Raw genomic sequence first — 105732 nt, forward strand, 5'->3', positions numbered from 1 at the left:
CTCCGGCGCGGCGAGCTTGTAGCACATCCCGGCCTCGTCGGAGTCCTCCGGGGCGCGCTCGGCGTAGTAGACCGCGTCGTCGGTGACGAGCGGTGCGCTGGTGACGTCGCCCTTCCCCTCGACGGCCCACGTCACCGAGCCGTCCGCGCGGTCGAGCGCGTAGAGGTGCGCGTCGTAGGAGCCGGCGAGCACGTGTTCGTTCGTCGCGGTCACGCTGCCCGTCGCCCAGCCGTTCACCGGGGTGGACCACTCCTCCTCGCCGGTCGCGAGGTCGATCGCGTACACGTTGCCGTCGTGGCTCCCCACGTAGACCGTCCCGTCGTGAACCGCGGGCGCGCACATGACCATGTCGTCGGTCTCGAACTCCCAGAGCCCCGTGCCGTCGGCGACGTCGACGGCGGTGACCGTCTCCGCCCACGACGGGACCACCGCGATCCGGCGACTGACCGCGATCGGCGCCTTGACGTCGCCGCCGGTGTCGTAGGTCCAGGCGCGCTCGCGGTCGGAGACCGACCACGCGTAGACGTGACCGTCGTTCGAGCCGAAGAGGAAGCGGTCGCGCTCCAAGTCGACGGCGACCGTCGAGTGCGGGTGGTCTGTCGGCCGGTCGTCGCGCCACTCCACGTCGCCGGTCTCGGCGTCCATGACGACGACCGTCCCGCTCGGCGTCGCGTACTCGACGGCGACGTACAGCCGCCCCTCGTGGTAGGTCGGGCTGGCGGCGGCCGCGTCGCCGACGTCGGTCTGCCACAGGATCTCGCCGTCCGCGACCGACACCGCGGAGACGACGCCGTCGTAGGTCCCCACGTACGCCGTGCCGTCCGCGATCGCGGGAGTGCCGTGGCTCCCGCGGGCGTCGTCGGAGATCGAGGTCGACCAGTTCGGCTCCCCGTCGGTCGCGATCGACTGGACGCGGCCCGTGTCGTCGGCGACGAGGACGTGCCGAGGGCGCCCGCATCGGGCTTCCCTTCGAGCGGTGTGGTCGCCGGCGGTTCGCCGGCACGCCCACGCTCCTTCCACGGTCTCCGGAACCGTCGCGTCGATGTGGCCGTGGTTCCGGAGCCCCATGTGAACTGCGAGGCGAGTCCGTCGGGCGACTGCGCCGGTCGTCGAGGGCCAGCGGGAGGTCGACGCCCTCGAAGTCGGAGTCCGTCGTCGCAGTCGCCGACGGGTCGCCGCCGATGCGCGCCTACACCCCGCGAGGCCCGCGACGCCGACGCCGGCCGGCGACGCGGAGCCAGTCCGCGTGGTCCGTTCGGTCAAATGGTGGTCCGTCGACGGTATGGATAAAAAGGCATGGCGCTCGGACGGGCGGCAGGGCGGCCGCGGAACGATCGCGGCGAAAGCACTCGTGGCTCGCGGCCGCACCGCTCGCCGTCATGAACTTGTCCCCCGATACCCCCGCGGTCGCGGCGTCGCCGCGGTCGCGACCGCCGTGACGCGTCGCTCCGCCGCCCTGCTCGTCGGGTCGTCGATACCGAGTCCGTCGGCGGAGCGCATCGCGCTGTACACGCTCGGCGGGCGCTTCGTCTCGTTCCTCTTGATCTACGGCCTCCTGCTCGGCGTCGCCGTCGCGGGCGGGAGTCGCCGGGCGTCGACCGACGGCGACGGGTCGACCGCGCTGGCGACGGGCGTCGTCGCCGCGGTCGCGTACCTCGTCGCGAGCGCCGCCCTGCTGGTCGTCCTCGATCCGAACCGCGTCCTCACGAACGCGGTCGCCGGGGTCGGCTCCGCCGTCGGCGTCGGCGTCCAGCTGGCCGTCGTCGTCTTCGCCGGGCTCGCGCTGGCGGACCGTCGGCAAACCGGTGCGTAAAGGGCATAAGACGACGAAGTGACCTTCCCGCGGCTCGTCGGTTCGAGTGTGAGATTTTGCGAGGGAAGAGCGCTCCGAGAGCGTCTTCCGCATCACGGGGGTGGACCCCGGCGATGCGAGGGGAGGGATTTGAACCACGGTCGCGCCAGAGGCGCTCCCTGATTCAAATCCTCCCCCCTTGTGCATTCGCGCGTTGTGGACGCGCTCATGCGAGGGGAGGGATTTGAACCCACGGACCTCCGCGAGACGGTCCGGCTCGCTTCACTCGCCGGCTGCGACTCGCGTGCTCTCGTTCGCTCGCGGTGCTCGCTCACGAGACCTCTACAGGAGCGGATCTTGAGTCCGCCGCCGTTTCCGGGCTTGGCGACGCCGGCGGCTAGGAGTGAATCGAGTGTGAGATTTTGCGAGGGAAGAGCGCTCCGAGAGCGTCTTCCGCATCACGGGGGTGGACCCCGGCGATGCGAGGGGAGGGATTTGAACCCACGGACCTCTACAGGAGCGGATCTTGAGTCCGCCGCCGTTTCCGGGCTTGGCTACCCTCGCACGCAGGCGGACCGACGCCCCCGCGGAGATTTAAACCACCGATTTCCGCGCCGGCGACCCGCGGGGGACGCGCTCGCGGGACCCGTTACTCCGGAGCGACGTCCGCCCACACGAGACGGTGGTCGGAGGCGGCGGTCACGTCGTCCGAGAGCCCGCGCTTGTTCGCGTTCGCGCTCGGCCAGACGACAGAAGACGAACGCAGGGAGAGATCCGGCGAGGGAAGCACCCAGTCGACGTGGGCGATGCCGAACTCGCCGAAGTCCGCCGTCGCGTCCGGGTCGCCCTTCTGTGCCCCGCCGGGGCTGGTGGGAAGGCTGCGGCTGTCGAAGTCGTCGTTCTCGATGAAGTACTTCGTCGCCGGGTCGAGCGGCTCGTCGCCGGGGCCGGCGTTCATGTCGCCGAGGAGAACGTATGAGGCGTCGTCGCTAAGCCCGCCCTCCGTTCCGGAGTCGTCGTAGATGTAGTCCGCGCCGGAGACGTAGTCCGCCCAGAACCGGTTCTCGTCGTGGTTCCAGCGACCGTTGAAGTTGTTGGCTCCGTCGAAGCCGGTCGGCGTCGGGTGTGAGAACAGGCCGTGGACGGTGTCGCCGTCGACGTCGAACGGCACGTCGATGTGCGTCTTCGAGGAGAGCCGGAAGGCGCCAAGCTCCGCCTCGGTCAGGTAGATATTCCCTTCCGGGGTGTCGACACCGTCGTCGTCCGCGAGCGGGATCAGGTTGTCGGGCATGTCCGCCCACAGGAGCTCCTGGAACGACCGGATCGCGTCCTCGTCGAACGGGTACCTGCTCGCGATGCCGAACGCGTACTGGCCGGGATAGACCCCGAATCCGAAGGCGTCGTCGGGACGCTCGCCGGCGACGCCGTCCTTGTTGAAGTCGTAGTCGTCCTCCGAGAGGAGTCCGGTGTTGCTCTCGGGCTGAAGGGTGTACTCGTACTTGATCCCCTCCAGGTTCTTCCTCTGCGGCTCGCTGAGGTAGTTGTCGACGAACGCCTCGACGTTGGTCTGATCCGTGGGGACGGAGTCGTCGACCGTCGCCTCCTGAACGTTGTTCGCGAGCTCGTTGACGACGAGCACGTCCGGGTCGATCTCCTGTATCACGCGGGCGGCGGCCGCCGCGTGTTCGTCGCCCTTCTCCTGTACCTGGCCCGTCTCGAAGTTTTCGACGTTGAACGCGGCGAACCGCGGGATGGGCGCGTTGCCCCGCCCCGCGGCGGTGCCGACGATGCCGAGCACGGTCGCGGCCCCCCCGATCGCTTTGAGCACGCTCCGCCGTGAGGTATCGTGTGGCATGCGACCGCTTATTTTATTTATCAGATGTTAAATTTTTAAATATACCCCAATTATCTAATGATAATATATTCGGCGTCGGACGGGCGGACTCGCCGCGCCCTCACAGCGCGATCATCGAGACGCCGACGACCGCGAGGAGTGCGGCGACGAGGCGGACGCGGAAGTAACGCTCGCCGAGGAGGATCCCGCCGAGCACGACGGCGATAATCGCCTGCGTGTTGATCACGGGCGAGGCGACGCTCGCGGGGAGCGACGCGAACGCGACGGTGGTCAGGTGCTCGCCGAGCGCGACGAGCGCGCCGGCCGCGAGGAACTTCGGCGCGTCGCGGCGGGTCACGGCGGGCGGATTCCGGATCGCGGCGGGGAGCAGCACTAGCCCGGCCCCCGCGAGGAGCAGCGGCACCCACAGCGTCCCGGGGATCGCGAGCTCCTGGAGGGCCACGCGCTTCCCGAGGTCGGCGAGGGCGTAACACGCCGCGCTCACCAGGGCGAGCTGAGCGGGCCGAGAGTGGACGGCGCCGACCAGCGGCGCGAGCAGGCTCCCGGGCTCGTAGTTCGCCACGTAGACGGCCGCCGTGGCGACGACGACGCCCGCGACCTGGATCGGCGCGAGCACCTCGCCGAGCAGCAGCACCTCCAGCGGGAGCACGAACATCGGGACGACCTTGTTGATCGGGGTCACGTAGGAGACGTCGCCGAGAGCGATCGCCCGGAGGAAGAGCACGAACGCGGCCGCGGTCGCCGCCGCGGTCCCGGCGACGACGGCGACCGCCGCTGGGTCGACCGCCGCCATCGACCGGGCGATCCGCCCGGGCGCGGCGGGCGGGTCGCTCGCGATCGCCGCCCCGCCGAGGTCGTTCGTCGCGACGGTCACCGGGAGGAACCACGCGATCGCCGCCGCGTTTATCAGCACCGTGAGCCCGGCGGGCGGATACCCCGAGAACGAGCGCTTCAACACGAATATGTAGCTCCCCCACACGAATGCGGCCCCGATCGCGGAGAGGAGCCGGAAGTCCATCGACCGGTTCGACGTCGGCCGCAGGAAAGAGGCGTTCGATCCCGGCCGCGTCGCGCGCGCGGTCGGGCGCGACCCGGGCCGCGAAACGGTTACGTCGTTGGGCCCGAGAGGCGTTCGCATGGACGAACACACCCGGGACCCCGGCGTCGCTCCCGCGCTCGGGAACCCGACCGGGTGGCACGCGGGCGGCGACGAGGCGGACCGGTCGGGCGACGGCGACGCGGACGCCGACCCCGCCGGCGACGCCCGGGTCGCCGGCGGCCACTGGGAGCACGCCACGCTCCGCCGGGCGACCGAACACGGCGTCAGACTGTTCAACGCCGGCGCGTACCACGAGTCGCACGACTGCTTCGAGGACGAGTGGTACAATTACGGGAGCGGGACGACGGAGAGCGCCTTCCTCCACGGGATGGTGCAGGTCGCCGCGGGCGCGTACAAGCACGTCGACTTCGAGAACGACGACGGGATGCGGTCGCTGTTCGAGACCGCCCTGCAGTACCTCCGCGGCGTCCCGGACGACTTCTACGGCGTCGACGTCGCCGAGGTGCGCGCGGCGCTCCGGGCCGCGCTCGACGATCCGGCCGCGCTCGACGGCTGGAAGATCTCGCTGGACGACGCCCGCCCGGAGGCGTACCCGGCGGACTACGAGTACGCCGAGCGGGTCGACGAGGCGCACTGAGGGGCGCCGACGAGGGAGGCTGAGGGGCGTCGACGAGGGGTGACGCGCCGTCCGAGCGCGGCGGCGATCCGAACGCGACTTACCCGCCGAGCGCGTCCGACGGGTATGGACGTGTACGAACTGGGCGAGGGCGAGCCCGAGGTCGCGGTCGTCGGCGCGATCCACGGCGACGAGCCCTGCGGCGCCCGCGCGGTCCGACGGCTCCTCGACAGCGACGTCGACGTCGAGCGCCCCGTGCGCCTGATCGTCGCCAACGAGGCGGCGCTCGACGCCGGTGTGCGCTACCTCGACGCCGACCTCAACCGGGCGTTCCCCGGCGACCCGGAGTCGGCCGCCCACGAGGAGCGACTGGCCGCCGAGCTCCTCCCCGAGGTCGAGGGGTGTACCACCCTCGCGATCCACTCGACGCAGTCGTCCGCGGAGCCGTTCGCGGTGATCGACTCGATGGACGAGGTCACCCGCGCGGTCGCTCCGCACCTCCCTGTCGACGTCGTCATCGAGACCGACGCCTTCACCGAGGGCCGGCTCATCGAGCACCCGCACACGCTCGAGGTGGAGGCCGGCCTGCAGGGGTCCGACGGGGCCGCGGACAACGCCTACTGGCTGACGCGGGCGTTCCTGGCCGCCACCGGGGCGCTCCCGGCGCCGGGGGCCGAAGACGTGGTCGACGCGGGCGGCCGCGACGACGTCGAGGTGTTCCGGCTCCGCGACCGGATCCCGAAGCCGGACGCCGAGCGGTACGAGGTGTTCGCGCGCAACTTCGAGCGCGTCGAGGTCGGCGAGGCCTTCGCGGCCGCCGGCGACGAGCAGCTCCGCGCCGACGAGCCCTTCTATCCCGTGTTGCTGTCGCCGTACGGCTACCGCGACCAGTTCGGCTACGTCGCCGACCGGGTCGGGACGATCGAGTGAGCGGCGAGGGAGCGACGGGTCACTCGACGAGTTCGATCGCGTCGTCGCCGTTCGGCACCGCGCAGATGAACGCCCCCGTCTCGTCGCCGTCGTTCCGGTACCAGTGCTCGACGCCGGCCGGGATGAGGAGCGCGTCACCCGGAGAAACGGCGTGCTCCGTCTCGCCGATCCCGACCACGTACTCGCCGGCGAGCACGTACTGCTCGTGTTCGACCGCGTTCGTGTGACGCGGGACCGCGGCGCCCGACGCGATCTCGAACCGCCGCATCGCGAAGTGCGGGGCGCCGTCCGACTCGTCTAAGAGCACGCCCTTCCGGAGCCCGTCCGCGGCGTCGACCGCCTCGTACCCGACCTCGTCGCCGCGTTTCAGGACCGCGTCCGATGCGCTCGCCGCTGCGTCAGTGGAGTCTCCCATACCGACCGATCGGCGGCAAGGTGTTTATAAACGACGGCGGCGCGCGTCGGCGCCGGTCGGGCCGAGTCACCGTCGCGGGTTCTCGGGAGCGTCGGCGTCAGGACGTTTAACCTCCCACCCGACGTATTCGGAGGCATGCGTGGACTCAAGATCGGGACGGCGCTGGGGATCCCGGTCAGGCTCAACTGGACGTTCCTGATCGTGTTGCCGCTGTTCGCCTACCTCATCGGCTCGCAGATCGAGATGATCGCCGACGTGATGAACGAGTCGCTCGGCGCCGGCATCGACCCGGCCGCGCTCGCCGGGGGGCTCACGCCGTGGGCCCTCGGGCTGGCGGCGGCGGTCGGGCTGTTCGCCGGCGTCCTCCTCCACGAGTTCGGCCACTCGATCGTCGCCATGCGGTACGGCTACGAGATCGAATCGATCACGCTGTGGCTGCTCGGCGGGCTCGCCAGCTTCAGCGAGTTCCCCGAGGACTGGAAACACGAGTTCTGGATCGCGATCGCGGGGCCGGTCGTCAGCATCGCGGTCGGCGCCGGCTGTTACGCCGTGTTCGTCCTGGCGCCGGTCGGGTCGAACGCGGTGTTGTTCGTGTTCGGCTACCTCGCGCTGTTGAACGTGGTGCTCGCCGTCTTCAACATGCTTCCGGCGTTCCCGATGGACGGCGGGCGCGTCCTCCGCGCGCTCCTGGCCCGGAACCAGCCGCACGCGCAGGCGACCCAGCGCGCCGCCGCGGTCGGAAAGGCGTTCGCGTTCGTCATGGGGCTCATCGGGCTGTTCAACTTCCAGCTGCTGTTGATCGTCCTCGCCTTCTTCATCTACATCGCCGCCTCCGGCGAGGCCCAGCAGACCACGCTGAAGGCCGCCTTCGAGGACGTCACCGTCGGCGACGTGATGACCGGCCGCGAGGACCTCCACACCGTGCGCGAGAACACCTCGGTCGCCGAGCTGATGAGCCGGATGTTCGAGGAGCGGCACACGGGGTACCCCGTGCTCCGCGGCGAGAGCCTCGTCGGGATGGTGACCCTGGAAGACGCGCGGTCGGTCCGGGAGGTGGAGCGCGACGCGTACACCGTCGGCGACGTGATGGCGACGAACGTCGTCGCCGTCGGCCCGGAGACCGACGCGATGACCGCCCTCCAGACGATGCAGGAGAACGGCGTCGGCCGTCTGCCCGTCGTCGACCGCCAGGAGCGGCTCGTCGGGATCATCTCCCGCTCGGACCTGATGACCGCGTTCAACATCATCCAGACGGGCGGCACCCCGAGCATCATCAGCGGGCGGCGACAGATCGGCGACGACCCCGACGTGTTCTGAGGCGGACCGAGTCCGCGTCGCGTCCACCGACGCGCGGCGGCGCCGATCGGCGACCGAAAGCGACTCGTCGTCGACGACACTACCCGCTCGCATGAGCGATACGGACGCGTCGGTCCCGGTCACGGTGTACACCCGCGAGGACTGCGCCCTTTGTGACGCCGCGCGGGAGACGATCGAGGAGACCGCCGCCGGGCTCGACGTGGCGATCGACCTCGAGATGGTCGACGTCGACGAGGACCCCGAACTCGCCGACGAGTACGGCGAACGCGTCCCCTACGTGCTGGTCGACGGGCACCCGGCGTTCAAGTACGAAGTCGACGAGCGCGAGCTGCGGCTGAAGCTGCTCGCGGCGTCCTGAACGGCTGAAAAAAAACGGCTCGGCCGGCGACCGCTACGCGACCGTCTCCTCGCCGGCGCCCGGAGCGTTCGTCTTCAGGTTCGTGACGGCCTCGACCGCGTTCGACCGGGAGGCGTACCCCTGGCCGGAGTCGGCCACGATGTTCCCGTTGCGGTGCCGGAGCCGCCAGCGCCACTCCCCGCCCGCGTCCTCGAACAGCTCGAACGTCGCCGCGCTCTCGATCCCCTCGTCCTCGCTCGGAACCGCCACGGCCGGCTCGTCGGCGTCCTCGGGTTCCGGCCCGTCGTCGGCCGCGACGGCCTCCGCCTCCTCGACCGGCGTCTCGATCCGGAGGAGCCCGGCGCCGCGCGCGTTCCGCCGGACGCTGTGGAGCCCCTGCTGTGCCTTCCCGCGGCTGCTGTACCCCTGGCCCGACGTCGCGATCACGTTCCCGTTGCGGTGTCGGAGCCGCCAGCGCGGCTTCCCGCCCGCGTCCGTGAACAGCTCGAAGCGGGCCTTGCTCTCGCGGAGCGACGCCGCCTCGTCGCGCGCGACCGCGACCTCCGCGTCGAGGTCCTCCGCGCGCTCCTCGGCGGCGGCCAACTCCTCTCGCGTCGACGCCAGTTCGTCGCGGACCGACGCCAGGTCAGCCTCCGTCGACGAGAGCTCCTCGCGGGTGGCCTCCAGTTCGGCGCTCGTCTCGTCGCGCTCCGCCGTCGCGGCGGCCGTCTCGTCGCGCATCTGCTCGTAGTCCTCGTACACCGGATCGGAGAGCAGCGGGACGACCGTCCCCGCGAGCCCGATGAGGAGCAGCCCGACCCCGTACAGCGTGATCACGGTCGAATCGCCGGAGGCGGTGAACCACCCATCGGGGAAGATGTTCACGAACCACACGACGCCGAGGACGCTCACCGCCGTCCCGAGGTAGCCGAGGTACGTTCCGGTCCGGCGTAGCGGGAAGCGTATCACCGCCCCGAGCATGACGAACGGCGGCGCCAGCGCGGTCAGCGCGTACGCGATGCCGGGGGTCGTCGTCGCCGACTCGGTGACGAAGAACAGCGCGACGCCGGCGAGCCCGAGCAGCACGCCGACCCCGAACAGCCAGTAACCGTTCACCTCGTCGCTCGTGGTCGGCTCGCCGATCCGTCGCGCGTACAGTCCGCCGCCACGGTCCGGGTTGTCAGGAGTTGGCATGGGTGCGGAGACTTTGACCGTCGGTTTATTACTGATGGTGTGTGACACGATAACAAGTGTAAATTCCGGACTACCGCGACCCGAGCGTTTACCCGTCGAACGGTCCCCCATATGGTATGTACGTACTCCGAGGCGGACGGGTCGTCGACGCGGCGGGGAGTCGCGAGGCAGACGTGGCAATCGCGGACGGCGAGATCGTCGCGGTCGGCGACGACGTCGACGACGCGGGTGACGTCGACGAGGAGATCGACGCCGCCCGGAAGACCGTCGCGCCCGGGCTGATCGACGCGCACGTCCACGTGATGATGGACGGCCGCCCGGACGTCTCGACCGCGGTGTCGGAGAGCGACTACGCCGCGAGCTACCGCGCCGCGAGCAACCTGCGGGCGGCGGTCGAGGCCGGAGTCACGACGGTCCGCGACCTCGGGAGCAGAGGAACGCTCGCGCTCGACGCGGGCGAGGCGGTCGCCGAGGGCGAACTCGACGGCGCGCGGGTGCTCGCGTGCGGTCGCAACGTGATCATGACGGGCGGCCACGGCAACTGGTTCGGGCGCGAGGCCGACGGGCCGGCGGAGGTCCGGAAGGCGGCCCGCGAGCAGCTGAAGGCGGGCGCGGACGTGCTCAAGTGCATGGCGACCGGCGGCGTCCTCACCGAGGGCGCGGTGACGGGCGCCCCCGAGCTGACGCCCGAGGAGCTGGCGGCGTTCACCGACGCGGCCGCGCCGACCGACACGCCGACCGCGGCCCACGCCCACGGCGAAGCGGGGATCAAGAACGCCGTCGAGGCCGGGATCACGAGCGTCGAACACGGCACCTTCATGGACCGTGAGGCCGCCGAAATGATGGCCGACCGGGGCACCTACTGGGTGCCGACCGCGAGCGCGCTCCGCGGCATCGTCGACAACGGGATCGAGGCCGGGATCCCCGAGGACGCCGTGGCGAAGGCCGAGGACGCCGCCGACCGCTTCGACGACGCGTGGGACCACGCGCTCGACGCCGACGTGCCGATCGCGATGGGCACCGACGCGGGCACGCCGTTCAATTTCTTCGAGGACATTCCCCAAGAGCTGGCGTACATGGTCGACTACGGCCTCTCCCCGGAGGCGGCGCTGGAGGCCGCCACCGTCAACGCCGCCGACCTGCTCGGGCTCGACGACGTCGGCCGCGTCGAGGCCGGGTACCGCGCCGACCTCGTCCTCCTCGACGCGGACCCGACCGAAGACGTCGAGGCGTGGCGGGAGCCGGCGGCGGTGTTCGCCGCCGGCGACCGGGTCGCGTAGGGCGGGGACCGGACCGCGACCGGGGGCGATCGACTGGAGTCCGATCGCCCGCGAACGGTCGCTTTTAACCCGAGCCGCCGCAAGGATCGGTCGATGACGAGCGCGCAATCCGGGTCGTCGCCCCGGCACGCGGACCCGGACGAGAACCCCTACGTCGAGTCGCCGCCGACCGACTTCGAGCCGGTCGAGGAGCTCTCGACCGAGGACGCCGCCGAGCAGGCCTCCCTGCTCCGGGCGGCGGTCCGGGAGCACGACCACCGGTACTACGTCGAGGCGGACCCGCTGGTCTCCGACGAGACGTACGACCGGCTGTTCGCCCGGCTCAAAGAGCTGGAGGACGCGTTCGACCTCCCGACCGACGGCTCGCCTACCCGCCGCGTCGGCGGCGAGCCGCTCGACGAACTGGAGACCGTCGAGCACGTCGCGCCGATGCGCTCCATCGACAACGCGACGGAGGCGGAGGCGGTCCGCGAGTTCGACGAGCGCGTCCGGCGCGGGCTCGACGCCGAGGGGTTCGACCCCGACGACGTCGCGTACGTCTGCGAGCCGAAGTTCGACGGCCTCTCCGTCGAGGTGGTGTACGAGGACGGCGTCTACGCCCGCGCCGCGACTCGCGGCGACGGCCTCGAGGGCGACGACGTCACCGAGCAGGTGCGGACGATCCGCTCGGTTCCGGGCCGGCTCCGCGGTGACCCGCCGGGGACGCTGGCGGTCCGCGGCGAGGTGTACATGCCCCGCGACGCGTTCGACGCGTACAACGAGGAGCGGATCGAACGCGGCGAGGAACCGTTCGCGAACCCCCGCAACGCCGCGGCCGGGACCCTCCGACAGCTCGACCCCGCGGTCGTCGCCGAGCGCCCGCTCGACGTCTTCTTCTTCGACGTGTTGGCGTGGGAGGCCGGCGACGGGGCGGCGGAAGGGGCAGAGGGCGACGACGCCGAGCCGCCGGAGCGCCCCGACACCCATTGGGCCGAGTTCGACGCGTTCGACGCGTTCGGGCTCCGCCGCGCCGACCGGGTCGAGCGCGTCGGCGACATCGAGGGCGCGCTCGACTACCGCGAGCGCCTCATGGCCGAGCGCGACGACCTCGACTACGAGATCGACGGCGTCGTGATCGCGGCCGACGACCGGGCGCACCGCGAGGCGCTCGGGTCGACCTCGCGGGCGCCGCGCTGGGCGTTCGCGTACAAGTTCCCGCCCCGAACCGCGACGACGACGGTGGAGGGTATCACCGTGCAGGTCGGGCGGACGGGCCGGCTCACCCCCGTCGCCGAGCTCGCCCCCGTCGACGTCGGCGGCGTCACCGTCTCGCGGGCGACCCTCCACAACCCCGCCGAGATCGAGACGCTCGGCGTGAACGTCGGCGACCGCGTGCGGATCTACCGCGCCGGCGACGTGATCCCGTACGTCCCCGAGGTCGTCGAGAAGCGCTCCGAGGGCGCGTACGAGTTCCCCGAGGCGTGTCCGGTCTGCGAGGCCCCCGTCGAGCGCGACGGCCCGCTCGCCTTCTGCACCGGCGGGCTCGGCTGCCCGGCGCAGCTGGAGCGGGCGGTCGAACACTGGGCGCGGCGGGACGCGCTCGACGTCGAGGGGCTGGGTCCCGAGCGCGTCGAGCAGCTCCGCGAGGCCGGGCTCGTGGAGTCGCTGCCGGACCTCTACGACCTGACCGTCGAGGAGCTCGCCGCGCTGGAGGGGTGGGGAGAGACGAGCGCCGAGAACCTCGTCGCGGAGCTGGAGGCGACGAAGGAGCCGCCGCTCGGCGACTTCCTCGCCGGGCTCGGGATCCCGGACGTGGGCGCGACGACCGCCCGCGCGCTCGCGGCGGCGTTCGGCGACCTCGACGCGGTCCTCGACGCCGACGAGGCGGCGCTTCGCGAGGTCGACGACGTCGGTCCAGAGGTGGCCGAGTCGATCCGGGCGTTCCTCGACAGCGACGAGAATCGGGCGGCCATCGAGGGGCTCCGCGAGCGCGGCGTCGAGCCCGAGTCGGTCGAGGTCGAGGCCGGCGACGCGCTCGACGGGCTCACGTTCGTCTTCACCGGGTCGCTGTCGGCGACGCGGAGCGAGGCGCAGGCGCACGTGGAGGCGCACGGGGCGAACGCCACGTCGAGCGTGTCGGGCAACACAGACTACCTCGTCGCCGGCGAGAGCCCCGGGCGGTCGAAGCGAAGTGACGCCGACGCCGAGGGCGTCCCCGTGCTCGACGAGGACGCCTTCGCCGACCTCCTCGCCGAGCGCGGGGTCGCGTGGCCGCCCGAGGACGACGGGTAGCGCCGAGGGTCACCCGGTCGGCGTCGGCGGGAAAACGGACGCCGAGTCGACCGCGTCAGGCCAGCGGGAGGACCGCGGAGACGATCAGCACGGTGACGAGCCCCGTCACCGAGATGATCGTCGTCAGCGCGGTCCAAGTCTTCAGCGTCTCCGTCTTGGTGAGCCCCCCGATCTCGCTGACGAGCCAGAACCCGGAGTCGTTGAACCACGAGAAGATGTTCCCGCCGGCGCCGATGACCATCACGAGGTAGGCCGGGTGGACGGTCAGCTGCCCGGTAAGCGGCGCCATGATCCCGGCGGCGGTGAGCATCGCGGCCGTGGCCGACCCCTGTGCGATGCGCACGATCGCGGCGATGAGCCACGCCGTGACGAGCAGACCGACCCCCACCTCTTGGAGCGCGCCGGCCAGGTAGTCACCGATGCCGGAGGCCGCGAGCAGCGCGCCGAACGCGCCGCCGGCCGCCGTGATCGCGGCGATGTTCCCGCCGCTTTTCAGGGCCTCGGTGAGCTCGTCGCTCCACTCGCTCCGGCTCATGGTGTCGTAGCGGTAGAACGTGTACGCGGCCGCGAGCGCGGCGACCGTCAGCGCGACGTTCTTGTTTCCGATGAAGTCCGTGATCGGCTGTACCGAGGCCAGGGCCGGAATCGCCTCCTGGAACGTGTTAACGAACGTCGACGACGCTATCAGCAGGACCGCCAGTAGGATCGGCGCCAGCGATTCGAGCATTCCCGGAAGCTCGCTGGTCGGCCGGTCCGCGGCCGCCTGTAACTCCTCCGTCGAGGTCGCCATCGTGTCACGCAGCGGGATGTCGAGTCGGCTGTTGATCCAGCGTCCGTACACGAGCCCGGAGACGATCGCCGCCGGAATGGCGGTCACCAGTCCGATGACGATCGTCGTGAACAGGTTGCTTCCGATCTGGTCGGCGACCGCGAGCGGGCCGGGCGTGGGCGGGACGAACACGTGCGTCGTCGCGGCCCCCGCGCCGACGTCGACGATGAACAGGGTGTAGTCGCGGCCGACTCGGGCGCGCATCGACCGTGCGAGCGGCGCCATCAGGTAGAACACGCTGTCGAAGAAGACCGGAACCGCGAGCACCGAACTGCTCCCGAGCAGCGCGATATCGGAATTACTCTCGCCGAGTACGCCCTGGAACCCGCGAACGACCCGCTGTGCCGCGCCGCTCTCCAGCATTCCCTTCCCGATGACCGCCGCCATGAGGATCGGTATCCCGATCCCAGCCATTCCGTTCCCGAACGCCGTCGCGACCTCACTCCCGGCGTCCGCGGCGGTGAAGTCCGCGACGAAGATCGTGTTTACCACGCCGACTAGGAACGCCGAGATGATCAGCCCGATGAACGCCGGGAGGTCCAGCCACACGAGCAGCGCGACGACAAGTATCAAACTAATTATAAATGTTAATAATGGACTGTGAGCGAACTGAACAGTCGACTGGAGTGGTACGGGAAGCATCCCGATCGACCTCCCGAAGAGTATTAATTAAAATTTGTGGACTCTACCCGCCGAGTCGGCCTAAAAGTCTCAAATTCTAAATGCGTTCGATCCGTCGTCGAAGCGTCGACGGTGAGGTACGAGTAATAGTCATATTATGTAGGTTTATTTTTTTACTTCAACTGAGCAATCACTTTCGGTTTCCGAGTCCGAGCGTCGCGGGCGTTCGGCGCGTGCTGCACCGCTCGGCTTGGCGACGCCGCTACGCGCCGCTGCCTGGCCGACGAGACCCGCAACCCTTTATCGCGAGACGCGGGAACGGGAGTGTATGACCGCCATCGAGCTGCGTGGCGTGCGGAAGGAGTTCGGCGACGTCACGGCCGTCCGTGACCTCGACCTCACCGTACAGGAGGGCGAGGTGTACGGGTTTCTCGGCCCGAACGGCGCCGGCAAGTCGACGACGATCGACATGCTGCTCGACCTCGTCCGCCCGACCGCGGGGACGGTGCGCGTCCTCGGACGCGACGCCACCGGCGACGGGGTCGCGATCCGGCGGCGGACCGGGGTGCTCCCGGACGGGTTCGCCGTGTACGACCGGCTCTCCGGGCGGAAGCACGTCGAGTTCGCGGTCCGATCGAAGGAGGCCGACGACGACCCAGACGCCCTGTTAGAGCGCGTGGGGCTGCTCGACGACGCCGACCGGAAGGCCGGCGGCTACTCGAAGGGGATGCGCCAGCGGCTCGCGCTCGCGATGGCGCTCGTCGGCGAGCCCGACCTGCTCGTCCTCGACGAGCCCTCCTCCGGGCTCGACCCCGCGGGCGCGAAGGAGATGCGAGAGATCGTCCAGCGCGAGGCCGACCGCGGCGCGACCGTCTTCTTCTCCTCGCACATCCTCGAACAGGTCGACGCCGTCTGCGACCGCGTCGGGATCCTCCGCGACGGCGAGCTCGTCGCCGAGGACTCCGTCGAGGGCCTCCGCGAGGCCGTCGGCGGCGAGGAGACGCTGGAGATATCGGTCGGCGACGCGAGCGGGACGGGCGGTGCGAGCGACGCGGCAGTCGAGGCGGTCCACGCGGTCGACGGCGGCAGCCGCGTCGACCGCGACGGCGACGCGCTCGTCGTGAGCTGCGCCGACGGCGCGAAGACACGCGTCATCGCCGCGCTGGAGGACGCCGGCGTCGACGTCGCCGACTTCCACACCCGGGAGGCGTCGCTGGAAGACCTGTTCCTGGCGTACACGGAAGGCGACGCGGCGGAAGGCGACGCGGCGGAGGGCGACGCGGCTGAGGGCGACGCGGCGGGATCCGACGGCGGACGGCCCGGCTCGGTCGCTCCGGACGAGGAGGTGGCCGAATGACCCTCGCCGCCATCGCGGAGAAGGACTTCCAAGACGCGGTGCGCTCGCGGGGGATGATCGCTCTCGTGGCGCTGTTCTCGCTACTCGTCGCCGTCTTCGCGTTCGTGATCAGGCCGACGGGACAGGGCGAGCAGTTCGCGACGGAGCTCCTCCTCCGCTTCTTCGTCAGACCGTTCCTCGTGACGACGCTCGTCCCCCTCGTCGCGGTCGTGATCGGCTACAACGCCGTGAGCGGCGAGCGCGAGTCCGGATCCCTGAAGCTGCTCCTCTCGCTGCCGCACTCGCGGGCCGACGTCGTCTTCGGGAAGGTCGTCGGCCGCGGCGCCGCGCTGTCGGTCGCGGTGTTCGTCGGGTTCCTGCTCCCCGCCGCCGTGCTGGCCGTGCTCGCGCAGACCGGGGGGATCGCGGCGTTCAACGTCGGCTCGTACTTCGGGTTCACCGTCTTCGCCGCGGTGCTCGGGGTCGTCTTCGTCGCGATCGCGGTCGGCTGCTCGGCCGCCGCGTCGACCCAGCGGCGCGCCCTGATCGGCGGCGTCTCGATCTACGTCCTGTTCGTGCTGCTGTGGGGTGCCGTCACCGGCCAGTTCCTCGGCGCCGCCGGCGGGATCGTCGACCCGCTCCCGGTGTCGACGGAGCAGGTCCGGACGTTCCTCCGGGTGTCGAACCCGACGACCGGCGTCGAGATCCTGTCGAACGCGTTCCTCGGCGGGCAGCTGTTCGCGGGCGAGACCGTCAACCGACAGATATCGGCGGCGTCGATGCTCGTGTTCTGGACGGTCGCGCCGCCGCTGGTCGGGCTCTGGAAGTTCGACGCCGACGACTTATAAACGAAGGCGGCCGTCTCGCGGCCGGTTACGCCGTCGCGCGCTCGATCGCCGCTTCGAGGTCGGCGACGATGTCGGCGGGGTCCTCGATGCCGACGGAGAGCCGCACCATGTCACCGGTGACGCCGGCGTCCTCCTGTTCTGCTTCGGTCAACTGCTGGTGAGTCGTCGACGCCGGGTGGATGACGAGCGTCTTCGCGTCGCCCACGTTCGCCAGCAGCGACGCGAGGTCGGCGTTCTCGACGGTGCCCTTCGCGGCCTCGTAGCCGCCCTCCAGCCCGAAGGTGATCATGCCGCCGTAGCCGCCCTCCAAGTACTCGCTCGCCTCCGCGTGGGTCTCGTGGCTCTCCAGTCCGGGGTAGTTCACCCACGCCACGTCCCCGTGCTCGTCGAGGTACTCCGCGACGATGCCGGCGTTCTCGCAGTGGCGGTCCATTCGGAGGGGAAGCGACTCCGTCTGCTGGAGCGTGTTCCACGCGTCGAACGGCGACTGCTGGTTCCCCAAGTCGCGCAGCCCGCGGGTGACCGCCGCGAAGGTGAACGCCGCCTCGCCGAACGCGTCGACGTAGTTGATCCCGTGGTACGCGGGGTTGTCCTGCGCGATCTCCGGGAACTTCTCGGGGTACTCGCCCCACGGGAAGGAGCCGCCGTCGACGAGGACGCCGCCGACGGTGGTGCCGTTGCCGGTGAGCCACTTCGTCGTCGACTCCCAGACGAGGTCAGCGCCGTGGTCGAGCGGGCGGCAGAGGTACGGCGTCGCGAACGTGTTGTCGACGAACAGCGGGGCGCCGTGCTCGTGGGCGATGTCGGCGATCCGCTGGATGTCCGGCGTGACGAGGGCGGGGTTCCCGATGGTTTCGATGTGGACGTAGGCGGTGTCCTCGTCGATGGCGTCGGCGTATCCCTCGTAGTCGAGCGGGTCGACGAACCGCGTCGAGACCCCGCGCCGCTCGACGGAGTGGGTGAGGTAGGTGTAGGTGCCGCCGTACAGCGCCGACGAGGAGACGATGTTGTCGCCCGCGGACGCGAGCATGAACGTCGCCAGGTCGAGCGACGCCATCCCGGAAGCGGTGGCGATCGCGCCGACGCCGTTCTCCAGGGAGGCGAGCCGCTCTTCGAGGGCGCCGTTCGTCGGGTTCATGATCCGGGAGTAGACGTTGCCGGCCTCCTCCAGCGCGAACAGCCGGGCGGCGTGGTCGGCGTCCTCGAACTCGTAGGACGTCGTCTGGTAGATGGGCGTGGCCCGGGCGCCGGTCGCCGGGTCCGGGTCGGAGCCGGCGTGGACGCTTCGGGTGCGGAACTCGCGGTCGGGCTGGTCCTCGTCGGATGGCATGGATCGACGTGGGCCCGCCACGTATTTAACTGCGCCCGCAGTTGCCGGCGTTACCGGTTTCTCGGAGACGGCATCGTGGCGTGGCACCGCTGCCGCGCCCGACTCGTGCGAACCGTTAACAGCGTCGAACCGTAACTCAAGTTATGGGAACCCAAGGTCCGCGCGGCGAGACCCTCGAGCTAGAGGACGCGGTCGGCGGTATCCCGGACGCCGTCTGGCAGTACACGGCGCTCGGCGCCGCCCTCCTCGTCGCTTTCGCCCTCCTCAGCCAGAGCCTCGTCTTCGGCGTCGGAGCGCTCGCGGTGTTGCTGGCGGCGGTCACGGTCGTCAGCGCGGTCGAGATCGTCGACGCCTACGAAAAGGAGGCGCTCACGGTGTTCGGCGAGTACCGGAAGCTCCTCCAGCCGGGCGTCCACCTCATTCCGCCGTTCGTCTCCCGGACGTACGCGTTCGACATGCGGACGCAGACGCTCGACGTCCCGCAGCAGGAGGCGATCACGCGGGACAACTCGCCGGTGACGGCGGACGCGGTCGTCTACATCAAGGTGATGGACGCGAAGAAGGCGTTCCTCGAGGTGGACGACTACAAGAAGGCGGTCTCGAACCTCGCGCAGACCACGCTCCGGGCCGTCCTCGGCGACATGGAGCTCGACGACACGCTCTCCCGTCGCGACCAGATCAACGACCGCATCAACGAGGAGTTAGACGAGCCGACCGACGAGTGGGGGATCCGCGTCGAGGCCGTCGAGGTCCGCGAAGTGAGTCCCTCGCAGGAGGTCCAGCGGGCGATGGAACAACAGACCGGTGCCGAGCGCCGCCGCCGCGCGATGATCCTCGAGGCGCAGGGGGACCGCCGCTCGGCGGTCGAGCAGGCCGAGGGTGACAAGCAGTCGAACATCATCCGGGCGCAGGGGGAAAAGCAGAGCCAGATCCTCGAGGCGCAGGGGGACGCGATCTCGACGGTCCTCCGGGCGCGGTCCGCGGAGTCGATGGGCGAGCGCGCCATCATCGAGCGCGGGATGGAGACGCTCGAAGAGATCGGCAAGGGCGAATCGACGACGTTCGTCCTCCCGCAGGAGCTCACCAGCCTCGTCGGCCGCTACGGCAAGGCGCTCTCCGGCTCCGACGTCCAGCAGATGGAGGGGTTAGAGAGCAAGGAGTTCGACGAGGAGACGGAGAAGATGCTCGGCTTGGAGGACATCGAGAGCGCCCTCGAACAACTCGACACCGTCGCCGACAGCGATCTACGGACCGACGAGACCCGCGACGCGGACACGGCCCGCGACGTCGACCTCGCCCGTCAGGAGGGAGAGACCCGCGAGGCCGACCGGGATGTCGAGCTGGAGGCCGAGAGCGAGCGCCCGGGGACGTAAGCCCGACTCGCGGCTGCCGCACGTCGTCGACAGAGAAGCTCGCCGGAACCACGATCGCGCCGCCGCACGGGTCGCTGACGTTCCCAGAGCCGAAGACGCCCACCTCGAGGCGGACCGGGACATCGATCTGGAGTCGGAGTCTGGGAGTGACTGAGACGGTAGGCGAGCCGCCACGAGTAGCGATCAGCTTTCACAGGCTCTACACTCGAGAATATCTCGACTGAATTTCTGTGCGGCATTCACGCTGTGCTGATAGTAGAGGCTCTTGACCCCTTTTTTCCAAGCTTCTATGTAGAGCTGATTGATCTCCTTGACGCTCACTTCACTCGGATCGATCGAGATGTTCACGCTCTGTGCTTGGTCTATGTGTTTCTGTCTCTGTGCCGCCTGATTGATGATCGCCATCTGCGGTATCTCGGCGAAGGTCTTGAACACCTCTTTCTCTTCGTCCGTCAGACACTCGAGATGTCGAACGCTCCCGTCCTTATTGGCGATGCTGTCCCAGACTTCGCGGGTGTCTCTGCCCCGCTCCGCCAGTATCGCCTGAAGGAATCTGTTTTTTTGCGTCGACTTTAGCTTCGCACCGTCTCGCACGAAGTAGTTCGATTTCAGCGGCTCGATGCTCGGACTGACCTGACCCAGAATGACGCTGCTCGATTTCGTCGGAGCCACGCTCATCGTCGTCGTGTTCCGCCTGCCGTAGCCCTCGAGAACCTCCGGCTCCCCGAACTCATCCGCAAGCGCTTCACTCGCCTCGTAGCTCCGCTCTTTGATGATCCGGAAGATCTCCCCGTTCTTCTCCATCGCCTCCATGCTGTCGAAGGGGATCATGTTGCTCTGGAGGTAGCTGTGCCACCCGAGGACGCCGATCCCTATCGCTCTGTGTCTCTTCGCGAACCGCACGGCCCGCTCCATGAACTGTACTCCCTCCGTGCGCTGGATGAATTCCTCCATCACCGCGTCCAGGAATCGCGTCAGAGTCTCCACTGCATCGGTATCCTTCCATTCGTCGTAGTGGAGAGCGTTCATACTTGAGAGACAGCAGACGAAGCTCTCGTCCGCCGTGGCCGGCAGCGCTATCTCGGTACACAGGTTGGACGCGTTTATCTGGTAATCCTTGTCCTTGTAGACCTGTGGCTTCCCCTCGTTCATGTTCCCCCGGAAGATTATATACGGAACGCCGATATTGATCCGGGTCTCGATAATGTCCGCCCAAGTCTCTCGCTTCTCTTCATCGCCGTCAATCATCGCCTGAAACCAGTCGTCACCGATGATGACTCCGTAGTAGATGTCCTGTACTGGGTCCCCTTCGGTTTTGATGTTAAGCCATTCTTCCAGGTCGTCGTGTTCGACGTCGATGTAGCCGGCGAACTGCCCCCGCCGGGTTTCGCCCTGGCTGATGACGTTGATGATCGTATCGAACAGCTCTGTGAAGCTGTAACTCCCGTTGCTCTTGCCGTTGTTCGTTATCGGACTGCCTCGCGGCCGCAGCTCACCGAAGTACCCGCTCGTGCCGCCGCCCTGCTTGGTCATCTCACCCACCTCGGCTTGGGTGTAGAGAATGCTCTCGATGCTATCCTCCATGTAGCTGCCGAAGCAACTGATAGGAAGGCCTCTGTCCAGTCCGAAGTTGGACCACACCGGGCTCGCGAGACTATAGAAGCCCCGACTCATGTACTCGTAAAACTTGTCCGCGAAGCCCTCCTCACCGAGGATCTCTTCGGCGCGCTCCGCTATCTGCCTGACTCTCTCTTCCGCTTCGACGCCCTCGATCAGGTACCCCTCTCTGAGAAACTCCCTACTGTCCTCGTTCAGCCAGTAGAACGGTTCCGTATGCTGTTGCTCAACGCTTTCGAATTCTGTTTGTGCCATTGTTAGAACATGTCCTCGGCGGTAACGCTCTGCGTGTGTTTGTTGTACGTGGTCGACCGCTTGCTGAAGAAGTCGTTGTCCTTGGTCATCATAATGTCCTCGTCGAACCAGCGCGTCTCCTCAAGCAGGTCGTCGTCCGTCTCGAATATCGGTTCCACGCCGACGGTTTCTAGACTCTGATTGAACCGGTCTCGCAGAAACGCGTCGACGTGCGCTCGAGGAAGGAACTCCAGCTCGCCGTCAGCAAATATCCAATTCAGAATCTCCAGCTCTGCCTCGTAGGCCTGCCGACAGGCCTCTTGGACGTCCTCCTCAAAGTCGTCATCGAAGAGGTCCGGGTTCTCCTCGCTGATCGTCTCCACCAGCTCAATCCCGAACAGACCGTGAATCTGCTCCTCTTTGCTGGTTGCTTCGACGGCGTTCGCTATCCCCGTGAACTTCTTTTCGTGCTTGTCGAAGCTCGTCATTATGAGGAACTGGCTGAATAGCGAGACGTGTTCGACGAACGTACTGAACAGCAGGATGCTCATCACGTACTCCCGTTCGTCATCGCTCTCGCTCTTCTCCAGATACTCATCGAGATACTCGATCCGCTCTTTGATCGCCGGCTCCTCAGTTACCTGCTCGAAATCGTCCGTGATTCCTAAGACGTCGAGTAGGTGACTGTAGGCGTCCATGTGCCGCACCTCGCTTTCCGCAAAGGTCATACCCACGTTCCCGACCTCGGCTTTGGGCATCTCCTCGTAGATATCCGACCAAAACGTCTTCACTTGCACCTCGATCTGCGCGATAGCCAACATCGTCCGCTTGATAACGGTCTGCTCAGCAGGAGTCGTGTTGACCCTGAAGTCTTGGACATCTCCGTCGAAATTAAACTCCGTGTGTACCCAGTAGCTGTTCCGGATCGCCTCGACGTAGTCGAGAAACTCGCTGTACTCGTAGGGCTTCAGCTGTTTTCTCTCCGAGAAGATGTCCGTCTCTATGTCTGCGCCTGTACTCGCGTTCGTGTTTGCGTTTTCGCTTTCACTCATCGTTGGTCATCTCAAACGTGACCGATTGCGTTGAATTGCCTCTGCCACTGTCTAGCATCAGTCTGGTGAGTCCGACCGCAGTCGTGTCGCTCGGGAGACGGTCTTACAGCGTGACGTGAGTGTAGCCGTGTGAACCGTATCGGACCACACAGACTCCACCGGTATAAGTATTACCAACAAAATTGCAGTATAACAAGTTCACTTTCACACTAGGAGGGCGGAGTCGTTCCTCCGATCCACGAATGGGCGGTGCCGAGACGGGGACTGAGCGGTAATCTCCGGTTACGGGTGGTCGCTACAGTGCCCAACTGGCGGCGTCAAGCACCCGCGTAGTCCAGTCGCGATGACTCCGCCGAGCAGTTCGGCGAGGAGCGCGAACCCGGAGCCGGACGCGAGCGAGAGACCGACGAGACGTGAGACTCGGACGACGTCGACCTCACCCGGCAGGAGGAGGAGACCTGCGAGGCCGACCGCGACGTCGAGCTGGAGGCCGAGAGCGAGCGCCCGGGGAACTAGGGTCGGAGTCGGTCTCGAACGAATCCGGGCCGTCAGGGGCGCCAGTTCGCCGGATCGACCGCCCAGAGCGCGCCCACCGCGAGGACGCCGGCGACGCCCCCGGCGACGAGAGCGAGCACCGAGCCGGGGACGGCGACGACCGAGGCGAGCAGCAGGACCGCGGCGACGAGCAGCGCGACCGTGTCCTCCGTGGTCGACGCGCGCACGACGGGCGCCACCGCCCCGCCGACGACGGCGCCGGCCGCGACCGCGGCGGGCGGACCGGAGCGCAGCGCCGCGAGCGACTCCGGAAGGCCAAACGCGGCGAGGGACGCCCCGAAGCCCGCACCGATCCCCGCGCCGAGCGCGAGCGCGCCGACGGCACCGAGCGCGGGCGCGAGGAGGGCGGTCCGCGCGGAGAGGTCGGCGTCGACGAGCGCGGCCCCGCCGGAGACCACCAGTACCGACCCGGCCGCGAGGAGCGCGGGCGCGACCAACAGCGAGACCGGGGACGGCACGACGAAGTCTGGGGTGCCGGACGCGGTCGCCGATCCGGGGACGACCGCGGGCGCGACGGTGGCGGCGCCCGCGAACGCGGCGCCGGCGACCGCGAGCAGGACGAGTCCGAGGAGGCGGCGGCGGAGAGCTGTCATACCGACGGGAACGTCGCCGGGACACAAAACGATCGCGGGACTGAGACGGGATCGGTGCCGGGATGCGAGGGGCGCGACGCGGGTCGGCGGCGCGCGATCTGAACGCGTCGCCCGCGGCGGGGCCCTACACGGTCACGCCGGCGCGGTCGCCGTCGATCGAGACGACGACGCGCTCGGGCGGTCCCCGCTCGTCCGTCAGTCGGATCAGGAGGGTCTTGACGACCGGGTCGTCGGTGTCGACGTCGCCGCGGACGCCGACTCGGTCGACGGCGATCCGGAGCGAGCGGTCGCCGGTGCGGCTGATCGCACCGAGTCGGAGCGCGACGGCCGGCGCCGTGAGCCGCTGGGCGACGACGAGCACGGCCTCCCCGTCGTCGTCGACGAAGGCGGTCGCGTCGACGAACGCCCGCGTCTCCGTCGCGTCGGGACGGAGCGCGCTCCTCGCCTCCGCGCTCGATCGGAAGGAGGCGGCGTGGGTGATGATCTCCGCGGGACGGTCGAGGACGCTCTGTCCGTCGACCAGCGGGTTCCCGTCGATGGAGCGGCTCCGGACGCCGAGGTCGCGGGGCGTCGACGCCGCGAGGTCGTGGAGGCGGTCGACGCACCCCGCCGTGGCGGCGGTGAGGGCGCCGACGACGACCGCGCGGCGGTGCATGTGACGGGCTCTGACGGTCGGAGATAAAACCCCGTCGTCGCGCGTCTCGGCGCGTGAGAATCGGGCGGACGCGGGGCGATCGGAGGCGTCGAACCGAGGGCGTGGAAGCGGGACGGTCGAGCCGGGTCGAGCGAGACGGTCGAGACGGACGGCCGAGACGGATCGGCGCGCCGGCCTACTCGTCGACCATCGGCGCGGGCACGCCTCCGTCGTCGGCGTCGAGTTCGAAGGCCCGGCGGAGCTCGGCGATCCGGTCGCGGATGTCCGCGGCGAGTTCGAACTCCAGGTTGCTCGCGGCCTCCTCCATCCGGTCTTCGAGCGCCTCGATCTGCGCTTCGGCCTCGTCTTCGCTCTCGACGTCGCCGACGCTGACCGACGAGGTGTCCGTCTTCGACCCCGGGAGGTTCGTCTCGCCGACCGGCTTGTCGATCGTCGTCGCCTCGTAGCCGTGCTCGGCGTTGTACTCCAGTTGGATCTCGCGGCGGCGCTGGGTCTCCTCGATCGCCGCCTCCATCGAGTCGGCCATCCGGTCGGCGTAGAGGACGACCTCGCCGTTGACGTTGCGGGCGGCCCGCCCCATCGTCTGGACGAGAGTCGTCGTCGAGCGGAGGAACCCCTCCTGGTCGGCGTCGAGGATCGCGACGAGCGAGACCTCCGGAATGTCGAGCCCCTCGCGGAGCAGGTTGATCCCGACGAGCACGTCGATGTTGCCGAGCCGGAGGTCGCGGATGATCTCGTGGCGCTCGAGGGTGTCCGTCTCGTCGTGCATGTACGCCACGTCGACGCCGGCCTCCTCGAAGTACTCCGTGAGGTCCTCGGCCATCCGCTTGGTGAGCGTGGTGACGAGGACGCGCTCGTCGCGCTCGATCCGGTCGTCGACCCGATCGAGGAGGTCCTCGACCTGCCCGGTCGCCCCCGTCACCTCCACCTTCGGGTCGACGAGATGGGTCGGCCGGACGATCTGCTCGACGATGCGGTCGGAGGTCTCGCGCTCGTAGTCGCTCGGGGTCGCCGAGACGTAGAGGGTCCGGTCCGTCTTCTCCTCGAACTCCTCGAAGGTGAGCGGACGGTTGTCGTAGGCGGTCGGGAGCCGGAACCCGTTCTCGACGAGCGAGTCCTTCCGGGACTTGTCCCCCTCGTACTGCCCTTTGATCTGGGGGATCGTCTGGTGGGACTCGTCGATCACGGTGAGGAAGTCGTCGGGGAAGTAGTCGAGGAGGGTGTAGGGGGCGTCGCCCGACTCCCGGTCGTCCATGTGCACCGAGTAGTTCTCGATCCCCGAACAGTAGCCCGCCTCCCGGAGCATCTCGATGTCGAAGGTGGTCCGCTCCTCGATGCGCTGGGCGGCGACCAGATCGCCCTGCCGCTCGAAGTAGCTGACCCGTTTCTCCATCAGGTCCTCGATCTCCGCGATCGCCTGCTCCAGCTGGTCGTCGGGGATCGAGTAGTGCTCGGCGGGGTGAAGCATGACCGCGGGCTCCTCGCTCACGACCTCGCCTTTCATCGGGTCGACCTTGATCATGCGGTCTATCTCGTCGCCCCACAGCTCCACCCGGACCGCGTACCGCCCGTACATCGGGTAGATCTCGACGGTGTCGCCGCGGACGCGGAAGGTGCCCTGCGTGAAGTCCACGTCGTTGCGCTCGTAGTTCAGGTCGACGAGCCGGGCGAGCAGCTCCTCGCGGCCGACCTCCTCGCCGACCTCCAGGCGGAGCGCCATGTCGCGGTAGTTCTGCGGGTCGCCGAGCCCGTAGATGGCCGAGACCGAGGCGACGACGATCACGTCGTCGCGGGTGAGCAGGGAGCGGGTCGCGGAGTGGCGGAGGCGGTCGATCTCCTCGTTTATCGACATCTCCTTGTCGATGAACGTGTCCGTCTGCTCGACGTACGCCTCCGGCTGGTAGTAGTCGTAGTAGGAGACGAAGTACTCGACGGCGTTGTCCGGGAACAGCTCGCGGAACTCCTCGTACAGCTGGGCCGCGAGCGTCTTGTTGTGGGCCAACACGAGCGTCGGCTGGTCCAGCTCCTCGGCGACCCACGAGACGGTGTTCGTCTTCCCGGAGCCGGTGACGCCGAGGAGGGTCTGCTTGTCGGCGCCCGACTCGTACCCCTCGACCAGCTGTTCGATCGCCTCGGGCTGGTCGCCCGCGGGCTCGAACGGGGCGTCGACCCGGAGCGGGCGGTCGACGGTCGGGCGGTCCTCCGAGAGGGGAGAGTCGGCGTCGCTCACGATACGCGTCGTTGGGTGGCGAGACACTTGAGCGGCGCGGCTAGGTAAGTGACTGCGGCGAAATCGTCTCGCGCGGACGGTTCCGCTCCGGAGAAGACCCATTATCGATCGGGCTGAACACCAGATCGTGTCCCTCCCGTTCTCACCCGCCGTCGCGTTCGGCATGGCCCTCTTCCTGTTCGTTCTGTTGGCGACAGGCGTCTGGGTGAACTTCGACGCACACGCTCGCGGAAGCGATTATCCGACCGTCTGGGCCGTCTTCGCACCGCTCTCGGGGATCGTACTGGCGTACTACCTCCTCTGGTGGCGTCGCGGGCGGCCCCGCGAGCGGCCGCCGGGCCGAGTGGAGCGAGCCGCCGTTACCGTCGCCGTCGCCGGAATCGGCGGGATGATCGCCGGAAGCCTCGTGTCGCCGCCCGACCCGGCCGCGCAGCTGACCGTCTGGCCGATCGCGTTCGCCTGCTGTCTCCCCGTCGCGTATTGGGTGGTCAGACGGCGGTTTGGCGCGGCCGGAGGCGGGAATGCCGGTCGGTAGAGAGGATCGAGGTCTCCAAAGTCCCGGCCGCTCGGTTATAAACCGTTGGCTGCCGATCGACGGTGAACACCGCCAAAGCCCCAGCCGCGAGGACTCGCGCGCTTTGCTGCGCTCCTCACTCGCGTTGTTCGCTGCGGTGCTTGCTGCAGCGTGCTTCGTCCTCGCGACAGCGAGGCGCTTCGCGCCTCTGGCAGCCGGCGGCGAAGCCGCCGGCGACTGCCCCTTTGAGTCCCGCCCCCGCACGGCCACCGTACCTCACGCCTCCCCAGCCTCGTCACCGGCGCTACGCGCCGGTTGCAAGCGAGAGCTTTGCTCTCGCCCTGTCGCTGGCGCGTCCCACGCCAGCGACTCCCTCGCGCGCGCTGACTCACGGCCTGTCGGCCGCTCGTCGGCACGCGCCGCCGCCACGGTGTCTGATTAGTCGGCTGCGCATGGATCCCGTCCGCCGCTCACCGGACGAAAACGTTTCCCCGTCGCCCCGCGACGCTATCCGTATGCGCATCGCCGTCCCCAACAAGGGCCGCCTGCACGACCCGACGCTCTCGCTGTTGGAGCGCGCGGGGCTCCACGTCGAGGAGACCGCCGACCGCCAGCTGTACGCCGACACCGTCGACCCCGACGTGACGGTGCTGTTCGCGCGCGCGGCCGACATCCCCGAGTACGTCCGGGACGGCGCGGCCGACCTCGGGATCACGGGGCTCGATCAGGCGGCGGAGTCCGGCGGCGTGGCGGACGGCGCCGCGTCCGCGGCCGACGGCGACCTCGTCGACCTGCTCGATCTGGGGTACGGCTCCTGTAAGCTCGTCCTCGCGGCCCCGGAGGACGGCGCGGTCGAGACCGTCGGCGACCTCGCCGGCGGGACCGTCGCCACCGAGTTCCCGGCGGTCACCCACGACTACCTCGATCGGGTGGGCGTCGACGCCGACGTGGTCACCGTGACGGGCGCGACGGAGCTGACGCCCCACGTCGACATGGCCGACGCCATCGTCGACATCACCTCGACGGGGACGACGCTGAAGGTGAACCGCTTGGCCGTGATCGACGACGTGCTCGACTCCTCGGTGCGGCTGTTCGCGCGCCCCGACGTGGTCGACGACCCGAAGGTCGAACAGGTGTTGACCGCGTTCGAGTCCGTGCTCGCGGCCGACGGCCGGCGCTACCTGATGATGAACGCGCCGACGGAGCGGCTCGACGAGGTCAAAGACGTGATCCCCGGGCTCGGCGGCCCGACGGTGATGGACGTCGAGGCCGACGAGGACGGGAACGGGATGGTGGCGGTCCACGCCGTCGTCGAGGAGCGCGACGTGTTCGCGACGATCTCGGAGCTGAAGACTGTCGGCGCGAGCGGCATCCTGGTCACCGAAATCGAACGGCTCGTGGAGTAGCCGGGAGCCGACCGACACCGGCCGAGCCCCGCGGATCGGCCGGCGTGACTCAGTCGTTCTCCGCCCCGATCAGCGCCTCCTTCTGCGCGCGGGTGAGCGACTTGATCTCGTGTTCCCGCGACATCGCCGCCGACTTCGAGTCGAACGACTCAACGTGCCGTAAGGTCACGGGAGTCCGTCCCCTGGTGTACTTCGCGCCCTCTCCGGCGTCGTGCTCGGCAACGCGCCGCTCCACGTCGGTGGTGTAGCCGGTGTACAGCGTCCCGTCCGCGCACTCGATCACGTAGACGTGGTGCGGCGCGTCCTGACTCGGCGTCGACACGGCGCCCGGTCGGCGCGGGCGCGAGGAATACCTGCCGGTCTCGGCGCGGTCGGGGAAGCCGGACGCGCGGGCGGCGCGAACGCGGTCGGGTGCGGTGTCGCGGCGGGATCGACCGGGTCAGTCCCCAGTACGAGCGCGTTCTCGGGAGACTTCGGCGATCCCGGCGTTCGCGGAACAGTCCGGACAGGCGTTCAGGTCGCCGTACTCGTCCGCGAAGACGCGTGCGAAGCGGTCCGAGACGTGCGACCCGCAGTGGTCACAGAGTGGCATTCGGTACCGGTGATTGCCGGCGATAGATCGTAAGGTTTCGACGGACAAATACCCTTTCTCACCCCCGCCAGCTTCCGGAAATCTACATATAAAGCCCCGTCATGAGACGGGTGGGGAGCCGGCGGTCAGTCGCGCCGCGCCGCGTCGACCGCGCGCGCTATCAGCCCCGCCTGCGCCCCGGCGACGAAGCCGGCGTCGACGTTCACCGTCGTGAGCACCGAACAGGACTGGAGCGCACCGTGGAGCGCGGCGACGCCCTCGCCGCCGACGCCGTATCCCGTCGACACCGGGAGCGCGATCACCGGCGCCGCGACGAGTCCCGCGACGACCGTGGGGAGCGCCCCCTCGCGGCCCGCCGCGACCACGACGACGTCGGCCTCGCGGACCCGGTCGCGCTGGTCCAGGATCCGGTCGAGGTTCGCGACGCCGACGTCGTCCACGCGGTCGACGGTCGCGCCGATCTCGCCGGCGACCACCGCCGCCTCGCCCGCGGCCGCCGCGTCGGCGGTGCCCGCCGCGACGACCGAGAGCGTCGCGTCGAGCGCGGGCGGGTCGAAGTCGGCGGCGTGGACGACGACGGTCCCGGCCCGCTCGTCGTGGTCGACGGTGGGGTCGAGCGACGCCGCGGTCTCGAGATCGAGGTCCGCCATCGCCGTCCGGATCGCCGCCGCGTCCTCGACGTCGGCCCGGGTGACGAGCGCGCGGCCGGTCGTCTCGACCGCGGTCGCCGTCAGCGCCGCGACCTCCGCCGGCGTCTTCCCCTCCGCGAGGATCGCCTCGGGGATCCCTCGTCGGTGCTCGCGGGCGGCGTCGAACCGGCCGGCCGCCGTCGTCGCGTAGCCCGCGAGCCGCGATTCCGCCTCCGCGACGCCGATATCGCCGGCGTCGAGCGCCTTGAGCGTGTCGCGCATGCGTCCCCGTCAGGGGCCGAACGGGTCGAACCTATCGGTCCGCGGCGGGCGAGCGGCCCCGCTCGCCGAGCGGTCTCACAAAGCTTATAAGGAAGCATTCCGGCACCCCCTCGCGAACGGGCCGCAGGGCGCCCCTCGCGGTCGAATTCAGGAACTCTTATTAACTGTCGATGGATATCACCGATCGCATGGCAGACCTTATTGTCAAAGCGGCCGTCAAGGAAGCGCTGGACGACAAGAACGTCGCTTCGGACTTCTACGACGCGCTCGACGACGAAGTGGACGAGCTGCTCGAAGACGCCGCGCGCCGCGCCGAGGCCAACGACCGGAAGACGGTCCAGCCGCGCGACCTCTAAGGCGGACGCGACTCTCGACCCGATTTTTTGACCGCGCGCCGACCGCAGAGCGGCGGGACCGCCGCGCACGTCGGTAGCGACCGCGTCCCGGAGATCAGCGCGTGAGCACCCGAACCCCGGAGTCCGTTCCGACGTGGACCTCGTCGGCGAGGTCGACGAAGAGGCCGTGTTCGACGACGCCCGGCGTCGCGGAGAGGGTCGTCGCGAGCGCCGAGGGCTCCGCGATTTCGCCGAACGAACAGTCGAGCACGAGGTTCCCGTTGTCGGTGACGACCGGGCCGTCCTTCCCCTCCGCGCGGCGGAGGGTCGGCTCGCCGCCCGCCGCGCGGACCGCCTCGGCCACCGCGGATCGGCCGGCGGGAAGCACCTCTACCGGAACGGGGCGGTCGAGAGCCGCGGCCTCCTTCGACGGGTCGGCGACGACGAGGAAGCGGTCGGCCGCGGCGTCGACCAGCTTCTCGCGGGCGTGCGCGGCGCCGCCGCCCTTTATGAGCGGGCCCGCGGTCGGCCCGCCGTCGCCGACCGCGACCTGGTCCGCGCCGTCGATCGCGACGTCGATCCCGGGCGCGTCGGGCCCCGTCGCCTCGTCGAGGTCGAGCAGCGGGATCCCGCGGTCGGCGGCGAGTTCGCGGCTCGCGAACGAGGTCGGAACCCCGCGGACGTCCAGCCCGGCGTCGACTCGTTCGCCCAGTCTGCGGATCGCGTGGGCCGCGGTCGAGCCCGTTCCGAGGCCGACGACGTCGCCGTCGTCGACCGCCGCCGCCGCCGACTCGCCGGCGCGTCGCTTCGCCGCGTCGCTCCCGCCGCTCGTCTTCATACCACCGACTCGACGGGGAGAACCGAAAAGGCGTCGGCGTCGATCACTCCAGCCGGTCCAGCACCGCCTCCGCGTCGTAGGCCAGGGAGAGCTCGCGGGAGCGGCCGCGCCCCTCGACGTCGGCGTACTCGGCCTCGATCACGCCGAGCTGGTCGAGCTTGTTGATGATCTCGGAGTAACGGGTGTAGCCGAGGTCGGTCTCGTCGCGGAACGCCTCGTACACCGTCCCGGCGCGCTCGCCGTCGTTCTCCGCGAGGACGCGGACGAGGGCGCGCTCGGACTCCGAGAGCCCACGGAGCGACCGCGAGAGGTGGACGTGTTTCGACTTGTCGTACGCCGACTCGACGTCCTCGTCGGCGATCGTCTTCGAGGCGCGCATCTCGGCGTTCAGTCCGGCGCGGCGGAGCAGGTCGATCCCGACCCGGAGGTCGCCGCTCTCGGCGGTGAGGTCGGCGACGCGCTCCAGCTCGGCGTCGGCGATGACGCCGTCGTGGAAGCCGCGCTTCGCGCGCTCGAAGAGGATGTCGTAGATCTCGGTGGCGTCGTAGACGGGGAAGTACACCTCCTCCGGGCGGAACACCGACTGCACGCGGGTGTCGAGGTCGTCGATCACGTCGAGCCCGAGGTCCGAGGAGACGACGATGACGCCGATCTTCGCGCCCGAGTGCGCCTCGTGGGCGCGCAGAAGCGAGTAGAGGGTGTCCGACGCCTCGTTCTCGTAGAAGAGGTAGTTCACGTCGTCTAAGGCGACGACGAGCACGTCGTCCTCCTCGACGAGCCGGTCGGTGATCTGACCGAACAGCTTCTTGAAGGAGATCCCCGAGGAGGGCGGCTCGTAGTCGAATATCCCCTCGAACAGCCGCGAGAAGACGGCGTACCGCGTCGAGTCGACTTGGCAGTTGACGCGGACCGTCCGGACGTCGGTGCGGGCGCCGAGCTCGCCGAACAGCTTCTGGACCGCGGTCGTCTTGCCGGTGCCGGGCGGGCCGCGCACCATCGTGTTGAGGGGGCGAGAGCCGCGCACCGCGGGGCGGAGCGCGTACTTCAGGCTCTCCAGCTGGCTCTCGCGGTGGCGGAACGTCTCGGGGACGTGGTCGATCTCGAACACCGACTCGTCGCGGAACACCGACTCGTCCCACGAGAGCATGTCGCCGCCGGCGTCCCCGGTCATATGCACACCACGAGAGGCCGTCCACTTAACCGTTGCCCGGAGGGAGAGTGAAACTGAAACTTGTCGGCTGCGACGCTCAGCTGCCGAGTATCACCGACCGGTCGTTCACTCTCGGGACGGTGCGAACGCGGCGTTGTCGCGGCGATCACGGGCCGAGATCGGACGCGCTCACGCCCGATCGAGCACCAGCACGTGTCGGGTGAGCGACCGGTGGACGCGGCGCTCGAAGGCGGCGTCGACCGTCCAGCCCGCCGCGCGGGCCGACCCGCGCCAGTCCCGGTCGGCGACGACGACGGCGCGGGGCGCGACCCGGGCCGCCTCCGCGAGCGCGCCCGAGACGAGGTCGGCGAGGTCGTGGGTGGCGACCTTCGACTGGCGGCCGTACGGCGCGTCGAAGGCGACGCCGTCGACCGCGTCGTCGCGGATCGGGAGGGCCGTGGCGTCGCCGCGGGCGACGTCCCAGGTCTGGCTCTCAGGGGAGTCACCCACGTACTCGCGGAGGTTCTCCCGCGTCCCGCGGACCATCTTCCGCTGGGCGTCGCAGGCGACGACGTCGGCGCCGACGAGCCCGGCTTCGAGGGGGAGCCCGCCGGTGCCGCACATCGGGTCGAACAGGGTCCGGCCGGGCGCGGCGCCCGCGAGGTTGGCGTACGCGCGGGCGTCGGCCGGCGCCATGCTCCCCGGCTGGAAGAACGGGCGGTCGGTCGGTTTCGGGGCGAAGTCGCGGGCGGCCTCCGCGGCGACCCAGCCGAGCGCGCAGACGGACGCGTCGCCGCCGTCGGCGCCGGGGATCGCGTCGTGAGCGGCGCGCTCGCCCGCCGCGAACAGCGCGCGCAGGACGTGGTCGGGGTCGTCGAGGTCGACGTCGAAGCCGCGGTCGACGAGGACGCCGCCGAGGGCGCGCTCGGCGTCGCTCGTCGAGACGGTCGCCGTGTTCCGGACGTTCCGGGCCCGCACCGCGACCGTCCCCGAGCGGTCGAGCGGCGCCGCGTCGAGCGCGGCGACGGCGGCGGCGAGGTCGGCGTCCGTGCGGGCGACCGCCTCGTGGCGGCGCGGGTGTAGCGAGCCGGCGCACTCCGGCGCGATCGGCGCGGCAAAACCCTTTTTTTTCCGCGGCGCCCGGGGGGCGGTCGCCGCCGGCGCGTGGTCGTCGCCCGCGCGGTCGCTAATGGGTGAGTCCGACGCGCCGGGCGGGCGGGCGACCCCGGGCGCGAGCAGGCCTCCACGCCGGTCGCGCTGGTGGCGGCCTCGCGGGCGGCGAAGGCGTCCGTCTCCCCGGCGAGTTCGAGCCAGTACACGCCCCGGAGTCGGGGAGCCGCTCGCAAGAGGATAGCGGTTCCGACCACGCACCTTTTTAAATGAATCAACCGATCGTGTTAGTAGTAATGGCCGATCCGAAGGAGACGATCACGATAGAGAACGTCGTTGCCTCCACGGGGATCGGGCAGGAGCTCGATCTCCAGAGCGTCGCGATGGACCTGGAGGGCGCCGACTACGACCCCGAGCAGTTCCCCGGGCTCGTGTACCGCACCACGGACCCGAAATCGGCCGCTCTGATCTTCCGGTCCGGGAAGATCGTGTGCACGGGCGCGAACTCGATCGACGCCGTCCACGAGAGCCTCGCCATCGTGTTCGACGAGCTCCGCGCGCTCCAGATCCCGATCGAGGAACCCGAGATCACGGTCCAGAACATCGTCACGTCCGCCGACCTCGGCGAGAGCCTCAACCTCAACGCGATCGCGATCGGGCTCGGGCTCGAACACATCGAGTACGAGCCGGAGCAGTTCCCCGGGCTCGTCTACCGGCTGGACGAACCGGACGTCGTGGCGCTGTTGTTCGGCAGCGGGAAGCTCGTCGTCACGGGCGGGACGAGCCCGGACGACGCGGCGGCCGCCGTCGACGTGATCGTCGAGGAGCTGGACGGCCTCGGGCTGTTGGCGTAGGCGGGCGACGCCGCGCCGCTCGCGACGGACCGATCCCGCGACCACTTTTACCCGCCGTCCCGTAGGTCGGGTATGCTTCTTCAGACGGTGACGCCGATCACGGTGCTGGGGACGACCATCCTGTTCGCGCTGTTCCTCTCCGTGACCGCACACCTCGCCGCCCGGAACGTCCTCGGCGACGTCGACCCGCGCCGCGCCCTCTACGTCGGTCCGCTCCCCGCGGTGATCGGCGTCGTCGGTGGGGCGTTCGCCGTCTCCGAGGCGCTCCTCGTCCCGGCCGCGCTCCTCGTCGACGGCGCGATGTTCGCGTGGAGCTACGACCAGCCCCGGCGGGTCGTGGCCGGGATGACCGTGATCCACGCCGTGATCACGACGCTGCTGTCGATCGTGCTGTTCGGGATCACGGCGCTGCTCGCGACGATGCCGGGGTAGCCGACGTCCGGTGCGGATCCGGCACGGCCGCGGCCCCACAGCCTCACCCCCGGCTCGGCGGCGGCCCCACAGCCCATCCCCTGCTCGGCGGCGGCCCCACAGCGTCACGGCTCCGGTGGCGACCCGTCGTACGCGTCGTGGTCACCGTAGAAGTTGAGCATCGCGAACTTCAGCTTCTCGGGGTCGACGTCGAGCAGCTCCTCCCGCTCCTCCGGCGGGAACGCGCTCCGGACCGAGTACTTGCCCATGTCCGCCGTCGTGTACCGGCGGTCGGCGAGGATCCGGACGCCGAAGTCGTCGGGACCGCGGACCACGCGGCCGAGCGCCTGTCTGGTCTTGCGGATCGTCGGGATCTCGACGGCGTACGCCCAGCCGGGGTCGCGGGCGCGGTCGCGATCGGCGAACGCCCGGTCGTAGGCGTCCTGGACCGCCTCCATCCGGTCGGAGAGGTACGGGTAGGGAACGCCGACGACCACCACCGTTCGGGCGTCGTCGGCGTCGAAGCTCACTCCCTCCGCGAGCGTTCCCCACAGCGAGGTGAACAGCGCGGCGTCGTCGCTGTCGACGAACGTCCGGCGCAGGTCCTCCTCGTCCTGATCGGGCCCGTCGAGGTAGAGGGAGCCGAGGTCGGCGCCCGCGAATCCGGCTCCGGCCCCGACGTCGCCTCCGGCACCGGTCCCCGCCGAGCCGCCGAGCCGCTCGTAGTACCGTTCGGCCTCGGCGTACGAGGGGAAGAAGGCGAGCGTGTTGCCCGGAGTGAAACGGATCGCGTCGCGCAGCAGCGACGACACCGCCTCCTGGGTCTCCGGGTCGTTGCGCTCGGAGGCGAACCGCGGCGGGGCGTCGACCGCGAACGTCCGACGGTTCTCCTCCGGGTACCCCATCTCGTACGCGAGCGACACCGCGTCCTCCAGCCCGAGCACGTCCTCGGTGACATCGAAGGGGCGGAGCGTCGCGCTCATCAGCACCGAGGCGGCGACCTCGTCGAACAGCGCCTCGGTCACTCGACGGGGGATGCAGGTGTACAGCTCGGCGCGGCCGTACACCTCGTCGGTGGCGCCGTCGCGACGCACGGAGACGACCGGGTACTGACCGAGCTCGGTTCCCTCCTCCATCCACGTCGAGACGAACCGAGCGACCTGCAGGGTCTGACACTCGGTCCGGGTCGTCGTCTCGCCGTCCCGGTAGCGCCGCTCGTACTCCTCGTCTAACGCCTGCCCGAGCTGGACGGCGAGCTCCGTCTCCGTGTCGATCCCCTTCCCCTCGTAGTTCCGGAGGAACGCCAGCGTCAGGTCGTCGCGGCGGTCGTCGTTGGCGACGGAGAGGTCCTCCCAGTTCTCGCCGACCGACTCGCGCTCGCCGAACCCGAGCGCGTCGTCGTACGTCTCGACCACGGCGTCGCGGAACGCGCGGACGACGTTCTCGGCGGCCTCGGCGCGGACGTCGTCGCTGTCGGCGAGCTCCTCCAAGGCGGCGTCGAGGGTGGTCTCCGTGAGCGTGCGGGTGGCGTGGTCGCGGGCGGCGTCCTCGACGTTGTGCGCCTCGTCGAAGACGGTGATTATCTCCGACGGGTCGCGGTCGATCCACCGGAAGAACTGCTCGCGGATGTTCGGATCGAGCAGGTGGTGGTAGTTGCAGACGACCAGGTCCACTCCCTCCATTCCCTCCTTGAGCAGCTCGTAGCCGCAGAGCTCGCGCTCGTCCGCGTACGCGTACACGTCCTCTGGGGTGCGGACGTCGTCGAACAGCCACCCGAAGAACTCGTCGGTGTCCTCGACGAGGTTGTTCCGGTAGTGCGCGCAGACGTTCGCGGCCTCGTACTCGTCGATCGCCGTCTCCAGCTCGTCGAGCTCGTCCATGATCGCCTCGCGGGCCTCGGCCGCGCCGGCGTCGCCCTCGCGGCTCTCGGCGAGCAGCTCGCGCTGGCGGGTCTCCAGCTCGCGGACTTCGCTCTCCGTTTCGACCAGCTCGCGGGTGGTGTCGCGGAGGGTCTGACACTCCTGGTAGTCGACGTCGATGTGACACATCGACGACTTCCCCTTGAACACGACCGCGCGGATGGGCTCTTCGCCGGTGATCGCGCGGGCGTCCTCGACGAACTGCCGCATCTGCTGGTGGACGTTAGTCGTGATCACGACCGTGCGGTCGTGCTCGCGGGCGTGCTCTAAGGCGGGCACGAGCGCGGAGAGGGTCTTGCCCGTTCCGGGCGCCCCCTCGAACAGCACGTCCTGTCCCCGGTCCAGCGCGTTGGCGATCCTGTCCATCGCCTCGCGCTGGTTCGGATACGGCTCCTCGTACGGGAAGAACCGCAGATGCGGCGACTCTGACACGGGCCGAGGTTCGTCGCCATCGGCTAAAAGGGGTGGGGTGCCGCGGCGGAAGTGGTCGAGGGACGATCGGCGTCGCTGACGGGGTATCGGAGTATTAATTTACTAACGAAAACCTAACGAACATATAAGTTTGGGTCGAGTGTACGGCGAACGCATTTTACCAGCACGTATTACCGGTTCTTTCGCGAGGTAGGAGACGACATGGCGACTGAAACCGCGACAGCGACGAGCGAAGTATCGACCGAGGCCGGTAACTGGAAGGCGGGCGTGGCGAGCGGGCTCGTCGGCAGCGTCGTCTTCGGACTCGTGATGACGTACGTGATCCCCGCGCCGCTGTTGGAGGTCGTGATCCCGTCGATGTACGGGCTCGCGCCGCCGGCGGCGCCGTTCCTCGGCTGGGTGGTCCACATGTCCCACGGTGCGGTCATCGGCGTCGGCTTCGCCGCGCTCGTCGGGGTGCGGCCCTCGATCGGCGAGAGCACCGGAGCGTCGCTCGGCGCCGGCGCGGCGTACGGGCTCGCGGTCTGGGTCGCGCTCGCCGTGCTGGTGATGCCGGTCTGGCTCTCCGCGGTCGGTTCCCCGGCAAATCCCCCGCTTCCCAACGTCAGCGCGCTGAGCGCGATCGGTCACCTCGTGTACGGCGTCGCGCTCGGCGGCGCGTACGCCGGGCTGGTCGACTGAGGCCGGTCGTCGCTCCCGCGACGCGAGCCGACGGGCGCGACGCACCGTCATTTATACCGGCGCGCCGCGACCGCCCGTAGTAACGAATGTTCGACGAGATCCTCGAGAAGTTCGAGGGGTCACCGAGCCAGCAGGCGGTCATCCGGCTGTTCTTAGAGCGCGGTTTCTCCGTCAACGAGGAGGGCCGCGTCGTCTCGGGCGGAATCGAGATCCCGTACACCGGGATCGCGCGCGAGCTCGACGTCGACCGGCGGGTGGTCGACTCGACGACCGACGCCATCCTGGACGACCCCGAACTGAAGCGCATCTTCACCAACATCTCCTCGGTGCCGAGCCTGATGGACCTGGCGCCGGTCCTCGACCTCACGGTCCTCACCATCGAGGTCGCCGCCGCCGACGAGGCCGGGATCGTCGCCGAGGTGACCGGCATCCTCGCCGAGCACGACATCTCGATCCGGCAGGTGCTGAGCGAGGACCCCGAGTTCACCGACGACCCGAAGCTGTACGTGATCACCGACGCGGAGCTGCCCGGCGAGCTGCTCGTCGATATCCGCGAGCTCGGGTACGTCCGACGCGTGGGCTTCTGACCGGCCGGCGGCGCGTCGCCGACCGGACCGGCGTTGCGGGTGCGAAACGACAAGTTTCGCCCGCCGGGAAACCGGACTCGTTTCGGCGCGGACGCTTATATGTACGGAGCCGGACTCATTCCGGAGCGCGCCCGGCCGTCTTTTCACTTTCACTCAGGTGTAAACCAGTCTTTATACGGGATGGCGAACAAGAGTCGTGTACATGCCAGAAGACGAACTCGAGGACCTCCCCGGAGTCGGCCCAGCGACCGCGGACAAGCTCGTCGAGAACGGGTTCGAGAGCTACCAGTCGATCGCCGTCGCCAGCCCCGGCGAGATGTCGAACACCGCGGACATCGGCGAGTCGTCCGCCAGCGACATCATCAACGCCGCCCGCGACGCCGCCGACGTCGGCGGCTTCGAGACGGGCGCGACCGTGCTCGAACGCCGCGAGGAGATCGGGAAGCTCTCCTGGCAGATCGACGAGGTGGACGAACTGCTCGGGGGCGGCATCGAGACGCAGTCGATCACCGAGGTGTACGGCGAGTTCGGGTCCGGGAAGTCGCAGGTGACCCACCAGATGGCCGTCAACGTCCAGCTCCCGCCCGAGCACGGCGGCCTCAGCGGCGGCTGTATCTTCGTCGACTCCGAGGACACGTTCCGGCCGGAGCGGATCGACGACATGGTCCGCGGACTTGACGACGAGATCCTCGCCGACGAGATGGAGCGGCGCGAGATCGAGGGCACGCCGAGCGACGAGGAGGCGATGGAGGAGCTGATCGGGGCGTTCCTCGACCAGATCCACGTCGCCAAGGCGTTCAACTCCAACCACCAGATCCTGCTCGCGGAGAAGGCCAAGGAGCTCGCCGGGGAACACGAGGAGAGCGAGTGGCCCATCCGGATCGTCTGTGTGGACTCGCTGACCGCCCACTTCCGCGCCGAGTACGTCGGCCGAGGCGAACTCGCCGACCGCCAGCAGAAGCTCAACAAGCACCTCCACGACCTGATGCGGATCGGCGACCTGTTCAACACCGCCATCCTCGTCACCAACCAGGTCGCGTCGAATCCAGACTCTTACTTCGGTGACCCGACGCAGGCGATCGGCGGCAACATCCTCGGTCACGCCTCCACGTTCCGGATGTACCTCCGCAAGTCGAAGGGCGACAAGCGGATCGTCCGCCTCGTCGACGCGCCGAACCTCGCCGACGGCGAGGCCGTGATGCGCGTGCAGGGCGAGGGGCTGAAGCCGGAATAGCGGAACCCGATCCCGGTCCGGCGCCGTCTGTACCCGATTCGAACGCGAACGTGCGGCCCTGCTCCCGGATCCGGAATTCGAATGCGGATCCGGTTGACAAACGTAAACTTCCTTTCGGAACGCCCGAACTGCTCGAAATCGGGGGTCTGACACCCCCACGACGGTAACGGCGGAGATCCCGCGTGGCAAAAATCGCCAGAAGCGGCCGCGCCCGGCGCCACGCACCCCGATATCGCCCGATCCGTCGCTTATTGCCAATAATTTTACAAAACGTCCGTCCGATTCGATCGCAAGGATTGCAATAGATCCGCCGAGAATATAACCTTATACACCATGTATCCGTCCTTATATCTGACATCCGCCGTATTATCAAAGCGGTTTTTTGTGAAACCCAACTCAAACGTTTATATATCCCTGTTACTCCATGCCAGAACGTGATTCAGCACATGAACACGGACGAAACGCGCAGTTCGAAGGACGTATGTTCAGTTGAGGTGGTCGAATCGTGACGACCAGCGTACTCGCGACGATCGATCCGAGCACGTTCGCGTCCGCGATGAACGGGACGTGGATCCTCATGGTGACGTTCCTGATTTTCTTCATGCACGCGGGCTTCGCCATGCTCGAGGCCGGGCAGGTTCGCTCGAAGAACGTCGCCAACCAGCTGACGAAGAACCTCCTGACGTGGAGCGTCGGAGTGGCGGTGTTCTTCCTGATCGGGACCGCGTTCACGAGCGTCATGAGCGGCTCCGGCGGCCCGGTCTCCGCCGCGGGGACGCTGTTCTCCGGGGGCGAGCTCGCCGTCGAGTCCGGCGCGGTCGGACCGTACGTCAACTGGCTCTACGGCGCGGTGTTCGCCATGACCGCCGCGACGATCGTGTCCGGCGCGGTCGCCGGTCGCGCGAAGCTCCGCGCGTACGTCACGTACACGTTCCTGCTGGCCGCGGTCATCTACCCAATGGTCATCGCGTTCACCTGGTCGGCGTCGGGCGACGGGCTCGTCGCGCAGCTGACCGGTGTCGCGTTCCACGACTTCGCCGGCGGCATGATCGTCCACGGCATGGGCGGTATCGCGGGTCTCACCGCCGCCGCCGTGCTCGGTCCGCGGATGGACCGCTACGCCAAGGACGGCTCGACGAACGTCATCCCCGGCCACTCGCTGACGTTCGCCGTGCTCGGGACGCTCATCCTCGCGTTCGGCTGGTACGGCTTCAACGTCGGGACGGCCTCCGTGGTCAGCGGCGGCGTGTTCAACACGCTGACCGTCAACCTCGTCGCGATGGGCACGACGATCGCGATGGCGGCCGGCGGAATCGGCGCCGCCCTCGTCGTGTGGCTCCGCACCGGGAAGGTCGACACGCTGTACGTCGCCAACGGCCTGCTGGCCGGGCTCGTCGGCATCACCGCCATCCCCGACACCACGGCGTGGTGGGGCGCGCTGGTCGTCGGTCTCCTGGCGGGCGGACAGCTCCCACTCGTCTTCGAGTTCGTCTCGGACACGCTCAAGATCGACGACGTCTGCGCGGTGTTCCCGGTCCACGGCAGCGCCGGCGTGCTCGGGACCCTGCTGTTCCCGTTCGTCGCCGCGCCCGGCGCCCTCAGCGCCGGCGTCGGCGCCCACTTCGTCGCCCAGCTGACCGGCGTCGTCATCATCGGCGGCTGGACGCTCACCGCGACCGCGGCCGTCTGGTACGCCCTCAAGCTGAGCGGCGAGGCCCGCGTCACGCCCGAACACGAACAGGAGGGGCTCGACATCTCCGAGCACGGCGTCGAGACCTACCCCGAGTTCGGTGGCGACCGCGTCGCGACCAACGGCGGCCCCGCCGTGGTCGACACCACGGACGACTCCCCGCGCGCCGACGGCGGCGAGGAGGCGGGCTCCCAGATCAAGATGGTCACCGCGGTCGTCCGCCCGGACAAGCTCGGGGCCATCAAGCAGTCGCTCGCGGAGGTCAACGCGCCCTCGCTCACCGTGACGAACGTCTCCGGCCGCGGCAGCCAGCCCGCCAAGAAGGGCCAGTGGCGCGGCGAGGAGTTCACGGTCGACCTCCACCAGAAGGTGAAGGTCGAGGTCGTCGTCGCCGACATCCCGGCCGACGAGGTCGCGGACGCGATCGCGGACGCCGCGAAGACCGGCGAGCCCGGCGACGGGAAGGTGTTCATCATGCCGGTCGAGGACGCGCTGCAGGTCCGCACCGGCGCGACCGGCCCGGAGGCGGTGTAGTCTGGTAGCGGCGCGACCGGCCCGGAAGCGGTTCGGAGCGGCGAGCGAGCGGTTTCGACGCGCGCTTTTTCGACGACGCCACGGCGCCGAGCCGCGGCGCCCTTCGACGCGGGGTCCGACGGCGCGTCGCCGATCTCGGGGGCGGTCGGCAACTACTTTCATCCCGCCGTCCCAACCGATCGGTATGAACCACGAGCGCTCCCGCGGGCTGTACGACCGCGCGCTGTCGGTCATGCCGGGCGGGGTCAACTCCTCCGTTCGAGCGACGATGCCGCACCCGTTCTTCATCGAGCGCGGGGACGGCGGGCACGTGATCGACGCCGACGGGAACCGGTACGTCGACTGGGTGATGGGGTACGGCCCGCTCCTGTACGGCCACGACCTGCCCGGCCCCGTCGAAGCGGCGATCCAGTCGCACGTCGCGGAGGGGCCGATGTACGGCGCGCCCACGGAGATCGAGGTCGAGCACGCCGAGTTCGTGGCGCGACACGTCCCGAGCGTCGAGTCGATCCGGTTCGTCAACTCGGGGACGGAGGCGACCGTGTCGGCGGTGCGGCTCGCGCGGGGCCACACCGACCGCGACAAGATCGTCGTCATGCGGGGCGGCTACCACGGCGCGCAGGAGTCGACGCTCGTCGAGGGGTCGCCGGGAGACGCGCACCCGTCGACGGCGGGCATCCCCGAGGAGTTCGCGCGGCACACGCTCCCGATCCCGTTCAACGACCCGGAGGCCGCCAAGGAGGTGTTCGCGGAGCACGGCGACGAGATCGCCGCCGTCCTCGTCGAGCCGATCCTCGCCAACACGGGGATCGTGGCGCCGATCGACGGCTACCACGAGACGCTCCGGGAGCTGTGCGACGGCCACGATTCGCTGCTGATCTTCGACGAGGTGATCACCGGGTTCCGCGTCGGCGGCCTCGGCTGCGCGCAGTCGAAGTTCGGCGTCACGCCGGACGTGACCACCTTCGGCAAGATCATCGGCGGCGGGTTCCCGGTGGGCGCGATCGGCGGGCGCGCCGACGTGATCGAGGGGTTCACGCCCGCGGGCGACGTGTTCCAGTCCGGCACCTTCTCCGGGCACCCGGTGACGATGGCCGCCGGGAAGGCGAACCTGGAGTACGCCGCCGAGAACGACGTGTACGAGCACGTCGACCGGCTCGGCCGGAAGCTCCGCGAGGGGATCGCCGAGATCTGCGCGGAGCGCGCGCCCGAGTACACCGTCGTCGGCACCGACTCGATGTTCAAGACGATCTTCACCCGCGAGGCGCCCGACGACCCGGACGCCTGCTGCGCGGGCGGCTGTCGGCAGGACCCCGACTGCGCCCGGTACGACAGCTGTCCGAAGACCGGCGCCGACGTCGCCAGCGCCGCGACCGACCGCTGGGAGCGCGTGTTCTGGCAGGAGATGAAAGAACGCGGCGTGTTCCTCACCGCCAACCAGTTCGAGTGCCAGTTCACCTCCTACGCGCACACGGAGGAGGACGTCGAGCGGACGCTGGAGGCGTATCGGGAGGCCTTGTAGGCGCGGTCGGTCCGCTCGTCGACCGACGCGGCCGGACCTCGCCGCGGGCGGCAAGGCTTGCGATCGGGCCGCCGGTGCGGAACGTTTTTATCTCGGAACGAAACTAAGTACTGGTGATGACCGCGGAGGCTCGTCTCGACGCCGCCCTCTTCCGAGGCCGACGAGCCCCGCGACCGCGACGAGGCGTCCGACCGCCGCGACCGGCTTCCGGCGCGGCGCGACGACGGGCCCCCTCGGGCCAGTAATCTTCATCCCTCGTCGCGTTCGCGCCGTTTCGTCCCGTAGAGTGACAGCTGTGTCCGCCGATAGCGTCGCCGCTGCCTTTTTCTTACTATATCTAAAGCGGTGAATTTAAGAGTGTGAACCCAGTGTACTCCTGTAATGGCAACCGTTGCACTCGCGTTCAGTGGGGGACTCGACACCACAGTCTGCGTGCCGCTGTTGAAAGAGGAGTACGGCTACGACGAGGTCATCGGCGTCAACGTCGACGTCGGGCAGCCGACCGAGGAGTTCGACGAGGCCGAGGAGACCGCCGAGGCGCTGGGGCTCGACCTCCACGTCGTCGACGCGAAAGCGGAGTTCGCGGACCTGTGTTTCGACGCGGTGAAGACGAACGCGACGTACCAGGGCTACCCGCTCGGGACCGCCCTCGCGCGCCCCGTCATCGCCGAGGCGATCCTGGGCGTCGCCGAGGATCAGGGCTGTGACGCCATCGCGCACGGCTGCACGGGGAAGGGGAACGACCAGCTCCGGTTCGAGGCCGTCTGGCGCGGCTCGGATCTGGAGGTCATCGCGCCCGTCCGCGAGCTCGGGCTCACCCGCGAGTGGGAGATCGACTACGCGGCCGAGAAGGACCTGCCCGTCGAGGCCGGCGACGGCGGCGTCGGGTCCATCGACGAGAACATCTGGTCGCGCGCGGTCGAGGGCGGCAAGCTGGAGGACCCGGACTACGAGCCGCCGGAGGACATCTACGAGTGGACCGCCGAGCCGGAGGGCGAGACCACCATCGAGGTGACGTTCGAGGAGGGCGTCCCCGTCGCCGTCGACGGCGAGGCGATGGACCCGGTGCCGCTCATCCAGCACCTCAACGAGTACGCCGGCGGCTACGGCATCGGCCGCACCGACGTGATGGAGGACCGCATGCTCGGGCTGAAGGTGCGCGAGAACTACGAGCACCCGGCCGCGACCGTCCTGCTGACGGCCCACCAGGCGCTGGAGGACCTCGTGCTCACGAAGAACGAGCGCTCGTTCAAGAAGGGGATCGAGCAGGAGTGGTCCGAGAAGGCGTACCAGGGCCTCGTGTTCGCGCCCGTCGTCGACGCCCTGAACGCCTTCGTCGACGAGACGCAGGACGTGGTGACCGGCACGGCCACGGTGAAGGTGTCGGGCGGGAACTGCCGCGTCGTCGCCCGCGACTCCGAGTACGCCGTCTACTCCGAGGAGATGGCCTCGTTCAACACCGAGGACGTCGCCGGCATCGCGCAGGCCGACGCCACGGGCGTCGCGAAGTACCACGGGCTCCAGGAGCGCCTCGCCAACGACGTGAAGGCGTCGGTGTCGAAGCCGGAACTGGCGACCGACGGGAGCGGAACCGACGGCGAGTCCGAATAGATGACCGACGACGATCCCGGCACCGCCGTCCGGCGCGACCGCTTCAGCGGCGGCCCCGCCCGCGAGTTCCTGTCGAGCCTCGCGGCCGACGCGGCCATCTTCGAGGCGGACCTCGCGGTCGACCGCGCGCACACGGTGATGCTCGCCGAGCGGGGGATCGTCGACGACGCGGTCGCCGGCGAGATCCTCGGCGCGCTCGACGACGTGGAGGCCGCCGGTCACGGCGACCTCCCGGACGGCGAGGACGTTCACGAGGCGATCGAGACGGCCGTCATCGACCGCGTCGGGCCGGACGGCGGGCGGATGCACACCGCCCGCTCGCGCAACGACGAGGTGGCGACCTGCATCCGGTACCGGCTCCGTGAGGACCTGCTCGCGGCCGCCGAGGCGACGGTCGCGCTCCGCGAGGCGCTCGTCGAGGTGGCGAGCGAGCACGCCGAGACCGTGATGCCCGGCTACACGCACCTCCAGCCGGCCCAGCCGACGACGGTCGCGCACTACCTGCTGTCGTACGAGGGCGGGGTCGCGCGCGACACCGAGCGCCTGCTCGACGCGTACGACCGGGTCAACCGGTCGCCGCTCGGCGCGGCCGCCTTCGCCGGGACGCCGTTCGATATCGACCGCGACCGCACCGCCGAGCTGCTCGGGTTCGACGGTCAGGTCCGGAACTCCACGGACGCGGCGTCGGCCCGCGACTTCCTCGCGGAGGGCGCGACCGCCTGCGCCACGCTCGCGACGACGCTGTCGGGGCTCGCGGAGGACCTCATCCTCTTCTCGAACAAGGGGTTCGTGGAGCTGTCGGACGCGTATTCGTCCACGTCGTCAATCATGCCGCAGAAGAAGAACCCCGACACGCTGGAGCTGACCCGCGGCGTCGCCGGCGACGCGATCGGGGAGGCGACGGGGACGCTGAGCCTGCTCAAGGGGCTCCCGCGCGCGTACAACCGCGATCTCCAGCGCGCCCACGCGGGCGTGTTCGAGATCGCCGACGACGTGCGGGAGGCGACCGAGGTCGCGGCGGGCGCGGTCGCGACGGCCGACTGGGACGCGGCGGCGCTCGCGGGCGCCGCGGGCGACGGCTTCTCGACGGCGACGGGGGTCGCCGACCTGCTCGCGATGAGCGGGCTGCCGTTCCGGACGGCCCACGAGATCGTCGCGACGGCCGCGGAGACGGTGGGTGACGACGACTCGCCAGACGCGGCGGCCGCAAAAGTTGACGAGGCCACTCGAAACGTGACCGGTGAGCCCCTCTCGGCGTACGTGAGCCGCGAGGAGTTGGAGTCGGCGCTCGACCCCGCGGCCAGCGTGGCGAGCCGCGACTCCGCCGGGGGACCGGCCCCCGAGGCGGTCGCCGAGGAACTCGCCGTCGTCGAGTCCGGGATCGAGGCGGACCGCGACGCGCTGGCGGCGGAGCGCGACGCGCTCGCCGCCGCGAGCGAGGCGCTGGGCGCGGAGGTCGATCGCTATGTCTGAGCCGCGACGACCGCTCGGCGTTCGTCGCCTCGGTCGGCGCCCCCCCGACCGACGTCGACGACCGTCCCCGTAAGGGGAACACATTTACTACCGAGATCTGACATCCGATCTCGATATGGCCCGATTTCGCCGAACTGCTTCCATTAGCGGCCGATCCATTTTATGTAAACTATCCAATAAGTTCGAAGCCTTTATCACCGTTCGCAGTCGAGTGTCTGCCACGATGACGACCGACACCGACACGCTGCTGGCAGAGGACCCGATCACGGGCGAGGAGATCGAGCTTCCGACCGACGTCGAGGTCGGCGAGATCATCGACAGCCCGGTCACCGGGACCGAGCTGGAGGTCATCTCGCTGGACCCCGTCGTGTTAGAGGAGGCCCCCGAACTCGAGGAGGACTGGGGCGAGTAGATGGCGACGATCGCCGCGACCGCGACTCCCGAGTGGTCGACATGCGCGTAGGGATCCTCTACTCCCGGATCCGGAAGGACGAGAAGCTCCTGCTCAACGAGCTCCGCGACCGGGACCACGACGTCGAGAAGATCGACGTACGCAAGGAGCGGTTCGGCCTGGAGTCGACGACCGCGAACGTCGACGGCCTCGATCTGGTCGTCGACCGCTGCCTGTCGACGAGCCGCTCGCTGTACGCGGCGCGGTTCCTCGACAGCTACGGCGTCCCGGTCGTGAACGGCCCGGAGACGGGCGACGTCTGCGCCGACAAGGCGAAGAACTCGCTCGCGCTCGCCGAGGCGGACGTCCCGACCCCGGCGACCGAGGTCGCGTTCACGAAGGAGGCCGCGCTGGAGGCGATCGAGTCGTTCGGCTACCCCTGCGTGCTCAAGCCCGTCGTCGGCTCGTGGGGCCGGCTGATGGCGAAGATCGACACCCGGGACGCGGCCGAGGCGATCTTAGAGCACAAGGAGACGCTCGGCCACTACGAGCACAAGGTGTTCTACGTGCAGGAGTTCGTCGACAAGCCCGGCCGCGACATCCGCGTGCTGGCGGTCGACGACGAGCCGATAGCCGCGATGACTCGGTCGTCTGACCACTGGCTCACGAACGCCGCGAAGGGCGGCGAGACGGCGTCGTTCGACCTCGACGACCGCGCGCTGGAGCTGGTCGAGCGCGCGAGCGAGGCGGTCGGCGGCGGGATGCTCGGTGTCGACCTGATGGAGGTCGGCGGGACCGACTCCGGCGAGTACACCGTCCACGAGGTGAACCACACCGTCGAGTTCAAGGCGCTCGACGCGGCCACCGACGTCGACGTCCCCGCGGAAGTCGTCGACTGGCTGGAGGCGAAGGCCGCCGCGGCCGCCGACGGCGACGCCGCGGACGACGACGCCACGGAGGCGACCGCATGACGGCGGAGTCCGGAGCGACCGCCGCGGACGACGCGACGCCCGACGAGACGTACACCGCGAGCGTCGTCGGCGGCACCGGGTTCACCGGCGGCGAGCTGCTGCGGCTCCTCGCCGGCCACCCCGCGTTCGACGTGGTGCAGGCCACGTCGCGGTCGGCGGACAACATGACCGTCGGCCGGTCGCATCCGAACCTGCGCGGACTCGACCTGCGCTTCTCGGACCCGGGCGACCTCGAGTCGGTCGACGTCCTCTTCTCGGCGACGCCGCACGGCGTCTCGATGGGGCGGATCGACGAGTACTTCGAGGTCGCCGACACCGTCGTCGACCTCTCGGCCGACTTCCGGCTGCCCGAGGCCGACGCCTACGACGAGTGGTACGACGGCCACGAGTCGCCGGAGTACCTGGAGCGCGCGGAGTACGCGCTCCCCGAGATCAACCGCGAGAACCTCCCCGGCGCCGACCTGATCGCCGGCGGGGGCTGCAACGCGGCGGCGACGATCCTCGGGCTGAAGCCGCTCGTGGACGCCGGTGCGCTCGGCCCGGACGCGGGCGAGGTCGTCGTCGACGTGAAGGTCGGCTCCTCGGAGGGCGGCGCCGGCGGCGGCGCGGCCTCCTCGCACCCGGAGCGCTCCGGCGTGGTCCGCCCGTACGCCCCGACCGGACACCGCCACGAGGCGGAGATCGAGGCGTACCTCGGACTCGACGTCTCCTTCACCGTCCACGCGGTCGACATGGTGCGCGGCGCGAGCGCACCTGCCACGTCTCCCCGACGAGCCGCTCGAAGGGGGACCTGGTGGACGCGTAACCGCGGCGACGTACGCCGAGCCTTCATGGATCGTCTCCGGGGGGCGGCGTCTACCGTTTTACCCAGAGCCGAAGTCGGTCGCGGGCCGAACCACGGGCGAAGTCGGCTTCGAGGCCTCGACCCCGGCAACCGGAGCGCGTGTCGTCTTCTCGGCATCGGACAACTATGACCAAGGGTCGGCGCGGGCCAGTCGGGGCTCCACCGCGGACGTCGCGCTCGACTTGGCCGGAGACCGGCCCGTCTCGAGTTCGGGGGACTCACCCGGTGGGATTCGCCCATGGAGGGCGGGCCGACGCGAGGTCGCGGTCGCGACGGCGGGGGACCCGCCGACGAGCGTCGTCGTCAAGGATCGCGCGCGAAGGCGGTCGACCCGGCGGCGCGGTCGGCGACGGTCGCCGCCTCGCCGCCGGACGGCGGTGGATCCGCGTCGTCCACGGCGGCTCACGGTCGTCGGACGAGACGATCGAGCGGCTCGGCATGGAGCCGGAGTACGTCGAGTCCGCCTCCGGCGTCACGGGCCGGTTCACCGACGCGGACGCGATGGAGGCGTTCACGATGGCGATGGCCGGGAAGCTCAACACGGAGCTGACCGCCCGGTTCCGCGAGGCCGGCGTCGACGCGGTCGGCCTCTCGGGCGTCGACGGCGGGCTCCTCTCGGGGCCCCGCAAGTCGGCGGTCCGCGTGGTCGAGGACGGGAAGAAGAAGATCCGCCGCGGCGAGCACTCCGGGCGGATCGAGTCGGTGAACGCCGGTCTCCTCTCGGGACTGCTCGGCGACGGCTACACTCCCGTCGTCTCGCCCCCGATGGAGGGGAGAGAGAGCGACGGCGGCGTCACGCCGGTCAACGCCGACGCCGACCGGGCGGCCGCCGCGGTCGCCGGCGCGCTCGGCGCCGACCTCGTCCTGCTGACGGACGTGGCGGGCGTGTACGCGGACCCCGACGACCCCGACACGCTGATCGAGTCGGCGTCGACGCCCGACGAGCTGGCGGCGGTCGAGGACGCCGCCGAGGGGTTCATGGGCAAGAAGGTGATGGCCGCGACGGAGGCGCTCTCCGGCGGCGCCGGGCGCGTCGTCGTCGCCGACGCCAACGTCAACGACCCGATCGTCGCCGCGCTCGGCGGCGAGGGGCCGGCGATCGAGCGGTCGGCGGTCGCAGATCAGGCCGAGAGCGGAGGTGAGACCGCGTGAGCGGCTTCGTCTTCTCGGAGAAGCCGATCGAGATCGCCTCGGGCGACGAGGTGTACGTCACGGACACCAACGGCACCGAGTACCTCGACTTCGGGGCGAGCTACGCCTGCACGCCGGTCGGTCACTGCCACCCCGAGGTCGTCGACGCCGCGACGAGCCAGCTGGAAGAGCTCATGTACGTGCAGGCGTCGTACCCGCACGCGGCGCGGACGGCGCTGTACGAGCGGCTCGCCGAGACTGGGCCGGTCGACGTCGACAACGTCTGGCTCTGTAACTCCGGCACGGAGGCCAACGAGGCCGCGCTGAAGTTCGCCCGGCACGCGACGGGCCGCGAGAAGATCGTCGCGACGACCCAGGGGTTCCACGGTCGGACGATGGGCGCGCTCGCGACCACCTGGAAACAGAAGTATAAGAACGGGTTCGAGCCGCTCGCGGGCGGCGTCGAGTTCGTCGAGTACGGCGACGCCGAGGCGATGCGCGAGGCCGTCGACGACGAGACCGCCGCGGTGATCCTGGAACCCCTCCAGGGCGAAGGCGGGATCAACCCCGCCGACACCGAGTACCTGCAGGCGGTCCGCGTCGCGACGGCGACGTCGGGCGCGGCGATGATCCTCGACGAGATCCAGACCGGACTCGGCCGCACGGGGTCGCTATGGGCGGCCGATAAGCACGACGTCGTCCCGGACGTCCTCACGACCGCGAAGGGGCTCGGCAGCGGGCTCCCGATCGGCGCGACGCTGTGCCGCGACTGGATCGCCGAGGACGCCGGGAACCACGGCTCGACGTTCTCGGGCGGGCCCGTGGTGTCGGCGGCGGCAGGCGCCACGCTCGACGTCATCGAGCGCGAGGGGCTCCCGGACCACGCCGCCGAGGTCGGCGCGTACCTCCGCGGGCAGGTCGAGGAGCGCCTCGGCGACGAGGTCCGCGACGTGCGCGGCGACGGCCTGATGATCGGCATCGAGGTGAAGCGCGGCTCGAACCGCCTGCTTCGCGACCTCGCGATCGACCACCAGATCCTCGCGCTGCCGGCGGGCCGGACCGTGTTGCGCCTGCTCCCGCCGCTGACGATCGAGCGCGAGCACGCCGACGCGGTCGTCGACGCCCTCGCGGAGGTGATCGGGTGATGGCGACCGGGAAGGGACGCGAGAGCGGCGCGGAGTCGGACGCCGAGGACGCGGCGGCCGAGTCGTCCGCGGCCGGGACCGGATCGTCGTCGCTCGCGCCGTCCTCGGCCGCGTCCCCGTCACCCTCGGGCTCTTCGGCCGCCATCACCTCTCGCGCTCGTTCCTTCGCCCACTCCGGGGGTTCGTCGTTAGTTCGCGTCATCGAGTGCCTCGTTCGCTAGATCGTCGGCGCGCGCGTTTATCTCCCGCGGAACGTGGCCGATCGACCACCGGTCGAACCGCGCTAACAGCTCTCTGGCGCGCACCCGCTTCTCGCGCAGTTCGGGGTCGTTGGCGTCCCACTCGCCGCGCACCTGCTTGACGATCAGCTCCGAGTCGCCGCGGACGTCGATCGCCTCGAAGCCGTACTCGTCGGCCGCCTCCAGTGCCCGGATCAGTGCGGCGTACTCGGCCTGGTTGTTGGTGACCGTCCCGATCCGCTCGCCGCCCTCGGCGACGACGCCGTCGGACGTGACGAGACACCAGCCGACCGCGCCGGGGCCGGGGTTCCCGCGGGAGGCGCCGTCGAAGTAGACGTGCGCGCGGCCGCCCCCCTCGCGGATGAGGTTCGTCAGCCGCGTCGGGTCGCTCCCCTGTACCACGACCTTGTCGTCGTACGCGACGGCGACGGCGCCCTCGCGCTCGGCGCGCCACCGCTCGTGGGCGGTGTTTCCCGGCTCGATCCGGACGCCGGCGTCCTCCAGACGCGTCCGCGCGGTCACCGGATCGCAGTCGATCGTCGGCATTCGTTCGCAGTCGTCGCCGGCGCGTCAAAGGCCTGTCCGTCGCCGGTGCGGTGAAGACCGTCCCTCGTCGGTGCGGTGAAGTCGGGTCCGTCGCCGGTGTGGTGAAGACCGTCCCTCGCCGGCGCCTCACCGCGCGGTCGGGCGATCCCCGTCTCTCACGAACTTTTAAGTTAATCCGTTAAGATAGTATATAAATGCGATGACACGGCCCACCCGGCAACGGGATCACGACCGGCAGCGTGTGCGGGACGAGGACGTCGACGAAAACGAAATTGACCCGGAAGAGCTGGACCCGGAGGAGTTAGACCCGGAGGACTTCGACCCCGCGGACCTGACGCGGACGGCGGACGGCGAACTGATTCACGAGGAGACCGGCCTGATAGTCGAAGAGGAACAGATCGATCCCGGCCCGGAGTGGCGCGCGTTCAATCACTCGGAGCGGCAGTCGAAGTCGCGCGTCGGCGCCCCGACGACGAAGACGATGCACGACAAGGGGCTGACGACGACGATCGACTGGAAGGACAAGGACGCGTACGGACGATCCATCTCCTCGAAGAAGCGCTCGCAGATGCATCGGCTTCGGAAGTGGCAGGAGCGCATCCGGACGAAAGACGCGGGCGAGCGCAACCTCCAGTTCGCGCTCTCGGAGATCGACCGGATGGCCAGCGCGCTCGGCGTCCCCCGATCCGTCAGGGAGGTCGCCTCGGTCATCTACCGACGCGCGCTCAACGAGGACCTCATCCGCGGTCGGTCGATCGAGGGCGTCTCCACCGCCGCCCTTTACGCCGCCTGTCGCAAGGAGGGGATCCCACGGTCGCTGGAGGAGATCTCCGACGTCTCCCGAGTCGACCGCAAGGAGATCGGCCGGACGTACCGCTACATCTCCCAGGAGCTCGGCTTAGAGATGCGTCCGGTCGACCCGAAGAAGTACGTCCCCCGCTTCTCCTCCGAGCTCGAACTGAGCGAGGAGGTCCAGTCGAAGGCCAACGAGATCATCGAGACGACCGCCGAGAAGGGGCTCCTCTCCGGGAAGTCGCCGACCGGGTACGCCGCCGCCGCTATCTACGCGGCCTCGCTCCTGTGTAACGAGAAGAAGACCCAGCGCGAGGTCGCCGACGTCGCGCAGGTGACCGAGGTCACCATCCGCAACCGGTATCAGGAGCAGATCGAGGCGATGGGGATCCACAGCTGAACGAAGCGACGGGGATCCACGACTAGGCGCCGGCGCGGGCGAGCGGCGCGGCGTTTTTCGGATCGCGCGCACGTACCGTAACGCATGCTCGTCTGCGGGACGCACCGAGGGCTGTATCGGCTCGACGATCCGCTGGACGACCCGACTCGGGTCGCCGCGTGCGGGCGGGTCCGCGAGGTCGTCCGCAGCGGCGACGCCCGAATCGCCGCGACCGAGGAGGGGCTGCTCCGCTCGACCGACGGGACCGAGTGGGACCGCTTCGAGCTCTCCGAGGACCCGTTTTCCGTCCTCGCCGGTCCGGAGACGGTCCTCGTCGGCACCCGGCCGGTCGGCGTACAGCGGGCGAGCCCGGACCCGGAGACCGGGGACTGGCGGTTCGACCCCGTCGGCGACCTCGCCGCGCATCCGCACGGGGAACGGTGGCGCGACCGGGCGCCGGACGGCGAGCCGAGCGTCAGGACGCTCGCCATGCACCCGGACGACGGGGTCCTCGCGGGGCTCGAACCGGGCGGCGTCTACGCCTTCGGCGGGGAGTTCTGGCGGCGGTACGGCCGCGGCGTCCACGACGACGTCCACGACCTGCGCGTGCTCGGCGACGGCGGCGTCGTCGCCGCCACCGGGAACGGGCTCTACCGGACCGACGACGGCGACCGGTGGCACCGGCTCGACACCGACTTCCGCGACTTCTGGGCGAACTACTTCCGCGAGGCGATCGTCCACGGCGGGCGGCTCTACGCCGGGGCGAACCGCTGGGGGCCGGACGCGCCCTCGGGCGTGACCCTCTCGGCGCCCGCGGACGACGGGGAGTTCGACGCCGATGCCGACCCCGTGCCCGCCGCCGACCCGGCGTTCGTGGTCTCGTGGGCTGTCACCGGGGACGCCCTCGTCGGCGGGACGCTGCGCGTCGACGACGACGGGTTCGCCGCTGAGGAGCCGGCGCCGCTGGTCGTGCGCGAGGACGGCGCGTGGAGCACCGGCGCGACGCTGCCGGCCGGCGTCACGTCGCTCGCGACCTGACCGCCGCCCGGCCGACGGCGACATCGTCAAGTCCGACTCGCCCCTAGCACCGGCGAATGCGGCTCGACGAGTTCATCGAGTTCGAGGCGAACGAGCGCGCCGAGCGGCGGCGCCTCGCCGCCGAGAAGGACTACGGCATCTTGGACCGCCTGGACTCCTTCGAGCGGCGCTTCGAGGAGCACGTCTCCGACGACGCCGTGGTCGGCAGCGTCTCCCCCTCCATCTTCGTCGGTCGCTCGGACTACCCGAACGTCTCGACCGGGCTGCTGTCGCCGGTCGGCCGCGAGGAGCGCGCGGCCGCGTTCGAGACCTCCGCGTCGTGGTACGACGAAGGGGTCTCCCATCTCGCTGTTCGCCGCCGGACCAGCCTGCTCAACTCGGCGCGCGGCGTCGACGTCAGGGACGCGGTGCGACGCCGACAGCGTGGGGGGCGTCTCCGCCTCCGTCACCGCGCGCGACGCGGCCGCGAGCCGTCCACGACGCGTGGAACGGCTGGGTCGGCGTCAGCGGGAGGTCGCCATCCCGCCGACCGCCCGGTTCGCGTGGAGATCGGGCTCGACGGGGCGCCCGACCTCACTTCGACGTCGGTAACCAGACATCAAGACGCGACCGGACCCGCGCGGCCGCCCCGCACCGCGGAGCTCGGCGAGAACCCGCACGTCCCCCGCCCGATACAGAGACCCTGGAGACGACGACTGGCGGCGAGGGCGATGACGTACCTCTAACCGCCGCGGAATTCGACGTGTAAGGATCAACCCGATCCTCTCGCGGGCGCGCTGGGGCGCGAGAGAACGCCGGCTCGTCCCGACGGCGGTCATCACGGCGGTCGACCGACCACGGTCGGCAGTTCCCTTCGCGGCTCGATCCGCGATAACCCGACCGGTTCGACCGGATCGAGGTCCGACCGCAACGAGTACCTCGGCAACCGCGTTCCTGGGTCGTTCTGCGCCGGGGCGGTGGGAGTACGAGGTCGTCGAGATGAAGTCGCCCGGTTCGATCTGGAACCCGACCCCCGGGCGGGCGTCTACCTCGCGGCGCCAAGCGAGGCCGCGAGGGCCGGACCGGGTAACGTCGAGGGACGGCCGGCGCCTACCTACGCGGCCCGGCTGGGCGTCCTCGAACACATCGACGACCGCGGCGACAGGCGAAGGGCGCGTCCTTGCGGCACGTCTCCGACGACTACTGGGGCCCGTCGGCGTCTGGCAGGTGCGCGGGAGGCCGTCGAGGAACGGCGTTCGACGGGGGAGCGCTGGACCGCCTAGACGTTCGGCGAGGGCGGTCCGCGGGCGTCGCCGGCAGCCTCCCGGGTGCGCTCGGGTCGCCTGCGCGGAGTAGCGATCGCTAGGCAGGCCGGGCTGCAGGCGAATCTCAGTGAGCTTCGCCGACGTCGGGTGAGGGTCGCGGGGAGGGCGACGGCGGGTCCCCGCCCCGATCGCTTTAGTCGCGTCACCGAGTGTGTGGCCTCATGGTTCCCACCGTCCCCGCGTTCGGCGGCGTTCCAGCCGGTCCCGAGCTCGTGATCATCCTGATCATCCTCGTCCTCCTCTTCGGCGTTCCAATCGTTCTCATCGCGGCAGGCGTGGTGTTCCTCAAACTGCGCTCTGGCGGCGAGGAGGCGGACGCCGACCGCATCGCGGACCTGGAGGCGGAGGTCGAACGCCTCCGCGAGGAGGTGGACGACGAGCCGGACAGCCGCGACGGCGACGACGATAGCTTATAAACCCCGATGCGGTGGCGTCGCCGGTGCGTAGCGCCGGCTGTGAGCGAGAGCTTCGCTCTCGCCCCGCGAGCGGCTGCTACGGAGGGATTCACCGCGACGTGATTCGATGATAAATCCCGATCAGCGACAGCTCACGTTTGGGTAGAAACCCCAAACTCTCTGCCCGCGTCGCTCGCTCCCGTCGTCGTTAACACTCCGTATCAGTCCTCCGCCCAGTAGTACAGGTCCTCGCGCGGCGCGTCGCAGTTCGGGCAGCTATCGGGAAGCTCCGTCCCGATCTCGCCCATCTCGCCGCACTCCCAACAGCGCCACATCACGTAGGCGGTGCCGAACACGTCGCGGGCGTCGGTGAGCCCCAGTTGCCGTGACTCCGACGGCGACGTGACGTAGAAGCCGTCGTCGTCGACTCCTCGTACCGTCCCGAGCTCCTCGCCGTCCTCGTCGTACACCGGTTGTCCGATGCTCACGTCGGCGAATACGGGTTCTTCGGAGGCCATGCGCGGGGGTACGCACCGGTCCCTCATAAGTGTGGTATGTGGTCGCGTCCCACAGAAGAAGGAAGATCGATATCGTGCCGATGCGACGCGGAGGCGAGGACCGAGTCGCCGCTCAGGCGACCGGTGTCCGCTCGACGACGGTCCCGTCGACGGTCGGGTACTGCTCGACGATCTCCCCCTCGTCGAGGTCGCCGTCCTCGATCATCTCCTCTAAGAGCCACCACGCGATCTCGACGTGGTCCGACTTGACGGTGTAGAAGTCTTCGGGGACGCCGAGCGACTCGAACCGCTCGGGGTCGGCGAACGCCTTTCCGTAGACGAGGGTGCCGTCGTCGGTCACCTCGTCGAACTCGCGGCGGATGTTCTTCGCCATCCGCTTGAGCCGGTTCCGGTGTTGGGCGGCGTCTTTGAACACCGACGTACAGAAGTACACCTTCTCGTGGCTCGCCATCTCGGAGACGATCGCGTCGTCCTTCGATCCCTCGACGGCGGACATGTGGCCCTCCTGTAGCTCGAACCCCTCCTCCTGCATCCGGCGGTAGTTACCGTCGGACATCTCGAACTCGTTGATGTTACAGAACTCCGCGGCGCCCTCGTCTAAGAACTCCAGGAACTCCGGCTCCGCGCGGATGCCGGGGATCTCGAAGGCGGGCGTGAGCCCCTCCTCCCGGGCGATGTACAGGATCTCCTCCCATTCGGTCCCGTGCATGTCGCCCCACAGCTCCACCGGCGGGTGGAAGCGGATCTCGTCGAGCCCCGCCTCCGAGAGGCGGCGCATGTTCTCACGGCCCCCCGTGATCCCGGTGTACAGGTGCGTGTGGTGGTCTCCGCCGAACTCGTCTTTCAGCAGTTCGAGGTAGCGGGTCGTCTTCGCCATCGCCTCCTGCGGTTCGCCGCCGGTGATCGAGGTGCCGAGCGCGCTCATGCGCTTGGCCTCTTCGATCACGTCCTCGTCGGACTCCACCTTCCGCTCGTTGGCGTACACGTCCGTGACGTTCTTCCGGTTCTCTCCGAGGGGGCAGTAGAAACAGTCCCGCTGGTCGCAGTAGCCGTAGACGAACAGCACCATCTTACCGCCCTTGGCGCACTGTTCACAGCCCTTGGAGATCATCTGTCCCCTCCTACCGGCCGCGGCGTGAAAAAGCGTGCGAACTCCGCGTTCCCGGGAGAGGCGTTATCACGCCGGTGTCGCGGGCGCCGCGAGCGTGACGCGCCGGCGACCCGACCGCTCGGGCCGGACGAACACAAAGTATGTACCGTCCCCGACGCGACCGGGAGCCATGACCGGAGAGCCGACCGCAGACGAGAGAGCCGAGTCAGCCGACGCCGGGTCCGAGTCGGCCGACGCCGGGCCGTACACTCGCCGTCGCGCGCTCGCCGCCGGCGGTGCAGTCGCGCTCGCCGGCCTCGCCGGCTGCACCGCGCTCGACGTCGCCACCGGCGAGCCCGCCGAGTTCACCGCGGGGACCGCGACGGTCGCGGACGCGACGCTGTCGGAGAGCGGGTACGAGCTCAACGAGGTGACCGACCGGACCGTCTCGCGCGAGTTCGAGGTCGGCGGACAAACCCGAGAGGTCCGCGTGACGAACACCGTCGCCGAGTACGACAAGGCAGTCGAGCTGTTCGGCCAGCGCTACCAGGCCGCCGTCTTCGCCGCGGTGACGACGCCGCAGGTGCGGGTGCTCGGGCAGGCGCTCAACCCGATCGCCGAGATGAGCACCCGCGATCGAGCCGAGCTCATCCTGAACCGCTACGAGAACGTCGGCGACTTGGAGCGCGGCTCGGAGTACACGACGACGGTCCTCGGCGCCGACGCCGAGGTCGTCGTGTACACGGCCGAGGGAGAGATCGAGGGGACGGGGACGAGCACGGAACTGGAGCTTCACATCGGCGAGCCGGTCGCGGCCGGCGACGACTTCGTCCTCCCGCTCGCGGCGTACCCGGCCGCATTCAGCGACGGCGAGAACGTCCGCCAGATGATGAACGGGATCGAACACGAGCCGGCGTCGGGCGGGGACTGAGCCGACCCGACCGAGGAGACGCGACCGGCACACGGGCCGGAAACTCCCGCCCCCGTGCGCCGCCGCTCCGAGCCGAAAACATATGCCGGCCCCTCGCATAGCGTCGCGTAATGCTGTTGGTCCTCTGCGTCGACCTCGACGACGACCTCGGCCGCAAGACCGGGATCCCGACCCCGGTGATCGGCGCCGACGACGTCACGGAGGCCGCCGTCGCGCTCGCGACGGCCGACCCGGAGGACTCGGACGTGAACGTCCTCTTCCAGGGCGTGAACGTCCACGACGAACTCGCGGCCGGCGGCGAGGCGGTCGAGGTCGCCGCCGTCACCGGCGTTGACGGGTCCGACGTGAAGGCGAACCGCGCGGTCGGGAAGGAGTTCGACCGCGTCCTCGCCGAGCTGTCGACCGGCGAGGAGGTCTCCGCGGTGGTCATCACCGACGGCGCGCAGGACGAATCCGTCCTCCCGGTGATCCGCTCGCGGATGCCGATCGACGGGATGCGACGCGTCGTCGTCCGGCAGGCGCAGGACCTCGAATCGCTCTACTACACGATCAAGCAGGTGCTCGCGGACCCGGAGACCCGCGGCACGATTCTCGTCCCCCTCGGCGTCCTCCTCCTCATCTATCCGCTGGTCGTCGTCGCGAACCTCTTCGACGTCGCCGGCGCGGCGGTCTTGGGGATCCTCTCCGGGCTCGTCGGACTCTACTCGCTGTTCCGCGGGCTCGGGCTGGAGGAGACCGTCGACGGGGCGGCCTCGACGGTGCGGAACGTCCTCTACACGGGGCGCGTGACCCTCGTCACGTACGTCGTCGCGCTCGCGCTGATCGTCGTCGGCGGCGTGCAGGGCGTCGAGACGGTCGAGACGGTCAGCGCTGTCCGCGGCGGGTCGATCACCGCCGGCGTGACGCTGGCCGCGTTCGTCCACGGGTTCGTCCAGTGGCTCGCGGTCGCCGGCGTCACCTCCAGCCTCGGTCAGATCACCGACGAGTACCTCGGCGGCCGGTTCCGGTGGCGGTACCTCAACGCCCCCTTCTACGTGCTCTCCATCGCGGTCGTGCTGTACGCCGTCTCCGGCTTCTTCCTCCCGGACGCGCGGGGGGTCACGTCGCTCGGCCTCCCGGACCTCGCGATGGCGCTCGCGGCCGGGACGCTCACGGCCGTGTTGAGCACGCTCGCGTTCGCCGTCGCGGAGTCGCAGCTCCCGTCGGCGACGGGCGTCGGCGAGCGAAAGAGCGGGTAGGTTGCGGGGCGGTACGGCGGCGGAGCGGGACGGCGGCGGAGCGGCCGGGTCCGTTACCGGGGCGTCCACTCCTCGCAGGCGTCCATGTCGTCCATCAGTTCGTCGTGATGGTCGCAGTACGGCTGCATCCCCTGATCGGTCCGGACGTAGTCGAAGTGCGTGCAGTTCCCGCAGTAGGTGTCGCCGGGGCCGTCCCGCGCGGCGGCGTCGACGCCGGGCGAGACGTCGGCGCCGGCCCGCCCGTCTGAGCCCGGACCCGCGGGTCCGTTCGGCCCGTCGGCGGGTCCCGCGTCGCCGAGGGGCGACCGGATGTCGGTGTCGGCCTCGCCGCCGTCGCTCACGCCGGCGGAGCCCCCCCGTCGCTCGCCCGAGACGCCTCCGGACGAGCCCGTGCCGAGACCGGTTCCCGAACTCGTCGTCGCTCCGTTCCCGGTCGTCGCGTCCGTCCGTCCCGCTCGGTCCGGTCGGTTCGTCTGCGTCTCCACGTCGCCGTCGGGGGTCCCGCCGAGGAGGCCGACGCCGCCCATCCCGTCGATCTGGTCTCGGCCGACCTCGATGATCTTCGTCTCGCCCTTGTGGGTCACCTCCATCGTGACGGTGCCGCCGGGGTCGTTGCGCGTCTTGAAGTTGGCGACGCCGACGAAGACGCCCCACAGCGCCGTCGCGGCGCCGACGAAGTACAGCCCCGCCGTCGGCAGCGTGAGGTCGGTCAGCTCCGGTCGCGGTCCGCTGACCCAGTGGTAGGGGTAGGCGTACGCGAACAGCGCGACGCCGAGGCACATCACGCTCGCCCCGACGACGGCGGCGACCCGCGTGTTGCGGTCCGCGGGGAGGACGGCCATCACGCCGAGCAACACCAGTGGGACGCCCACGCCGCCGAGCACGCCGCCGAGCCGCCGCGCCTCGCCGGAGCTGTAGCCGCTCGGGAGAGTGACCTCCGCGGCGACGAGGAGCCCGACGACGAGGAGCAGGGTTCCGGCGACGAACGAGCCCACGCCGAGGTAGAGCCGACGCGGGTCGACCTCGGAGCGTCCCCGTCCGCCGTACGCCTCCGAGAGACTGGTCATACGCCGCCTACGTCGTCCTCCCTGAAAACAGTATGTCAGACGTTCGCCCGCGGCGACGGACGGGGCGGCGATTGCGGGGGTGACGGCGCCCCCGGAGGCCCCCGACACCGGCGCGTCGCCCTCCGACATCGCCGCGTCGCCTTCCTACACCAGCGCGTCGATGTCGACGTGCGCGTCGAGCAGCTCCGCCATCCGATCGACGGTGCGCGCGTCTCGGGTCCGGCCGCTGCGGACGATCCCCTCGGCCCGATCGATCGCGGTGACGGTGTCGGTGTTGAGCGCGAGGACGGGCTTGCCGGCGTCGGCGGCCTTCCCGAGCACCGCGCCCGAGGGCCGGTGTCCCCCCGTCAGGACGAGGCACGCGACGCCCGAGGCCTCGAGCGCGGCCGCCTGGACGTCCGCGCGGTCGCCGCCCGTGATGACGGCGGCGTCGCGGGCGCGCCGGAAGTACCGCAGCGCCTCGTCGCCGCCCATCGCGCCCACGAGGAACCGCTCGACGAAGCCGTCGGTCGGGGCGTCGGTGAGCAGCTCGGCGCCGAGCTCGTCGGCGAGCTCGCCGACGGTGACGCCCGCGAGCTCCTTCTCGTGCGGGATCGCGCCGAAGACGGTGATCCCTCTCGACTCGAGGAACGGGATCCCGTCCTGGTCGAGCGAGTCGAACGCGTCGTCGGAGACCTTGTTGAAGACGACGCCGGCGAGCCGGTCGCCGAAGGCGTCGGCGGCCGCGAGCACGTCGTCGAGGTCGTTCGGCGAGCCGTACCCCGCGACGAGCACCACCCGCGCGTCGAGCAGCTCGGCGATGTCGACGTCGGTGAGGTCGACGACGCCGCCGGTGGTCCAGCTGGCGGCGCCCTCGACGAACATGTGGTCGCGCTCGGCCGCGAGCTCATCGTACTCCTCGCGGACCCGGTCGCGGAGCGCGTCGGGGTCCTCGGTGCCGCGGATCGCGCCCTCGACGAACGTCGGCGAGTAGACGACGGGCTCCATCTGGTGCATCTCGGCGTCCAGGCCGAGCACGTCGCGGGCGAGCATCGGGTCCTGGTCGAGCGTCTTGCCGACGTTCGACTGGAGGCGGGTCCCCTTCGGCTTCATGTAGCCGACGCCGCGGTCGCGGTCGGCGGCGAGCCGCGCGAGCGCGACGGTGATCGCTGTCTTTCCGGCGCCTTCTCCGGTCGCGGTGACGAGTGTCGTGGTGGTGTCTGTCATTGGTCGAGTTCCTCCGGGTCAACGGTGAGTCTCACGTCGACGGCGGCGGCGTTCGCCCCGTCGGCGTCGGGCAGTGCGACGAGCGGGTTGATGTCGAGTTCGAGGATGGCCGGGAAGTCGGTGACCAGCTGCGAGAGCCGACCGATCGTCTCGATCACGGCGTCGACGTCGACCGGGTCCCGGCCGCGGGCGCCGCGCAGCAGCGGCGCCGACTGGATCTCCTCGGTCATCTCGCGGGCCTCCGGCTCCGAGACGGGCGCGACGCGGAAGGTGGTGTCCTCCATCACCTCCACGAAGATGCCCCCGAGCCCGAACATCAGCAGCGGGCCGAACTGCGGGTCGCGGTTCATGCCGACGATAGTCTCGACGCCGTCCTCCAGATCGACCATCTCCTGGACCTGCACGCCGAGCACGGTCGCGTCCGGCTGGTAGTTGCGCGCCCGGGTGATCAGGTCCTCGTAGGTGTCCGCCACGTCCGCGTCCGAGACGCCGACGGCGACACCGCCGATGTCGGACTTGTGGAGGATGTCCGGCGAGACGATCTTCATCACGACGTCGCCGTCGACGCCGGCGGCGACCTCGGCGGCGCGCTCGGGCGTGTCGACGATCTCGCCGTCGGGCGTGGGGATCCCGTACGCGTCCAGCAGCTCCATCGCCTCGACGCCGAGGCGGTTGTCGTCGCGGTCGCGCACCGTCTCCAGGATCCCGCGGGCGCGCTCGCGGTCGACGTCGAAGGACATCGGGTCGTCGTACTCGCGCTCCCTGATGTCGCGGTACCGCGCGAGCGTCGCGAGGCTTTCGATCCCGCGCGCCGGGTCGAAGTAGCAGGGGATCCCCCGCGCCTGGAGCTGCTGTTTCGGCTCGCGCGTCCGGTCGCCGCCCATCAGACAGGCGGCCACGGGGGCGTCCATCTCCTCGCTGACCGCCTCGATGGCGTCCGCGAGGTCTGCGAAGTCGATCGTCGCCGTGGGGGCGGCCAGCACGAGGGCGGCCCCGACGTTGTCGTCGGCGACGGTGATTTCCAGGGCCTCGCGGAACCGCTCCACGTCGGCGTCGCCGATCACGTCGACCGGGTTGTGGATGTTCGCCTCGTCGGGCATCGACTCGGCGAGCGCGTCGCTCGTCTCGGCGGTGAACGACGCCATGTCGAGGTCGGCGTCGCCGACGGCGTCGGTCGCCATCACGCCGGGGCCGCCGGCGTTGGTGACGATGGCGACGCTGTCGGTGTCCGGGAGCGGCTGGCTCCCGAGGATACCGGCGGAGTCGAACAGCTCGTCGACCGACTCCGCGCGGATGACCCCGGCCTGATCCAGGCCGGCCTCGTACGCCTTGTCGGAGCCGGCGAGCGTGCCGGTGTGCGAGGAGGCGGCCTGCGCGCCGGCGCTCGTCCGCCCTGACTTCACGGCGACGATCGGGGTGTCCTGCGTCGTCTCGCGGGCGGTCTCGATGAACTCGCGGCCGTCCTCGATCCCCTCGAGGTAGCCGATGATCACGTCGGTCTCCTCGTCCGACCCCCAGTGGTCGACGAAGTCCGTCTCGTCGAGTACGGCCTTGTTGCCGAGCGAGACCACGTCCTTGAAGCCGATCCCGTTGTCGTTGGCCCAGTCGAGGACCGCGGTGACGAACGCGCCCGACTGGCTCATAAAGGAGAGCCCGCCTGGGAGCGCGTTCTCCGGGCCGAACGTCGCGTTCATGCCCGAGGGCGTCGACATGATCCCCAGGCTGTTGGGGCCGACGAGGTTGAGGTCGTACTCGTCGGCTATCTCCGCGAGACGCTGCTCCCTCGCGGCCCCGTCCTCCCCCGTCTCGCCGAACCCGGCGGTGATGACGACGACGTTCCGGACGCCCGCGGCGCCGCACGCCTCGATCGCGTCCAACACGATCGAGGGCGGGACGACGATCACGGCGACGTCGGCGTCGGCGTCGGCCACCTCGTCGACGCAGGGCGTCCCGAGCACCTCGTCGTAGTTCGGGTTGACGGGGACGGTGTCGCCGTCGAAATCGTCGAGGAGATTCGACGTGACGGCGCGGCCGACGGCCCCCTCGCGCGACGTCGCGCCGACGACGGCGACCCGATCCGGGTCGAACAGCTCGTTGAGCGTACCCATCAAGGTGAATCTACGCGAACCTGTGGCTTAAGATCCGTGGGAGCGTCTTCGGTAGCGGAGTCAATAACGAACGACCGTTCGGAATCGTCTGGGTCGGACGAGGACCGTCCGCGGATCGGCGCGGTTCGTCCCCGTCCTCAATCGCTCCCCGACCCGCTCCCCGCTCCCGGACCGACGTCCTCCAGACCGTCGACTTCTTTCCCGGCCGCGTGTCCCGTGACGTCGCTTCCGGCGTTCGCGCGTCCCACCGCCGTCTCGGGTCGCCCGGGCGGTCTCGCCGCGAGCGACTCCTCGCCCGCCTCCCGGCCGACGCTCGGGACGGTGAGCGTGACGACGTTGCCGTCCGCGTGCGTGTCGAACGAGAGGTCGCCGCCCGATCGGTTCGCGACCCAGTACACGAGCCAGAGCCCCATCCCGCCCGTGTGGCGCAGGTCGTCCATCTCCCACCGGTCGGTGATGACGTACCGCTCCTCCGGGGGGATGGGCGGGCAGTTGTCGCGGATCGAAATACCGACCGACTCCGTCGTCTCGGTCACGTCGACCCGAACCCGCGGCGTCGACTCCGCGTGTTCGATCGCGTTCTCGACGAGCTCGGCGATCGCGTAGTCGAGCTCCGGATGCGTGAACGCCCGCACGCCTCGCGGGTACGAGACGGAGAGGCTCGCGACGGGATCGCCGTCCGCGGTCGCGTCGGGGTCGCGGTCCCGGTCGGCGGCCCGCTCGAAGCCGTTCGGCTCGACGCCGGCCGCTCCGTCGGCGGTCGGTCCGCGGTAGCTGACGTCGATCTCGCCGCGGCCGTCGCAGTCGTCGACGACCATGTCGAGCGCCGCTTCGACGACGGGGGCGACCTCCACCGACTGCGGCGAGCCGCGCTGGCGAAGCAGGTCGATGACCCCGCGCTGCTTCTCGGCGGTCGTCAGCAGATCGGAGGCGACCCGCCGAACCGTCTCGGCGTCCTCCGCGAGCGCCGCTCCGAGTTCGGCCAGCTCCTCCGGGTCGGTCGGGGGGGTCCCCGCCCCCTCGCTCTCCCACGCCTCCGGGTCGAACGCGTCCGCGGCCGCCACGCGGTCGACGATCCGCTCCGCGGTGCCGTCGACGATGTTCATGTCGTTGCGGAGCGTGTGACGGAGCAGGTTGTCCATCACGGCGAGCTGTCGCTCGCGGCGGTACTCGTCGGTGACGTCCTGCGCGAACCCGGTGACAGCGACGACCTCCCCGCTCTCCACGACCGGCTCGCCGGGCACTCGAACCCACCGGGTGGTCCCGTCTTCCGTCCCGAGCCGGTAGTCGATCAGCGCCGACTCGCCCGCCGAGAGCCGCTCCATCGCTCGTTCGACGTACGGTCGGTCGTCGGGGTGGACCGCGTCGAGGAAGCTCTCCGGGTTCCGACGGAGCCGGTCGGGGGCGACGTGGAACACGCTCTCGACGGCGTCGTTGATGAACAACAGCTCGGACCAGTCCGCGGAGAACATCCAGAACACGTCCGGAGACACGGAGGCGATCGTCTCCAGGCGCCGCCGCGACTCCACCTCGCGGGTCGCGTCGCGGGAGGTCAACACGTAGCCGTCGACGCCCGTCTCCCCGGGGGTGTGAACCCGCGTCCGGAGCCACACCCACCCGCCGTCCGCGGTGGCGTACCGGTACTCGATCGGTTCGTCCGGGTCGACCTCGCCGGCGACGACCGCCGCGAACGTCTCCCTGAGCCGTCCCTCGTCTTCCGGGTGGACGAGATCGAACGCGTCCGTCCCGACGGGCGCCTCCGGGTCGAACCCGATCACGTCGGTGGCGGCCGCGTTCAGGTGCCGATAGATCCCGTCTTCGTCGAGGACCACGACCTTGTCCTGAGCGAGGTTCAGGAGGGTCTCGGGATCCGGACCGGCGTTCATACGGTACGGGTTCTCCGGGCGGCACATAAGGCTGATCGCCCGATTATCAGCCCGAAAAACCGGCGTTTCAGAGTCAGTCGGCAGAGATCCCGGTCGTCTCGGGGGGCGCGGTGAGCGAGTCGATGCTCCCGTCTTCGACGGTCAGCGTGACGCCGTCGTCACCGAGTTCGACCGCCGCGTCGGTGGCGCCGCGACTGTACTCGGCGGCGTGGTCTCCCTCCGGGTCGAAGCGGACTCCCTCGACCAGGAGCGGCGTCTCGCTCAGTCGCTCGACCTTCCGGTAGGCCGTCGAGAGCGCGATGTCGCACGCGTCGGCCAGCTCGCTCGTGGTCATCGGCGTGTCGGCGGCGCCGAGGATCGCCCGACAGTCGGGGTCCGCGAGGGCGTCGAACGTCGCGTCGAGCGTCTCGTCTCCCTCGGTCGCCGTCGTCGGTCCAGTCGCGTACGAGGCCTGTCGCTTCATGGATGTAGGTACCCGCTCCACCCACCCCAACACCGCCCTGTATATGAGGGGTATTTTATAAGTGAGCGCCGGAATCGGTCGCCTCCGACCCGTTCGCGGCGGGGTGCCTGCCCGCGCGGAGCGAGGCGCCCGACCGCGTCGCGGCGCGAAGCGAGGCCGGGACGCGGGACCACCGGGGTGCGGGACCGCAGACGGGCCCACGGCGTCAACGTTTTGCCCGGGGGCGGTCACGGACGGATGCAGATGGGATCCGGCATCAGAGCGGAGGTTTCGCTCCCGACGGGGACGCCGTCGCCGTTCGACGGCGTCGCCGACGGTTCGAGCCCGATCTACAGCGTCGCGCGGAGCACGCCGGACGGGGCCGGGGGGTCGGCCGTCTTCGAGTTCATCGCCGACGCCGACCTGTCGGTGCCCGAGGGGGTCGACGTCGTCTTCGACTACGGCGCCAAGGCCGCGTACCGGTTCGAGGCCGACTCCTCGGCCGACTCGCCGTTCGCGGTGGTCGACCGGCACGGGCTGCCGGTTTCGGAGACGACGATCCGAGACGGGCGCCTCCTCGTCACGTTCCACGCGACCGATCTCCCGACGCTCCGATCGGTGCTCGACGCGTTCCGGGAGTCGACCCCGGACATGGAGGTGTTGCGGCTCCTCCAGTCGTCGTCGACGCCGGAGGAGTCGGACCTGGTCACCGTTGACCGGAGCGACCTCACCGAGCGTCAGCGCGAGGTGCTCACGGCCGCCTACGACGCCGGCTACTTCGATCACCCCAAGGGGGCGCACGCCGGCGAGGTCGCCGAATCGCTCGGCATCGACCGCTCGACGTTCAGCGAGCATATCGCGGCCGCACAGCGGAAGCTGCTTTCGTCGCTACTGGACTGAGCGGCCGCGTGCGACCGAGAGCCGCCGTTGATCGGATTCCGAAACTTCAGGAATCCAAACCATCCTTCATGAGTGTCTGTGTCGTACTCGTATCCATGACGAGTCCAGGGACTCACACGTTCGTCTGCCCGGAGTGCCGTCGGTCGATCGAGGTGGACGACGCTATGCGGGCGACGCTGCTCGACGTCGGCTGCGTCGTCTGCGGCGAACCCGTCACCGAGAGCGACATCAGCGACCCCCAGACAGCGTAACGCCGCCCCGTCGTTTGCCTCGGCTCTCCCCGCCGTTACCCCGAGATACGTCGACCGCATCGCCGTCGCCCGCCGAGCGCGCAGACCTCCGCCCGTCGAGCGCGCGGACCTCCACCCGCCTCGCCGGCTCCGCGGTCCGATCCGTCTCGTGTCCTTTATCCGGGCGTACGCCGACTCGTTGCGTATGGCGACGAACAGCGAGGTCGAGATGACCGACGCGGAGGTCGACGCGTTCCTCTCGCACCACGAGACCGGCGTGCTCTCGCTTGCGCGCGACGAGACGCCGTACGCTATCCCGATCTCCTATGGATTCGACGAGGAGTCCCGCGACGCCTTCCTCCGGCTGGTGTCGACGCCCGACAGCGAGAAGCGTGAGTTCCTCGCCTCGAACCCGAAGGCGCGGATCGTGGTGTACGAGGAGGACGGCGACGAGTACGGCAGTGTCGTCGGCGTCGGCACGCTCCGCAGGGTCGACCTCGACGAGCTCACGCCCGAGACGATCGCGCAGTACGGGGAGACCCGCCGCCCCCTCTTCGAGATCTGGGCCGACGGGAAGCCCGACCTCGACATCGACCTCTATCGGTTCGTCCCCGACCGACTCACCGGGCGGACGATCGTCGTCGAGCGCGACGACGAGTGAGGCGGCCGCTGACGCGCTGATTTTCGATCGTCACCCGGCGAGCGACCCGTCCGGGCGAGACCTTATCTGTCGTCGGTATCGTCGGAGAAGTCGCCCTCGCTGGCGCCGGTCGTACAGACCGGACAGCCCGTGGCGAGGATCGTCTCCCGCATCTCCTCGTTGACCTCGATGGTCTGCGCGCAGTCCGAACAGGTGAATTGAACGGTCGTCAACACTGGACCTCTCTCGTCTCTCCGAGACGGCACCGTGCGATATAAATGACCGGCTTCGGGGACGGCGGGTCCCCCGTCGGGTACCCTTCCGGCTTAGTTCGATGCCGTTCCCGCCTCAGTCCGTCCGCGGGACCGCGTACGCGCCGACCGCGAGGAACGCGACCGCGAGCGCCGGGAGGACGGCGAGGTCGCCGACCCACGCGCCTGGCTCGTGAACGATCGCCCGCGTCCCGCGCGCGAAGTACGTCAGCGGCGAGGCGGCGACGGCCGGCCGGAACCACGCCGGCAGCAGGTCGGGCGAGACGAACGTCTCGGAGAGGAAGAGCAGGGGGAGCGCGACCGTGTTGCTCGCGGCGATCACGCCGTCCTGCGAGTCCGTGAGCGCGCCGAGCACGGCGCCGAGCCCGCAGAACAGCGCGACGCCGACGGCGACGAAGACGGGGAGGACGGCGAGCGCGGGCGAGACGACCGGCTCGGCGTCGGTCACCGCGAGGACGAGCCCGAAGATCAGCAGGCTCGCCGCGCCGATGATCGCGACGTTGACCAGTGTGTGCGCGAGCAGCCACTCCGCGCGGGAGAGGGGCGTCGTCGCCAGCTTCTCGAACCGGCCGCCGTCGCGGTGGCGGGCGATCTCCGAGCCGACCCGCGAGAGGGGAGTGAAGAGGACGACGACCGCGAGGTAGCCGGGGATGTAGTACCCCGCCGGCTCCGCGAACAGCCCCCCGCCGGTCGGCTGGGTGCGGACCAAGGCGCCGAAGATCACCACGAGGATCACCGGGAAGAAGAACGTGAAGAACACCGCCGTTCGCCGCCGGAGGAACGACCGCGCCGCCGCGGTCCGCTCGGTGCCGATCCGGCCGACGCGGGTCATCGGCCGCCTCCGTCCGGTGCGTCGCCGCCGTCGGGCGCGGCCGGCGTCTCCTCGCTCGGGATCGCCCGCCCCTCCCGCGGCGAGTACTCCTCGCCGGTGAGCCGCAGGTAGACGTCCTCAAGCGAGGGCTCGGACCACGCGAGCGACTCGAAGGCGACCCCGGCGGCGTCGAGGGCGTCGACCGCGTCGCCGATCGTCTCGGGCCGAACGCCTCGGACCCGCAGCCCCTCGCGGGTCGACTCGGCGTCGGCGTCGCCAGCGAGGCTCGCCGCGACGCGCTCGTCGACGCGCTCGACGAGCCCGTCGCTCGCGGGGCCGTCGAGGGTCACGTCCAACCGGGGGGCGCCGCCGTGTTCGGCGATCAGCTCGTCGGGCGGCCCGACCGCGACGACGGCGCCGTCGCGGAGGAGGGCGACGCGGTCGGCGAGGCGCTCGACCTCGTCCATCGCGTGGCTGGTGAGGAAGACGGTCGTCCCGCCGTCGGCGAGCCGCTCGATCAGGCGGTGGATCGACCGCCGGCCGGCCGGGTCGATCCCGGTCGTCGGCTCGTCGAGGAAGAGGAGGTCGGGGTCGTTGACGATGGCGGTCGCGACGCAGGTCCGGCGCTGTTGGCCGCCCGAGAGCGTCTCGTACCACGCGTCCGCGTCGTCGGCCATCCCCACGTCCCGGAGGACCGACTCGACGCCGCGGGCGTCGTCGTAGAGGCCGCCGTAGTACTCGACCAACTCGGTCGCGGTGAGGCGTTCCGGCGGGTCGAACGACTGCGGGAGCAGGCCCACGCGCTGCGGGTCGACCTCGCGGGGCGGGACGCCGAACACGCGCAGGTCGCCCTCGGCGTCGGTCGTCCCCGTCAGCGCCCGGACGAGAGTCGTCTTCCCCGCGCCGTTGGGGCCGATGAGCCCGAACACCTCGCCGGCCTCGACGCGGAGGTCGACCCCGTCGAGCGCGACGACGTCGCCGTACGACCGCCGGACGCCCTCGCCGACGAGGGCCGGGTCGCGGGCGCCGTCGTCCCCCGTCGAATCGGCCTCGTCGACCGCGGACGCCGACGCGGCCGCTGTCTCGTTCATGCGATCGCTCGGTCGGCGGCGCGCGTAAGGGTTGCTCTTCGCGGCGGGAGGCGACGGGCCGGCGCGGCGGCGGGAACCGCCCACCGGTGCCGGGTTCGAGGGCACGGTCCGTTACGCCTAAGCGACCCGACGCCGACCCACGGACATGGACTACCACGAGGCGGCGGCGTTCCTCTTCGACCTCCGCCGCTTCTCGGTCAAGCCCGGGACCGAGCGCGTCGCGGCGCTGCTCGACCGGCTCGGCAACCCCGAGGACGACGTGCCGTTCGTGCAGGTGGCCGGCTCGAACGGGAAGGGGAGCACGGCGCGCATGACCGAGTCGATCCTGCGCGAGGCCGGGCTCTCCGTCGGGCTCTACACCTCGCCGCACCTCTCCGCGCTCGCCGAGCGGGTCCGCGTCGACGGCCTCCCGATGACGGAGGACGCGGTCACCGCCTTCGTCGAGGACGTCAAGCCGTGGCTCGTCGAGCGCGCGGCCGCCGGCGAGCCGCTCACGTTCTTCGAGGTCGTCACGGCGATGGCGATCCGCGATTTCGCGCGCCGCGACGTCGACGTCGCGGTGCTGGAGGTCGGGCTCGGCGGCGAGTACGACGGCGACAGCGCGGTCCACCCCGGTGCGACCGCCGTGACGAACGTGCCTCCTCGACACACCGCGTCCTCGCGACACGATAGCCCGAGATCGCCCGAACCGATGGCCGGATTCGCCGAGCCCGGTCGCGCCGTTCGTGACGGCTGCGGGGCCGAGGCCTCCTCGTCGTCCGCGAGGTCGCCGGGCAAAGGGCGCCGCCGCGTCGCCGGACGGGTGGCGGGGCGGCCACGGACTGGGAGGCGGAACCAAGACGGAGACCGCGCCGAAGGGAACCGCGACGACGCCGCGGCGACGGTCCCGACCCGTCCCCCGCCCTCTCCGTCCGCCTAGAGGGCCCGTGAGCCCGACCGACGCGCGAGGTGACGCTCGCCCCGAGCTGGCGGCGACCTACCCGCACCCGGTCCCGCTCGCGACCCACCCAGGCGACGAACGCTGGGGTCTGCCGTCGCGCTGGCCCGCCGAGGACCGCGGGCAGTCTTGCAACGGGCCCGGGACGGTGAGAGGGGGACAGCCGACGAGGGACCAACCCGCGGGTCCGCGCGACGGCGACTCTCGCCGGCGCCGCGGTGCCGCGACGGCTCCGCGGGCGACGTGGACGGCGGTTCGAGGTGCGCTCGACACGCGCGCGCGACGTGCTCGACGCGAGCGCCGCACAAACCCGGCGCCTGCCGGACGCTCGGCGGGGACGCTCCGAGTACGACTACGACGACCTCCACCTCGTCTACGCCGCGATGCCAACACAAGTAGACCCCCGAAACGCAGCGCCCGCCCGTCGGGCGCGCTCACCGACGACGCCTCGGCGGTCACCTCTGGTCGGCGGGGCGCTCGACCGACGCGCGGAAGGCCACCGGAGGTCTAGCGGCCGCCGCTCGCGGACGCGCGTCACGATCGAGGTGACCGTCGGCGACACGTGGCCGCCGCGCTCGAACGTCGCGGTCGCCCGCGCCGACCGGACGACTGCGTGCTGCTCGTCGGGTCGCTGTTCGCGGTCCGCGAGGCGCGGGCGCTCCGCGGCTCTCGACCGCGTGACGCGAGAGTCGGTCGGTCTGGGCGGGCGGGCGCGGCGGGTCCCCGAGACGGCCCGGCGCCCGCCGGCACGACGCGGGGGGCGTCCGCCCCGACGCGCGGACCCCGCCGGCGCCGACGGGATCGACCTACCGCGTGCTCGCGCTCCGACTGCGCGCCGTACCGCGCCGAGCGCCTCGCGGCGCGATTCCGGCCGTCGGCGCGACGCCGCGATCGGCGGGATCGGGGCGAGCGAGGGGCGCGTCCCCGGCGGCGAGCAGGTCCCGGTCACGCTCGGAGGCACGGTGGCAGAGTACCGCGCGCTGCTCGACCGCCTGCGCGCCCGGGAGGGAGGCGGATTCGCGGGCGTCGCGGCCGACATCGCCGACCGGCTCGGGCTCGACGAGGGCGATGGACCGGTAGCCGGCGAATCGGAAGGCGGCGGATCGGCAGGCGGCGGACCGGAAGACGGCGACGACTCGGCCCCCGGAGGCGACGCCGACGCGGGCGGCTCGCCCCCCGACTACCCGTGGACCGACGGCACCGCCGTGATGGGCGTGCTCAACGTCACGCCCGACTCCTTCCACGACGGCGGGCGCCACGAGGCGCTGGAGGACGCGATCGCGGGCGCCGAGCGCATGGTTGAGGCCGGGGTCGACGTCGTCGACGTCGGCGGCGAGTCGACCCGGCCGGGCGCGGACCCGGTCACGGTCGACGAGGAGATCGACCGCGTCGTCCCGACGATCGAGGCGGTTCGGTCGGTGCCGGCGGTCGCCGACGGCGACGTGCTGATCTCGGTCGACACCCGGAAGGCGCCGGTCGCGGAGGCGGCGCTGGAGGCCGGGGCCGACGTCATCAACGACGTGACCGGGCTGGAGGACCCCGCGATGCGCGAGGTCGTCGCCGAGGCGGACTGCCCGGTCGTCGTGATGCACAGCCTCGACGCGCCGGTCGACCCGACGAACGACCCCGAGTACGACGACGTGGTGGGAGACGTGATCGAGTCGCTCCGCGAGCGGCTGTCGCTCGCGGACACGGCCGGGATCGACCGCGACAAGGTGATCGTCGACCCCGGGCTCGGCTTCGGGAAGTCGGCGGCCGAGGCGTTCGAGCTGATCGACCGGATCGGGGAGTTCGCGGCGCTCGACTGTCCGGTGCTCGTCGGCCACTCGCACAAGTCGATGTTCGGCGCGGTCGACCGCGAGCCGAGCGACCGGGAGCACGCCACCGTCGCCGCCACCGCGCTCGCCGCCGACCGCGGGGCGGACCTCGTGCGCGTTCACGACGCGGCGGAGAACCGCGCCGCGGTCGACGTCGCCGCCGCGGTGAACGGGACCCTCCGCGGGGGCGGAGACGCCGACGGCGGGGATCGCGACGGCGCCGACGCCCCCGACGAATGACGGCAGCGTTTTCCTCTCGCGTCACTTCGCGCCGGTATGGCCCGGCGTCTGCTGCTCGGCTGTAGCGCGGTCGGGAACACGCTCGTCGAGCGCATCATCGAGGAGCGCGGCGAGCTCGTCGCGATCACCGACGACACCGGGTGGGCGTCGACGCTCCGCGACCGTAACGTTGGCACCGTCGAGGCCGACCCCACCGACCCGTCGGCGTACCCCGACCACGCCGCGGTCGTGCTGGTCGCGAGCGACGACCCCGCGCGAAACGTCGACGCCGCGGAGGCCGCGAGGGAGCGCTACCCGGACGCGATGATCGTCGCGCACGTCGGGACGAACCCGACCGCGGCCCAACAGGCGGCGCTGGAGGCGGTCGCCGACCGCGTCGTCGACCCGGTCGAGGCGTTGGCCGCGCGGGTCCGCGAGGCGACCGGCGCCGACGGCGACGAACTGCCGGTCCGACTCCTGTCGACGCTCCGCGACCTCTCCGGCCCGCTCCTCGTCGTCGCCCACGACAACCCCGACCCGGACGCCATCGCGAGCGCGATCGGGCTCGCCCGGGTCGCTGACGTCGTCGGCGTCCCGGCGGACCCCTGTTACGGCGGGGAGATCGCCCACCAAGAGAACCGCGCGCTGGTGAACCTGCTCGACCTCTCGCTGTCGACGTTCGACGGTATCGACCTCGACGACTACGGCGGGATCGCCCTCGTCGACCACTCGCGGGCGGGGATCAACGACAGCCTCCCCGAGGGGCACCCCGTCGACGTCGTCGTGGACCACCACCCGCCCCGCGGCCCGGTCGACGGGGAGTTCGTCGACATCCGGCCGGACGCGGGCGCCACGAGCACCCTCATCGAGGAGTACCTCTCGCGGCTCGGCGTCGAGCCGGAGCGACAGCTCGCCACCGCCCTGCTGTACGGTATCCGCATCGACACGAAGGACTTCACTCGGTCGACGTCGATCCCGGACTTCGAGGCGGCGGCGTCGCTGTCGCCGCTCGTCGACGAGTCGACGCTCGAACGCGTCGAGAGCCCGATCGTGAGCCAGGAGACGCTCCGGGTGCTCGCGAACGCCATCGAGGGCCGGGACGTGCGGGGGTCGACGGTCGCCTCCTGCGTCGGCGAGATCAGCGATCGCGACACCCTCGCGCAGGCGTCCGAGCGCCTCCTCGATATGGACGGCGTCACGGTCACGTTCGTGTACGGCTACAAGGACGGGGTGATCTACGCCTCGGCGCGGTCGCGCGGCGCGGACCTCGACGTGGGCGAGCTCCTCCGCGACGCGCTCGACTCGGTCGGCTCCGCCGGCGGCCACGCCACTATGGCCGGCGCGCAGGTCCCGCTCGGCATCTTAGAGGCGGTCTCCGAGGACGAGTCGCTGCCCGACGTCGTCGAGGAGTTCGTCTCCGGCCGCTTCTTCGAGGCGCTCGACGACGCGCCGAGCCAACCGGTCGGTCCAGTGCCGGAGTTCCCGAACGACTGAGGGCTCGGAGACGGCTCCGACCCCGCCGTCCGTCCCGCCGTCAGCTCGTGTTCGGCGACCGCGTCCGATGGCGCAACCTACATATTTCGCGGCGGCGAACAGTATTGCATGACTGACGATATTGTCGATCACCGCCGACTGATCATCGCCGGTACCGGTATCGCGGGCCTCTCCGCGGCCATCTACGCCGCGCGGTCGAACAACGACCCCTTACTCATCGAAGGCGACGAGCCGGGCGGCCAGCTGACGCTCACCACCGACGTGGAGAACTACCCCGGCTTCCCCGAGGGGATCTCCGGGCCGCAGCTCATCAACGACATGAAAGCGCAGGCGAAGAAGTTCGGCGCCGAGACGCGCAACGGCGTCATCGAGGACGTCTCGAAGGAGCCCGCGGGCCACTTCCGCGCCGAGCTCACGAACGGCGATGTCTACACGGCCGACGCCGTGATCGCCGCCTCCGGCGCGAGCGCTCGGACGCTCGGCGTCCCCGGCGAGGACGAGCTGATGGGGTACGGCCTCTCGACGTGCGCGACCTGCGACGGCGCCTTCTTCCGCGGCGAGGACATGCTCGTCGTCGGCGGCGGCCACGCGGCCATGGAGGAGGCGAACTTCCTGACGAAATTCGCGGACACCGTCTACGTCGCGCACCGCCGGGAAGAGTTCCGCGCCGAGGACGTCTGGATCGAACGCACGATGGAGAAGGTCGAGGACGGCGAGATCGAGCTCCTCCTCAACACCGAGCTCACCGAGATCCACGGCACCCCCGAGGACGGGATCGACCACGTGACGCTCGTCGAGCACCCGGACGGTCACCCCAAGGAGAAGCTCGACGACCCCGCGACCGCGGACGAGGTCGACGAGTACGACTTCGACGTGGGCGCCGTCTTCTTCGCCATCGGCCACACGCCGAACACGGACTTCCTGGAGGGGCTCGGCGTCGAGACCGACGAGGACGGCTACCTGATCACCGAGGGGGGCCGCGGCGGCGGCCAGACGGCCACCGGCGTCCCGGGGCTGTTCGGCGCGGGCGACGTGGTCGACTTCCACTACCAGCAGGCGGCTACCGCGAGCGGGATGGGCGTGAAAGCCGCGCTCGACGTCGACGAGTACCTCACCGAGCGCGAGCGCGCCGGCGAGCTGTACGAGGGCGAGGTCGACGCCGCGGCCGCGGACGACTGAGACGCGGTTCGTCGTTTCGGGTGCGTCCGGGTCACCGCTCCGACGCCCCTCGTTCGCACCCGTGAGGCGATCGGTGACTCAAACCCTTCTTTGCGTTATACGTGGTACTATCCGCGGTTCCTCCATCGTTCGAAACGAGATGAACAGACGTGGTCTTGCCGTCGTCGCCGCTGCACTCGCGTTGGTCGTGACTGGTAGTGCCGTCGCCCTCGCCGGTCCTGTGTCGGGAGGCCCCGGCAGCCTCCTCGGCGGAGCGAGCGATCCGCCGGCGCTGCTCCACTTCGATTCCGACGGGGTCCGCTGTCCCGACGAGTTCGCGGCTAACAGTTCCACGTCGGTGGCTGCCGGGGGCGAGAACACGGAGATCACGTACGCTCGAAACGTCTCCCTGCCGGGGCCGTCGTACGCGATCGGCGGCCCGACGTTCGAGCGGGTGAACGAGTCCGCCTACGTCCTCGACGTCCCGATTGAAGAGGCGGAGAACGCGTCCAGGTCGTGTTCGGGCGTCGCCCGCTACAACGGTACGATGCGAATTCCCGCGGGCGACGACCCTTGGCAACTGATCGTCAAGCACGACGGCGAGACGGTCACCACGCTCCGCGGGGAGTCGGACAGTTCCCCCCTCGGCGGATCGACGAGCGTGAGCGGGAGCGTTTCGGCCTCGGAACCCGCGACCGATTCGACGAACTCCTCGGAGTGAACCGCCGCTGAGGTGACGCCGCCAAAGCCCCAGCCGCTCGGCGATACGCGGCCGCTGCCGGGGAGGACATCGCCAAAGCCCCAGCCGGGAGACGAAGCACGGCAACGCAAGGACCGCAGGAGCGAGTGGAACGAGCGACGAGGACCACAGCGAGCCGCGCGAGTCCTCCCGGCTGCCCTTTTGAGTCCCACCTCGCCCCGCACAGCACCGCAGCCTCACTCCTCCCCAGCCTCGCGGCTCCCTCCGCTTCGCTCCGGTCGCCGCGTCCCTCGCGCGTGCGACTCGCGCCCTCCGGGCGCTCGGAGGCACGCGCCACCGCAGTTCTATTTATAACTGGTCGTCGTGATCGCCTGCTTCACGACAGAATCTCCACGTCGTACCCGTCCGCTTCGAGCGCGTCGACGATGTCGGCGGCGTGTTCGGCGTCGTCGGTCTCCAGCTCCAGTTCGAGCTCGGCGGCGTTGACGGCGACGTCCCGCGAGGTGCGGTCGTGGTGGACCGCGTACACGTTCGCGCCGGTGCGCGCGACGATGCTTGAGACGCGCTCCAGCTCGCCCGGGCGGTCCTTCAGGTCGACCGTGATCTTGAGGTAGCGGCCCATCTGGACCAGCCCGCGCCGGATCACGGTGCCGAGCCGGTTGAGGTCGATGTTGCCGCCGCAGAGCGCGGCGACGACCGTCTCGCCGTCGTCGTACTCGAACGCCTCCGAGAGGACGGCGGCGAGCGCGACGGCGCCGGCGCCCTCCACGAGCGTCTTCGACCGTTCGAGGAGGAGCGTGAGCGCCAAGGCGATCTCGCGGTCGTCGACCGTGACGACCTCGTCGACGTACTCCGCCATGACCGCGAGGGTCTCCTCGCCGACCGACCGCGTGGCGATCCCGTCGGCGATCGTGTCGACGCTGTCGATCTCGCGGACCTCGCCGGCTTCGAGCGACTTCGCGGCCGAGGCCGCTCCCTCGGCCTGCACGCCGACGACCCGCACGTCGGAGAGCTGCTCTTTGACCGCGACGGCGACGCCCGAGATCAGCCCGCCGCCCCCGATCGGGACGACGACCGTGTCGAGCTCGGGGCAGTCGTCGACGATCTCCATGCCGAGCGTCCCCTGCCCGGCCATCACGACCGGGTCGTCGAACGCGTGAACGTACGTCCGTCCCTCGGCGCGCTCCAGCTTGTGGGCGTACGCCTGCGCCTCGTCGTAGTCGACGCCCTCCAGCCGAACGCTGGCGCCGTACCCGCGCGTGGCCTTCACCTTCGAGACGGGCGCGAACTTCGGCATCACGACGGTGGCGTCGACGCCCGCGCGCTGGGCCGCGAGGGCGACGCCCTGCGCGTGGTTCCCCGCGCTCGCGGTGACGACGCCGGCCTCGCGTTCGGCGTCGGAGAGGGTCGCGATCCGGTTCATCGCGCCGCGGATCTTGAACGCGCCGGTACGCTGGAAGTTCTCCAGCTTGAGCCGGACGTCCGCGCCGCTCATCTCGGAGAAGGTCCGAGAGCGCTCCAAGGGCGTGTGACGCGCCACGCCGTCGACGCGTTCGCGCGCCTCGTGAACGTCTGAGAGGGACAGCATGCGTCCCCGTCGCCGCGCCGACCGCTAATCGGTTCCGGTCCGGGGCGTCTCTCCCGGCGTTCGCCGGCGCGACGGACCGCGCGCTCCGGGACGAACGGAAATCCGACGGGCGAGCCACCGGCTCGCCGTCTGTGAAAGGGGGAATGCACGCGTGTGACGTGCACCTGAGACCAAGCGGCCTGCATACAAAAAGGTGGGGCTAGCGGAGCGAAAGTGAAACCGCACGACTGCACCACCGTCATCCGCCCGTCAGACGCGTTTTTCGGGGGTCAGCCGCACCCGCACGTCGGCCCGTTCGAGGTACGTCTCGACCCGCTCCGCGAACCCTCCATCTGCGTTCGGGGAGTCGCCCGGCCACGTCGCGTCCGCGTCGAGCCGGTCGGGGTCCCCCACGTAGACGGCGGCCCGACTCGGGTGGCCCTCGGGCGCGTCGAGCGGGACGCTCTCCCGGAGACACAGTCCCTCTCTTACGCCCTCGTACTCGTCGAGCGCGGCCACCTCGTCCGTCCGGAGGAGCCGACCGGCCGTCTCCCCGCCCGGGGCGAGCGTCGGATACCGCCCCTCGACGAGACGGAGCCCGGTCAGAGTCGCCGGACCGACGAAGACGAACGAGTCGAGGACCTCGGCGACCCGGTCGGGCTCGGTCAGCGTCCCGTACACGAAGACGTCCATGAGTCGTGTGGGTCGTTCGCACGTTTGAAGCTTCGGACGCGCGGGGTCGGGGTCGTTCGAGCCGGTTCCGAGGTCGACGAGGCGAGAGCGCCGGCGACCGACCGACGACACGCGGACCCATTAAGTGGCGGACGACCGAATCGAGCGTCATGGACCTGTCCTCCGCCGTCTCCGCCACGGCCTCCACCCTCCGGCGGCGTCCCGCCGACCTGCTCCCGTTCTACCTCCTCGGAACGGCGGTCCCCGTCATCGCCCGGATCGGGATGTTCGCCGCGCTCGCCGGCGTCTACGTGCACTTCGAGCTCACCGGTCGGCTCGCGGCCGCCCGCGACGCGCTCGCTGGGCTCGACCTGACGCCGCCAGACACGCAGGACCCCGAGGCGGTACAGGCGTGGAGCGAGTCGCTCGCCCCGGCGCTCGAACCGCTCGCGTCGCCGACGGCGATCGCCCTCCTCCTGGCCGGGACGGCGGCGACCGTCGCGCTCGCCGTCCTGACGTACGCCGCGGTCTCGGCCGGCCAGCTGTCCGCCGTCGTCGCTCGGCTCCGGAGCGAGCGCGGGCTCACCGCGGGCATCGCCGGCGTGCGAGACCGCTGGCTCACGTTCCTCGGGATATACGTCGCCGAGCTCTGCTGTTGGCTCGGGATCCTGCTCCTCGGGGGAATCGCTATCGCCGCCGCGTTCGCCGTCAACCCGTTCCTCGGGGCCGCCGCCGCGCTGGTCGTTCTGCTCGTCGGGGTCGTCGCCCTCCTGCTCGTGCGGATCGTCTTCGCGTTCGCCCCGGCCGCCGTCGTCGTCGACGACGCCGGCGTGGTCGGCGCCGTGGAGGGGGCGGGCGGGTTCGTCCGCTCGAACCCGGCCGACGCCGCCGCGTACCTCGTCGTCGCCGTCGGCGTCCTCGTCGCGATCTCGTCGGCCGCCTCCGCGCTCGCGTTTCTCGGGGGCGGAGCGGTCGTCGCGCTCGCCAGCGCGGTGGTCGCCGCGCCCGCGCTCGACCTGCTCAAGACCGTCCTCTACGGCGATCACCGCGGCGCCGTCGACCCGCTCGACCCCCCCGAGGCGACCCTTCGCGCGCAGCTCTCCGGCGGCGTCCGCCGCGGCTGGCGCGAGATGGCCGCGTTCGTGCGCCGGACCCCGGGACTACACGCGCTCGTCGTCGTCGTCGGGATCGGGTTCGGCGCGCTCGGCTGGCTCGCCGTCGACCCGTTCGTCGGCGCCGTCACGACCTCCATCGAAGGGCGACTCCTCGGCCACATACCGCCCGTCGCGGCCGTCAACTTCTTCGGGAACAACTGGTCGGTCGCGATCGCGACGTCGCTCTCGGGCGTCGCGCTCGTGATCCCGGCGCTCTCGTCGATCGCGTTCAACGGGTTCGCGCTCGGCGCCACGGCGGCGCTAGAGGAGAACCTCCTCGCGCTCGCGGCGTTCGTCGTCCCCCACGGCCTCTTAGAGATCCCGGCGCTGTTCGTCTCCGGCGCGCTCGGAGTCCACCTCGGGATCGTCTCGTGGCGAGCGTTCCGGGGGCGGCGCCCCCGCGACGAGTTCGCGGACGCCTTGGAGACCGCGTTCTGGGTGCTCGTCGGCGTCGGACTGTTGATCGCCGTCGCCGCGTTCATCGAGGGATTCGTGAGTCCGTACTACTGGCGACCGTTCCTCTGAGGCGCCGACTGCGGTTCTCGCTGGTTCGGGCCCTCCCCGTCGATCCGTTCGGCCAGCCGCGCCCGTACGTTCAAGTCGCTCCGCCACGAATCCTGACCTGTATGACGCGACGCGATCCCTTCGGCGAGATCGAGGAACTGCTCGAACGAATGGGGCGGGAGTTCGAGGAACTCGGCGGCACGCTTGACTCGCCGGGCGGTCCCCAACTCTCCGGCGCTCGCGACGTCGCGGTCGACGTGATCGAGGACGACGAATCGATCACGGTGCACGCAGACCTCCCCGGCTTCGAGGACGAGGACATCGAGGTCGAACTGCGGGAGGACTCGCTGTCGATCGCGGCGACCCGCGAGGAGGAGCGCGACGTCGAGGTCGGGGACCCCGACGACGCGGCGGACTCGGACGACTCCGACGTCCGGTATCACCGCCGCGAGCGCCGGTCGCGGTCCGTCTCGCGACGGGTCCCGATCGCCGAGCCCGTCGAACGCGACGGCGCGACCGCCTCTTACGACAACGGGGTCCTCACGGTCACGCTGCCGAAGCGATCGGGCACCGGCGGCGGTCACAGCATCGACGTGAGCTGAGCCCCGGCCAGTCCCCGAAACCGCCTGGGTGTCCGGCCCTCGTGTTGCGAGATAGCAGCGCTCTGTCCGTGTTTAATACCTCGCGACGCCTCCATACGAGCGATTGTCATGAACAGATACAGCCCCTTCGACGAGATCGAACAGTTCTTCGGCCGCACCCCGTTCGACGTCGATCGGGCGTGGGGGCGGGACTTCCGAACGGCCGACGTCGACGTCGCGGAGTACGACGACGAGTTCGTCGTTGTGGCCGACCTGCCCGGCTACGACCGCGACCTGATCGACGTCCGCGCGACGGACGGGCGGCTCACGATCACGGCGGAGCGCGTGGAGACAACGCGCGACGGCGAGGTCGACGACGAGGGGTCCGAGACGATCCCGGGCGAGACCGGTCGATACCTCCGCCGCGAGCGACGCCGCGAGTCGGTCACGCGCACGGTCGACCTCTCCTCGCCCGTCGTCGAGGTCGAGGCGAGCGCGACGTACCGACACGGCGTGCTCACGGTGACGCTTCCCAAGGAGTCCGTCGACGACGTCGACGGTCACCGGATCGACGTGGAGTAACGGACCGCCCGAGATCGGCCGACCTTTTTATACTGCGGCCGACACTTTCTCCACTACCGCCGTGCTACTGCTCACCATGGACAACGTGAACGGGCCGGAACCGGATGGCGGTCCGGAACGCGGTGGCTCTCCGGACCTCGCGACCGCTCGCCGAGAGCTCGTCGACTCGCTCCGGGCGCGTCTCGACGTGAGCGAGCGCACGCTGTCCGCGGTCGAGGCTGTCCCGCGGCACGAGTTCGTCCCCGAGAGCCACCGCTCTCGCGCTTACGCCGACAGGCCGCTCCCGATCGGTCACGACCAGACGATCAGCGCGCCGCACATGGTCGCGATGATGTCGGACCTCCTCGAGTTAGACCGGGGCGACCGCGTCCTCGAAGTCGGGACCGGCTGCGGCTATCACGCCGCCGTGCTCGCCGAACTCGTCGGACCGGGGAACGTCTTCAGCGCCGAGTACGTCCCCGAGCTCGCCGCGGAGGCCCGCGAGCGTCTCGATCGGCTCGGATACGACGTGACCGTCCGATCGGGCGACGGGCGCGAGGCGTTCCGCGACGCGGCGCCGTTCGACGCGGCGTCCCTGACGTGCGCGGCGAGCGGCGGCGTCCCCGATCCGATCGTCGAGCAGGTCCGGACTGGCGGCCGGATCGTCGCGCCGGTCGGCGACGGGGGCTTCCTCGGCCGCGGCGGACAGCGGCTCGTCCGCCTCACGGTCCGCGAGGACGGCGTCGACCGCGAAGACCACGGCGGCGTCCGGTTCGTGCCGATGCGGTGATCTCCCGTTCGGCGGGACGGGTCCCGGCCCGCCGCCGCGGCGACCGAGCGGTTTTAGGCGACCGAGCACCGACTCCGACCATGGACGAGGCGTCGCTGCGGGCCGACATGATCGAGGGGCTCGAACACGAGCTCGGCGAGCCGCTCGAGGCCGCCGTGCTGACGGCCCTCCAGCGGGTCCCCCGGGAGACGTTCGTAGACGACTCTCCGTACGCGAACGCCGCAAGCGACGAGGCCGGAACGCGCGTCCTCGCGCCGGCGACGGCGGTCCGGCTGATCGGCGCGCTGGACGCCGCCGAGGGCGACGACGTCCTCGTGATCGGCGCCGGCGTCGGCTACTCGGTCGCGATGCTCGCCGAGATCGCCGGGGCGAGGCACGTCCACGCGGTCGACATCGACCGCGAGGCGGTGTCGCTCGCGCGGTCGAACCTCTCCGCGGCCGGCTACGAAGCCGTCCTCGTCGACCGGCGAGACGGCGCGAACGGCCTGCCGGAGTACGCGCCCTACGATCGCATCCTCCTCGAGGCGGCGGTGCTCGAACCCCCGCGCGCGCTCAGGGATCAGCTCGACGACGACGGGCGGCTCGTCTACCCGCGGGGGAACGCCGTTCAGACCGTCGCGGCGATCGAGACCGCTCCAAACGAGTCGGCGGAGCCGGACGACGACGCCCCGCCGGGCTTCCGCACCGTCGAGACCGCCGGCCCGGCTCGGCTCCGGCCGATGCTCGTCGACGGGGAGCAGCGCGGCGTGGAGCGGAACCGCACGCGCCGGGAGGACGCCGAACGGGCCGAGCAGGGCCACTTCGCGCCACACGGCTGGGAGCAGGAGTGGATCGACTGGGACGACCGGCTCTGAGGGCGCGAACGTCACCGGACGCCGTCCTCACCGTCACTCCTCGACGACGAGCACCGCCGTGTTCTCCCGCTCGTCGACGTAGTCGCCCTCGGCCGGCGGTTTGACCTCCACGGTGAGCGTCCCGTCCGGCTGGTTCGGTCCCAGTTCGGGCGCGACGTCGACGGTCGCGACCCCTTCTTCGTTCGTCTTCGCCGTCGCCACCCCGTCGATCTGCGCGGATCCGCTGCGGACGATCACCATCGCGTCGGCGACCCGCGCGCCGTCGGGATCGATGACGGACACGTCCACGGACTGCTCGCCCGGCGTCGTCACCTCCGGCTGCGGCCGCGCGTCTACCTCTGTCGCGGAGAGCCCTTCGATGTCGCCGATCATCCCCATCATCACGCTGAGACTCGCGACGCCGACGACGAGGGCGATCACCAGCCTGACCGGCAGCCCTTCGATGGCGCGTCTGTCCGTGCGGAACGATCGGCGGTTCGCGGTGCGTCCGTCGCGTTTCGAGTCGGACATAGGCCCCGCTGGCCGCGGTATCACTGATAAGCGGTCGCGGCGCTCGACCGGAACGCCGCTCGGCTCTTCCGCTCGGGCCCACTTTTTTAGTGCGATACCGCGGTCACCGCCGATATGCACGTGCTCGGACGCGAGGACGGCGGGGCTCGCGCCGCCTCCCGCGGCGACGCAGACAGGGCGTCGGACACTACCGCGTCGCTCCCGACGCTCCGCCTCGGATCGTTCCTCGCTCGCGACGGCAGCGCCGGGGCTCCCGTCGGCGTCGACGCGGACCGGCCGCACGCCGGCGTCGTCTTCGGTAAGCGCGGCACCGGGAAGTCGTACACGCTCGGCGTGCTCGCCGAGGGGCTCGCGGACGCGTCGGGCGTCTCGGCGGTCGTCGTCGACCCGATGGGCGTCTTCGGTGGCCTCAGGAACGCGGGGGGTCGCGTGGTCGACCCCGCCGTTCGTCCGACCGCGATCCCGGCGGCCGCGTGGCCGGACCTCCTCGGTCTCGATCCGACGAGCGGTCCGGGCGGAGTGGTGTGGCGGGCCGTCGCCGAGGCGACGCGGGACGCGGGCGTCGCGGGAGACGCAGGCGCGGACGCGGTCTCGGTCGCCGACCTGCGCGGCCGCGTCGCCGAGGCCGACGCGCCGGCGGACGCCCGCCGCGCCGCCGCGAACCACCTCCGGCTCGCGGCGTCGTGGGGCGTGTTCGACGCCGACGCGCCGCCGATCGCCTCCCTCGCGACCGACGGCGCGCCGACGGTACTCGACCTCGCGGGGGTCCCCGAGGCCGCCGCGGCCGCCGTCGTCAGGGCGGTCGCACGCGGCCTGTACGACGCCCGGATCGACGGCGACTGCGACCGGCTCCCGTGGCTGCTCGTCGACGAGGCGCACGCCTTCTTCGGCGGCGTCGCCGATCCCGCGCTCAGGACGCTCCTGACACGCGGCCGCGCGCCGGGCGTCTCGCTCGTCTGCGCGACGCAGCGCCCGGGCGCCCTGCCGAGCGTGGCCGTCTCGCAGTCGGACCTGCTGGTCTGTCACCGACTCACCGCCGAACGCGACGTGGCTCGCCTCGCGGAGGCCGACGCGACGTACCTCGCGGGGGACCTCGCCTCGCGACTCCCGACCGGCACCGGCGAGGCGCTCGTCGTCGACGACGCGACCGAGACCGCCCACACCCTTCGAGTGCGCGAGCGACGGACGCCGCACGGCGGCGGGAGCCCCCGAGCGAGCGACGTGTGTACCGCCGACGCCGCCCGTGTCGACGAGCCGGCCGGCGACCTCGGCGCTTCTCGCCCGGACGCGGTCGAGTCCGAAGGCCCAAGATGACCCCCGGCGACGCGTTCGTATGGAACGGACGCCGTTCGGGTTTCTGCTCGTCGCCGCCGGCGGCTTCCTCGGCGCGGTCGCCAGACACGCCGTCGCCGTCGCGGTCGGAACTCCCACCGGCGCCGGCACGCTCGTCGTCAACGCCGTCGGATCGTTCGCGCTCGGCCTCTTGGTCTCTCGGGCGACGACGACCCGCGCGCAGTTGTTCGTCGGCACCGGCGCGCTCTCGTCGTTCACGACCTACAGCACGTTCGTCGGCGACGCCGTCGCGCTCGGGGCGCTCGCCGGGACCGGGTACGTCGCCGCGAGCTACGCGGTCGGGTTCGCGGCCGCGCTCGGCGGTCTCGCGGTCGGGGGGCGGTCGTGACGGGACCGATCCTCGCGGCCGCGCTCGTCGGCGTCGGTGGGTCGATCGGTGCGGTCGCCAGACACGCCGTCGGGCTCCGGATCGAAGGGCGCCGCTCCGTGGTGGCAGTCAACGCGCTCGGCAGCCTCGCGCTCGGCGCCGTCCTCGCCGCGCCGATCGGCTCGCCGGCGACCCTGCTCGTCGCGGTCGGCGCGTGCGGCGCGTTCACGACGTTCTCGTCGTTCGCCGTCGAGACGGTGTCGACCGCGAGCGGCGGTGACGCGGGCGTCGCGGTCGGGTTCGCCGCCGCGAACCTGGCGGCCGCGCTGACCGGCTTTCTCGCCGGGGCGGCGCTCGTCGGAGCGCTCGTGTGACCCGCGGATCTGCCGTTCCCCGGACGCGACGCCCGGGAGCGACAGGTAAAGGCCCCTCCGGGACGTACTGCCTTCCGTGACTGACGACGCCGAGAGCCGGTCGGACAAGAGGGCCGACACCGAGCGCGCGGCCGGCGGTCCGGACCCCGCCGACCCGGACCGGAGCGCCGCGACCGCGGAGGACGCGACCGGAGACTTCGGCGACGACGCACCGTCGTTCGGCGATCTCACGCTGCCGCAGCGCGTGTTCGTCGCCGCCGTGCAGAATCCCACCCGCGGCGTCGTTATCGCCGGGCTCCTCGCGTTCGGCTTCTCCTTCTACGTCGCCTTCTGGCTCGCCTTTCCGCGCGTCGCGGCGTTCATGTCCGCCGTCGGAGCGGTCCTCGTGGCGATCGTCGCCCTCGTCTATCTGATCTCTGACCGCGTCTCGGGGTGAGACCGCGGGACCGGCAGCGGCGAAGCGAGCCGATCACGGGGTCGGCCGTAGAACTCGCGGAGCGTCGTCCCGAACGTCGGCGCCAGCGTCGCGACGGCGTCGCCGACCAGCACGTCGCGCTCGGCGAACGCCCGCGTCACCTGCGCCCCGAGCGCGTCGTCGCCCGCGGCGTCGCTCTCGAGGTACGCTCGCACCGTCGTGAACTCCCGCTCCCGCTCGACGACGTACCGATCGCCGTCGATGAACGGGCCGTACGTCTCCGGGTCGACGTCGTCGGCGTACGACTCGTAGAAGTTCGCAGCGTGTTTCCGCACCGCGACCGGCGGGCCCTCGTGGCGCTCGACTGCCGGCCGCTCGTCGACCTCTAGCTCGGCGTACAGCGCGGCGCGGACGGGACCGGTCGGGCCGCGTTCGGCCCGGTCGTCGTCGACCATCGCCTGTGCGCGCAGCACGTCGAATCCGTGCGCGTTCAGCCCGCGGACGACCCCGTCGAGGGAGCGCCGGAGCTGCGGCCACAGCTGGTCGTCGACCAGGTCGGGGGCGTCGAAGACGACGGCGATCGGCGTCGTCTCCCGCCGGTCGAGGTGGTCGCGGACGGCCGCGACGTCGAGCGGTTCGAGGTCCTGCGGCTCGAACAGCGACTCGCGCGGCGACGCGAGCAGCTCGCGGGCGTAGTGCTGGAACCGCGCCGCGTTCGCGGCCGAGAGGACCGCCGCGACGTTTCGGGTCGGGTCCGTGGGGTCGACGACGACGAGCGGGTCGTCGAACGTCGCCTCGGCGTGCCCCTCGGGGTCGAACTCCACCGGCGGGTGCCAGCTCCGGGCCGACTCGACGAGCGGGACGAACCCGCCGAGCTCCAACACGAGCAGCTCCGTCAGGTACCCGGAGAACCCCTCCGTGCGGAGGTCGCTCCCGTAGGCGCCGATCCCCTTCAGGAACGCCTTCGCGAGCACGACGTCGGCGGCGAGCTCGTCGCCGAGCCGCGCGGAGAGGTACGCGTCGTGGAACGGGGTCCGATCGACCGCGGAGACGAGCTCCGCGGCGGCCTCCACGTCGTGACACGGGACGAGGTCGACGTCGAACCCCTCGTAGGTCCCCTTCACGTACGGGTGTTCGGCGTACTCCTCGTGGCCGTCGGGGAGGACGGCGTGGCCGACCGCGAGCCCGTACTCCTCCAGCTCGGCGCGGTCGAGACCGGGTTCGAACCGGACGAACAGGTCGATGTCGCGGTCGCCGGAGACCCACGTCCCGCGGGCCGTCGACCCCACCTGCACCACGTCGGCCTCGACGGGGAGATCGGCGATCGCCCCGCGGGCGCGCTCGACGAGCTCTTCGGCGACGGCTCGCAGACGCTCGCGCTCCGCCGGCTCCGGGACCACCCGGTCGCGGACGCGCGACAGAACCGCCTCGAGGGCGTCGGACTCGGGATCGCCGGCCTCGGAATCGTCCATGTCCGGATCTCTCGCGGTCCGGCCGAAAACGTGTCGGTCGCGGGGGCGGCGAATCATTCGGAAAACCGGCCGCCGACGACTCGACGCGCCCGCGCGGTCCGTCGCAGCCGAGTCGGGCGGAAACGAAAGCCATATCAAAACAACGCGAGTACCGAAAGATGAGCCGAAGTAGCTCAGTTGGTAGAGCGCCTCGCTGTTACGACGCTCGGCGGACTTCCCCCGAACGTCACAGTCACGAGGCGGTCCCAGGTTCGAGTCCTGGCTTCGGCGTCTTCTTTCGCGAACTGGTCGCGTGGCGTGTGTTTGTCGGATTTGTTATCAATACATCTATACCAAAGCCGGTAAACGCGCAATCATGGATTGCGACCATTGTGGTTGCAACTTGGCTGGTCTTCCGTACACATGCAAGCGATGTGGTGAGGTGTTTTGCTCGGAGCACCGGCTACCCGAGTCGCACGATTGTCAACAGCTCAAGATTGAGAAAGCCGAGCGGGCTCTGAAACGAGAGGCCGGAAAGGATACCGGACCGTGGTTCAATCAAGAGTCAGAAAACCCGAACATCGACAAAAGCGCACATCCAGATGTTGTTAAAGTAGACAACACCGACGGTCGACTGACAAGGTCTCTATTACTATTATTGGCGTTAATTGTATTGGGTGGAATTGCCGTAGGGGTATTTAATCTGGTCTGAGAACTCCTGACGTATATTTCTCGTCTCTACCTAAGAGGCAGGGGAATCAACCACCACGTCCCGATTCGAATCTGCCGCGAACAACAACCAAATGGACGCTAACTGATACTTGGAAGATAGACCAGATTCGGCTCTCGGCGGGATCTGATTGGGCTAATGCGGTAACCTAAAGAATGAGTCTGTTATACTTCAGATTGGCACGGGCCTTTAGCTTAGTCTGGCTCAAAGCCCTCCGCTCATAACGGAGTGATCGCCGGTTCAAATCCGGCAAGGCCCATTTTCTCGCGGCAAGCGTCCCCGCGAGCGACGGGTATCGCTTCGCCTCGGCTACTCCAGCAGCTCGACCAGTTCGTTCACGTCCTCGACGACGGCGTCGGCCCCGTTCTCGGCGTACTTCCGTCGTCCCTCCTCGCCGGTCAGGCCGCCGGTGAGGACGCCGACTCCGTAGTAGACCCGGCTCGCGTCCTCGTCGTCGGCGTTGCGCGCGGTCCGCACGTCGTCGAGGGTGTCGCCGGCGAAGGCGACGCGCTCCGCGCCGAACCGCTCCGCGAGCGCGACGAGCGCGCGGGGGTGCGGCTTCCCCTCCTCCCAGTCGTCCATCGTGAACCGCCGGTCCTCGGGGACGTCGAGGCCGACGCGCTCCAGGGCGATCTCCGCCTCGGCCGCGGGTCGCCCCGTCAACACGCCGACGTCGAACCGCTCGGTGAGGTCGGCGATCGTCTCGGGGTCGACGAGCGTCGGCTCGTCGTGGATGTACCCCGGCGCCGACAGCGGCGGCTCCCCGCCCTCCAGCTCGCGGTACAACTCCTCGCCGAGGTACAGCGCTTGGAACGTCTCGCGGAGGCGTTCGGTGTCCCACTGGTCTCGCACCCGGGCCTGCGCGACTCGGGGGAGGTCGCCGACGACCGCTTTCGCCGCGGCGAGGCCGCCCCCGGCCTCGGCGACCCGGTCGGTGAACGCGTCGGGGTCCATCCCGAGGCCCTCGCGGCGGGCCAGCACGTACAGCGCGGCGGCGTCCGTCAGCTCCCAGTCGTTGTTGAACCCGCCGGCGTCTTTGAACGCCTGGACCGTGTCGCGGTCGATCGTCTTGCCGCACACCCTGTCGACGGACTCGATTATCGCCCGTCGATACGAGTCGCCCACGTCGACGAGGACGCCGTCGATGTCGAGAACGACTGCGTCGACCTGCATACCCGTACGCCGGCAGGTGGGGGAAAGAACGTTCGGGTTCGCGGCCGATTCGGCCGGAACTCCGTCACCGTCCGCGATCGACGCCCGGGGATTCGGGCCCCGCCGAGCCGCCGCGAGCGACGTAGACGGTGGTTCCGGAGAGCGACCGGCGACCGACCGGCACCGTCGGCTCCTCGAAGCCGAGAGTCGTGAACAGGCACGCGGCGTCGAGGCGCTCGGCGAGCGCGACCGTCGGGCGCTGGAGCTCCGCCGGGAGGTTACACGCGTACACCGCGTCGAACTCGCCCTCGGACGGATGGGCCTCGGTCGAGTCGGCCTCGGCTCCCGCTTCGGCGTCCGTCGCCGCCGCGAGAGCCAGCACGTCGGCCTCGACGGCGCGCAGCGATCCCGCGACCGTCGCCGCCTCGGTCTCCCGGGCGGTCGCCAGCGCGCGCTCGCCGACGGCGACGTCGATCGCGACGACGTCGCGGCCGCGCTCGGCGAGCGACCGCGCGACTCCGGGGCGGTCGCCGACGCCGACCTCTAGCAGCCGGTCGTGGCGGGCGAGCTCCTCGACGAGCGCGAGGCGGGGTGGCGAGACCACGGCGCGGGCTTTATGATTGGGGCGGTCATAAGCGGTTCCATGCTCGTGGACATCGTCCCCGTCGGGGAGGTCACCCCCCGCGTGAAACGGGAGGCCTCCGCCGCGCTCCGATCGGTGTACGACTGTGACGTCACGGTCCACGACGATCAGCCGATCCCCGAGACCGCCTACGACGAGGGTCGCGACCAGTACCGCGCCGAGGACCTGATCGAGACGGTCAGCCGGGTCGGCGGCGGCGAGAAGAACATCGGAATCACCCCGCAGGACCTCTACTACCGCCGCCGGAACTACGTGTTCGGACTGGCGTACCTCAACGGCAACGGCTCCGTGATCTCGACACACCGGCTCCGCACCTCCTCCGACGGGGGCGTGTCCACGAAGCCCGCGGTCGACGTGTTCTCCGACCGCGTCCGAAAGGAGGTCGTCCACGAGATCGGCCACACCCTCGGGCTGGAGCACTGCGACAACAGCAAGTGCGTCATGTCCTTCTCCCCGACCGTCCGCGAGGTCGACGTGAAAGAGGAGAACCTCTGCGGCTCCTGTTCGCGGCTGGTCCGGTAGCGCTCGCCGGTAGAGGTAAACCCCGTCCTGTTTAACTAACGCGCATGGCCGCAAAGCCGGAATACCGCGACCGGCCCGACGTCGAGGTCGCGCTGCTGGACGCGCTCGTCGACCGCGGCGACGAGGGGATGACGGTGCTGGAGCTGCGCGCGGCCGTCGACGCCGACATCGACGCCGTCGAGGAAGCGCTCTCAGCCCTGAAAGAGGACTCGCTCATCACCGTCGAGAGCGAGGAGCGGGTCCGCGTCTACGCGCACGATCGCGTGATCCCCGATCCCGAGGCGCCGGCCGACGACCCGCCGGGAGGGATCGTCGACACGATCCGGGACCGGCTCGGGCTGTAAGTCCGTCCGCCCTCGCGCCGCCGCGGTCGCGTCGCGACCGAACGCGCTCGCGACCCGACGACGAGCCAGCGACCTTTTGCCGCTCCCCGGCGTCGATCGGGGTATGACTCTCGTCTCCGGCACGCACGGCGCCCACGGCGCGACGTACCGCGACCGCGGCGGCCGTCAGGTGGTCGACCACTACGGGAAGCCAGAGCGGGTCGGGAAGGCGGTCCGCAACGTCGTCGGCGCGATCGAGATGGGGTACGGAGTGCTCGCGATCACCGGCGACGACCGCGTCGAATTCGTCGACAACGCCGTCTCCAACCGCGTCCCGGCCGAGGACGGGCAGGGAGTGTACGCGCTCCTGCTCGACCCCCAGGGGGGTATCGAGACGGACATGTACGTGTACAACGCCGACGAGCGACTGCTCGTGTTCCTCCCGCCCGAGCGCACCGAAGACGTCGCCGAGGACTGGTCGGACAAGGTGTTCATCCAGGACGTGACTGTCGAGGACGCCTCCGACGAGTTCGGCGTGTTCGGCGTCCACGGGCCCAAGTCGACCGAGAAGGTCGCCTCGGTGCTCGGCGGCCCGGGCGCCCCCGAGAAGCCGCTCTCCTTCGTTCGCGGCTCGATGGTCGACGCGGGCGTCACCGTCATCGCGAGCGACGCCCCCCTCGGCGAGGAGGGCTACGAGGTCGTCTGCGCGGCCGACGACGCCGAGGAGGTGTTCGACACGCTGATCAACCGCGGGCTCAACGCGGCCCCGTTCGGCTACCGGACGTGGGACGCGCTCTCCGCCGAGGCGGGCACGCCGCTCTTCGAGTACGAGCTGGAGGGAACGGTGCCGAACGTCCTCGGCCTCCGCAACGCCCTGGACTTCGAGAAGGGTTGTTACGTCGGACAGGAGGTCGTCTCTCGCGTCGAGAACCAGGGGCGGCCAAGCCGACGGCTCGTCGGGCTACGGCTCGACGGACTCGCCGACGCGACCGGCGCGATCGACGGCGACGCCGACCCGGAGGGCTACGACGAGGTCCTCCCGACGTCCGGCGCGGCCGTCTTCGCCGGCGACGAGGCGGTCGGCGAGGTGACCCGCGCGGCGGTCGGTCCCGCCTCGGGCGGTCCGATCGCGCTGGCGCTGGTCCGGTTCGACGCCGACCTCGATCCGGTCACCGTGCGCGTCGACGGCGAGGAGGTCGCGGCGACGCGCGCCGCCCTGCCGTTCGTCGACGGGAGCGCACGGTCCGGGCGGATTCCGACGTACCCGGGCGACGAGTAGCCGATATCGATGCTAATACACTCACGCTCGCGGTCGGCGCGTGCCGCCGAGCGCCCGTAGGGCGCGAGGTGCACGCGCGAGGGAGCCGGTGAGCGCTCGCAGAGCGCGAACCGCGAGGCTGGGGAGGCGTGAGGCTGCGGCTGCGGTTGCGGTGCGGGGTGGACTCAAAGGGGCAGCCGCGAGGACGGCGCAGGCGTTCACGAGAGCTCCGCTCTCGTGAGCCAATCAGAACGTTACGCGTTCTGATGACGACGCAAGCACCGTAATGAGGGAGCGATAGCGACCGAGTGAGGCGCGAAGCGAGCGTGCGCCGTCCTCGCGGCCGGGGCTTTGGCGGTGTTCACCATCGATCGGCAGTCACCGGGTATAAACGAGCGGCTGAGGCTTTGGACACCTTCCGTCGATCCACCAACAGGCATGTATAAACGAGCGGTTGTGGCTTCGCGGGCATTCACCGATGCCTCGCGGACAATCCCGTTCATATACAACTACCCGAATTCCGACGGCTTCGACGCTCGTCACCTCGCTCAGAGCACGAACTGCACGGCCGAGTAGATCCCGTAGCCGAGCGCGAGCGACCCCACGAGCGACCCGATCCACGCGAACACCGTGTATCCCATCTTCGCCCGGCTCACGCCCGCGTCGCCGGCGGCGTAGCCGGCGCCGACGATCGCGGAGACGATGATCTCGTTGAACGAGACGGGGATCCCGAACGCGACCGCGGTCTGCGCGATCGCGAACGAGGGGATGAGCGCCGAGATCGACCGCCGCGGTCCCATCGACGCGTAGTCCTGCGAGATCGCCTTGATCATCCGCGGCGCCCCGGTCCAGGAGCCGGCCAGCAGGCCGACGCCGCCGCCGACGAGCAGCGCCCACAGGGGAATCCCCGCGTCGCCGACGAACAGGGGAACGAGCGGCCCGATCGCGAGTCCCACCTGCGACCCGCCGGCGGAGAACGCGACGAGCCCGCCCATCGCGAGCAGGAACCGGCGCTGGGCCCCCTCGCGGTCGCGACCGAGGTCGAGATACACCGCGGCGGTGACGACCGCCGCCACCGCGACCGTGACGAGCGGGGTCCCGATCGCGCCGACGCCGAGCTCCGGACCGACCGTCTCGGAGAGCGACGCCTGTTCGCCCGGCGGGCCCAACAGCGCGAACCCGACGTTCGCGACGATCACGCCGACGAGCCCCGCGAGCGCCGCGGTGAGCGGTCGCTCCGGGAGGCGCTCGCCGATCAGCGACCGCGCCACGACGTAGGCGATGCCGCCGCCGACGAACGGCGTGAGCACCCACAGCGTGAGGATCTCGGAGTACTTCGGCCAGGCGGGATCGCCGCCCATCGCGAGGCCGACCCCGACTACCGCGCCGGTGACCGTGAACGCGGTCGCGATCGGGTACCCCGCGAACACGCCGATCGCGACGAGTCCCGCGGCGGTGACCAGCGCGACGATGGCCGCGCCGGCGGTGAGCGTGACGCCGCCGATCAGCTCGGTGCCGACCGCCTCGGTCACGTTTGCGCCCTGCAACACCGCGCCGAGCAGCCCCAACACCCCCACGATCAGGCCGGCGCGCATCACGGAGATCGCGTTCGCGCCGACCGCCGGGGCGAACGGGGTCGACCCCGACGAGCCGGCGCCGATAGACCACGCCATGAAGAGGCTCGCCGCGCCGGCGACGCCGAGGGTGAGAACGGTGGCGACGACCATTACCGCTGGCCGTCCTCGTACCCTTCGCGGAGTCCGGTCAAGGTGCGCCGGACGAGCAGAAACCCGAAGAAGAAGAGCCCGAGCAGGCCGACGAGAATAATGACGAACAGCGGTTCTACCGAGAGCATACTGTCGAATCCGTCGGGACGGTGTTATGCGTTTCGGCACCCGCGTCCCCCGGGGTGACTAAAGCACGTCTTTGTCCCTAAGCTAGGTATAAGATATCGCCGGCGTAACGTGGAAACGCGACCCCCGCTTCGGCCCTCTACCCCGAGATCGCTTCGGGTCGAACGGTTCGGTCCGTCGACGACCCCCGCTTCCCCTGCCCCCTCCATCCGGCCGGCCGGTCCTCTACCGGCCGTCCCGAGCCCTCGACGCGGTCCGCCTCACGGGGTGTCGCGTCCCGCCCGCGGAGGGGGAGGGCGCGGGCGGCGTCTTCTCACGGCTCGATCCGGAACGTCTCGAAGACCTCGCCGTCCGGCGTGACGAGCCGCCCGTCGAGCGCGTTCGCCGCGCCGGGACTCGTCTCGCCCCCGGCCCCCGTCGACACCGGGTCCAGTTCGGCGTGCGCCGGCCGGTTTCCCCGCCTCCGCGCGTGGCTTCCCGGGTTCACGATCGGCAGCCCGCCGGTGTCGTCGAACCGCGGGCGGTGGCTGTGGCCGCAGATCACGGCGTCCGCGTCGCGCCCCCGACCGAGCATGACCAGCCCGGTGTCCCCGCTGCGGTGGCGGTGGGTGACCGCGAACCGCACGCCCGCGTACTCGACCGTCCGGACCTCCGGGAGTCGATCGCGGATCGCGGCGTCGTCGTTGTTGCCGTACACGCCGCGGAGCGTCCGCGCCGCCGACTCGAAGGCGTCGAGCACCGGCTCGCGGTGAAAGTCGCCCGCGTGGACGACGAGGTCGGCCGCGCGGACCGCCTCCGCGGTGCGCCCCTGCAGCTTCGACTCCTCGTGCGAGTGGGTGTCTGAGACGACGACGAGCATTCTGTACCCCTCATCGGTGCGCGCTCGGCTTAAAAAGCGCGTCCCGGAACAGCGGTTATGATTTATATCTGAAGGCGCCTGCGGTGGCGCGCGCCTGCAAGCGGCCGCCACCGGCGGCCGCGAGGAGCGCCGCGCGAGGGACGCCGCGAGCGCCTTTATAAGGCGCGAGCGGCGAGGCCGGGGAGGTGTGAGGTACGGTCGCTGTGCGGGACGGGATTCAAAGGGGGGTTGGGGCTTTGGAGGCGTTCATCGTCGATCCGGTGTCACCCGCTTATAAGCGAGCGGCTGGAGCTTCGGAGACGATTAGGACGCCGCTCCCAACGCCGATCCCGTATACATAACCGCGTTCACGCGCCGCGATCGGAACGAGGCGCGACCGGAACCGACCTATTCTTCTAACGAAAGCGACGCGAGCAGCGACTCCAGCTGGACCTGCTCGTTGGCCCCCTCCGCGATCCGGTAGTCGGCCTCGCCGATCCGCTCCATCAGCGCGACCGCCTCGCGCTCGCTCAGGTCGAACTCCCAGACGGAGCGGTGGAGCTGGTCGATCACGTCGCCGCCGGCCATCCCGGTCTCCGTGAGGAGGGTATCGAGGGTGGCCCGGGCCCGCGAGAAGTCGCCCTCCAGGGCGTTCGTCACCATCGACTCGATCTCCTCGGGGGGGGCGGTGGCCGTGATCGCGTACACCGCCTCCTCGTCGACGACGTCGCCGGTCGTCGCCGCCGCCTGCAGCGAGTTGATCGCGCGGCGCATGTCGCCGTCGGCCGCGTACACGAGGGCGTCGACCCCCTCGTCGGTCACCTCGATCCCCTCCGCGGCCGCGATCTCGCGCGTCTGCGAGGCGACGGCCGCGTCCGAGAGCGGCGAGAAGCGGAAGACGGCGCAGCGCGACTGGATCGGGTCGATGATCTTCGACGAGTAGTTACACGAGAGAATGAAGCGCGTGTTGTCGGAGAACTGCTCCATCGTCCGGCGGAGCGCTGACTGGGCGTCAGACGTGAGCGAGTCCGCCTCGTCGAGAAACACGATCCGGAAGTCGCCGCCGAACGACGAGCGCGCGAACCCCTTGATCCGGTCGCGAACCACGTCGATGCCGCGCTGGTCGGAGGCGTTGAGTTCGAGGAAGTTGCCGCGCCAGTTGTCCTCGCCGTACACCTGACGGGCGATGGCGGTGGCGGCGGTGGTGTTATGCATCACCGTCGGATTCTCCCCGGCGACGTAGTTTCGCGTCCCCGGGACGGTCAGGTCGTAGACGCGCTCGTCGGCCGCCACGCTCTCGACCGTTTCTACCTCGTCGTACCGCAGATCGGCGTTTGCGATCCGAGACGCCTTATCAAGGAGTTCGACGGTTTCCAACGATAGCCAATCCGTGGCGATCTCCCTGAGGCGATCTGCTACCGTTTCGAGCCGGGTAAGCGACGTCAACGTAGAGTCGTCTGATCGAAGAAGATTCGTGAGATCTGGCGTCTCTATCTGGAGACCGTCCACGACTTCGGCGTACTCCACGCCGAGCAGATCGATACACTCGCTCAGTTCGGTCTCCACGTGATCGATCTGAACGTCTTCGACCGGTCGATCCAACTCTCCGAGTATTCGTACCACCCGATTCGCCCGCGGCGTCCGGCGACCGTCGCTGTATTCCAGGAGGCGATCCGAGCGCGCACCGACCACCTCAGAGACCTGCTTTCTGGTTTCGATCGGAGCGAGTTCCCCACGGCTCTCGATCCATGTCGTCGGGACGGCCGTCGCCGCTTCGAGTTCCGGTCGGATCGATTCGAGGCGTTCGAGCGCCCGTTGCGTGTTTTCGATCTGTTTCGTTGCGGCGTCGACCACGCTGTCCAGAACCGAACAGTAGCGCTCTCTTCCGGGCGACTCCGGGTTGAGACTCTTCGGGAGATGCTCGGTGATCGGGATCTCGAGCCGACGACAGAGATCCCGAAGAACGGTCTGGCTCGGGATCGTGTCGTAATTGGGGTTCGCCTCCTTCTGCGCGTGCTCGTCAAGCCGATCAGATTTGTGAGCGATGGTGAATCCGATCGCATCTCTGAACCGTCGCAGTTCCCGCGCTCCAGAGATATACAGCGCGTGACACGTCCGTTCGACACCAGATCCGTTGGTCGCAGACTTCTGGAGTTCCTTCCGGCGGGTGGAGATACCGAACGTCGTGAGGAGGTACGAAATCAGGGTGATGTGCCCTGAGTTTCGCTGCGTCAGTTCGATTATCCCGTTGGCGCTGACGTGGGCCTCGGCGTCGAACATGGCGCGCAGGAACGCGGCTCGCGCGTCCGTCCCGGCTGTGACGAGATTCGAGCCGATCCCCTTCTCGCCGCTCGCGCTCGCGAACGCGTCGAACACCGATTCCAGATAGTGGGTCAGCGTTCGGGAACCGATCGCGACGTAGGGGACGTCTTTTTGCGTCCCTCGCCTCGTTTCCACGTCGAACACGTCGTGTGCGGCCGAATCGAACGCGTCGAGCAGTGCGTCGTCGGTGTTGTAGAACTTGATCCGTCCACCGTCGATATGGGCTTCGCTGATCGCGAGGCCGACGAATCGTGCCAGCTCCGGCGTCACGTCCGTCGGTGGGGTAATCGAACGCGACCGACGGCCTTGTCTGACGTATTCGATCGCTTCGACGCCGTTCACCCAACTGTCCACGCCGTCGGCTGTCGCACGAAGCGCTGACAAGGGGACCGTCCGATCGAGGTTCAGGTCATCTGCGGTCTCGGCATCGAGCGTCACCTCTGTCCGCTCCGGGTTCATCTCGTCGTACCACCGCAGCGTCGGTCCAGTGGTCCGATTAGTCGCTGGCGTCGGCAGCCGGCTTGGCCGAGCGATCCGATCGCCGTCCGACAGCTCCCCAGCGGGAATCCACTCGAACCCCTCGTGGGTGATGACCCGGAGTTTATGTTCCGGAGTCACTCGGAACTCGGTGCCGTCACGAGTCGTTACCTCCACGAGTTCCTTGGCACGCTTTCCGAACACGTGCGACGGTTCAACGTACTCGAAATCGTTCCGGTCGGTCATCGTCGCGATCCGAATCTCGTCTTCGGATTCGCCGAAACCGTCCGTGTCACCGACCACGTCTTCTATCGGCCTCACTCCGGAGTCAGTCAACACGGGCGTCTCACCGGTAACGCACTTCCCGACGCCGGCCGGCCCCGAAAAGAGCAGGTGCGGGATGTCGTCCTGTTCGATGTAGCTCTGAAGCCGTTCGACGATGTCCTCCTGGCCGTGGATGTCGTCGAGCGACTGCGGCCGGTACTTCTCGATCCAGATCTCCCGGCCGGTCGCGGTCGCAGCCGTCTGCTCGTCGGCCTCGCTCATGCCGGATCGGAGGGTCGGCGGGGTGATAAACGAACCGAGAACGGGTCGGCGACGGCGGCTCGCGGAGGCGGCCGGACCCGCCCGCTCCTACGTCCGACGCCGGACCGCCTCGCGGAACGCGGCCGCCGCGTCGACGTCGGTCTCCGCGTCACGTAGCCGCGCGCTCGCGTCGACGTCAGGTGCCAGCAGGGCCGCCGCGGCGCCGGTCGACACGGTCTCGGTCCGCCAGTCGACGTACGGCTCGCCGGCCCACGTCGGGAGGTCGGCGCGCAACACGGCGTTCCGCCAGGCGAACCAGCGGACCCCCTTCAGCCCGAGCAGCGCCAACCGGTCGTCGAGGGGGTCCAGCAGCCGGTCGATCCCGGCGATCTCGGTCGCGGCGTACGTCTCGGCGAGCGCGTCCTGCGCGGTCTGGACGAGCCGGGCGAGGACCGCGTTTATGCGGTCGTGGTCCTCGCGCTTCGCGTCGCGGTCGGGGTCGATCCCGACGTCGCCGAGCGTGTACGTGAGGTCGTAGGTGATGTGCGCGTTGACGCCCAGCAGGGCGTCCTGCGCGACGAGCGTCTCGCCCCGGGCCGCGGCGGCGAAGGCCATCAGCCACGGCCGCGGGAGCGCCTCGAACGCCCGCCGCTCGAACGCGACCAACGCCCGACGGTAGCGCTCCGCGAAGGCGACGAGGTACGACGCGGCCCACTCGGGGTCGACGAACGCGCCGTCGTCGATCGCGGTCCGAACGGTCGCCGTCATCCGGCTGTACACCGTGAGAAACACCGCGCGCCGGTCGCCGCGCTCTCGGAGGTACGACTCGGTCCGCGCCAGCCGCTCGTCGACGTCGGCGACGGACGTGAACGGGGCCGCGACGAGGTCGAGCAGTGCCGTGTCCGGCTCGTCGTCGCCCAATTCCGCGGCGACGGCGTCGAGTTCGACGTCGACGGCGGCCGCTCGCCGGATCCCGGTGAGCAGCGCTCTCGCCTCCTCGGTAGTCGGGACGGCCGCGCGGATCGGGATCATTTCGAGTCGACGGGAGCGCCGTCTGACCGTCCGCTACTCCGCCGGAGTCAAAGAACGTTGCTGCCGAGACGGGGGGTCCCGCCTACGCGAACTCGTCGACGAGTTCGGGGACGACCTCGAACAGGTCGCCGACGATGCCGTAGTCGGCGATGTCGAAGATCGGCGCGTTCGGGTCGGTGTTGATGGCGATTATGGTGTCGGACCCCTTCATCCCGGCGACGTGCTGGACCGCGCCGGAGATACCGACCGCGAGGTACACGTCGGGGGTGACGACCTTCCCGCTCTGCCCGACCTGCCGGTTCTTCGGGAGCCAGCCGTTGTCGACGATCGGCCGGGAGGCGGAAAGCGTCGCGCCGAGCGCGTCGGCGAGCTCCTCGACGAGCTCCAGGTTCTCCTCCTCCTCGATGCCGCGGCCGACCGAGACGAGCACGTCGGCGTCGGCGATGTCGACGTCGCCGCCGCCGACCTCTTCGAAGCCGGTGACGCGCGCGCCGGACTCGAGGAGGTCGACGTCGACCGACTCGATCGCGGCGTCGCCGACGCCCTCCGCGGGCGCCCACTCGCCGCCCCGGACCGTGAGCACGTGGCGGTCGCCGTCGACGTCGACGGTCGTCTCCACCTTCGAACCGTACATCTCGCGGGTGACCGTCAGGCCGCCGTCGTACTCGAAGCCGATCGCGTCAGTCACCAGCGGCAGGCTGCGGTCCTCGGCCACCGCGGGCGCGTAGTCGAGCCCGTTGACGGAGTTCGGCGCCACGACCGTGCCGGCGTCCGTCCGATCGAGCAGGGCCGCGATCGCCGCCTGGTGGACGTTGTGGTCGAACTCCTCCCCGTCGTCGACGACGTGGATCGCGTCCACGCCTTCGCGGTTCAGGTCCTCGGCGAAGCGGTCGACGTCGCCGCCGATGACGGCGACGTGGAGGTCGCCGCCGCGGGCGTCGGCGAGCTCTCGGCCGGCCGTGATCGCCTCGTAGGAGGCGTCGCGGAGCTCGCCGCGGCGGTGCTCCGAGACGACGAGCACGTCGGACATCACGCGCCCACCCCCTTGTCACGCAGGACCTCAGCGAGGCGTCCCGCGGCCTCGCTCGCGCCGCCCTCGATTATCTCGGCGTCGGACTCGCTCTCCGGCTCGTACATCGACGTGATCGCGAGCGCGCTCTCGACGTCCTCGGCGGTCAGTCCCAAGTCGGCGAGGTCCTTCGCGTCGATCTCCTTGCGCTGGGCCTGCCGGATGCCGCGCAGGCTCGCGTAGCGCGGCTCGTTGAGTCCGGTCTGGACCGTCAACACGGCGGGGAGGTCGACGTCGGTCAGCTCCTCGACGCCGCCCTCGAGCTCGCGGTGGACGTGGGCGACGTCCGCGTCCGCGTCGACCTCGAGGTCGTTGACGACCGCGGCGTGCTCGAAGCCGATCCGCTCGGCGAGCGCGACGCCGGTCGCGCCGAACCCGGTGTCGGCGGCCTGCACGCCGCCGAGCACGAGGTCCGGATCCTCGGCCTCGACGACGGCCTCGATCGTCGAGACCTTCGCGGCCACGTCGGCGAACCCGCCCTCGAAGGCGTCGTCCCAGACGCGGACCGCCCGGTCGGCGCCCTTCGCGAGCGCCATACGGATCGTCTCGTCGGCCCGCTCCGGCCCGATCGTGACGGTGACGACTTCGTCTGCGATACCGGCCTCGGCCAGCTGGACCGCGGCCTCGACCGCGTAGTCGTCCCACTCGTTGAGGTCGTACTCGAGGTCGGACTCCGCGATGTCTGTTCCCTCGATCGAGAAGTCGTCGTCGGCCTCAGCGACCTCCTTGACGGTCACCAGAACTTTCATGATAGTCACTGGGTCGCTCGCCGTGTAAGGGTTTTCGGAACGCCTCACTCGCCGCGAAGAGTTGGCTTCGCCCGGACCCCCGGAGCGGACCGAGCGACGACTTCCCTACCGCCTGTTGCGGTCGACGTGACCGTCGTCGTCGTTCGCGCTGTCGTCGTCCGCGCCGCCGCCGTCGTCGCCCCCGTCGCCGCCGTCGACGTCAGCGTCGTCGGGCAGCGAGATCAGGTTCTCGCGGCCCAATCGGAGCTTCTCGACGCGCCCCTCGTCGGCCATCGCCGACAGCAGCTGCGAGACCTTCGCGTCGGACCAGCCGGTCTCCGCGACGATGTCGGCCTGTCGCATCCGCCCGCCGTTGTCTGTCAGGAGCCGCTCGACTCGCTCCTCGTCCGAGAGCAGCGAGAGGTCCTCTTCGGGCTCCGCCTCCGTCGCCGCGTCGCCGTTCTCCCCGCCGACGGGACCGGCGGCGGCCGCACCCGAACTCGAGTCGTCGTCCGCGGTCGTCGCCCGAGAGACGCCGTCGCCGTTCGAACCGTTCGCGGTCGCCCCGCCGGCGTCGTTGTCTCCCATCCGCCGATAGGCGACGACGCTTCCCGCGATGAGCAGCGCGGCGACGAGGATCGCCGCGGTCAACATCTCCCACGGCGGCCCCGTGGTGCCCGCCGGCGCGTAGACGACGGCGACCCGCTCGTCCTCGCCGAACGTGCGCGGACCCTCGATCGTCACGGCGTTGTCGCGTATCTGGACGGTCGATCCGGGCGTTCCCGTGACGGCGTACCCGTCCGGCGTCGCGATCTCCAGCGTCTGCCCCTCACCGAGCGACCGGAGCCACGTTCCCTCGGGCGTCGTCAGCGCGTCGCCCACCACGAGGTTCTCGCCGTCGGCCCCGAGGAACTCCGTCCAGACGAACGTCAGGCGGAGTTCGCCGACGGCGGCCGTCCCCTCTTCGCCGACGTCGAACTCGGACGGGTCCTCGTGGACGATCACCTCGCGGTCGACGCTCTCGATCCGCATCGTCCGGTCCACGTTCCGACTCGCCTCCCGCGCGAGCCCCTCGAACAGCGCCGGGCCGGGGCCCACCTCGCCGTCGAGGAACCGTTGTCCGGCGGTCTCGAACGCCCTGACCTCCGTCTCGTCGGCGAGCGCGTACCTGACCGACACCTCCCACCGCGCGTCGCGGTCCGGCGTCGGCTCGATCCGGATCCGCGTCGCCGTGTTCGGGTCGAAGTCAGACTCGATCTGTCCGACGGGACCCGCGACGGCCTCGACGCTCGGCGACGCGAGGGAGACGTCGCTCGGCTGTCCGTGCGGGGCCGCCGCGTCGAGCGCCGGCGACGGCGAGGTCGCGACCGCGTCTCCGGCGACCGGCGCGACCCCGCCGCCGACGAGGAGGAGGGCGAACAGCGAGACGAGGAGGACGCGAGACGGGGGATTCCGCATGCACGTCGGTTCTCTCGTGGCCCGGGCAAAACGCTTTCCATAACCGGTTTGCGTCGGCGTAACGGGCGGTCCGCGACAGACCCGCCGTCCGCGACGGGCGCCGGTCGGCGTCGGCGTCACGGACTCGCGCTGGGTCGTCGAGGTGGATTTTTTATATCAGGAGGTGAACTCATGCGTGATGAGAGCCCTCTCGGTCTTCGTCGCGGTGTTGCTGCTGGTCGTCCCGGTCGCGGGGACGATGTCGCCAGCGGCCGCCGTCTCCGAGTCCCCGGCGGCCGTCGAGGCACCGGACTCGATCGCGCTCGACCCCGTCAGGCCGAACGCGGACGGCCCGATCGGACCGCCCGGCCCAGACGGGCCTCGCAGATCGACGGTCGAAACCTCACGTTCCGCAACAGCTCTCGGCGGCCGATCGACGCCACTCCCGGAGGCAGCGGCTTTCGCGGGCGCGAACCTCGGCCCGGCGCTTCTCTTCTGGTCGGCCGACGCCTGGGCCGCCTGAGCAGCGATCGTCGACCGGAGTCGAGAACGGCTTCAGACCAAAGCCCGAGCGCAGCGGCTCATTCACTCGCCGCACTCAGCCGCGTCGAGCGCAACGAGGTGATGCCTCCACCAGCGCCAGTCGAAGGCGTTACCAGAGCGCACGCCTCCGCAACCTCTCCGCACGGAACTCATCGACAATCGTCCGCAATCTCCGCCACTGCCCGGGAGTACGACGGGGCGGCTCGAGGCGATCGAACCGCCGCGGAGGGAGACCGCGGGCTTCAGCTCCGAACCGGGCTCGACGCAGCTATCAGGTCCGTTCCAGGTGTAACAACGGCCCCGTCGCGACCTCGCGCTCTCGACCGCCCGGGCGACCGCTCGCCCGGAGATCTACGTCGGAATCGAACGCGAGCCTTCGGTCACGGCTGGCGACGGATCGTCGACCGGCGGTACGGTTCGCGGAGACGTTCGAAAAACCGACCGCTAGGGGGCCCGGCGGCGGCGCGAATCAGCAACGACGAGCGAATCAAACGTGGCACGGCCGCGTACCCCGGAGACGGACGGCGCTTCCCGGGAGCCAGACGCGTTCGGGCCCGCGCGGTCCAGCGGGATCACATATCCCCGGCACGAGTTACGGGTTTGCCGCGCCTTCGTCAGCGCGGGACGGATGCAGGTGTTCGTCGAGCCACAGCGGATCACTCAGCGCCTTCCCCACGCCCGGCGTGCCTCACGAAGGCCGGTGGACGGCTTCAACGTAAACCGTCGAACGGAGCTACGGGGCCGGCGCCGTGACGGTACTCTCGACGAGAGACAGGCGACCCCGCTCCCGACGTCACCGTGACGAGAGCGTCGGAACGGCGAACGCCGAGCGATCGGCACAACGGACGCCGACGGTCGTCAGGACTCTCGCCGGCGGACTGCCGTCCGGCTCACCGGTCGCGGACGAGGCCCGCGCGTCGTCGTCGGACGACCTCCGACCGATCTCGACGCCCCGGCTCCGTCCGACGACGAGTAGCGCGGCGCGTGCTGGTCGCCGGCGCGCCGAAGCCGCGGACCGACTTCGCCGTGTGGTTCCAGTTGGCGTTCAACCTCCGGATTCGTTCGCGTGCTCTTTGTTCAGGTCCCGCCATCCTCTCATGCGGCCTTGCGCGCCGGTCCTCTCCCACTGGCGCTCTCGCGGCGGCTCGGGCACAGCTCGGCGGCACGAGCGCTCGCCGCGGGGGCCGCGCTGTTGTCAGACCCCTCCGGAGCGCTCGTGGACGCGTCGCCAGGCCCCAGCTCGCCCCGACGCCAGTCGACACTTTCCTGCTCCCGGAGGCCTTGCTCGTCGGCGGCTGTTCGGCGTCTGTCCGGTCCTCGCGAATAGGGCCACGGGACGCTACGTGGGGGCGGCCGCGGCCGTGCTCGGTCGTCGGCGCTGGCGCTCTGGTGGCCGCCAGCGGCCCTCGGGTTCGCCCGCCCACGCAGGGCGTGGACTCGCCCCGCGGCCGCAGGTGCCTGGCGCTCGCCGCGTCCCGTCCGTCGCCTCCTCGTCCGACGAACGGACCGGGAAAGACGATGTAACCCGGCGGTCTGCGACCCGTCGGTCCGATCCGGACGTTTTTAGGCGCCGGCGCGGCGCGGAGCGGGCACCCGTTGCTCGACCGCCTACCGACCACCCGGCGGTCTTCGAACCGGCAACCGCCGCTGGCGCGGCCTTACCGCTCCGATCGGGCGGCTCGCCCCGGTCGCCGGCAGTCCTAGCTGCTCGCGCATCACCGCGTCCTCGCGATGGCGGCCGTCGTTCCAACCGCTGCGTCGCCGCCTCCACGCGGCCGTCGAGCCGCGCGACGGCGGTCACTGGCGCTGCGGCGCCGGCGATCGGTTCCGGTCACGCACCGGCGGCGGCCGACCTCTCGACGCGAGCGAACTGACGTGCGCTGTCAGCGTCGACGGCGAGCCGCTCGCCGCGCCGCCAGGTGCCGTTCCTTTTCTGCGCCGGCTTCCCGGCCGACCGACCGGGCTGCCTTCAACTCGCTGCCAGCGACGAGCGATGGTTTCCGTCGGCCATCGGCGTCCGGTTCCGGATCGCGGGACGACGACCCCTCGAACGGGAACGGACGATCTCCCGTCGAGAATCGGTCGGCGGACGCCGGTCGCGGCGTAGAGGCGGTACGGTGGAGCTGGGATAGTAGAGCGACGGCGTCGCTCGCTACCGCGCGCTTCTCCTGGGGACCGGGGCGACCGTCGTAATCGTCGGGGTCTTCCGCGGCGTCGCCTGCTGGATGTGGTGTTCAACGCCTCGGTAGCCGCGGCTCGAACATCCGGTCGGGCCTCCTCCTCGTCGTAAGAAAGGATGATACGACGTTCGCGATCCGCTGGAGGACGGGGTTGTTGCTGGTAAGTCCGGACCCGACGCGAGACCTGGCCCCCGGGCTTCGCCGACGCGGCGCAGTTCCCGCAAGCCCCCTCGACGGGATTCGGCCAGTACCTCGATCGAGGCCCGCGACCTGACGGACGTCGAACGTGTCGTCGCCGGAAGGGGAGCCGCTCCGCGCCCGCGGTAGATATCACTCGGTACGCGCTTGCGAACTTCTCGAAACGCCTTCTCCATTCTGGTGCACGGCTCTGGTTTCGAGCCAAGTGGACGTCGTCGGCGTGTTCCTGCAGTCCCTGCGGTGCCGAACCCGTTGCCACACCCACGTCCGGATCATTTCGTGGTCGTCGCGCGCACTCCGACGCCGACAGACGACGAGCGGTGACGTCTCCTGTCCTCGTCATCGACTGTGCGCCGCCGTTCTCCGACCATGTCCAGAGGGCTTGCGCCCGCCGTGTTGTCCGTGAACGTTCCCGATTCGCGCCAGGAAGACGGGACTTTGGTCGCATGAGACAAGCCCTGGGCTTGATCCTGCCGCGACTTCTAGTACCGTGCCGGACGTGGCTCGAAGTCCTCTTAAGCGCTATCCGTTAACCCGCGGCGTGTCCTGTGACCCGCTCTCACCTCAAAGACCCGAAGTACGACCCGGACGAACGTACTTCTCCGCCGATGGACGAACGTGACAGAGACCGACGGCTGGCACCCTCGGGCGCGTGAGTCCCCGTCGGTCCCGTCCGGACCGCTTTGTCGCCCGCGACGATCCCCACCGTATGATCCCGACGACCGGAGCGGCCGT

96 protein-coding genes, 4 tRNA genes and 4 pseudogenes (1 of these 104 only partly in view) are annotated in these 105732 nt (G+C 70.1%); 58 read left to right on the forward strand and 46 right to left on the reverse strand.

Annotated features, from left to right (window positions below):
- A protein-coding gene (locus DJ82_RS01595) for a PQQ-binding-like beta-propeller repeat protein (RefSeq protein WP_094580902.1) crosses the window boundary here: on the reverse strand, positions 1 to 1068 show its 5' portion. 3 nt of this gene lie to the left of the window's left edge; 1068 of the gene's 1071 nt are visible here — the first part of the coding sequence; it begins with the start codon at positions 1066 to 1068; the stop codon falls past the left edge of the window.
- 214 nt (positions 1069 to 1282) lie between these two features.
- Between DJ82_RS01595 and DJ82_RS01600 the strand changes: the two genes are divergently transcribed.
- Positions 1283 to 1813 carry a hypothetical protein gene (locus DJ82_RS01600; protein WP_241881370.1) on the forward strand — a complete coding sequence of 177 codons (531 nt, stop codon included), beginning with the start codon at positions 1283 to 1285 and terminating at the stop codon, positions 1811 to 1813.
- A gap of 266 nt (positions 1814 to 2079) precedes the next feature.
- Here the strand turns inward: DJ82_RS01600 and DJ82_RS01605 are convergent.
- From DJ82_RS01605 to DJ82_RS01620, 4 genes are all read right to left on the reverse strand, one after another.
- A tRNA-Leu gene (locus DJ82_RS01605) sits at positions 2080 to 2187 on the reverse strand.
- An 85-nt stretch (positions 2188 to 2272) separates the two neighbouring features.
- A tRNA-Leu gene (locus tag DJ82_RS01610) sits at positions 2273 to 2356 on the reverse strand.
- An 85-nt stretch (positions 2357 to 2441) separates the two neighbouring features.
- Positions 2442 to 3647: an endonuclease/exonuclease/phosphatase family protein gene (locus tag DJ82_RS01615; RefSeq protein ID WP_094580903.1), complete on the reverse strand. Its 1206-nt coding sequence runs from the start codon at positions 3645 to 3647 to the stop codon at positions 2442 to 2444.
- A gap of 100 nt (positions 3648 to 3747) precedes the next feature.
- Positions 3748 to 4665, reverse strand: a complete 918-nt coding sequence (locus tag DJ82_RS01620) for an EamA family transporter (protein WP_094580904.1) — start codon at positions 4663 to 4665, stop codon at positions 3748 to 3750.
- Positions 4666 to 4783: 118 nt separating this feature from the next.
- On the opposite strand from DJ82_RS01620, the gene DJ82_RS01625 reads away from it, so the two are divergent.
- Both DJ82_RS01625 and DJ82_RS01630 read left to right on the forward strand, forming a co-directional pair.
- The gene (locus tag DJ82_RS01625; RefSeq protein ID WP_094580905.1) at positions 4784 to 5344 is read left to right on the forward strand and encodes a DUF309 domain-containing protein; all 561 of its coding nucleotides are present in this window, start codon (positions 4784 to 4786) and stop codon (positions 5342 to 5344) included.
- 105 nt (positions 5345 to 5449) lie between these two features.
- Positions 5450 to 6253, forward strand: coding sequence for a succinylglutamate desuccinylase/aspartoacylase family protein (locus DJ82_RS01630; protein WP_094523779.1), 804 nt, complete (start codon positions 5450 to 5452; stop codon positions 6251 to 6253).
- A 19-nt stretch (positions 6254 to 6272) separates the two neighbouring features.
- On the opposite strand, the gene DJ82_RS01635 is transcribed toward DJ82_RS01630, so the two are convergent.
- Complete coding sequence (locus DJ82_RS01635) at positions 6273 to 6668, reverse strand: cupin domain-containing protein (RefSeq protein WP_094580906.1); 396 nt, start codon at positions 6666 to 6668, stop codon at positions 6273 to 6275.
- A 135-nt stretch (positions 6669 to 6803) separates the two neighbouring features.
- Between DJ82_RS01635 and DJ82_RS01640 the strand changes: the two genes are divergently transcribed.
- The gene (locus tag DJ82_RS01640) at positions 6804 to 7985 is read left to right on the forward strand and encodes a M50 family metallopeptidase (protein ID WP_094523777.1); all 1182 of its coding nucleotides are present in this window, start codon (positions 6804 to 6806) and stop codon (positions 7983 to 7985) included.
- 91 nt (positions 7986 to 8076) lie between these two features.
- Positions 8077 to 8343: a glutaredoxin family protein gene (locus DJ82_RS01645; protein WP_094580907.1), complete on the forward strand. Its 267-nt coding sequence runs from the start codon at positions 8077 to 8079 to the stop codon at positions 8341 to 8343.
- Between the two features lie 54 nt (positions 8344 to 8397).
- Here the strand turns inward: DJ82_RS01645 and DJ82_RS01650 are convergent.
- A pseudogene (locus DJ82_RS01650) lies at positions 8398 to 9516 on the reverse strand (DUF1508 domain-containing protein); the annotation flags it as partial.
- 116 nt (positions 9517 to 9632) lie between these two features.
- Between DJ82_RS01650 and DJ82_RS01655 the strand changes: the two are divergent.
- Complete coding sequence (locus DJ82_RS01655; protein WP_094527305.1) at positions 9633 to 10796, forward strand: amidohydrolase family protein; 1164 nt, start codon at positions 9633 to 9635, stop codon at positions 10794 to 10796.
- A 93-nt stretch (positions 10797 to 10889) separates the two neighbouring features.
- Positions 10890 to 13067, forward strand: coding sequence for an NAD-dependent DNA ligase LigA (gene ligA / locus DJ82_RS01660; protein ID WP_094523773.1), 2178 nt, complete (start codon positions 10890 to 10892; stop codon positions 13065 to 13067).
- A gap of 55 nt (positions 13068 to 13122) precedes the next feature.
- Here the strand turns inward: ligA and DJ82_RS01665 are convergent, their stop codons facing one another.
- Positions 13123 to 14538: a GntP family permease gene (locus DJ82_RS01665; protein ID WP_094580909.1), complete on the reverse strand. Its 1416-nt coding sequence runs from the start codon at positions 14536 to 14538 to the stop codon at positions 13123 to 13125.
- Positions 14539 to 14845: 307 nt separating this feature from the next.
- On the opposite strand from DJ82_RS01665, the gene DJ82_RS01670 reads away from it, so the two are divergent.
- On the forward strand, positions 14846 to 15874 hold the full coding sequence (locus tag DJ82_RS01670) for an ABC transporter ATP-binding protein (protein WP_241881371.1): 1029 nt from the start codon (positions 14846 to 14848) through the stop codon (positions 15872 to 15874).
- Complete coding sequence (locus tag DJ82_RS01675; protein WP_094523771.1) at positions 15871 to 16701, forward strand: ABC transporter permease; 831 nt, start codon at positions 15871 to 15873, stop codon at positions 16699 to 16701. The genes DJ82_RS01670 and DJ82_RS01675 overlap by 4 nt, the downstream gene beginning before the upstream one ends.
- Before the next feature lie 25 nt (positions 16702 to 16726).
- Here DJ82_RS01675 and DJ82_RS01680 read toward each other — a convergent pair whose 3' ends face one another.
- Positions 16727 to 18031, reverse strand: coding sequence for an O-acetylhomoserine aminocarboxypropyltransferase/cysteine synthase family protein (locus DJ82_RS01680; protein WP_094580910.1), 1305 nt, complete (start codon positions 18029 to 18031; stop codon positions 16727 to 16729).
- A 143-nt stretch (positions 18032 to 18174) separates the two neighbouring features.
- Between DJ82_RS01680 and DJ82_RS01685 the strand changes: the two genes are divergently transcribed.
- On the forward strand, positions 18175 to 19404 hold the full coding sequence (locus DJ82_RS01685; RefSeq protein WP_094580911.1) for an SPFH domain-containing protein: 1230 nt from the start codon (positions 18175 to 18177) through the stop codon (positions 19402 to 19404).
- Between the two features lie 183 nt (positions 19405 to 19587).
- Here the strand turns inward: DJ82_RS01685 and DJ82_RS01690 are convergent, their stop codons facing one another.
- From DJ82_RS01690 to uvrB, 5 genes are all read right to left on the reverse strand, one after another.
- Positions 19588 to 21276, reverse strand: coding sequence for a ribonucleoside-diphosphate reductase subunit alpha (locus DJ82_RS01690; RefSeq protein WP_094580912.1), 1689 nt, complete (start codon positions 21274 to 21276; stop codon positions 19588 to 19590).
- Between the two features lie 2 nt (positions 21277 to 21278).
- Complete coding sequence (locus DJ82_RS01695; RefSeq protein ID WP_094522870.1) at positions 21279 to 22307, reverse strand: ribonucleotide-diphosphate reductase subunit beta; 1029 nt, start codon at positions 22305 to 22307, stop codon at positions 21279 to 21281.
- 548 nt (positions 22308 to 22855) lie between these two features.
- Positions 22856 to 23455, reverse strand: a complete 600-nt coding sequence (locus DJ82_RS01700) for a hypothetical protein (RefSeq protein ID WP_094522868.1) — start codon at positions 23453 to 23455, stop codon at positions 22856 to 22858.
- A 124-nt stretch (positions 23456 to 23579) separates the two neighbouring features.
- On the reverse strand, positions 23580 to 24110 hold the full coding sequence (locus tag DJ82_RS01705; RefSeq protein ID WP_094522866.1) for a hypothetical protein: 531 nt from the start codon (positions 24108 to 24110) through the stop codon (positions 23580 to 23582).
- 175 nt (positions 24111 to 24285) lie between these two features.
- Positions 24286 to 26340 carry an excinuclease ABC subunit UvrB gene (gene uvrB, locus DJ82_RS01710; protein ID WP_094580913.1) on the reverse strand — a complete coding sequence of 685 codons (2055 nt, stop codon included), beginning with the start codon at positions 26338 to 26340 and terminating at the stop codon, positions 24286 to 24288.
- Positions 26341 to 26467: 127 nt separating this feature from the next.
- Here uvrB and DJ82_RS01715 point away from each other — a divergent pair, with 127 nt between their 5' ends.
- Together DJ82_RS01715 and hisG are read left to right on the forward strand one after the other, a co-directional pair.
- Positions 26468 to 26875: a hypothetical protein gene (locus DJ82_RS01715; RefSeq protein WP_094522862.1), complete on the forward strand. Its 408-nt coding sequence runs from the start codon at positions 26468 to 26470 to the stop codon at positions 26873 to 26875.
- A 494-nt stretch (positions 26876 to 27369) separates the two neighbouring features.
- On the forward strand, positions 27370 to 28260 hold the full coding sequence (hisG, locus tag DJ82_RS01720) for an ATP phosphoribosyltransferase (RefSeq protein WP_094522860.1): 891 nt from the start codon (positions 27370 to 27372) through the stop codon (positions 28258 to 28260).
- A 49-nt stretch (positions 28261 to 28309) separates the two neighbouring features.
- Here hisG and DJ82_RS01725 read toward each other — a convergent pair whose 3' ends face one another.
- The 3 genes from DJ82_RS01725 to larB form a co-directional block, all read right to left on the reverse strand.
- A complete protein-coding gene (locus tag DJ82_RS01725; protein ID WP_094522858.1) occupies positions 28310 to 28582 on the reverse strand; it encodes a GIY-YIG nuclease family protein in 273 nt (90 codons plus the stop codon).
- A 117-nt stretch (positions 28583 to 28699) separates the two neighbouring features.
- On the reverse strand, positions 28700 to 28852 hold the full coding sequence (locus DJ82_RS14875) for a hypothetical protein (RefSeq protein WP_170938278.1): 153 nt from the start codon (positions 28850 to 28852) through the stop codon (positions 28700 to 28702).
- Positions 28853 to 28977: 125 nt separating this feature from the next.
- Positions 28978 to 29763, reverse strand: coding sequence for a nickel pincer cofactor biosynthesis protein LarB (larB, locus tag DJ82_RS01730; RefSeq protein WP_094580914.1), 786 nt, complete (start codon positions 29761 to 29763; stop codon positions 28978 to 28980).
- Positions 29764 to 29951: 188 nt separating this feature from the next.
- Here larB and DJ82_RS01735 point away from each other — a divergent pair, with 188 nt between their 5' ends.
- A complete protein-coding gene (locus DJ82_RS01735) occupies positions 29952 to 30119 on the forward strand; it encodes a DUF1931 family protein (protein ID WP_004047560.1) in 168 nt (55 codons plus the stop codon).
- Positions 30120 to 30213: 94 nt separating this feature from the next.
- Here DJ82_RS01735 and rpiA read toward each other — a convergent pair whose 3' ends face one another.
- The 3 genes and pseudogenes from rpiA to DJ82_RS01750 all read right to left on the reverse strand — a co-directional run bounded on the left by rpiA (position 30214) and on the right by DJ82_RS01750 (position 33405).
- A complete protein-coding gene (gene rpiA / locus DJ82_RS01740; RefSeq protein WP_094580915.1) occupies positions 30214 to 30936 on the reverse strand; it encodes a ribose-5-phosphate isomerase RpiA in 723 nt (240 codons plus the stop codon).
- A 43-nt stretch (positions 30937 to 30979) separates the two neighbouring features.
- Complete coding sequence (locus DJ82_RS01745; RefSeq protein ID WP_094522852.1) at positions 30980 to 32107, reverse strand: ORC1-type DNA replication protein; 1128 nt, start codon at positions 32105 to 32107, stop codon at positions 30980 to 30982.
- Between the two features lie 168 nt (positions 32108 to 32275).
- Positions 32276 to 33405, reverse strand: a pseudogene (locus DJ82_RS01750) (methyltransferase domain-containing protein).
- A gap of 87 nt (positions 33406 to 33492) precedes the next feature.
- Between DJ82_RS01750 and DJ82_RS01755 the strand changes: the two are divergent.
- Entirely contained in the window at positions 33493 to 34050 is a 558-nt protein-coding gene (locus DJ82_RS01755) for a TATA-box-binding protein (protein ID WP_094522848.1), read from the forward strand.
- 72 nt (positions 34051 to 34122) lie between these two features.
- On the forward strand, positions 34123 to 34482 hold the full coding sequence (locus DJ82_RS01760; protein WP_094527294.1) for a hypothetical protein: 360 nt from the start codon (positions 34123 to 34125) through the stop codon (positions 34480 to 34482).
- 104 nt (positions 34483 to 34586) lie between these two features.
- Here DJ82_RS01760 and DJ82_RS01765 read toward each other — a convergent pair whose 3' ends face one another.
- Positions 34587 to 36812 carry an ATP-dependent DNA helicase gene (locus DJ82_RS01765; protein WP_094580916.1) on the reverse strand — a complete coding sequence of 742 codons (2226 nt, stop codon included), beginning with the start codon at positions 36810 to 36812 and terminating at the stop codon, positions 34587 to 34589.
- Between the two features lie 201 nt (positions 36813 to 37013).
- On the opposite strand from DJ82_RS01765, the gene DJ82_RS01770 reads away from it, so the two are divergent.
- The 12 genes and pseudogenes from DJ82_RS01770 (at position 37014) to DJ82_RS01825 (ending at position 50626) form a co-directional block, all read left to right on the forward strand.
- Positions 37014 to 37493, forward strand: a complete 480-nt coding sequence (locus DJ82_RS01770) for a histidine kinase (protein ID WP_094522842.1) — start codon at positions 37014 to 37016, stop codon at positions 37491 to 37493.
- An 86-nt stretch (positions 37494 to 37579) separates the two neighbouring features.
- Complete coding sequence (locus DJ82_RS01775) at positions 37580 to 38080, forward strand: ACT domain-containing protein (protein ID WP_094527292.1); 501 nt, start codon at positions 37580 to 37582, stop codon at positions 38078 to 38080.
- Between the two features lie 202 nt (positions 38081 to 38282).
- Positions 38283 to 39314, forward strand: a complete 1032-nt coding sequence (radA, locus tag DJ82_RS01780; RefSeq protein ID WP_094522838.1) for a DNA repair and recombination protein RadA — start codon at positions 38283 to 38285, stop codon at positions 39312 to 39314.
- Positions 39315 to 39819: 505 nt separating this feature from the next.
- Positions 39820 to 41538 (forward strand): ammonium transporter, encoded by a 1719-nt coding sequence (locus tag DJ82_RS01785; RefSeq protein ID WP_198947997.1) that lies wholly within the window; start codon positions 39820 to 39822, stop codon positions 41536 to 41538.
- A gap of 184 nt (positions 41539 to 41722) precedes the next feature.
- Positions 41723 to 43060, forward strand: a complete 1338-nt coding sequence (locus DJ82_RS01790; protein ID WP_094522836.1) for a glutamate-1-semialdehyde 2,1-aminomutase — start codon at positions 41723 to 41725, stop codon at positions 43058 to 43060.
- A gap of 381 nt (positions 43061 to 43441) precedes the next feature.
- Positions 43442 to 44671: an argininosuccinate synthase gene (locus DJ82_RS01795; RefSeq protein ID WP_094580917.1), complete on the forward strand. Its 1230-nt coding sequence runs from the start codon at positions 43442 to 43444 to the stop codon at positions 44669 to 44671.
- Entirely contained in the window at positions 44672 to 46144 is a 1473-nt protein-coding gene (gene argH, locus DJ82_RS01800) for an argininosuccinate lyase (protein WP_094580918.1), read from the forward strand. It begins immediately after the preceding gene.
- A 223-nt stretch (positions 46145 to 46367) separates the two neighbouring features.
- Positions 46368 to 46556, forward strand: coding sequence for a lysine biosynthesis protein LysW (lysW, locus tag DJ82_RS01805; RefSeq protein ID WP_094580919.1), 189 nt, complete (start codon positions 46368 to 46370; stop codon positions 46554 to 46556).
- A 41-nt stretch (positions 46557 to 46597) separates the two neighbouring features.
- Positions 46598 to 47506: a lysine biosynthesis protein LysX gene (gene lysX, locus DJ82_RS01810; RefSeq protein ID WP_094580943.1), complete on the forward strand. Its 909-nt coding sequence runs from the start codon at positions 46598 to 46600 to the stop codon at positions 47504 to 47506.
- A pseudogene (argC, locus tag DJ82_RS01815) lies at positions 47503 to 48581 on the forward strand (N-acetyl-gamma-glutamyl-phosphate reductase); the annotation flags it as partial. The gene lysX and the pseudogene argC, both read left to right, overlap by 4 nt.
- Positions 48581 to 49502, forward strand: a pseudogene (locus DJ82_RS01820) (acetylglutamate/acetylaminoadipate kinase). The pseudogenes argC and DJ82_RS01820, both read left to right, overlap by 1 nt.
- Entirely contained in the window at positions 49499 to 50626 is a 1128-nt protein-coding gene (locus DJ82_RS01825) for an aspartate aminotransferase family protein (RefSeq protein ID WP_094522824.1), read from the forward strand. Before DJ82_RS01820 ends, DJ82_RS01825 begins: the two are co-directional and overlap by 4 nt.
- A gap of 188 nt (positions 50627 to 50814) precedes the next feature.
- Here DJ82_RS01825 and rnhA read toward each other — a convergent pair whose 3' ends face one another.
- Complete coding sequence (gene rnhA / locus DJ82_RS01835; protein ID WP_094526999.1) at positions 50815 to 51411, reverse strand: ribonuclease HI; 597 nt, start codon at positions 51409 to 51411, stop codon at positions 50815 to 50817.
- A 199-nt stretch (positions 51412 to 51610) separates the two neighbouring features.
- Between rnhA and DJ82_RS01840 the strand changes: the two genes are divergently transcribed.
- The 5 genes from DJ82_RS01840 to DJ82_RS01855 all read left to right on the forward strand — a co-directional run bounded on the left by DJ82_RS01840 (position 51611) and on the right by DJ82_RS01855 (position 55340).
- Entirely contained in the window at positions 51611 to 52603 is a 993-nt protein-coding gene (locus DJ82_RS01840; RefSeq protein ID WP_094521869.1) for a transcription initiation factor IIB family protein, read from the forward strand.
- Positions 52604 to 52687: 84 nt separating this feature from the next.
- On the forward strand, positions 52688 to 53620 hold the full coding sequence (locus DJ82_RS01845; RefSeq protein WP_094521868.1) for a hypothetical protein: 933 nt from the start codon (positions 52688 to 52690) through the stop codon (positions 53618 to 53620).
- Positions 53621 to 53676: 56 nt separating this feature from the next.
- Entirely contained in the window at positions 53677 to 54345 is a 669-nt protein-coding gene (locus DJ82_RS15430) for a hypothetical protein (protein ID WP_094580921.1), read from the forward strand.
- Between the two features lie 34 nt (positions 54346 to 54379).
- A complete protein-coding gene (locus DJ82_RS15635) occupies positions 54380 to 54955 on the forward strand; it encodes a hypothetical protein (RefSeq protein ID WP_394338179.1) in 576 nt (191 codons plus the stop codon).
- Between the two features lie 130 nt (positions 54956 to 55085).
- The gene (locus DJ82_RS01855; protein WP_094526995.1) at positions 55086 to 55340 is read left to right on the forward strand and encodes a preprotein translocase subunit TatA; all 255 of its coding nucleotides are present in this window, start codon (positions 55086 to 55088) and stop codon (positions 55338 to 55340) included.
- A gap of 200 nt (positions 55341 to 55540) precedes the next feature.
- Here the strand turns inward: DJ82_RS01855 and DJ82_RS01860 are convergent, their stop codons facing one another.
- Positions 55541 to 55837: a PRC-barrel domain-containing protein gene (locus DJ82_RS01860; RefSeq protein WP_094521865.1), complete on the reverse strand. Its 297-nt coding sequence runs from the start codon at positions 55835 to 55837 to the stop codon at positions 55541 to 55543.
- Positions 55838 to 55949: 112 nt separating this feature from the next.
- Positions 55950 to 56948, reverse strand: a complete 999-nt coding sequence (locus tag DJ82_RS01865) for a radical SAM protein (protein WP_094557862.1) — start codon at positions 56946 to 56948, stop codon at positions 55950 to 55952.
- A 169-nt stretch (positions 56949 to 57117) separates the two neighbouring features.
- Between DJ82_RS01865 and DJ82_RS01870 the strand changes: the two genes are divergently transcribed.
- Together DJ82_RS01870 and DJ82_RS01875 are read left to right on the forward strand one after the other, a co-directional pair.
- Positions 57118 to 57858, forward strand: a complete 741-nt coding sequence (locus DJ82_RS01870; RefSeq protein ID WP_094521863.1) for a DUF6517 family protein — start codon at positions 57118 to 57120, stop codon at positions 57856 to 57858.
- A 110-nt stretch (positions 57859 to 57968) separates the two neighbouring features.
- Entirely contained in the window at positions 57969 to 59096 is a 1128-nt protein-coding gene (locus tag DJ82_RS01875; protein ID WP_094580922.1) for a DUF373 family protein, read from the forward strand.
- Positions 59097 to 59149: 53 nt separating this feature from the next.
- Here the strand turns inward: DJ82_RS01875 and DJ82_RS01880 are convergent, their stop codons facing one another.
- The 5 genes from DJ82_RS01880 to DJ82_RS01900 form a co-directional block, all read right to left on the reverse strand.
- Positions 59150 to 60163: a hypothetical protein gene (locus DJ82_RS01880; protein WP_094580923.1), complete on the reverse strand. Its 1014-nt coding sequence runs from the start codon at positions 60161 to 60163 to the stop codon at positions 59150 to 59152.
- A 144-nt stretch (positions 60164 to 60307) separates the two neighbouring features.
- Positions 60308 to 61369: a phosphotransacetylase family protein gene (locus tag DJ82_RS01885; protein WP_094580924.1), complete on the reverse strand. Its 1062-nt coding sequence runs from the start codon at positions 61367 to 61369 to the stop codon at positions 60308 to 60310.
- Positions 61366 to 63477, reverse strand: a complete 2112-nt coding sequence (locus DJ82_RS01890; protein ID WP_094557863.1) for an acetate--CoA ligase family protein — start codon at positions 63475 to 63477, stop codon at positions 61366 to 61368. Before DJ82_RS01890 ends, DJ82_RS01885 begins: the two co-directional genes overlap by 4 nt.
- Before the next feature lie 137 nt (positions 63478 to 63614).
- The gene (locus DJ82_RS01895) at positions 63615 to 65363 is read right to left on the reverse strand and encodes a PAS domain-containing sensor histidine kinase (RefSeq protein ID WP_094580945.1); all 1749 of its coding nucleotides are present in this window, start codon (positions 65361 to 65363) and stop codon (positions 63615 to 63617) included.
- 73 nt (positions 65364 to 65436) lie between these two features.
- Complete coding sequence (locus tag DJ82_RS01900; protein ID WP_094521858.1) at positions 65437 to 65826, reverse strand: helix-turn-helix domain-containing protein; 390 nt, start codon at positions 65824 to 65826, stop codon at positions 65437 to 65439.
- 243 nt (positions 65827 to 66069) lie between these two features.
- On the opposite strand from DJ82_RS01900, the gene DJ82_RS01905 reads away from it, so the two are divergent.
- From DJ82_RS01905 to DJ82_RS01910, 3 genes are all read left to right on the forward strand, one after another.
- Positions 66070 to 66705 (forward strand): helix-turn-helix domain-containing protein, encoded by a 636-nt coding sequence (locus DJ82_RS01905; protein ID WP_094580925.1) that lies wholly within the window; start codon positions 66070 to 66072, stop codon positions 66703 to 66705.
- Positions 66706 to 66800: 95 nt separating this feature from the next.
- Complete coding sequence (locus DJ82_RS14880) at positions 66801 to 66956, forward strand: hypothetical protein (protein ID WP_170938315.1); 156 nt, start codon at positions 66801 to 66803, stop codon at positions 66954 to 66956.
- A 184-nt stretch (positions 66957 to 67140) separates the two neighbouring features.
- On the forward strand, positions 67141 to 67596 hold the full coding sequence (locus DJ82_RS01910) for a pyridoxamine 5'-phosphate oxidase family protein (RefSeq protein WP_094521857.1): 456 nt from the start codon (positions 67141 to 67143) through the stop codon (positions 67594 to 67596).
- Between the two features lie 62 nt (positions 67597 to 67658).
- Here DJ82_RS01910 and DJ82_RS14350 read toward each other — a convergent pair whose 3' ends face one another.
- The 3 genes from DJ82_RS14350 to DJ82_RS01920 all read right to left on the reverse strand — a co-directional run bounded on the left by DJ82_RS14350 (position 67659) and on the right by DJ82_RS01920 (position 69749).
- Complete coding sequence (locus DJ82_RS14350; RefSeq protein ID WP_141211934.1) at positions 67659 to 67808, reverse strand: zinc ribbon domain-containing protein; 150 nt, start codon at positions 67806 to 67808, stop codon at positions 67659 to 67661.
- Between the two features lie 115 nt (positions 67809 to 67923).
- The gene (locus DJ82_RS01915; RefSeq protein ID WP_094580926.1) at positions 67924 to 68679 is read right to left on the reverse strand and encodes an ABC transporter permease; all 756 of its coding nucleotides are present in this window, start codon (positions 68677 to 68679) and stop codon (positions 67924 to 67926) included.
- Positions 68676 to 69749, reverse strand: coding sequence for an ABC transporter ATP-binding protein (locus DJ82_RS01920; protein ID WP_094558092.1), 1074 nt, complete (start codon positions 69747 to 69749; stop codon positions 68676 to 68678). The genes DJ82_RS01915 and DJ82_RS01920 overlap by 4 nt, the downstream gene beginning before the upstream one ends.
- Positions 69750 to 69894: 145 nt before the next feature.
- Between DJ82_RS01920 and DJ82_RS15140 the strand changes: the two genes are divergently transcribed.
- The 5 genes from DJ82_RS15140 (at position 69895) to DJ82_RS01940 (ending at position 76095) form a co-directional block, all read left to right on the forward strand.
- Positions 69895 to 70668: a folylpolyglutamate synthase/dihydrofolate synthase family protein gene (locus DJ82_RS15140; protein ID WP_241881376.1), complete on the forward strand. Its 774-nt coding sequence runs from the start codon at positions 69895 to 69897 to the stop codon at positions 70666 to 70668.
- Positions 70669 to 71648: 980 nt separating this feature from the next.
- Complete coding sequence (folP, locus tag DJ82_RS15145; RefSeq protein WP_241881377.1) at positions 71649 to 72743, forward strand: dihydropteroate synthase; 1095 nt, start codon at positions 71649 to 71651, stop codon at positions 72741 to 72743.
- A 36-nt stretch (positions 72744 to 72779) separates the two neighbouring features.
- Positions 72780 to 74216, forward strand: coding sequence for a DHH family phosphoesterase (locus tag DJ82_RS01930; RefSeq protein ID WP_094580927.1), 1437 nt, complete (start codon positions 72780 to 72782; stop codon positions 74214 to 74216).
- A gap of 108 nt (positions 74217 to 74324) precedes the next feature.
- A complete protein-coding gene (locus DJ82_RS01935; RefSeq protein WP_094580928.1) occupies positions 74325 to 75395 on the forward strand; it encodes an NAD(P)/FAD-dependent oxidoreductase in 1071 nt (356 codons plus the stop codon).
- Positions 75396 to 75534: 139 nt separating this feature from the next.
- Positions 75535 to 76095 carry a hypothetical protein gene (locus DJ82_RS01940; RefSeq protein WP_094525660.1) on the forward strand — a complete coding sequence of 187 codons (561 nt, stop codon included), beginning with the start codon at positions 75535 to 75537 and terminating at the stop codon, positions 76093 to 76095.
- Positions 76096 to 76450: 355 nt separating this feature from the next.
- Here DJ82_RS01940 and ilvA read toward each other — a convergent pair whose 3' ends face one another.
- Together ilvA and DJ82_RS01950 are read right to left on the reverse strand one after the other, a co-directional pair.
- On the reverse strand, positions 76451 to 77662 hold the full coding sequence (gene ilvA, locus DJ82_RS01945) for a threonine ammonia-lyase (protein ID WP_094580929.1): 1212 nt from the start codon (positions 77660 to 77662) through the stop codon (positions 76451 to 76453).
- Between the two features lie 249 nt (positions 77663 to 77911).
- The gene (locus DJ82_RS01950) at positions 77912 to 78334 is read right to left on the reverse strand and encodes a gamma-glutamylcyclotransferase (protein WP_094525657.1); all 423 of its coding nucleotides are present in this window, start codon (positions 78332 to 78334) and stop codon (positions 77912 to 77914) included.
- Positions 78335 to 78483: 149 nt separating this feature from the next.
- Between DJ82_RS01950 and DJ82_RS01955 the strand changes: the two genes are divergently transcribed.
- The 5 genes from DJ82_RS01955 to DJ82_RS01975 all read left to right on the forward strand — a co-directional run bounded on the left by DJ82_RS01955 (position 78484) and on the right by DJ82_RS01975 (position 82757).
- Entirely contained in the window at positions 78484 to 79992 is a 1509-nt protein-coding gene (locus DJ82_RS01955) for a stage II sporulation protein M (protein ID WP_094525655.1), read from the forward strand.
- Positions 79993 to 80093: 101 nt separating this feature from the next.
- A complete protein-coding gene (locus tag DJ82_RS01960) occupies positions 80094 to 80573 on the forward strand; it encodes an Hsp20/alpha crystallin family protein (protein ID WP_094525653.1) in 480 nt (159 codons plus the stop codon).
- Positions 80574 to 80681: 108 nt separating this feature from the next.
- Complete coding sequence (locus DJ82_RS01965) at positions 80682 to 81134, forward strand: Hsp20/alpha crystallin family protein (RefSeq protein ID WP_094525651.1); 453 nt, start codon at positions 80682 to 80684, stop codon at positions 81132 to 81134.
- A 76-nt stretch (positions 81135 to 81210) separates the two neighbouring features.
- Positions 81211 to 81903: a protein-L-isoaspartate(D-aspartate) O-methyltransferase gene (locus DJ82_RS01970; protein ID WP_094580930.1), complete on the forward strand. Its 693-nt coding sequence runs from the start codon at positions 81211 to 81213 to the stop codon at positions 81901 to 81903.
- Between the two features lie 80 nt (positions 81904 to 81983).
- Positions 81984 to 82757: a protein-L-isoaspartate O-methyltransferase gene (locus DJ82_RS01975; RefSeq protein ID WP_094525648.1), complete on the forward strand. Its 774-nt coding sequence runs from the start codon at positions 81984 to 81986 to the stop codon at positions 82755 to 82757.
- Positions 82758 to 82790: 33 nt separating this feature from the next.
- Here the strand turns inward: DJ82_RS01975 and DJ82_RS01980 are convergent, their stop codons facing one another.
- A complete protein-coding gene (locus tag DJ82_RS01980; protein ID WP_094580931.1) occupies positions 82791 to 83267 on the reverse strand; it encodes an Ig domain-containing protein group 1 domain-containing protein in 477 nt (158 codons plus the stop codon).
- Between the two features lie 114 nt (positions 83268 to 83381).
- Between DJ82_RS01980 and DJ82_RS01985 the strand changes: the two genes are divergently transcribed.
- From DJ82_RS01985 to DJ82_RS02000, 4 genes are all read left to right on the forward strand, one after another.
- Positions 83382 to 84581: an ATP-binding protein gene (locus DJ82_RS01985; RefSeq protein ID WP_094580932.1), complete on the forward strand. Its 1200-nt coding sequence runs from the start codon at positions 83382 to 83384 to the stop codon at positions 84579 to 84581.
- Between the two features lie 19 nt (positions 84582 to 84600).
- Positions 84601 to 84948 (forward strand): CrcB family protein, encoded by a 348-nt coding sequence (locus tag DJ82_RS01990; protein ID WP_094557214.1) that lies wholly within the window; start codon positions 84601 to 84603, stop codon positions 84946 to 84948.
- Positions 84945 to 85301 (forward strand): CrcB family protein, encoded by a 357-nt coding sequence (locus tag DJ82_RS01995; RefSeq protein ID WP_094525640.1) that lies wholly within the window; start codon positions 84945 to 84947, stop codon positions 85299 to 85301. Before DJ82_RS01990 ends, DJ82_RS01995 begins: the two co-directional genes overlap by 4 nt.
- A gap of 76 nt (positions 85302 to 85377) precedes the next feature.
- Positions 85378 to 85737 (forward strand): hypothetical protein, encoded by a 360-nt coding sequence (locus tag DJ82_RS02000; RefSeq protein WP_094525638.1) that lies wholly within the window; start codon positions 85378 to 85380, stop codon positions 85735 to 85737.
- Here DJ82_RS02000 and cca read toward each other — a convergent pair.
- Positions 85707 to 87188, reverse strand: a complete 1482-nt coding sequence (gene cca / locus DJ82_RS02005; protein ID WP_094580933.1) for a CCA tRNA nucleotidyltransferase — start codon at positions 87186 to 87188, stop codon at positions 85707 to 85709. The two genes, DJ82_RS02000 and cca, sit on opposite strands and share 31 nt — an antisense overlap.
- A gap of 162 nt (positions 87189 to 87350) precedes the next feature.
- Between cca and DJ82_RS02010 the strand changes: the two genes are divergently transcribed.
- The 3 genes from DJ82_RS02010 (at position 87351) to DJ82_RS02020 (ending at position 88156) form a co-directional block, all read left to right on the forward strand.
- Positions 87351 to 87458 (forward strand) — tRNA-Asn (locus DJ82_RS02010).
- Between the two features lie 85 nt (positions 87459 to 87543).
- Complete coding sequence (locus DJ82_RS02015; protein ID WP_241881378.1) at positions 87544 to 87879, forward strand: AN1-type zinc finger domain-containing protein; 336 nt, start codon at positions 87544 to 87546, stop codon at positions 87877 to 87879.
- Between the two features lie 201 nt (positions 87880 to 88080).
- Positions 88081 to 88156 (forward strand) — tRNA-Ile (locus DJ82_RS02020).
- A 50-nt stretch (positions 88157 to 88206) separates the two neighbouring features.
- Here DJ82_RS02020 and DJ82_RS02025 read toward each other — a convergent pair.
- Both DJ82_RS02025 and DJ82_RS15435 read right to left on the reverse strand, forming a co-directional pair.
- Positions 88207 to 89070 (reverse strand): TIGR01548 family HAD-type hydrolase, encoded by an 864-nt coding sequence (locus DJ82_RS02025; protein ID WP_094557212.1) that lies wholly within the window; start codon positions 89068 to 89070, stop codon positions 88207 to 88209.
- A 64-nt stretch (positions 89071 to 89134) separates the two neighbouring features.
- Positions 89135 to 89653 carry a UPF0146 family protein gene (locus DJ82_RS15435; protein WP_094527801.1) on the reverse strand — a complete coding sequence of 173 codons (519 nt, stop codon included), beginning with the start codon at positions 89651 to 89653 and terminating at the stop codon, positions 89135 to 89137.
- 39 nt (positions 89654 to 89692) lie between these two features.
- Here DJ82_RS15435 and DJ82_RS02035 point away from each other — a divergent pair, with 39 nt between their 5' ends.
- The 3 genes from DJ82_RS02035 to DJ82_RS02045 all read left to right on the forward strand — a co-directional run bounded on the left by DJ82_RS02035 (position 89693) and on the right by DJ82_RS02045 (position 91816).
- Positions 89693 to 90214, forward strand: a complete 522-nt coding sequence (locus DJ82_RS02035; RefSeq protein ID WP_094525630.1) for an archaemetzincin family Zn-dependent metalloprotease — start codon at positions 89693 to 89695, stop codon at positions 90212 to 90214.
- A 44-nt stretch (positions 90215 to 90258) separates the two neighbouring features.
- Positions 90259 to 90558: a DUF6432 family protein gene (locus DJ82_RS02040; protein ID WP_094525628.1), complete on the forward strand. Its 300-nt coding sequence runs from the start codon at positions 90259 to 90261 to the stop codon at positions 90556 to 90558.
- A gap of 103 nt (positions 90559 to 90661) precedes the next feature.
- Positions 90662 to 91816 (forward strand): aminomethyltransferase family protein, encoded by a 1155-nt coding sequence (locus DJ82_RS02045; RefSeq protein ID WP_094580934.1) that lies wholly within the window; start codon positions 90662 to 90664, stop codon positions 91814 to 91816.
- Between the two features lie 527 nt (positions 91817 to 92343).
- Here the strand turns inward: DJ82_RS02045 and DJ82_RS02050 are convergent.
- The 8 genes from DJ82_RS02050 to DJ82_RS02080 form a co-directional block, all read right to left on the reverse strand.
- Positions 92344 to 93522, reverse strand: coding sequence for an inorganic phosphate transporter (locus DJ82_RS02050; protein ID WP_094525624.1), 1179 nt, complete (start codon positions 93520 to 93522; stop codon positions 92344 to 92346).
- Positions 93522 to 93650: a hypothetical protein gene (locus tag DJ82_RS15440; RefSeq protein ID WP_254922009.1), complete on the reverse strand. Its 129-nt coding sequence runs from the start codon at positions 93648 to 93650 to the stop codon at positions 93522 to 93524. The genes DJ82_RS02050 and DJ82_RS15440 overlap by 1 nt, the downstream gene beginning before the upstream one ends.
- Before the next feature lie 311 nt (positions 93651 to 93961).
- A complete protein-coding gene (locus tag DJ82_RS02055) occupies positions 93962 to 94507 on the reverse strand; it encodes a metallophosphoesterase (RefSeq protein ID WP_094580935.1) in 546 nt (181 codons plus the stop codon).
- Positions 94508 to 94894: 387 nt separating this feature from the next.
- Positions 94895 to 97831, reverse strand: a complete 2937-nt coding sequence (locus tag DJ82_RS02060; RefSeq protein ID WP_241881379.1) for a replication factor C small subunit — start codon at positions 97829 to 97831, stop codon at positions 94895 to 94897.
- A gap of 87 nt (positions 97832 to 97918) precedes the next feature.
- Positions 97919 to 98842 (reverse strand): DUF5995 family protein, encoded by a 924-nt coding sequence (locus tag DJ82_RS02065; protein ID WP_094580936.1) that lies wholly within the window; start codon positions 98840 to 98842, stop codon positions 97919 to 97921.
- An 82-nt stretch (positions 98843 to 98924) separates the two neighbouring features.
- A complete protein-coding gene (locus DJ82_RS02070; RefSeq protein WP_094580937.1) occupies positions 98925 to 99872 on the reverse strand; it encodes an electron transfer flavoprotein subunit alpha/FixB family protein in 948 nt (315 codons plus the stop codon).
- The gene (locus DJ82_RS02075) at positions 99872 to 100660 is read right to left on the reverse strand and encodes an electron transfer flavoprotein subunit beta/FixA family protein (RefSeq protein WP_094580938.1); all 789 of its coding nucleotides are present in this window, start codon (positions 100658 to 100660) and stop codon (positions 99872 to 99874) included. Before DJ82_RS02075 ends, DJ82_RS02070 begins: the two co-directional genes overlap by 1 nt.
- 105 nt (positions 100661 to 100765) lie before the next feature.
- On the reverse strand, positions 100766 to 102097 hold the full coding sequence (locus tag DJ82_RS02080) for a hypothetical protein (protein ID WP_094580939.1): 1332 nt from the start codon (positions 102095 to 102097) through the stop codon (positions 100766 to 100768).
- Between the two features lie 178 nt (positions 102098 to 102275).
- On the opposite strand from DJ82_RS02080, the gene DJ82_RS02085 reads away from it, so the two are divergent.
- Positions 102276 to 102599 (forward strand): hypothetical protein, encoded by a 324-nt coding sequence (locus DJ82_RS02085; protein WP_094580940.1) that lies wholly within the window; start codon positions 102276 to 102278, stop codon positions 102597 to 102599.
- Positions 102600 to 105732: the final 3133 nt, after the last annotated feature.

This window comes from Halorubrum sp. Ib24, assembly GCF_002252745.1.
Taxonomy (GTDB): domain Archaea; phylum Halobacteriota; class Halobacteria; order Halobacteriales; family Haloferacaceae; genus Halorubrum.

What these genes read in the sequence shown, in the direction of transcription:
- DJ82_RS01600 (WP_241881370.1), top strand. Translation starts at nt 1,283, where the DNA reads ATGGATAAAAAGGCATGGCGCTCGGACGGGCGGCAGGGCGGCCGCGGA.
- DJ82_RS01615 (WP_094580903.1), bottom strand. Translation starts at nt 3,647, where the DNA reads ATGCCACACGATACCTCACGGCGGAGCGTGCTCAAAGCGATCGGGGGG.
- DJ82_RS01620 (WP_094580904.1), bottom strand. Translation starts at nt 4,665, where the DNA reads ATGGACTTCCGGCTCCTCTCCGCGATCGGGGCCGCATTCGTGTGGGGG.
- DJ82_RS01625 (WP_094580905.1), top strand. Translation starts at nt 4,784, where the DNA reads ATGGACGAACACACCCGGGACCCCGGCGTCGCTCCCGCGCTCGGGAAC.
- DJ82_RS01630 (WP_094523779.1), top strand. Translation starts at nt 5,450, where the DNA reads ATGGACGTGTACGAACTGGGCGAGGGCGAGCCCGAGGTCGCGGTCGTC.
- DJ82_RS01635 (WP_094580906.1), bottom strand. Translation starts at nt 6,668, where the DNA reads ATGGGAGACTCCACTGACGCAGCGGCGAGCGCATCGGACGCGGTCCTG.
- DJ82_RS01640 (WP_094523777.1), top strand. Translation starts at nt 6,804, where the DNA reads ATGCGTGGACTCAAGATCGGGACGGCGCTGGGGATCCCGGTCAGGCTC.
- DJ82_RS01645 (WP_094580907.1), top strand. Translation starts at nt 8,077, where the DNA reads ATGAGCGATACGGACGCGTCGGTCCCGGTCACGGTGTACACCCGCGAG.
- DJ82_RS01655 (WP_094527305.1), top strand. Translation starts at nt 9,633, where the DNA reads ATGTACGTACTCCGAGGCGGACGGGTCGTCGACGCGGCGGGGAGTCGC.
- ligA (WP_094523773.1), top strand. Translation starts at nt 10,890, where the DNA reads ATGACGAGCGCGCAATCCGGGTCGTCGCCCCGGCACGCGGACCCGGAC.
- DJ82_RS01665 (WP_094580909.1), bottom strand. Translation starts at nt 14,538, where the DNA reads ATGCTTCCCGTACCACTCCAGTCGACTGTTCAGTTCGCTCACAGTCCA.
- DJ82_RS01670 (WP_241881371.1), top strand. Translation starts at nt 14,846, where the DNA reads ATGACCGCCATCGAGCTGCGTGGCGTGCGGAAGGAGTTCGGCGACGTC.
- DJ82_RS01675 (WP_094523771.1), top strand. Translation starts at nt 15,871, where the DNA reads ATGACCCTCGCCGCCATCGCGGAGAAGGACTTCCAAGACGCGGTGCGC.
- DJ82_RS01680 (WP_094580910.1), bottom strand. Translation starts at nt 18,031, where the DNA reads ATGCCATCCGACGAGGACCAGCCCGACCGCGAGTTCCGCACCCGAAGC.
- DJ82_RS01685 (WP_094580911.1), top strand. Translation starts at nt 18,175, where the DNA reads ATGGGAACCCAAGGTCCGCGCGGCGAGACCCTCGAGCTAGAGGACGCG.
- DJ82_RS01690 (WP_094580912.1), bottom strand. Translation starts at nt 21,276, where the DNA reads ATGGCACAAACAGAATTCGAAAGCGTTGAGCAACAGCATACGGAACCG.
- DJ82_RS01695 (WP_094522870.1), bottom strand. Translation starts at nt 22,307, where the DNA reads ATGAGTGAAAGCGAAAACGCAAACACGAACGCGAGTACAGGCGCAGAC.
- DJ82_RS01700 (WP_094522868.1), bottom strand. Translation starts at nt 23,455, where the DNA reads ATGACAGCTCTCCGCCGCCGCCTCCTCGGACTCGTCCTGCTCGCGGTC.
- DJ82_RS01705 (WP_094522866.1), bottom strand. Translation starts at nt 24,110, where the DNA reads ATGCACCGCCGCGCGGTCGTCGTCGGCGCCCTCACCGCCGCCACGGCG.
- hisG (WP_094522860.1), top strand. Translation starts at nt 27,370, where the DNA reads ATGCGCATCGCCGTCCCCAACAAGGGCCGCCTGCACGACCCGACGCTC.
- DJ82_RS14875 (WP_170938278.1), bottom strand. Translation starts at nt 28,852, where the DNA reads ATGCCACTCTGTGACCACTGCGGGTCGCACGTCTCGGACCGCTTCGCA.
- larB (WP_094580914.1), bottom strand. Translation starts at nt 29,763, where the DNA reads ATGCGCGACACGCTCAAGGCGCTCGACGCCGGCGATATCGGCGTCGCG.
- DJ82_RS01735 (WP_004047560.1), top strand. Translation starts at nt 29,952, where the DNA reads ATGGCAGACCTTATTGTCAAAGCGGCCGTCAAGGAAGCGCTGGACGAC.
- rpiA (WP_094580915.1), bottom strand. Translation starts at nt 30,936, where the DNA reads ATGAAGACGAGCGGCGGGAGCGACGCGGCGAAGCGACGCGCCGGCGAG.
- DJ82_RS01745 (WP_094522852.1), bottom strand. Translation starts at nt 32,107, where the DNA reads ATGACCGGGGACGCCGGCGGCGACATGCTCTCGTGGGACGAGTCGGTG.
- DJ82_RS01755 (WP_094522848.1), top strand. Translation starts at nt 33,493, where the DNA reads ATGGCCGATCCGAAGGAGACGATCACGATAGAGAACGTCGTTGCCTCC.
- DJ82_RS01760 (WP_094527294.1), top strand. Translation starts at nt 34,123, where the DNA reads ATGCTTCTTCAGACGGTGACGCCGATCACGGTGCTGGGGACGACCATC.
- DJ82_RS01770 (WP_094522842.1), top strand. Translation starts at nt 37,014, where the DNA reads ATGGCGACTGAAACCGCGACAGCGACGAGCGAAGTATCGACCGAGGCC.
- DJ82_RS01775 (WP_094527292.1), top strand. Translation starts at nt 37,580, where the DNA reads ATGTTCGACGAGATCCTCGAGAAGTTCGAGGGGTCACCGAGCCAGCAG.
- radA (WP_094522838.1), top strand. Translation starts at nt 38,283, where the DNA reads ATGCCAGAAGACGAACTCGAGGACCTCCCCGGAGTCGGCCCAGCGACC.
- DJ82_RS01790 (WP_094522836.1), top strand. Translation starts at nt 41,723, where the DNA reads ATGAACCACGAGCGCTCCCGCGGGCTGTACGACCGCGCGCTGTCGGTC.
- DJ82_RS01795 (WP_094580917.1), top strand. Translation starts at nt 43,442, where the DNA reads ATGGCAACCGTTGCACTCGCGTTCAGTGGGGGACTCGACACCACAGTC.
- argH (WP_094580918.1), top strand. Translation starts at nt 44,672, where the DNA reads ATGACCGACGACGATCCCGGCACCGCCGTCCGGCGCGACCGCTTCAGC.
- lysW (WP_094580919.1), top strand. Translation starts at nt 46,368, where the DNA reads ATGACGACCGACACCGACACGCTGCTGGCAGAGGACCCGATCACGGGC.
- lysX (WP_094580943.1), top strand. Translation starts at nt 46,598, where the DNA reads ATGCGCGTAGGGATCCTCTACTCCCGGATCCGGAAGGACGAGAAGCTC.
- rnhA (WP_094526999.1), bottom strand. Translation starts at nt 51,411, where the DNA reads ATGCCGACGATCGACTGCGATCCGGTGACCGCGCGGACGCGTCTGGAG.
- DJ82_RS01840 (WP_094521869.1), top strand. Translation starts at nt 51,611, where the DNA reads ATGACACGGCCCACCCGGCAACGGGATCACGACCGGCAGCGTGTGCGG.
- DJ82_RS01845 (WP_094521868.1), top strand. Translation starts at nt 52,688, where the DNA reads ATGCTCGTCTGCGGGACGCACCGAGGGCTGTATCGGCTCGACGATCCG.
- DJ82_RS15430 (WP_094580921.1), top strand. Translation starts at nt 53,677, where the DNA reads ATGCGGCTCGACGAGTTCATCGAGTTCGAGGCGAACGAGCGCGCCGAG.
- DJ82_RS01855 (WP_094526995.1), top strand. Translation starts at nt 55,086, where the DNA reads ATGGTTCCCACCGTCCCCGCGTTCGGCGGCGTTCCAGCCGGTCCCGAG.
- DJ82_RS01860 (WP_094521865.1), bottom strand. Translation starts at nt 55,837, where the DNA reads ATGGCCTCCGAAGAACCCGTATTCGCCGACGTGAGCATCGGACAACCG.
- DJ82_RS01865 (WP_094557862.1), bottom strand. Translation starts at nt 56,948, where the DNA reads ATGATCTCCAAGGGCTGTGAACAGTGCGCCAAGGGCGGTAAGATGGTG.
- DJ82_RS01870 (WP_094521863.1), top strand. Translation starts at nt 57,118, where the DNA reads ATGACCGGAGAGCCGACCGCAGACGAGAGAGCCGAGTCAGCCGACGCC.
- DJ82_RS01875 (WP_094580922.1), top strand. Translation starts at nt 57,969, where the DNA reads ATGCTGTTGGTCCTCTGCGTCGACCTCGACGACGACCTCGGCCGCAAG.
- DJ82_RS01880 (WP_094580923.1), bottom strand. Translation starts at nt 60,163, where the DNA reads ATGACCAGTCTCTCGGAGGCGTACGGCGGACGGGGACGCTCCGAGGTC.
- DJ82_RS01885 (WP_094580924.1), bottom strand. Translation starts at nt 61,369, where the DNA reads ATGACAGACACCACCACGACACTCGTCACCGCGACCGGAGAAGGCGCC.
- DJ82_RS01890 (WP_094557863.1), bottom strand. Translation starts at nt 63,477, where the DNA reads ATGGGTACGCTCAACGAGCTGTTCGACCCGGATCGGGTCGCCGTCGTC.
- DJ82_RS01895 (WP_094580945.1), bottom strand. Translation starts at nt 65,363, where the DNA reads ATGAACGCCGGTCCGGATCCCGAGACCCTCCTGAACCTCGCTCAGGAC.
- DJ82_RS01900 (WP_094521858.1), bottom strand. Translation starts at nt 65,826, where the DNA reads ATGAAGCGACAGGCCTCGTACGCGACTGGACCGACGACGGCGACCGAG.
- DJ82_RS01905 (WP_094580925.1), top strand. Translation starts at nt 66,070, where the DNA reads ATGGGATCCGGCATCAGAGCGGAGGTTTCGCTCCCGACGGGGACGCCG.
- DJ82_RS14880 (WP_170938315.1), top strand. Translation starts at nt 66,801, where the DNA reads ATGACGAGTCCAGGGACTCACACGTTCGTCTGCCCGGAGTGCCGTCGG.
- DJ82_RS01910 (WP_094521857.1), top strand. Translation starts at nt 67,141, where the DNA reads ATGGCGACGAACAGCGAGGTCGAGATGACCGACGCGGAGGTCGACGCG.
- DJ82_RS01915 (WP_094580926.1), bottom strand. Translation starts at nt 68,679, where the DNA reads ATGACCCGCGTCGGCCGGATCGGCACCGAGCGGACCGCGGCGGCGCGG.
- DJ82_RS01920 (WP_094558092.1), bottom strand. Translation starts at nt 69,749, where the DNA reads ATGAACGAGACAGCGGCCGCGTCGGCGTCCGCGGTCGACGAGGCCGAT.
- DJ82_RS15140 (WP_241881376.1), top strand. Translation starts at nt 69,895, where the DNA reads ATGGACTACCACGAGGCGGCGGCGTTCCTCTTCGACCTCCGCCGCTTC.
- DJ82_RS01930 (WP_094580927.1), top strand. Translation starts at nt 72,780, where the DNA reads ATGGCCCGGCGTCTGCTGCTCGGCTGTAGCGCGGTCGGGAACACGCTC.
- DJ82_RS01935 (WP_094580928.1), top strand. Translation starts at nt 74,325, where the DNA reads ATGACTGACGATATTGTCGATCACCGCCGACTGATCATCGCCGGTACC.
- DJ82_RS01940 (WP_094525660.1), top strand. Translation starts at nt 75,535, where the DNA reads ATGAACAGACGTGGTCTTGCCGTCGTCGCCGCTGCACTCGCGTTGGTC.
- ilvA (WP_094580929.1), bottom strand. Translation starts at nt 77,662, where the DNA reads ATGCTGTCCCTCTCAGACGTTCACGAGGCGCGCGAACGCGTCGACGGC.
- DJ82_RS01950 (WP_094525657.1), bottom strand. Translation starts at nt 78,334, where the DNA reads ATGGACGTCTTCGTGTACGGGACGCTGACCGAGCCCGACCGGGTCGCC.
- DJ82_RS01955 (WP_094525655.1), top strand. Translation starts at nt 78,484, where the DNA reads ATGGACCTGTCCTCCGCCGTCTCCGCCACGGCCTCCACCCTCCGGCGG.
- DJ82_RS01960 (WP_094525653.1), top strand. Translation starts at nt 80,094, where the DNA reads ATGACGCGACGCGATCCCTTCGGCGAGATCGAGGAACTGCTCGAACGA.
- DJ82_RS01965 (WP_094525651.1), top strand. Translation starts at nt 80,682, where the DNA reads ATGAACAGATACAGCCCCTTCGACGAGATCGAACAGTTCTTCGGCCGC.
- DJ82_RS01970 (WP_094580930.1), top strand. Translation starts at nt 81,211, where the DNA reads ATGGACAACGTGAACGGGCCGGAACCGGATGGCGGTCCGGAACGCGGT.
- DJ82_RS01975 (WP_094525648.1), top strand. Translation starts at nt 81,984, where the DNA reads ATGGACGAGGCGTCGCTGCGGGCCGACATGATCGAGGGGCTCGAACAC.
- DJ82_RS01980 (WP_094580931.1), bottom strand. Translation starts at nt 83,267, where the DNA reads ATGTCCGACTCGAAACGCGACGGACGCACCGCGAACCGCCGATCGTTC.
- DJ82_RS01985 (WP_094580932.1), top strand. Translation starts at nt 83,382, where the DNA reads ATGCACGTGCTCGGACGCGAGGACGGCGGGGCTCGCGCCGCCTCCCGC.
- DJ82_RS01990 (WP_094557214.1), top strand. Translation starts at nt 84,601, where the DNA reads ATGGAACGGACGCCGTTCGGGTTTCTGCTCGTCGCCGCCGGCGGCTTC.
- cca (WP_094580933.1), bottom strand. Translation starts at nt 87,188, where the DNA reads ATGGACGATTCCGAGGCCGGCGATCCCGAGTCCGACGCCCTCGAGGCG.
- DJ82_RS02015 (WP_241881378.1), top strand. Translation starts at nt 87,544, where the DNA reads ATGGATTGCGACCATTGTGGTTGCAACTTGGCTGGTCTTCCGTACACA.
- DJ82_RS02025 (WP_094557212.1), bottom strand. Translation starts at nt 89,070, where the DNA reads ATGCAGGTCGACGCAGTCGTTCTCGACATCGACGGCGTCCTCGTCGAC.
- DJ82_RS02035 (WP_094525630.1), top strand. Translation starts at nt 89,693, where the DNA reads ATGCTCGTGGACATCGTCCCCGTCGGGGAGGTCACCCCCCGCGTGAAA.
- DJ82_RS02040 (WP_094525628.1), top strand. Translation starts at nt 90,259, where the DNA reads ATGGCCGCAAAGCCGGAATACCGCGACCGGCCCGACGTCGAGGTCGCG.
- DJ82_RS02045 (WP_094580934.1), top strand. Translation starts at nt 90,662, where the DNA reads ATGACTCTCGTCTCCGGCACGCACGGCGCCCACGGCGCGACGTACCGC.
- DJ82_RS02050 (WP_094525624.1), bottom strand. Translation starts at nt 93,522, where the DNA reads ATGGTCGTCGCCACCGTTCTCACCCTCGGCGTCGCCGGCGCGGCGAGC.
- DJ82_RS15440 (WP_254922009.1), bottom strand. Translation starts at nt 93,650, where the DNA reads ATGCTCTCGGTAGAACCGCTGTTCGTCATTATTCTCGTCGGCCTGCTC.
- DJ82_RS02055 (WP_094580935.1), bottom strand. Translation starts at nt 94,507, where the DNA reads ATGCTCGTCGTCGTCTCAGACACCCACTCGCACGAGGAGTCGAAGCTG.
- DJ82_RS02060 (WP_241881379.1), bottom strand. Translation starts at nt 97,831, where the DNA reads ATGAGCGAGGCCGACGAGCAGACGGCTGCGACCGCGACCGGCCGGGAG.
- DJ82_RS02065 (WP_094580936.1), bottom strand. Translation starts at nt 98,842, where the DNA reads ATGATCCCGATCCGCGCGGCCGTCCCGACTACCGAGGAGGCGAGAGCG.
- DJ82_RS02070 (WP_094580937.1), bottom strand. Translation starts at nt 99,872, where the DNA reads ATGTCCGACGTGCTCGTCGTCTCGGAGCACCGCCGCGGCGAGCTCCGC.
- DJ82_RS02075 (WP_094580938.1), bottom strand. Translation starts at nt 100,660, where the DNA reads ATGAAAGTTCTGGTGACCGTCAAGGAGGTCGCTGAGGCCGACGACGAC.
- DJ82_RS02080 (WP_094580939.1), bottom strand. Translation starts at nt 102,097, where the DNA reads ATGCGGAATCCCCCGTCTCGCGTCCTCCTCGTCTCGCTGTTCGCCCTC.
- DJ82_RS02085 (WP_094580940.1), top strand. Translation starts at nt 102,276, where the DNA reads ATGAGAGCCCTCTCGGTCTTCGTCGCGGTGTTGCTGCTGGTCGTCCCG.